Source organism: Streptomyces sp. NPDC006923 (genome assembly GCF_040635655.1).
Taxonomy (GTDB): Bacteria; Actinomycetota; Actinomycetes; order Streptomycetales; family Streptomycetaceae; genus Streptomyces.
Genome location: NZ_JBEYIF010000007.1, coordinates 288,358 through 400,557 on the forward strand (window position 1 = coordinate 288,358; position 112,200 = coordinate 400,557).

The window sequence follows — 112,200 nt, forward strand, 5'->3', positions numbered from 1 at the left end:
GGCAGCACGCTCCGGCACTGAACGCCGCTGTCTCTGTTCCCGGACATGCCAAATCTCCCTCCCGCGCCACGCCGGCACTGCGCCTGCCGTGTCTGCACGACCACACTGCGTAGCTATCCCGCTGAAGTATGGCAGCGAGAAGTCTCTTTATGTAACTTCTCACCGATATCGCAAGGGTGAATCTGCTGGTTCCTCAACGTCGCTTCCGTGTGGCCCTGTTGGCTGGGGCAGCGAATGGCCCGTAGCGGAATGGAAGGCTGCTCCCATGTCAGTGAGGACAACGACCCGGCGGCGGCAGCTCGGCGCGATGATGCGGAAACTGCGGGCGGGCAAAGGCATGACGCTGGAGGAGGCCGGCCGCCTGGTCGGGGTATCGAAGGCGACCGTCAGCAGGTATGAGACCCAGGAAGGGCCGGTGAGATGGCCCATCGTGGATGCTCTCTGCCGCGAGTACGGCGCCAGCGAGGCTGAGCGCAATGCCGTGGTCGCGCTTGCGAGGGACGCCAGACAGCAGGGCTGGTGGAGGGCCTTCGCCAGTTCCATCCCGGCGGACATGAGCCTGCTGCTGACGCTTGAGGACGAGGCAGTACGGGAGGACCACTTCTCCTGTGTCTATGTACCCGGCCTCCTGCAGACCCGCGGATACAACACCGCCATCCAGCAGGCTAACGAGATGCGGCTCGCCCCGGACGAGGTCGAGCGTCTCGTCAATATCCGCATGAAGCGGCAGGAGATCCTGGGCCGTTCCAGGCCGCCTCACTTCTGGGCGGTCCTCGACGAATCGGTGATCCGGCGCGTGGTCGGGTCACCGCACGTCATGCGCGAGCAACTGACCCGCCTCCTGGAAGCCAACGAATCGCCGCATATCACCCTGCAGATCCTCCCGTTCGCGAAGGGGGCACACGCTGCGGCGTTGGGAAGCTTCGTCATTCTGGGCGGCGTCGAACCATCCCTCGACGTGGTCTACGTCGATCTCCACGTGGGCTCCGTCTTCATGGAGAAAGACGAAGAACTGGACAGGTACCGGCTTGCGTTCGACTATCTTCGCGCACACGCGTTGGGGGCGGCTGCCTCATCGGCCATGATGCAGCGTGTGCGCGAGGAGTTGTGATGGTTCCGGCAGACCAGGCCCAGTTCCCGGAGGTCCTTGTGTGGTTCAAGTCCTCGCACAGCGGCGGCAACACCACGGAGTGTGTCGAGGCTGCTCGGCTGGCTGGCGGAGCGGCCGTGCGGGACTCGAAGGATCCCGGCGGAGCCCAGCTCGTGTTTCACCGTGATGCGTGGGCAGGGTTCGTCGGCGCTGTGCGGAACCGCCGGGTGTAGTCCCCGCTGTCGGACACACACCGGCGGAGTGGGCGAGCGCGCACCCCTTCCCCGTCGCGTCGGCCCCCGCCCCCGCGTCGTCCAGCAGGCCGGTGGGGCGTCAGGACGGGGCGCCGGGGGTCAGGATCGTCTTGCCCGGGAGTGCCCGGTGCTTCAACCCGCTGTGGACCTCGGCCGCTTGGGTCAGCGGGCGGACATGGGGCGGGGGCTGGTGCAGGGTGCCGCTGTGGACGAGGTGGATCACCGCCGCCGCGGCGTCCGCCACTCGGGCCGGGGCCAGGTGCGCGATGCCGTCGACATTCAGGCCCATGACCGACTTGGTGTCCTGCCAGATCAGGTCGCCGGACAACGGTTCGTCGACTCCGCTGGCGCCGCCCACGATGACCAGGCGGCCGAACGGAGCGAGATCGTCGAGCGCCTTGCTGCGGAGATGGCCGCCCACCGGATCGACGGCCACGTCGATGCCCCGCCCGATGCCCAGTCCGAGCCCCTGCCCGATGCCCAGTCCGCGGACCTGCCCCGGTTCCTGCCCCGCGTCCCGCTCCGGGTCCTGCCCCGGGCCCGGTCCGGCCGGAGAGTCCGGCAGTTCCATGGCCGTGATCACCTCCGTGCAGCCCGCCTCCAGCGCCGCGCTCCGCTTGGCCGCCGAGTCCGTACCCAGTACGCCGATGACGCGGCCCGCGCCCAGGACTCGTGCCAGGCCCGCGGTGATGCCGCCGAGTCCGCCGCTCGCCCCGAGCACCAGGACGGTCTCGCCGGGGCAGATGCGTGCCAGGTCGTGCAGGGCCATCCAGGCGGTGACGCCGTTGGACAAGGCAGCGGCTACGGCCGCCAGGTCGGCGTCGTCGGGCAGAGGGACCGCCAGGTCCGCGGCGGCGACGGCGACTTCGGCGTAGCCGCCGGCGCGCGCCGTGCGACCGAAGTCGTTCAGGAGCGCGGCCACCGGCCGGCCGGGGCGCCAGCCCTCGACCCCGGGGCCGGTCCCGCGCACCCGGCCGGTGACCTCGATGCCCGGGACAAACGGCAGTGGCATCGGCACGATTCCCTCGCGCAGCAGCGTGTCCACGAAGCCGACGCCCGCGTACTCGACATCAATGGCGATCTCCCCGGGGCCCGGCCGGGGCACCGGGATGTCCGCCAGCCGCAGGACGTCGGCCGGACCCGTCTCATGGACGACGATCGCGCGCACGTGTCTCTCCTCGCCCTTGTCGCCCTTGCCGGAGGACCGCCCTCGCCCGGACGGCCACTGTCCACGTCACAGCCGCCCGCCGGGTGTACGGCCTCTCCCTCCATCCTCCGTGTCCCCTCCGCCATGGGCATTCCGGCGGGCCGAATGACCATGGAGAGTGGAGAGCCGTAGCGCTCACGGCCGCCGCCGGACCGGCCGGACAAGACATCCCGGACGGGGTACGGCATCGGGCTGCCGCCGGGCCCGGATACGGCGCGGCCCCCGAGGGGCGCGGCGCGGCGTGTCGTTAGGCTCGATGACGTCCAGATCGGTTGCAGACGGCAGAGGTGGCGACAGCGATGGCAGAGATTCCGGCAGCGGCCGTGGCGGCGAGCGGGCTCGTCGGCGGGTACGGGGTCGCGCGGTGGACCAGGAAGCGTCCGCTCGGCGGGGTCGCGCTGGCCGCCGCCGGGGCCGTGGCGGCGCGCCAGTGGCAGCGGAGCAGCGGGACGAAGGCCGCGGTCGGACTGAGCGCCGCGTATGTCGCCGCCTTCGCCGGATCGCACCCGCTCGCCAAGAAGGTCGGGGCCGGGCCCGCCGTGTTCGCGGTGGCCGGCGGGGTCGCGGTCGCGTCCTGGGCGGTCACCCGCAGAGCCGGTTCCTGACCGGCGGCCCGCCGGCGGCCGGGACCGGCCGGCCCCGAGCCGCGAAGCCACGCCGGGGTTCTGGCCGCTGATCAGATTGCCGTCGCCAGGCCGTTACCCACCCCGGCCTGCCCACCCCGGCCTCGCCGGCGCGTCACGCACCCAGGCCCGCCCCCGCCGGTGCGTCACGCGCCCAGGGCGCGCGAGACCGTATAGATCAGCAGACCGGCCAGAGCGCCCACCACCGTGCCGTTGATCCGGATGAATTGCAGGTCACGACCGATGTGCGCTTCGATCTTCTTGGATGTGTCACCGGCGTCCCAGCTCGCCACCGTGTCCGAGATCAGCGAGGTGATCTCGCCTCGGTACGTGGACACGACATACGCGGCCGCGTCCTCGATCCAGCCTTCCAGCTTCCCCTGCAACCGGCCGTCCGTCGCGAGTCTGCTGCCCAGTGACAGCAGCGAGGCCCGCGCCCGCAGGCGCAGTTCGCTGCGGTCGTCCTCGGCGGCGGACATGATCATGGCGCGTACGGAGGACCAGGCAGAGGCGATGATGTCCTGGACCTCCGGGCGCGACAGCAGCTCGCCCTTGAGCCGCTCGACCCGGGCCCTGGTCTCGGAGTCCGACTGGAGGTCCGTGGCGAAGTCGCCCAGAAAGCGGTCGATGGCGCCGCGCGCCGGATGGCCGGGCATGTCGCGCATCTCCGTGACAAAGCGCAGCAGCTCCTTGTAGACGCGGTCACCGACCTTGCGGTCGACGAACCGTGGCGTCCAGCCCGGCGCCCCGCCCTGGACCGCGTCCACGACCGAGTCCCCGTGCTCCACCAGCCAGTCGTGCGCGCGTGAGCAGATCAGATCGACGGCCCGGTGGTGGGCGCCGTCCGAGACGATCTTGTCCAGGGTCTTGCCGATGCCCGGGGCGATCTCGACGGCGTTGGCGCGGCGGGTGATCGCCTCGCCGACGACCGCCTGGACGTCCGAGTCCCGCAGGACGGTCAGCGCGCCGCGCAGCGCCGTGGACAGTTCCGCGGTGACCCGGTCGGCGTGGGCGGGTTCGGCCAGCCAGGCGCCGAGCCGGCCGCCGATGCCGAGGCCCCGCAGCCGGGCCCTGACCACATCGGCGGAGAGGAAGTTCTCCCCGACGAAGGCGCCGAGTGAGGCGCCGAGCTGGTCCTTCTTGTTCGGGATGATCGCGGTGTGCGGGATGGGCAGCCCGAGCGGACGCCGGAAGAGCGCCGTCACCGCGAACCAGTCGGCCAGCGCGCCCACCATGCCGGCCTCGGCCGCCGCGGCGACATAGCCGGGCCAGCCGCTCACGCCGGAGTCCCTCGCCCAGGTGGCGAGCGCGTAGATCACGGCGACGAGCAGCAGCAGGCCGGTGGCGGTGGTCTTCATGCGGCGGACGCCGCGCCGCTTCTCCTCGTCGGCGGCGGTGTACGAGAACGAGGCCAGCGGCGAGCGCCCGCCGGACGCGCCGGAAGACCCCGGCTCCCCGGCGCCCGCGCCGGCCTCCGCCCCCATGCCGGACTTCGCCGTTTTCTCCGGATTCCTGCGTTCCATCCGCTCCACCCGTCCGCGTCCGCGTCGTGACTCAGATCCACCCGTGGCCCACTCGTACGCATTGTCTCTCCCAGGTGGACTCCCGAGGCGGATGCCGAGTTCCCCCGCGATGCCGGATGATGTGTTCTGTACGCGGGTGTGAGGGGACACGGGGGCTATGACCAGACGGCACGGATTCGCCCTGCTCGGGGCGCTTGTCGGGGTGGTGGCCCTGGTGTGTGCCGCCATCGTCAGCGGGCTCGGCCTGCTGGACACCGGCCCGGTCACGGAGCGGGCCGGCGGCTCGCCGGACTCCCGGGCCCGGGTGCCGGTGGGGACGGCCGCGCCCGCCTCGGCGGCCGGCTGGACCGGCACCTGGTCCGCCGCGCCCGGCGGGGCCGAACCAGGCGCTCCGACGGGCCATCCGGGGCGTTCCATCCGTAACGTCGTGCACACCAGCATCGGTGGGACGAGTGTCCGGGTCACTCTCTCCAATCTCTTCAGCCGTGTCCCGCTGCTGATCGGCCATGGGTCGGTCGGCGTCGGCGAGCCGGGTGGCGGGGCCGAGGCCGTCGCCGGGACGATGCGGGAGCTGGCCTTCGGCGGGCGGCCCGAGGTGACGGTGCCGCCCGGCGGGCAGATCGTCAGCGACCCGGTGGCGCTGAGCGTGCCGTACGACGGGGATCTGCTGGTCACGCTGTACACCCCGGTGTCCGGCGGCCCCGTCACCTACCACCCGCGCGCCTTCCAGACCTCGTACCTCGCCGCCGGCGACCGGGCGCTGGATCCCGGCGGGAGCGCGTACACCGAGCCGACCACCGCCTGGCGGTATGTCACCGCGGTCGATGTGCTCAATCGTGAGGCGCCCGGCGCGATCGTCGCCTTCGGCGATTCGATCACCGACGGCCAGGGTTCGCGCCCCGGGGCGAATCACCGCTGGCCCGACTGGCTCGCCGACCGGCTGCGCGACCGGCACACCGGTGTGCTCAACGCGGGCATCAGCGGCAACCGCGTCCTGGCCGACACCGCGCTCATCGGCAACGGCCCCAGCGGTATCTCCCGCTTCGGGCGTGATGTCCTCGACCGGGCCGGGGTCAGGGTCGTCATCATCGACCTCGGCATAAATGACATCCTGCGCGGCCGCGAGAGGGATCCGGAGAAGATCACGGCCGGACTCCGGGAGCTCACGCGCCAGGCGCACGCGCGCGGGCTGCGCGTCATCGGCTCGACGCTGGCGCCGTTCGGCGGGCACCGGGGCTACAACGCCGTCACCGAGTCGGTACGGGACCGGGTCAACGAGGAGATCCGGGCGGGCCGGATCTATGACGACGTCGTGGACTTCGACCGGGCGCTGCGCGATCCGTACGCTCCCGACCGGCTCAGGCCGGTGTACGACTCGGGCGACGCCCTGCATCCGAGCGACGAGGGCTACCGGGCGATGAGCCGGGCCATCGATCTCCAGGCCCTGGAGGGCAGGGCCGCCGCCCAGCTCTGACCGGGAGCGGCGGGTCCCGGCGGCTCCGGGGCGCCCGGCCCGGGGCGCCTTCCGTCAGTCCAGCTCCTCGCGGTGCGCCTTCTTCTCCAGGCGCGCCCGCTTGCGCTCCTCCTTGAGGCGGCGCTTGTCCGCCCCTCGGAGCTTGCGCTCCACCCCGACGCCGCCCATCAGCGCGAACCCGGTGACGATCACCCGGGGCGAGGCCGGACTGACCGGTCCTTCGGCCTCGCCGGTCTCGGCGAAGCCGCCCATCAGACCGAATCCCCTGACCTCGACGTCCATGTCGGGCGGTACGACGACCTGGACGCCGCCCATCACGGTGAAGCAGCGGATCACCACATCGCGGTCCTCGAACCGCGCCTCGCGCAGATCGATCTCGCCGCCCGCCTGGAGGACGACCGCCGTGAAGGCCCGGCCCACCGTCCAGGTCCCCTTGCGCCCGAAGCCGCCCCAGAAGGCGAAGGCGCCCCTGGACGTCGCCTGGCTCCGGCCCGTCCGGGCCGCGTAGTCGCTTCCGTCCGTCTCCGGGGCCCGCGCCACATCCGTGGTGGTGCCCGGCGCGGGCAGATCCCGTACCAGCGGCGCCAGTTCGCCATGGGTGCGCGCCTTGAGTGCGGCCTCCAGGCGCTCGTCGAACTCCTCCATGTCGAGGCGCCCCTCGGCCACTGCCTCGCGCAGCCGCTCCGCCACCCGTTCCCGCTCGGCGTCGGAGGCGCGTATCTCAGGCCGTTCACTCGTCATGGCAGCAGCCTAAGGGCTGTCCCCCACCCCTGGCGGGCACACGACAACAGCGGCCACGGCACCTCGCCGCGCCACCGGGACGCCTCCCGGGGCCCCGCGTGGCATCTCGCCCGGCCCGCGTGCCCGGGCCCTGCCGTTCGCGTCACACAGCGGACCGGTCGGCGTACATCTTGGCGATGACGGCCTCAATGTCCGGCTCCCGCACCGACAGGTCCACCAGTGGATAGCCGGCCGCTATCCGCGCCACCAGCGGAGCCGCCGAGTCCGCCGCCGGGAAGGCCAGCCACTGCCGTGGGCCCTCCACCTTCACCGACCGCGCACCGGGCAGCTCGATCGGCGGGAGTTCCCGCTCCAGGTCGACGATGAGCGTCCGCTCGCTCTCGCCCACCTCGTGCAGCCCGGCCAGCGCCCCGTCGTACAGCAGCCTGCCGTGGTCAATGACCATCACCCGCTTGCACAACTGCTCGATATCGGTCAGATCGTGGGTCGTCAGCAGCACCGTTGTGCCCCGCTCCGCGTTCAGATCCCGCAGGAACTCCCTGACCTTGCCCTTGGAGACCACATCGAGGCCGATGGTCGGCTCGTCCAGATACAGCACCTCGGGGTCGTGCAGCAGCGCCGCCGCGATATCGCCGCGCATCCGCTGGCCGAGCGAGAGCTGGCGTACGGGGACGTCCAGCAGTTCGCCCAGATCGAGGAGTTCGACGCAGCGCTCCAGATTCACCCGGAACCGCGCGTCCGGGATCCGGTACATCCGGTGCGTCAGCCGGTACGAGTCGATCAGCGGCAGATCCCACCAGAGGGTGGTGCGCTGCCCGAAGACCACGCCGATGCGCTGCGCCAGCCTCGTACGCTCCCGGGACGGGTCGATGCCCGCGACCCGCAGCCGGCCGCCGCTCGGGGTCAGAATGCCCGTCAGCATCTTGATGGTGGTCGACTTGCCGGCGCCGTTCGGCCCGATGTATCCGACCATCTCCCCGCGCGCCACCCGGAAGCTCATGCCGTCGACGGCCCGCACCTGATGCTTCTCGCGTCGCAGCAGACCCGCTCTGCGCCGCACGTCGAACACCTTCTCGATCCCGTCCAGTTCGATGAAGTCCGAACCGTCCGTACGTCCCGCGACATCCGTGCTCATGAACGCTCCACCTCCTCAGCTCCCCGTACTCCGGTACGACCGCAATCCGGCCCGCCACGCGACTCCGGCCAGCGCGCAGCACACCACCGCCACCACCGGGGGCAGGAACGCGACGGCGTCCGGCAGCCCGAGCGGGTCCTCGCGGCCCAGGACATAGAGCGCCGGCAGCCAGTTGACGAAGGCCAGCGGCACCACGAACGTCACCCCGCGCACCAGGTCCTTCGCGAAGACCGTCGGCGGGTACTGCAGCAGAGTCGTCCCGCCGTAGGTGAACGAGTTCTGCACCTCGGAGGCGTCCTGCGCCCAGAACTGGAACGCCGCGCCCGCCACGAACACCGCCGCGAAGATCGCCGCCCCGCTGATCACCATCATCGGCAGCATCAGCACCCGCACCGGTGTCCAGTCGAGGTCCACCGCCGACAGCGCGTAGACCAGCACGAGCAGCCCCTGGAGGATCCGGCCGAGCCGCCGCGGCGCGAACCGGTCCGCGGCCACCTGCGCCAGTACGGGCACGGGCCGCAGCAGCAATGTGTCCAGCGTGCCGTCGCGCACCCGGCGGCCCAGCCGGTCCATCGACCCGATCAGCAGATCGGCCAGACCGAAGGCGGTGCCGGACGTCCCGTACAGAAAGGCCACCTCGGCCAGCGAGTAGCCGCCCAGCGAGTCGACATGGGAGAACATCAGCAGGATCGCCACGAAGTCGAAGGCGGTCGCGGCGAAGTTCCCGAACGCCGTCATCGCGAAGGAGGCGCGGTACGCCATCGTGGACCGCGTCCACATCGCGACGATGAGGCCGTACGCCCGCAGACCGTCCCGGAGCGCCGCCCGCCGCGACACGCGCGGAATCCACCGGGCCGGGTGCTCCTCCAGCCGGCTCGGGGATGCCTTCCCCGCCGTGTCCTCAGCCACCCTGGACCACCACCCTGCGGGTCGCCACGGACTGGAGCAGCCGGCCGGTGGCCAGCAGGGCCAGGGCCCAGCCGGCCTGGAAGGCGAAGGCCCCGAGCAGGCCCCAGCCGGTGTGCCTGCCGAGGAGGACATCCGCCGGGACCTGGAGCAGCGACGACCAGGGCAGCACCCGCGCCACCTCGCCGAGCAGTCCCGGGAAGAGATTGAGGGGCAGCAGCAGCCCGGAGAAGAACATCCCCGCCAGCATCCCCATCTGCGCCGCTCCCGCGCCGTCCAGCAGCCAGAACGCGGACAGCGCGACAAGGAACCGGATCGCGAAGCTGACAATGACGCCGAACGTCACGGAGATCAGGAACGCCACCCAGACGAGTGGATTCGACGGCAGCGCCAGATCGAAGGCCAGCGCACCGAGCACCATCGGCACGATCCCGCGCCCCAGCAGATGGAAGGCCGCCCGGCCCAGGTCCCCGGCCATCCACCACAACTGGAGATCGGCGGGCCGGTAGAGGTCGACGGCGACAGCTCCGGTACGGATCCGCTCCATCAGCTCGTCCTCGAAACCGCCGCCCATCATGCCGCAGGTCATCAGCAGCGCCTGGCCCACCCACACATAGGTCACCGCCTGGGAGAGGTCATAACCGCCGAGCCGCGGCCGCTCGTCCCAGAGAGCCGTATAGGTGTACGCCACGATGAAGCCGAAAACGGTATTGGTGAACACGCCTGCGAATGTCGCAACGCGGTACGTGGCATAACGCCGGAACCCGCCCGCGGCCACCGCCAGATACAGCCGCACCCCAGCCTCCTCCCCGCGCACGGCACCAAAGCGCACGACCTTAGCCCAGCGGGGTCAATCGACGCGACCGGATATCCGACCGGCGGCACTCGCCCGAGCAGCGGACGACTCTCTTCCCTTCTGGCCGTGTTTCATGGGGCTGCGCAGCGTTTCTTGGGGCTGCGCGGTGAATCGCCTGATACGACACCGTTATGCCGGAGAGCGAAGGACCGGCCGCGGCCGAGGAGTCTCCAAACATATGAGCGACGAGCCACAGCAGGGCTGGGCCCCACGGGACCCCTCGGCCACCGGCCGCCCCGCACACAGCCCGCCGGGCGAGCGGGGCGATGAAGCGAACACGACCCAGACGACGCAGCAGACCGAGGAGTTCCAGAAGACGAAGACACCACACAAGGACGGCAAGGACCAGCAACCGGGAAAGTCCCCCGCGCGCACGGGCCGGCGCAGATTCCTCCCGACCTGGCGCACGGTGCTGGGCGCGTTCCTGTTCTGCGCGCTCGCACTCATCGGTGGATTCGTCGCCGGATACCTGGTGGTCGACATCCCGCGCGCCAACGCGGCGGCCACCGCCCAGTCCAATGTGTACCTCTACGAGGACGGCACCCAGATCGCCCGCGACGGCGAGATCAACCGGGAGAACATCCAGCTCGCCCAGGTGCCCAAGGGCGTACAGCGGGCCGTGCTCGCCGCCGAGGACCGCGGTTTCTACTACGAACCCGCCATCGACCCGCAGGGAATGATCCGCGGGGCCTGGAACACCGTTCTCGGCAAGGGCACCCAGGGCGGTTCCACCATCACCCAGCAGTACGTGAAGAATTACTACCTCGGCCAGGAACAGACCGTCATCCGCAAGGCCAAGGAATTCTTCATCGCGATCAAACTGAATCGCGAACAGAGCAAGGAACAGATCCTCCAGGGATATCTCAACACCAGTTACTTCGGCCGCAACGCGTACGGCATCCAGGCCGCCGCGCAGGCCTACTACGGAAAGGATGTCGGGGACATCAGCACGGCCGAGGGCGCCTATCTGGCCTCGCTGCTCAATGCCCCCAGCGAATTCGACATCGTCGTGCATCCCGAGAACAAGGAGGCCGCCCTCGCCCGCTGGAACTACGTGCTCGACGGCATGGTCAAGGAGGACTGGCTCAGCGAGACCGCCAGGGACGCGATCGACTTCCCGGAACCGGGTGGGCTCAGGCCCTCCAGTGTCGGTCTTTCGGGACAGCGCGGCTATGTCGTGCAGGCCGTCCAGGAGTACCTCACGAGCAACAACATCCTCGACGAGAACACGCTGGCCGGCGGCGGCTACCGGATCACCACCACGCTGGAGAGAAGGAAGCAGGACGCTCTCACCGACGCCGTCGAGGACCATGTCACCTCACGGCTCGACGAGAGCCGCGCGGCCGACCGGAACGTCCGCGTGGGCGGCGCCTCCGTCCATCCGGAATCCGGTCATGTCGTCGCCATGTACGGCGGCATCGACTACACGAAGCAGTACGTCAACAACGCCACCCGCCGCGACTACCAGGTCGGCTCCACGTTCAAACCGTTCGTCTTCGCCGCGGCCGTCGAGCACGAGTCCGCGACCCAGAGCGGTATGCCCATCACCCCGTACACCATCTATGACGGCGACAACGAGCGCATGGTCGAGGGCCCGGACGGGCCCACCGGCTACGCCCCGGCGAACGAGGACGACGTCAAGTACGGTCCCATCAGCGTCAGTACGGCCACGGACAGGTCCGTCAACGCCGTCTACGCCCAGATGGCGCAGGACGTCGGCCCGGCCACGGTCAGAAAGACCGCCGTCGCCCTCGGCCTGCCCAGGAACACTCCCGACCTGACCGCGACGCCCTCCATCGCACTCGGTCCGGCCACCGCGAGTGTCCTGGACATGTCGGAGGCGTACGCGACCCTGGCCAACCACGGCAAGCGCAGCATGTACACGCTGGTCACAAAGATCAGCAAGAACGGCGCCGTCGTCGACCTGCCCAGGCGGAAGTTCAAGCAGGCCATCAGCCGTGAGGCAGCCGACACCACCACCTCCATCCTGCAGAGCGTCGTCGAGGGCGGCACAGGCACCGCCGCCCAGTCCGTCGGCCGCCCCGCCGCGGGCAAGACCGGCACGGCGGAGGACGACAAGGCCGCCTGGTTCGCCGGTTACACGCCGGACCTGGCGACCGTGATCGCGATCATGGGCGCCGACCCGGTGACCGCACAGCAGAGGGCGCTGTACGGAGCCATGGGCCAGAACCGGATCAACGGCGGCGGGGCGCCGGCCGAGATCTGGGGCCAGTACACGGCGGACGCCCTCCAGGACTCCGCTCCGGAGGAGTTCGACCTGCAACTGCAGGACGGAGTGGAGGATGTGACACCACCTGAGGAGGAACTGGACACGCAGGACCAGGAAGCGGAGGAGCCCGGCACCGAGGGCCGGCCGCGCGGACACCGCCGGGGCGGGACGCATGACGCCTCGCAGGACCTGTCCCGCGAGAAGAAAGGCGGGACCACCACCGGCGGCCGGCCCCGCGAAGCACGAGAAGAGTCCCGGGGAGAGCCCGGTGGCGGTACGTCCACCGGCGGCGGCAGCGGCGGTACGGGCAAGACGGGCCGGGCCGAGAACGCCGTGGCCAACGACCCCGGCTTCCCGTTCCGGCCGGCGCTTCCCTCGGTGATCCGTCCGTGAGCTGACACCGGCGCCGGACCATGGCGAAGGGCCTGATCCCCCTGGGGACCAGGCCCTTCGTGCCGTGCGAGGGCGGTTACAGATAGAGGCCCGTGGAGTCCTCGGAGCCCTCGAACCGGTCGGCCGCGACCGCGTGCAGATCGCGCTCCCGCATCAGGACGTACGCCACTCCGCGCACCTCGACCTCGGCGCGGTCCTCGGGGTCGTACAGCACCCGGTCACCCGGTTTCACGGTCCGTACGTTCTGCCCCACGGCCGCCACTTCGGCCCAGGCCAGCCGACGGCCGACCGCCGCCGTGGCGGGGATGAGGATGCCGCCGGACGAGCGGCGCTCGCCCTCCGGGATGTCCGTCCTGACCAGCACACGGTCATGGAGCATCCGGATGGGCAACTTGTCGTGGGTGTTCTCGCTCACGCCCCAGAACCTACCTGTCCGTGGCCGCGCCGGGCGCCGCAGGGGTCACCGGCGGCGGGCGCCCCGCGTCATCCTCTGCGCCGCCGCACCGACACCGCGAGCAGTCCGACGACCCCGACCGCGAGCAGCGCCACCGGAACGACCCGTTCCAGTCGCGGGCCGCCGTCGACTCCGACGAACTGCGCCCGTACGCCCGACACCGTCCTGTTGACGGCGACGAACGCGCGCCCGGCCGTCTGATCCACGCTGGAGACCACCCGGGCCTTCGCGTCGCCGACGATCGTCTTCGGGTGCACCCGCACCCCGATCTCGTCGAGCGTCTCGGCAAGCTGCCCGCGCCTGCGGACGATGTCCGCCTCGATCTGCGCCGGGGTCCTGGAATCCGACACCGCGCTGCCTCCGTCGTCGTGTCCGGTGAGTCCTTCGTCAGTACTTCAGCAGTACTTCCTCGACAGTCTGTCAGCTTCGCCGTGCCCGCACCCGGCGGCACCCCCGATTACGCTCGGCCACGTACACCCGACCTCCACCGAGGAGAACCATGAGCGAGCGACTCACCCCCGGCGACACCGCCCCCGCCTTCACCCTGCCCGACGCGGACGGCAATGACGTATCGCTCGCGGACCACAAGGGACGCAAGGTCATCGTCTACTTCTACCCAGCGGCGCTTACCCCCGGCTGCACCAAGCAGGCCTGCGACTTCACGGACAACCTCGATCTGCTCGCCGGCGCCGGCTACGACGTCATCGGCGTCTCGCCGGACGCCCCGGAGAAGCTCGCGAAGTTCCGGGAGAAGGAGAGCCTCAAGGTCACGCTGGTCAGCGACCCCTCCAAGGCCGTGCTGGAGGCGTACGGCGCCTTCGGCGAGAAGAAGATGTACGGCAAGACCGTGACCGGCGTGATCCGCTCGACGTTTGTCGTCGACGAGGACGGCAAGGTCGAGCACGCGCTGTACAACGTGCGGGCCACCGGCCATGTGGCCAAGATCATCAAAGACCTGGGTGTCTGAGGCCCCCCGGAAGCCCCGGTCCGAGGCCGCCTGACCGGGGTCCCACCCGCGTGGGACCCCGGCTCACCACCACCGTGACCGAAGCCTCCCCGGGCCTGGCCGGGGCACGTCCCGGACCGATCACCCCGACTCCGGCAGGGAGGACGCGCACCATGGCCGGCCGGCAGCACAACAACGGGGCCGGGGACAACGGGGCCGGGGACGGCAGCCCGGCCGCCGGGCGCCCCCGCTTCCGTACCGACGGCCGTCGCGAGGATCCCGCGCCGCACCGGTCCGACATCACCGTCACCGTCACCGACGAGCGGGCGGTCCGGCGGGCCGTGAAGGCCGCCGCCCTGGGCAATGCCATGGAGTGGTTCGACTTCGGCATCTACAGCTATCTGGCCGTCACCATCGGCCATGTCTTCTTTCCCTCGGCGAACCCCACGGTCGAGCTGCTGGCCTCCTTCGCGACCTTCGCCGTCGCCTTTCTCGTGCGGCCGGTGGGCGGCGTGGTCTTCGGCCCGATGGGGGACAGGGTCGGCCGCAAGAAGGTCCTCGCCCTGACAATGATCATGATGGCCATCGGAACCTTCGCCATCGGCCTGATCCCCTCGTACGCCACGATCGGCTTCTGGGCACCGGTCCTGCTGATCTTCTTCCGGCTGGTCCAGGGCTTCTCCACCGGCGGCGAGTACGGCGGCGCGGCGACCTTTATCGCGGAGTACGCCCCCGACAGGCGCCGGGGCTTCTACGGCAGCTTTCTGGAGCTCGGCACGCTCGCCGGCTATGTCGGCGCGGCGGGCCTGGTCACCGCGCTGGGCGCCTGGCTGGGCCCCGGCACCATGGACGCGTGGGGCTGGCGGGTGCCGTTCCTGGTCGCCGGGCCGCTCGGTCTGGTCGGCCTTTATCTGCGGCTGCGGCTCGACGAGACACCGGCCTTCCGGCGGCTGGAGGACGCCCGTGCCTCCGGGCCGGCGGACCGGGCGGTGGCCGGCGCGGAGAACGGGCTCGGGACGATCTTCCGGCAGTACTGGCCGACGCTGATCCTGTGCGTCGCGCTGGTCGGCGCGTACAACATCACGGACTACATGCTGCTGTCGTACCTGCCCGCCTATCTCTCCGACGAGCTCGGTTACAGCGACACCCATGGTCTGCTGATCCTGCTGGGCGTGATGGTCTGTCTGATGCTCGTCATCAACCAGGTCGGCAGGCTCAGCGACCGGTTCGGCCGCAAACCGCTGCTGATGGCGGGCATGCTCGGCTTCCTCCTTCTCTCCCTGCCGGCGTTCCTGCTGATCGGACAGGGCAGCGTCCCGGCGATCGCGGCGGGCACGCTGATGCTGGGCCTGTCCCTGCTCCCCCTGCTCGGCACCATGTCGGCCGCCCTGCCCGCGCTCTTTCCGACCGGGGTCCGGTACGGCTCGCTCTCGGTGGGCTACAACCTCTCCGCCTCCCTCTTCGGCGGCACGACCCCGCTGGTGATCACCGCGCTCATCGGGATCACCGGCAGCGAGCTGATGCCCGCGTACTACGCCATGGCGGCGGCGCTGGTCGGGGTGGTCGCAGTGCTGCTGATGGCGGAAACGGCGGGAAAACCGCTGGCCGGTTCCCCGCCCTCGGTCAGCACGGAGGAGGAGGCGGCGGAACTGGCCCGGGGCGGGAGCGGTGCCCGGTGACGCGCCCATGGGCGCCGTCGGGCCACCGTCGTACGCCCGCTCCCCCGGGAGTCGGCGGCCCGATAGCATGGATGCTGACGAGCGGCCGTGGCGCAGCAGGTTGACGCGATCGGTTTAGGTCCGATTTGTCCTTTTGGACTAGGTGGGTTCGAGTCCCACCGGCCGCACTCACCGAAGGGCCGTCCCGAGTGGGGCGGCCCTTCCGTGTACGGCGCTCCGGCGTACGGCGGCCGGAATCAGCCCAGCAGTTCGCGGACCACCGGGACCAGCGCGCGGAACGCCTGCCCCCGGTGGCTGATCGCGTTCTTCTCCTCGGCCGACAGCTCCGCGCAGGTGCGCGTCTCGCCCTCCGGCTGCAGGATCGGGTCGTAACCGAAGCCTCCGGTGCCCGCGGGGGTAGGGCGCAGCGTGCCCAGGAGACGGCCCTCCACGACCCGCTCCGTGCCGTCCGGGAGGGCGAGCGCGGCCGCGCAGGCGAAGTGGGCGCCCCGGTGCGGCGCGGTGATGTCGGAGAGCTGCGCCAGCAGCAGTTCGAGATTGGCGGTGTCGTCGCCGTGCCTGCCGGACCAGCGGGCGGAGAAGATACCGGGGGCGCCGCCGAGGACGTCGACACAGAGGCCCGAGTCGTCGGCCACGGCGGGCAGGCCGGTCGCGTCGGCCAGCGCGTGGGCCTTGAGCAGGGCGTTCTCCGCGAAGGTGACGCCGGTTTCCTTGACGTCGGGAAGCTCGGGGTAGGCGTCGGCGCCGACGAGGTCGTGCCGCAGACCGGCGCCGGCGAGGATGGCCTTGAGTTCGGTGATTTTCCCGGCGTTGCGGGTGGCGAGGATCAGGCGGGTCATGCCCCCAGTATCGGCCCGGGGCGGATCGCGGGGATCCCGCCCGGGCCTTCACTCGGCCGGGCCCGTCCATCAGGGCGTGCAGACCTTGCCGATCTCCGACGCGGCGTCGCTGACGGGCGCGAGATCGGGGGTGGCGTCGCCGCCGTCGATGGACGTACGGACGCTGTCCAGGGCCTTGTCGAGATCGTCGACGGCCTTGCCGAGGTCGGCGTTGTCCGTCGTGTCCTGGAGCTTGTCGAGTTCGTTGCCGATGTCGCTGAGTGCCTGATCGACCTGGAGCGGGTTGTCGCCGGCGTTGGACACGGCCTGCTGGAGCTTGCCGACGCTGCTCGCGATGGTGTCGGCCGTCTGCACGCAGTCCAGCGCCTTGTCGAGGGCACCGCAGCCGGTGGCGAGCGGCACGGCCAGTGCGGCTGCGGCGAGCGCGAGAGTGAGGCGGCGGCGTACGGGCGCGGTCGGTACGAACGCGGGCATGGAGCGGTTCCTCCCGGGAGCTGCGGACGGGCCTGGAGCTGCGGACGGGCGCACGGTTCGGCCCGTGCGCCCGTGCCGTGAAAGACGCGCCGGGGGCGCGTCCTGGTTGCTTCTTTACCCGGCGAGCGTCTCGTTCAGCGCCGCCTGCTGGAGCGCGGCGAGATCGGCACAGCCGGCCGTGGCGAGGTCGAGGAGCGCGTTCAGTTCCTTGCGGTCGAAGGGCTCGGCCTCGGCGGTGCCCTGGACCTCGACAAAACGGCCGTCGCCGGTGCAGACGACGTTCATGTCGGTCTCGGCGCGCACGTCTTCCTCGTAGCAGAGGTCGAGGAGCGGGGTGCCGTCGACGATGCCGACGCTGACGGCGGCGACGGTCCCGGTGAGCGGACGGCGGCCGGCCCTGACGATCTTCTTGCCCTGGGCCCAGGCGACGGCGTCGGCGAGCGCGACATACGCGCCGGTGATGGCGGCGGTACGGGTGCCGCCGTCGGCCTGGAGGACATCGCAGTCCAGGACGACGGTGTTCTCACCGAGCGCCTTGTAGTCGATCACGGCGCGCAGCGAACGTCCGATGAGACGGCTGATCTCGTGCGTCCGGCCGCCGATCTTGCCGCGTACCGATTCCCGGTCGCCGCGGGTGTTGGTGGAGCGGGGCAGCATCGAGTATTCGGCGGTGACCCAGCCTTCGCCGCTACCCTTGCGCCAGCGGGGCACGCCCTCGGTGACGGAGGCGGTGCAGAAGACTTTGGTGTCACCGAAGGAGATGAGGACGGAGCCCTCGGCGTGCTTGCTCCATCCGCGTTCGATGGTGACGGGACGGAGCTGTTCGGGGGTGCGGCCGTCGATTCGAGACATGGCGTGAGCCTATCCGGACATGCGTGAGGGGCCCGCTCCGATGGTGGGATCAGGCCCCTCAGTGGTATACGCGGGATGTGTCAGACCGTCACATCATGTCTTCGATGTCGGCGGCGATGGGGTCGGCGTCGGTGCCGATGACGACCTGGATCGCGGTGCCCATCTTGACCACGCCGTGGGCTCCGGCGGCCTTGAGGGCGGCTTCGTCGACGAGGGAGGCGTCGACGACCTCGGTACGGAGGCGGGTGATGCAGCCCTCGACCTCTTCGATGTTGTCGAGCCCGCCGAGCCCGGCGACGATCTTCTCAGCCTTGGTGGCCATGTCTTTCTCCCTGACTCTCAAAAAGCTCTGCTGCGGCCCGACTGTGGTCCGTTTCGTCACGGTAACTCACGGTTGGGCCATCTTCACGGGCGAGTGATCGACACATGACGAATGATGGCGGTCACCGGCACAGCCATGCCCCCGGCCGGCTCCGGAAGCCTACCGCAACTGGTCTACACCAGTCCTGGCCGACTTCCGGGGCCGCCTGTTCCGGACCGGAGAGAGCCGGCTGTCCGGACGGGCGGGTCCGGAACAACGGCGGAACGGCAGAACGGGAGCACGCCGATGGGCGCCGACAGTGCGGCAGCGCGGCAGCCGGGGCCGGGGAGGCGGTGGTGGCGGGGGCTGTTTCCCGGTCTCCAGAAGGTCGGGCGGAGTCTCCAGCTCCCGGTGGCCGTCCTGCCCGCCGCGGGGCTGCTGGTCAGCCTCGGCAACCTCTTCTCCGCGTATCTGCACGGACCCTTCTGGGACAAAACGGCGAAGGTGTTCAGCCAGGGCGGCAACGCGGTCCTGGACGGCGCGTTCGGCCTGCCGCTGCTCTTCTGCATCGGGGTCGCGATCGGTTTCGCGAAGAAGGCGGACGGCTCCACCGCGCTCGCCGCGGTCGTCGGCTTTCTCGTCTATCACAATGTCCTGGCCGCCTTCCCCACCGCGGGCTCGGTGACCGGCGCGAGGCCCGAGGGCACACCCCAGAACCCGGGCGTGCTCGGCGGCATCCTGATCGGGCTGCTCACGGCGGTCGTCTGGCAGCGGTTCCACCGGACACGGCTGGTCGACTGGCTCGGCTTCTTCAACGGCCGGCGCCTGGTGCCGATCCTGATGGCCTTCATCTGTGTCGTCCTCGGCGTGCTCTTCGGCCTGCTGTGGGGGCCGGTGGGCGACGCGCTGACCGCGTTCGCCAAGCGGCTCATCGATCTGGGCGCCTGGGGAGCCGGCATTTTCGGCGTCGCCAACCGGCTGCTCATCCCGGTGGGCCTGCACCAGTTCCTGAACACGTTCTTCTGGTTCCAGGCCGGCGAGTACAGAAAGCCGGACGGCACCGTCGTCCAGGGCGATCTGACCCGGTTCTTCGCCGGTGACCCGACCGCGGGCCAGTTCATGTCCGGCTTCTTCCCCGTGATGATGTTCGGCCTGCCGGCGGCCGCGCTCGCCATCGCGCACTGCGCCCGTCCCGAGCACCGCAAGAGGGTCACCGGACTGATGCTCTCCGTCGCCCTCACCTCCTTTGTCACCGGCGTGACCGAGCCCCTGGAGTTCTCCTTCATGTTCGCGGCGCCGCTGCTGTACGGCGCGCACGCGCTGCTCACCGGCGCCTCGATGGCGATCACCTGGGCACTCGGGGTGCACGCGGGCTTCAGCTTCTCGGCGGGCCTGATCGACTACGTCGTCAACTGGCATCTCGACACCAGGCCCTGGCTGATCATTCCGATCGGCCTGTGCTTCGCCATCGTGTACTACCTGGTCTTCCGGCTCGCGATCACCGCGTTCGGCCTGCCGACCCCCGGGCGCGAGCCCGAGGAGCTCGAAGAAGAAGGCGAAGCGCAGAACACCAGGGCGTAGCAAGACCGTTGATGCCTTCGCCGTGCGCCGGACCGTCCCGGAGGGCCCCCATGGCGAATTCAAGGACGGGTTCTGCCGCCGTGGCGACTATGACCCAGACCACAGAATGACCAGGTTCCTTATGCCGACCACACCATGTTAGAACTGGTCTACACCAGTGGATGGTGTAGACCACGCGGCCGCGCGCCGTGTTTCTGAGGCGCTGCCGTCCCACCTTTCTCCCTGTCCCCTGGCGGCGCCTTGCCCAATGGAGGAAGTTGATGAGTACGGCCACCGCTCAGGCGTCGCCCGCGAAAAAGCGGGGCTCCGGCGTGTTCCAGGGCCTGCAGAAGGTCGGACGCAGCCTGCAGCTGCCGATCGCCGTGCTGCCGGCGGCGGGCATTCTGCTCCGGCTCGGTCAGCCCGACGTCTTCGGTGACGACGGCCTCGGCTGGCACAAGGTCGCCTCCGTCTTCGCCACGGCGGGCAGCGCGGTCTTCGACAATCTGCCGATGCTCTTCTGCATCGGTGTCGCGATCGGCTTCGCCAAGAGGTCCGACGGTACGACGGCGCTCGCCGCGCTGGTGGGCTTCCTGGTCTACAGCAACGTCCTGAAGGCCTTCCCGGTCACCGAGGCGGTCATCTCGAAGGGTGCGGACACCCCGGCGACCTACAACAACCCCGGTGTGCTCGGCGGCATCATCATGGGCCTGCTGTCCGCGGTGCTCTGGCAGCGCTACAGCCGTAAGAAGCTGGTCGACTGGCTCGGCTTCTTCAACGGCCGCCGGCTCGTTCCGATCATCATGGCCTTCGTCGGCGTGATCATGGGTGTCTTCTTCGGCCTGGTCTGGGAGCCGATCGGCAATGTGATCTCCGACTTCGGCGAGTGGATGACCGGCCTGGGCGCGGTCGGCGCCGGCATCTTCGGTCTGATCAACCGCGCGCTGATTCCGGTCGGCATGCACCAGTTCGTGAACTCGGTCGCCTGGTTCCAGATAGGTGACTTCAAGAACGCCGCCGGTGACGTCGTCCACGGTGACCTGACCCGCTTCTTCGCCGACGACCCGACCGCGGGACAGTTCATGTCGGGCTTCTTCCCGATCATGATGTTCGGCCTCCCGGCCGCCGCGCTCGCCATGGCGCACGCCGCACGCCCCGAGCGCCGCAAGGCCGTCCTGGGCATGATGGTGTCGCTGGCCCTGACCTCCTTCGTCACGGGCGTGACCGAGCCCATCGAGTTCTCGTTCATGTTCATCGCCCCGGTGCTGTACGCGATCCACGCGGTCCTCACCGCCATCTCGATGGCGGTCACCTGGGCGCTCGGTGTGCACGCCGGATTCACCTTCTCCGCGGGCTTCATCGACTACGCGCTGAACTGGAACCTGTCCACCAAGCCCTGGCTGATCATTCCGATCGGGCTGGTCTTCGCGGCGCTCTACTACGTGATCTTCCGCTTCGCCATCGTCAAGTTCAACCTCCCCACCCCGGGCCGTGAGCCCGAAGAAGAGGTCGAGGACCTGACCAAGGCGTAACCGCCGGTCACGACCGCCGTCCCGACGAAGCCCCCGCCTCCATGAGGCGGGGGCTTCCCGCGTCGCACGTCCCGGCAGCGGTCAGATCTCGTACACCCTGCCGGGGAAGGCCAGTTCGGCCGGGCCTCCGTACACCTCGCGGGCGTCGGCCAGGTTCCGTTCGCCGTCCGTCCAGGGCGGAATGTGGGTGAGGACGAGCCGGCGCACCCGGGCGCGGGCGGCGTGGGCGCCGGCCTCGCGGCCGTTGAGGTGGAGGCCGGGGATGTCCTCCTTGCCGTGGGTGAAGGCCGCCTCGCAGAGGAAGAGGTCGGTCTCCTCCGCCAGCTCGACCAGCGGATCGCAGACTCCGGTGTCGCCCGAGTAGGTCAGCGACCGGCCGCCGTGTTCGATCCGTATGCCGAAGGTCTCGACGGGGTGGGAGACCTTCTCCGTGTGGACGGAGAACGGGCCGATGTGGAACGAGCCCGGTTTGAGCGTGTGGAAGTCGAAGACCTCGCTCATGGACTTGTCCGTCGGGGTGTCTCCGTAGGCGGTGGTCAGGCGCTGCTCGGTGCCCTCGGGTCCGTAGACCGGGATGGTGCCGCAGCGGCCGCCGTCAAAACGGTAGTAGCGGGCGACGAAGTACCCGCACATGTCGATGCAGTGGTCCGCGTGGAGATGGCTGAGGAAGATGGCGTCGAGGTCGTAGAGACCACTGTGGCGCTGCAGCTCGCCAAGGGCGCCATTACCCATGTCGAGGAGCAGCCGGAAGCCGTCGGCCTCTACGAGGTAGCTGGAGCAGGCCGAGCCCACGGAGGGGAACGAACCCGAACAGCCGACGACGGTGAGCTTCATGGAGCGTGAACCTCCGTGGCGTGGAAGGGGGGCGACGGGGGTTGTGCGGTTTGTCGAGCCTAAAGCGCGAAACGGCCGGTCGCTCCTTCACCGCGTTGCGTTGTGTGCGAACTCACCTGCTCTGTCACCGGTTCGGATGGAGTGTGAGGCGGCCGTCGTACGTGTGTCGCGGCGGCTGGAACAGGGGCGCGCGGGGGGGGGCGCGCCGGGAGCGGCGGGCCGGTACCTTCGGGGGATGAACACGTCCTGGTGGCTCGCGCTGGCCGCGGTGGTGCTGCTCGCGCTGATCGCTTCTGTGGTGGACGGACGCGGCCGGAGCCCGCGCCGGCCCGGTGGACGCTCCCGGCCGCCCGGCGGCCCGGCGACCGGCCGGGTGACACCGAAGGGGAAGCCGCGGCCGGGCGAGATCTGGTGGGCGGCGGTGCCGTTCGAGGACGGCCCCGGGGCGAAGGACCGGCCGTGTCTGGTGCTGTCGGTGCGCGGCGGGACGGTACGGGTCGCGAAGATCACCACGAAGAACCACGGCGAGCGGCCGGGTGTGATCGCGCTGCCGCCGGGCGCGGTGGGGGACGCGCGGGGGCGGGAGAGCTTCCTGGAGACGGACGAACTGCGGGATGTACGGCTGAAGGAGTTCCGCCGCCGGGTCGGTACGGCGGACCCGGCCCTGTGGCAGCGGGTCCGTCACCTGTCCGGCTGAGGGCCCGCCGGACCGCTCGCCGGACCCACCCTGTCGGGCACATCCGCCCGGCCCGGGAACTGCCGTGCCCGGGAGGCCGTGCTCCCGGGCCGCGGGCTCTGCTGGTTCACGGGCTCACGGCTCTGCGGGCCGGGGCTCAGGCCCAGAGCTGGCCGTGCAGGGTCTCGATCGCCTCTTCGGTGGTGGCCGCCGTGTAGACGCCCGTCGAGAGGTACTTCCAGCCGCCGTCCGCGACAACGAAGACGATGTCGGCGCTCTCCCCGGCCTTGACCGCCTTCCTGCCCACGCCGATCGCCGCGTGCAGCGCGGCGCCCGTCGAGACGCCCGCGAAGATGCCCTCCTGCTGGAGGAGTTCGCGGGTGCGGGTGACCGCGTCGGCGGAGCCGACGGAGAAGCGGGTGGTCAGCACGGACTCGTCGTACAGCTCGGGCACGAAGCCCTCGTCGAGGTTGCGCAGGCCGTAGACCACGTCGTCGTAGCGCGGCTCGGCGGCGACGATCGTGATGCCGGGCTTCTGTTCGCGCAGGAAGCGGCCGACGCCCATCAGCGTGCCCGTGGTGCCGAGACCGGCGACGAAGTGGGTGACGGAAGGCAGGTCGGCGAGGATCTCGGGACCGGTGGTGGCGTAGTGGGCGCCCGCGTTGTCCGGATTGCCGTACTGGTAGAGCATCACCCAGGAGGGGTTCTCGGCCGCCAGTTCCTTGGCGACCCGTACGGCCGTGTTGGAGCCGCCCGCCGCGGGGGACGAGATGATCCGCGCGCCCCACATGGCGAGCAGGTCGCGGCGCTCCTGGGAGGTGTTCTCCGGCATGACGCAGACGATGTGATAGCCCTTGAGCTTGGCCGCCATGGCGAGCGAGATCCCGGTGTTGCCGCTGGTGGGCTCCAGGATCGTGCAGCCGGGCGTGAGCCGCCCGTCCTTCTCGGCCTGTTCGACCATGTGCAGGGCGGGGCGGTCCTTGACCGAGCCGGTCGGATTGCGGTCCTCCAGTTTGGCCCAGATCCGGACGTCGTCGGAGGGCGACAGGCGCGGGAGCCGGACCAGTGGCGTGTTGCCGACCGCCGCCAGCGGGGAGTCGTACCGCATCAGAACGAGGGGCTGTCGGGAGCGCCGCCGGCCACGGCCGGGAGGATGGTGACGCTGTCGCCGTCGGCCAGCTTGGTGGAGACGCCGTCGAGGAAGCGGACGTCCTCGTCGTTGAGGTAGACGTTCACAAACCGGCGGAGCTGGTCGCCGGCGGCCGGGTCGACAAGCCGCTCCCGGATGCCGGCGTGGCGCGTTTCGAGGTCGGCGAACAGCTCGGAGAGCGTGTCACCGGTGCCCTCGACCGCCTTGGCGCCGTCGGTGTAGGTGCGGAGGATGGTCGGGATGCGGACCTCGATGGCCATGGCGTGGGCTCCTGTCGGGAGAGGGCGTGGCGGGCGCGCGGCTCGGGCCCCCGCGCGAGGGGGTGGTACGCATGCGGAAGGCCCCGCTCGGGGCCGTCGTTCAGCCGGCGGCGCTGTCGGGACAGATGGCACTGGCGAGACGGCACAGGTCGACGTGCAGCCGCGCGACAAGCAGCGGGCTGCTCGGCGTCGTGTCGCTCACGTCATGGAAAACCATGCGGTCATCGTATCGATTCCCGGTCCCGGGCCCCGCATGTGATCTCGCACGACGGACGACCGGTGTTCATCAGGCGGACGGCGGCCGAGGACGATCGTGGCGGCGCCGGTCATGGGATACGTGCTGACCTCGGCCTTCACCCGGTAGACGGTCCGGAGCGGCTCGGCGGTGAACACTCCGGCGGGGATGTCCTGTGCGGCGGCGGCCCCGGCGAGGGACGCCGGCCGCCGGTTTCGCACCGGCACCCGGGCCCCGCCGCCTCGGTTCCGCGCCCGGGGGTCAGACGATCTCGACGTCCTCCTCGGTGACCTCGCCCTCGACGATCCGGTACGAGCGGAACTGGAAGGGGCCCGCCTCGTCGGTGTCGGCCGTGGAGACCAGCACATAGTGGGCGCCCGGCTCATTGGCGTAGCTGATGTCCGTACGGGACGGATACGCCTCGGTCGCGGTGTGCGAGTGGTAGATGATCACCGGCTCTTCGTCGCGGTCGTCCATGTCCCGGTAGAGCTTCAGCAGATCCGCCGAGTCGAACTCGTAGAAGGTGGGCGAGCGCGCGGCGTTCAGCATGGGAATGAAGCGCTCCGGCCGGCCGGTCCCGGCCGGTCCCGCGACGACGCCGCAGGCCTCGTCGGGATGGTCGGCTCGCGCGTGCGCGACGATCTGGTCGTGCAGGGCCTGGGTGATGGTGAGCATGGTGGAAATATAAACGGGCCGGGCGGGCGGCCCCCCGGACGGTGACCGGGGGGCGGCCCGCGGGCGCAGTCAGTCCCTGGCGGAGGCGTACTCCGGGGTGCCGCGCTCCGTGATCCGCGGGTCGCGCCTCTTCAGGTACTGCCAGCCGGCCGCCAGGCCCAGCGCCCAGACCGCCGCCACATACAGACAGACCCGCGCGTCCTTGTCGTAGGCGATCAGGCAGGTGACCAGGGCCAGGAACGCCACCGCGACCCAGCTGAACAGCGTGCCGCCCGGCGCGGGGAAGGACGAGGCCGGCAGCCGGCCCGCGTCCACCCCCCGGCGGTAGCGGATATGGCTGATGAGGATCATCATCCAGGTCCAGATACCGGCCGCGGTGGCCACCGAGGTCACATATCCGAACGCCTTCTCCGGGACGACGTAGTTGAGGACCACACCGATGCCCATCAGGACGACGGAAACGGTGATGCCGAGCGCCGGGGTCTTGCGGGAGTTGAGCTTGCCGAAGGCCCTGGGCGCCTCGCTGTTGGCGGCGAGGTCGCGCAGCATCCGGCCGGTGGAGTACATCCCGGAGTTGCAGGAGGAGAGCGCGGCGGTGAGGACGACGAAGTTGACGATGCCCGCGGCGAGCGGGATGCCCATCTTCTCGAAGGCGTGCACGAACGGGCTGTTACCGGCCGAGAACTCGGTCCACTTGACGACCGCGAGGATGACGGACAGCGCGCCGACATAGAAGACGATGATGCGCCAGGGCAGCGTGTTGATGGCCTTGGGCAGGGTCTTCTCCGGGTTCTCGGACTCGCCCGCGGTGACGCCGACCAGTTCGACGGCGAGGTAGGCGAACATCACGCCCTGGAGGGTCATCAGGCTGGAGCCGATGCCGTTGGGGAAGATGCCGCCGTGCGACCAGAGATTGGCGGGCGTCGCGGTGTCACCGGCGTCGGAGAAGCCGAGGGTGAGGACGCCGAGACCGATCACGATCATGCCGATGATCGCGGTGACCTTGATCATCGAGAACCAGAACTCGACCTCGCCGAAGATCTTCACCGAGATCAGGTTGACGCCGAAGAGCACCACCAGGAAGACCAGCGCGCTGACCCACTGCGGGATCTGGGGAAACCAGAAGTGGATGTAGATCGCGGCGGCGGTCAGCTCCGCCATGCCGGTGACGACCCACATCAGCCAGTACGTCCAGCCCGTGGCGTAGCCGAAGAACGGGCCGAGGAACTCCCGGGCGTACTCCGCGAAGGACCCCGAGACCGGCCGGTAGAGGAGCAGCTCGCCGAGCGCCCGCATGATGAAGAAGATCACGACGCCGGCGAGGGCGTACATGAGGATGATGCTGGGGCCGGCCTTGGCGATGTTCGCCCCGGCGCCCATGAAGAGACCGACGCCGATCGCGCCGCCGATGGCGATCATCTGGACCTGGCGGCTGCCGAGCCCGCGCTCGTAGCCCTCGCCGGCGCCTTCGGCCGCCGTCCCCTGTCCGGTCGAGGCACGTTCGGCGCCCTTGTCGCCGTACTCCTTGTCGACCTGCGCGGAGGTCATGGTGGTACGCCCTTTCTCCATGCCGGTCCCCGCCGTGCTCGGCGGTGGACCAGTTCCCGGTTCCCCCCGGATATGGATGAAGTGCTACCGGCGGTAGCCGGCCTCAGCGCCCCCGGGGACAGGGGTGGCGTCCCCGGGGGATCGTGAAGATCTATCACGGCGGCGGGGCCGGGACCCGGGCCGGGCTGTGGCACAGCCCACAGGTAGAAGCGGACAAATTTTCCCCGGAACCGCAAACGCCGCCGCGCCGGTGACGGGATCGTTACGCCGAATTGAGGCTCGTCTGAGCGTACGGGAGACCGCCCGGGACCGTCGGACGGCATCGGGACCCGGGGTGCGACGTCCGGGTGCTCAGGGCATCAGCGTCTCGACCAGCGTCTCCTGCAACGCCCCCAGCCAGAGGTATGCCATCACCATCGGCTTGCGCGGGTCGGAGTCCGGCAGCCGGTACAGCTCGCCGCCCTCGTCCTCGTCCGTCACCTCAAGACGCGTGCCGATGGTCAGCCGCAGATCGTTGAGGGCGCCGAGCCAGTGCAGGCAGTCGTCGGGGGTCAGTTTGAGCACCGCGCCGCCCTCGCCCGCCGAGGCGAGCGCGTCCAGGGTGCGGACGACGGCCAGGCCGTCCGCCCGCTTGCGGCCGCGCAGGTCGTTCTCCGTGAACCGCCTGAACTCCGAGGAGTACGCACGCAGTTCGTCGTCCTCGTCGCCGTACGCGTCGGGAAAGAGCCGGGCCAGCGCGGGGTCGGCGGGCGGCTCGGTGGGGCCCTCGGCGAAGAGCGCGGCGAGCGGATCCTCGCCCTGTGCCGGCTCGTCGCCCGGCCCGATCAGCTCCAGGAGCTGGACGGCCAGTGAGCGCAGGATCGAGATCTCGACCTCGTCGAGCGCGACGGCCGCTCCGCCGCCCGGGATCGCCTCGAAGTTCCCGGCCATCAGCCGCGGTCCTGCGAGAGGGTCGCCCACAGTCCGAATCCGTGCATCGCCTGCACGTCGCGCTCCATCTCCTCGCGGCTGCCGCTGGAGACGACGGCGCGGCCCTTGTGGTGAACGTCGAGCATCAGTTTGTGTGCCTTGTCCTTCGAGTAGCCGAAATAGGTCTGAAAGACGTACGCCACATAACTCATGAGGTTGACCGGGTCGTTGTGGACGATCGTCACCCAGGGCACATCGGGTTCAGGGACGGCGAAAGCCTCCTCGGCCGACTCGGGGCGTTCGATCTCAGTCGGGGCAACACTCACGGTTCGGGACGACCTTCTTCTCTGCCGGGGCGTACCGGTCTGCCGGGGGGTCTGCCGAGGCCCAGGGGCGCCAAGACTCCGGGCTTCAGGGCCTCACGGGGTCCATGCTGCCACCCGGGAGGGCCTGTCGCACAAACGGCCACTTAGAAATCGTCAGTGTGACGAGTAATGGGGGTAGCATCCCTCGTATGAACACTCCGGACCCTGCGCTGCCCGGCGACGACGGGCGCGCAACGCATCCGCGGCAGGACGGTGTCGGGCGACGGGTGGGCGTGCCGTCCACCGCGCTCTTCACCGACCAGTACGAGCTGACCATGCTCCAGGCGGCCCTCCGGGCGGGCACGGCCGAACGCCGCTCCGTCTTCGAGGTCTTCACCCGGCGGCTGCCGGAAGGACGCAGGTACGGCGTGGTGGCGGGCACCGGCCGGGTCCTGGACGCCGTGGAGAACTTCCACTTCGACTCCGAGGTACTGGCCTTTCTCCGGGAGCGCGGGATCGTCGACGCGGCGACCCTCGACTGGCTTGCCTCCTACCGCTTCAGCGGGGACATCTGGGGCTACCCGGAGGGCGAGGTGTACTTCCCGGGCTCGCCGATCCTGCGTGTCGAGGGCTCCTTCGCGGAGTGCGTGCTGCTGGAGACCGTGATCCTGTCGATCCTCAACCACGACTCCGCCATCGCCGCCGCGGCCTCCCGGATGGCGGCGGCCGCGGGCGGGCGCGGGCTGATAGAGATGGGGGCGCGCCGTACGCACGAGCTGTCGGCCGTCGCCGCCTCCCGCGCCGCGTACATCGGCGGCTTCGACACCACGTCCGACCTGGCGGCCGGGTTCCGCTACGGCATTCCGACGGTGGGGACGAGCGCGCACGCCTTCACCCTGGTGCACGACAGCGAGCGCGACGCCTTCCGGGCGCAGGTCGACTCGCTCGGCCGCGGGACGACGCTGCTGGTCGACACCTACGACGTGGCCGAGGCCGTACGGACCGCCGTGGACATCGCCGGCCCCGAGCTCGGAGCCGTCCGTATCGACTCCGGCGATCTGCTGCTGGTGGCGCACCGGGTGCGTCAGCAGCTCGACGAGCTGGGCGCGGTCCACACCAGGATCGTGGTGACCTCGGACCTGGACGAGTACGCGATCGCCTCGCTGGCGGCGGCGCCGGTGGACGCGTACGGCGTCGGTACGCAGCTTGTCACCGGCAGCGGGAACCCCACGTGCTCCATGGTCTACAAGATCGTGGCGCGGGCCCGGTCCACGGATCCGGGGGCTCCGCTGCAGCCGGTCGCGAAGAAGTCGCTGGGCGGGAAGACCTCGATCGGCGGCCGCAAGTGGGCGGCGCGGCGGCTGGACGCGGACGGCTTCGCCGAGGCCGAGGTGATCGGCACCGGTCCGGTGCCGCCTGAGCTGCTCGACCGGCAGCTCCTGACGCAGCTCGTGAAGGGCGGCGAGGTCGTCGCGCGCGAGCCGCTGGACGCCGTGCGCGACCGGCACATCGCGGCGCGCGCCGGGCTGCCGATGTCCGCGATACAGCTCTCCCGGGGCGAGCCCGTGATCCCGACCGAGTACGTCCAGGACATGTCCGAGAAGTAAGGGCTGTCCCGGTGAGGCGTCCGGCGAGGGGTACCCGTGCTGTGCCCCTCCCGCCGGGCGGCCGGAGTCTCTACGCTCGGGCCCGCCCCATGACGCCGCACCACCCCGTCATCGCCCGCCCGACCGAAGGACCACCGCATGCACCGCGCACTGATCGTCGTCGACGTCCAGAACGACTTCTGCGAGGGCGGCAGCCTCGCGGTGGCCGGAGGCGCGGACGTCGCGGCCGCGATCACCGAGCTGATCGGCCAGGCCCCGGCGGGCTACCGGCATGTGGTCGCCACCCGTGACCACCACATCGACCCGGGCGGCCACTTCGCTCCGCCCCCGGCCGTCCCGGACTATGTGCACACCTGGCCGCCGCACTGCGTCGCCGGTACGGAGGGCGTGGGCTTCCACCCCAATTTCGCTCCGGCCGTCGCCTCGGGAGCGGTGGAGGCCGTCTTCAGCAAGGGCGCGTACGCGGCGGCGTACAGCGGCTTCGAGGGCGTCGACGAGAACGGCGTCCCGCTCGGGGACTGGCTGCGGGAGCGCCAGGTCACCGACGTCGACGTGGTCGGCATCGCGACGGACGTCTGCGTCCGCAGGACGGCGCTCGACGCGGTCCGTCAGGGTCTCACCACCCAGGTGCTGCTCGACCTGACGGCCGGGGTGTCGGTGGAGACCACGAACCGCGCCCTGGAGGAGCTGCGCGGTGCGGGTGTCGTCCTGACCGGCAAGCCGGTCGTCTGACACGGCGAGCGCGTCCGCTCCGCTCACCTCGCCCCGGGCGGCCCCACCGGACGCCTCGCGGACCCTTCCAGTATCCCCGCCCTCACCTGTGGCCGCAGCAGCGCACGGATCGGCTGCCAGAGCTGGTCCCGGCATTCCGGCGTGGTGCGCCAGAGCAGCCCGTCCGGATGGTGGAGCACGGCGGTGATCTCGTCCGGGGTCGGAGGCTCCGCGTTGCCGCGGAGATACACCGCCCGCAGGCCCAGATTCCGCAGCCTGGTCAGCGCGCGGGCGCGGTTCACCGCGTGCACCAGGACACGTACCGTGCCGCCTTCCGAGGCCGGGCTCGGCAGGGTCAGTGCCACCACCACTCTGCCGTTCGGGAGCTTGCTGAAGCCTCCGCCTGCCATGTCCCTCATCTCCCCCGTGAGACGTCGTGTCAATAAGAGATCCGTAGGACGCACCTAAACACGATCGGCCGCCGCCCGCTAGAGGGCGACGGCCGATCGTGCTGTGAGCTGGGATTACTCGCGGTTACCTACCGGAGGGCCCCACGTGCACCGTCAGGGTCTGGCCGTCGAGCGGCTGACCGATGATGGTGATCTTGGTGTTGGTGTCAGGAACCTTGACACTCCCCTGCGGGTTGTCCTTGCTCCAGTACGTGCCCTTGCGGTCGTCGAAGGCGGGCGCGCCGAGCTGCGCCGGGACGCGGGTCGCCTTGTCGGCCTTGTGCAGCGTCAGGCCCTTCGTCGGCCACCAGGAGAACGTCGAGTCGTACGCCTGGATCCGGTTGCGCATGAGCGTGCCGTCCGACCACTTCAGGGCCTTGGCGTGCGCGTCCACCGGCAGGATCAGACCCTCGCCCGGGTGCACGCTGGTGTTGTTGTCCTTCTGCGAGGTGTCCCACAGCCAGACCAGCAGACCGGCCTGGTACGGGAAGTGCTCGACCTTGTCGTCGTTCGGCGCCGAGAAGCCGAAGTTGTACGGGCCGACCTCAAGGGTCTTGTCGTACGAGACGTACTGGCGGTTCTCGGCGATGTAGTACTGCGCGTACTCCTGGGTGAAGGACTCGCCGATGCGCGAGAAGCCCTTCGGGGTCCAGCCCGCGTCGTCGCCCTCGGCGTTGTCGGTGAACAGCGGCGCGCCGTCGGCGTTCACGCTGATCGCGTCCGCGGCGAAGCCCTTGCCGCCCGCGCCGCCGTCCGTCTGGTAGCGGAAGCGGAGGTCGACCTTCTTGCCCGCGTAGGCGTCCAGCGGGTAGGCGAGCTTCTTGTAGGCGCCCGAGGCACCGGTCAGCGCCGGCTTGTCGGCGGCGTCACGGGTGATCTCCGCGCCGTCGGCCGTACCTTCGAGGGGCGTCCAGTTGGCGCCGCCGTCCGTCGACACCTCGGCGTAGAGGTAGTCGTAGTCGGCCTCGATGTCCCACCAGCCCTGGAGCTCCAGCGCCGCCGTGGACTTGCCGGTCAGGTCGACCGAGCGGGTGAGGGTGTTCTTGAGGTCGTCACCCATGTCGCTCCACCACTGCTTGGAGCCCTCGGCGGGCTTCACGACGGTGGTGGTGCTGGTCTTCGCCGGCAGGTCGACGATGAGCGCCTGCGGGTTCTTGGTGTTGTAGGCGGAGACACCCAGCTTGTGCGTGGAGTTCTTCGCCGCCTTGCCCTTGGCGTAGTTCAGCCAGCCGAGCTGCAGCTTGTCCCAGGCGGACATGTCGCCCGGCAGGTCGCCGATCTCGTTCTTGCCGGTGCCGAGCCAGGAACCGGACGACATCAGGTCCCAGAACGCCGTGGAGTTCTCGCCGCCCGCGGTGTCGTAGTTGTCCGGCAGACCCAGGTCGTGGCCGTACTCGTGGGCGAAGACACCCAGGCCGCCGTTCTCCGGCTGCATGGTGTAGTCGCCGACCCAGATGCCGGAGTTGCCGATCTGCGTGCCGCCGGACTTGTTGTTGGCCGGTCCGGTGCTGCCCGCGTCGGTGCCGTACGCGTACCAGCGGTGCGCCCACAGGGCGTTCTCGCCCTCGACGCCGCCGCCGGCCGACTCGTCCTCGCCCGCGTGGACGATCTGGAAGTGGTCGATGTACCCGTCGGGCTCGTTGAAGTTGCCGTCGCCGTCGAAGTCGTAACGGTCCCACTGGTCGTAGAGCGCCAGGTCCGCCTTGATCTCGGCGTCCGTCTTGCCCTGCGCCTTCTGGTCCGCGGCCCAGGCGGTGACACCGTCGCGGACGGTGTCCCAGACGTTGGAGCAGTTGGAGCTGCCGCAGTAGTTCGAGCCGTAACGGGCCTCGTTGTACGGGACCTTGACCCAGTCCGAGACCTCGCCGTCGACCGAGTAGCGCCCGGAGGACGTCTTCTCGTAGTAGGTCTTCAGCGAGTTCTTCTCCTGGCCCTTCCGGTCCTTGCCCTCACCGAAGTACAGGTCCTGGAAGTGCTGCTGGTTGTAGTCGGCCTGCCAGGCGGTGGAGTTGTCCACCTTCCGGTCGGGCTCGGCTATCTCGTTGTGCTGCGGGCCGGGCTCGCCGCCGTACTTCAGAACGGGCGGCTGCGGTCCGGCGGCGCCGTCCGGGTCGTAGGTCGTGGTGTTGTCGACCTGGTCGCCGAACTCGACGAGGATGGTGAAGATCTTGTCGGTCTTCTCGCGGCCCAGCTCGACGTACTTCTTGTTGCCGAGCTTCACGACCTGCGAGGCGCCGCGCTTCTCCAGCTTGGCGTCACCGGAGATGACCTGCCGGAGCGCCGCGTCGCGCTGCTGCGCCTGCTGCTTGCTGAACGGGCCTTCCAGGTCGTGTTCGACCTGGCCCTTCTGGGGCGCCGGGTCACGGCGCTCGATGCCGGAGGGGCCGGATCCGGGGTTGTCCTCGGCCTGTGCCGTGGTGAAGGCGGAGGCAGTCGCGGCGGTCGCGGCCAGGGCCACGATCACCGCGGACATTCTTCTCGCCCGTCGATTGGTGCTCACTTGTGCTTTTCCTCCCCGGCGCACACGGTCCGCGGACCGCGAGATGGGGATCCGCGCGCGCATGCGCGTCATAAGTGACGACATTCGACCGGAGTTGAAGAAGAAAAGACAGCCCTTGACTTGCACCGGTCAACTGCACTATGCGCGGACCCAGCTCCGGCAGCCGGACGTGGAGAAATTCGGACAACGGGCGCACATTTTCAGCCGCTTGTTAACGTGAATGATGCAATGCGCCCCCCGTGCACCGGCACCGTGGGTCAGGAGTCGCTTACTGCCCGTCCCGCAGGGGCATCCACCCTCGTAGAGTCGCTTGCCAGTGAGACCTACGTGCGAGACACGCGAGACACCCCCAACGCCCATGCTCCGAGGGACGGATACCGCCATGCCGCGTCCGACTTCCGCACAGCTCGCCTACGGTTCAGCCACCGTCGTCTGCTCGACGCTCGCGATGCTGCTGCTCTCCCGCACCACCTCGGGCATCGGCGTCGCGGTGATCGGAATCGCGGCGCTGGCTCTGGGGCTGCTGGTCGCGCTGACCGTGCCGCGCCCCGGCAGGACGGGGGCGGCGCGCACGGCCCGCGCCGGCCGGCCCGCCGCGTCCGGTGAGGACACGGAGACCCGGGGACCCGCCGCGCGCACGCACGCCGGCGCCGAGGCCCGGATCGGCCAGCACTCATTGCGCCGCTGACACGACGACGGTCCTGGCGGACTTGTCGTGCAGGCCCTGCTTGTACGGCCGACTGACCAGGATCGACACAATGATGATGATCCACCAGAGGACGGTGCAGCAGACCAGCGCCGGCACCCAGAGCACCACCGCGCGCAGCAGCGAGGCGCCGGTGTCCGGGATCGCGCCGTTGTTCAGCATCGCGACCCGCAGCCTCATCCAGCGCTTGCCGACGGTCTGGCCGTACTTCCTCGTCATCAGGGTGTCGTAGCCGACATAGGCGACGACCGAGATGAGCGACCAGAGCCACTGCGTGCCCGTATTCACCTGATCGGTGAAATCGATCCATCCGCCGCCGCCGTTCGCCGACGAGTCCCAGCTTCCGGCGATCAGCGAGAGGATCGCCAACGGGACGAAGATGATCAGAGCGTCGGCCACCCGCGCGGTGAACCGCTTGCCGAAGGGCGCGAGCGGCGGCATCCCCGCGAAGGGGTCGGCGCCGCCATAGGCGTTCCCGCCGTACGCGTTCCCGCCGAAGGCGTTCCCGTTCCCCGGAGGGGGGCCGCCGCTGCCGCCGTACGGAGCGCCGTAGGGCGACCCCGGCGCGGAGCCGCCGGAGCCCTCGGGACCCGGGCCCCCGGACGGCGGCTGACGCGGCTTCTTGAGGAACGGGTCGTCCTCGGGCGGTTCGCCGGGCGGCGGCTGGTCGTTGCTCATGGGGGCAGTGCACCGCGCCGGGCCGGAAGCCGCAACGGCGCACCGGCCGTTCGGGGGAACGGCCCCGGTCGGCGGAGCGCCCTTGCGCCGTCCGGGGCGGGTCGCGTCCCGGCCCGGTCCTCAGCCGGCCCTCAGCCAGGCCCTCAGCCGGCGACGAAGGTACGGGCCGCCTTGTCGTGCCAGCACTGCCGCCACGGCCGGTCGATCAGGCACCACAGCACATTGAGGACACCCACGGCCAGCACGCCCAGCACGCTGTAGACCAGCCAGCGGCGCAGTGCGGCGCCGAAGGCCGGGGCCTCGTGCGACTCGATGTCCCGTACCTCCAGGCCGAGCAGTTTCTTGCCCAGCGTGCGGCCCCACTTGGCGGTCGGCAGCGCCTCGTAGAGCACCCCGAGGACCAGCAGCGCCCCGAGGACACCGGCGAGACAGCCCGCCGTCGTCCCGTCCAGCAGCCAGACGGTGACGGTCTCGCCCGTCTGCTTCGCCGCCTCGACCTTCTCGTCGATATGGGTACGGGCCCGGGAGACCAGGGGGACGGCGACGGCGCCGACGAGCGCGCCCAGCACGAGGCTGTCGACGAGCCGGGCCACGAGCCGCTTGCCGAGGCCGGCCGGCCGGGCCGCTGCCTGGGCCTGCGCGGCTTGCAGGAAGGGGTCGTTGACCGGCGGCTTCCAGGGCACGACGGGCGGCTCGGCCCCGGCGGACGGCAGCGGCCGCGCGAGCTGGTGCGCCTGCTGGGCCCAGGACGCGGCGCCACCGCCGGCGCCCGCGCTGACGGGGGTACGCGATCCGGCCTGGCCGGACGGCGGCGGGGACTGGGCGGGCACGGTGCCCGCGCCGGGGCCGCCCGGGGCCACGGCCCGGATCGCCATGGTGCCGTCGGCCCCGCCCGTCCGGCTCTCCTCGGCGTCCGCGTCCGCGTCGGCGTCCTTGGCGCGCCGGGCGGCACGCAGGGCGCGGATGGCCATGGTGCTGTCGACGGACGGCTGGGCGCCGTCGCGCGGGGCCGGCGGCCGGCCCGTACCGGCGGTGTCCCGGCCGGAGTCCGGACGGTCCGGGGCGGGCCTGACGCCGCGTCGCATGGCGCGGATCGCGACCGTGCCGTCGGTGAGCGGCCCGCCGTCGTCGGCGCCCGGTCCCAGCGCCCGTACCCCGGGCAGCGCGCCACCGGTCGGATCGGCCGGCGTGGGCGGGGGGATGTCCCGGGGCGCGCCGGTCGGCGGGGCCGCCGGGTCGGGAACACGGGGGTCCTGGCCGGCCGTGGCGCCCCAGGAGACGCGGCGGTCGCGGTCGCCGCCGAAGCCGGTCTGGCGCGAGACGTCGGCCTGCCACACGGACGCCGGTTCCTGCCGGGAGTCGCCGGGCGGCTCCTCGTCGAGGAAGACCGGCCCCGTCTCCTCGACGGCGGCCGGTGCCGGGGAGCCGGGTGCCCGTCCGCCGCCCGGGGACGCCTCGCCGTCCCCGGGCGCGGGCCGGCTCGTGCCGGGCACCCAGGAGGCGCCGTTCCAGTACCGGACATATCCAGGGATGGACGGGTCTGGATAGAACCCTTCCCGGGGTACGTTCCCGCCGTCGCCAGGAGGAGTAGCCACTGACCCCAACTCCGTTCACTCACCGCACGTTTGACCTGTCCGGCCGTCCAGTGCCGATGATTCCCCGGGCGCGCGGCCGAAGGAAGCGCGGCGGGGTCACGGTGCTGGACATGTCCACGGGCTATGCGTCGTACGTCCCGCAGCGACCGGGCGCGTACCTCCGCTTGTCCAAGGGAGACATTAACGAAGAACACAGGACCCGGAAGAAGGCAACCGACAGAATGACCGCATTGGAGCGGCTTGCCGAGGAAGCCGACGCGAAGCATAGGGCTGTGGGGGTGAGATTTGTTCGCCCGCGCATGCGAAGAGTCGGTCACCTGTGCCCATTGCCGCGCCGGGCCGCCGCTGTCTCTCTCTCCTCCGGGCCGCGTGTCGTGCGAGCCGCCGTCAAAAGTCGTTGCCGGAAGTCGCGTCATGAATGGAGGGCCGGGGCCTCTCGTCTGACAGGGCCCCGACCGCCGGGCCTCTCGCCAGGAAAGGAAGTGCCACTCATGCACACCGTGGTGGAACGCGAGCTGGAGCTGAAGCTGGTGCTGTCGCCCGAGCGCGGCATCCCCGTCCCGGCCCGGCTGACCTACCGCACGGACGACCCGTACGCCGTGCACATCACCTTCCACATCGGCTCGGCCAACGCGGTCGACTGGACCTTCGCCCGGGAGCTCTTGATCGAGGGGCTGTTCCGCCCCTGCGGCACCGGCGATGTCCGGATCTGGCCCACGAAGATCGACGGGCGTGGCGTCCTCTGTGTGACGCTCTCCTCGCCGGACGGCGACGCGCTGCTGGAGGCGCCCTGCGCCGCGGTGTTCGCCTGGGCGGAGCAGACGCTGCGGATCGTGCCGCCGGGTACGGAGGCCGGACGGCTCCGCATCGACGAGGGGCTGGCCGCGCTGCTGGCGCCCGCCCCGGTGGACGATCTCTGGCTGAGGGACCCCTGGCCCTCGGACGACTTCCCCGACGACGGTGAGGTGTAGGCGCTTTCCCGTGGCACGGACCGGCGGGCCCGCGCGGCTCGGTGCGGGTGGCGGGTGTCCGCCGAGCCCGCCGGGACCCGCTCGCCGCCGGTCCCGCGGACATATTTCGGGCGTGCCGCTCAGAAGACCTTGCCGGGGTTGAGCAGGCCGAGCGGGTCAAAGGTCTGTTTGATGTTTCGCTGCAACTCCATCCCCACCGGGCCCAGCTCGCGCGACAGCCAGTCCCGTTTCAGCACGCCGACGCCGTGTTCGCCGGTGATCGTGCCGCCCAGCTCCAGGCCGAGCGCCATGATCTCGTCGAAGGACTCGCGGGCCCGCCGGGATTCGTCGGGATCCGTCGCGTCGAAGCAGACGGTGGGGTGGGTGTTGCCGTCCCCGGCGTGGGCGCAGACGCCGATCGTCAGTCCGTACTTCTCGCCGACGCGCTCCACGCCTTCGAGCATGTCGCCGAGCCGGGAGCGCGGTACGCACACGTCGTCGACCATGGTGGTGCCCTTGACGGCCTCCAGCGCGGTGAGCGACAGCCGTCGCGCGTGGAGCAGCAGGTCGGACTCGGCCGCGTCGTCGGCGAGGACCACCCCGGTGGCGCCGGCCGCCTCGCACAGCAGGCCGACGGCGGCCAGATCGGCCGCCGGGTCCGGCGTGTCGAAGGCCGCCAGCAGCAGCGCCTCGGTCGTGTCGGGCAGGCCCATGTTCGCCATCGCGTTGACGGCGCGCACGGTCGTACGGTCCATGAGTTCGAGGAGCGACGGGGTGTGCCCGCGCTCCATGACGCGGCAGACGGCGTCGCAGGCGGCGGCCGCGGAGCCGAACTCCGCCGCCAGGACGAGCTGCTGGGGCGGCAGCGGCCTGAGCGCGAGGACCGCCTTGACGACGATGCCGAGCGTGCCCTCGGACCCCACGAAGAGACGGGTCAGGTCATAGCCGGCGACCCCCTTGGCGGTGCGGCGGCCGGTGGTGAGCAGACGGCCGTCGGCGAGGACGACGTCCAGGCCGAGGACGTACTCCGCGGTGACTCCGTACTTGACGCAGCACAGCCCGCCCGAGGCGGTGCCGATGTTTCCGCCGATGGTGCACATCTCCCAGCTCGACGGGTCCGGCGGGTAGCAGAGACCCCGCTCGCCGACGGCGCGGGAGAGGGTGGCGTTGATGACGCCAGGCTCCACCACGGCGATCCGGTCGACCGGGTTGATCTCCAGGATCCGGTCCATCTTCGTCAGGGACAGCACGATGCAGCCGTCCGAGGCGTTCGCGGCGCCCGAGAGGCCCGTACGGGCACCCTGCGGGACGACGGGGACCCGCAGCGCGGTCGCGGTCCGCATCACATGCTGGACCTGCTCGACCGAACGGGGCAGGACGACCACGGCGGGCGTGCCCGCCTCGCAGAAGCTCGCCATGTCGTTGGCGTAGGAGGCCGTCACGTCCGGATCGGTGATCAGGGCTTCGGCGGGGAGCCCCGTTCCCAGTTGTTCCAGGAGATCGTCCATGATCCCAGACTCGCACTCGGGGCCATCGGTGTGAACCCGTCTGCGAGCCAGGAACCAAGGCCGGGTGTGTTCTTACTATTGACGCACAGTAACCATTATGAACGCCATGAAGACAGAACAGGGCAGTCAGGTCAAGAAGGCGGCGCTGGCGGCCGGAGTGGGCGCTGTGCTGGTCGGGTGCGCTCTGATGTTCGTCCCGGACAAGGACCAGGGCCCGCCAGCGGGCCCGAAGGAGCGGGCGATGGCGGCGGTGGGCGCGGGCGCGCCCGCCTCGCTCGTGGATCTGACCGAACTCATCCGTGACCGGGAGAGCTGGTTGCGCAAGCATCCCAAGGACGAGGAGTCGTGGGCGGTCCTCGGCTCCGCGTATGTGCAGCGCGGGATCAGGGCCGCGGACTCGGCGTACTACCCCAAGGCCGACCAGGCGCTCCAGCAGTCGCTGGCGGTGCGGCCGGCCGACCGCGGAAACCTGGAGGCGCTGGTCGGGATGGCCACCCTCGCCAACGCGCGGCACGACTTCACCGCCGCCAAGGAGTGGGGCGAGACGGTGGTGCGGCAGAAGCCCGGGATGTGGACGGCGTACCCGGTGCTCATCGACGCCTACAACGGGCTCGGGGACTACGCGGCGGCCCGGAAGGCCCTGAACAAGCTGAACAGACTGCGGCCGGGGACGCCGGTGCTGGCGCGGACCGCCGCCGTCCACCACGGCCGCGGCTGGCGTGAGGACGCGGTGGTGAAGGCGACGGAGGCGTCCACGCGCGCCGGGTCGGCCGTGGAGCGGGCACAGGCGCTGCACACACTGGGCGAGCTGGCCTGGGAGCGGGGCGAACCGCAGGAGGCGCTGCGCCACTACGACTCCGCGCTGGTGGCGGCGCACGACCAGCCCACCTCGCTCGTCGGCCGGGCGCGGGCACTGGCCGCGCTGGGCCGGACGGACGAGGCGTACCAGGACTACCAGACGGCGCTGGAGAAGCTGCCGCTGCCCGAATACGCCCTGGAACTCGGTGAGCTGAGCGAGTCGATGGGCCTGGACGGAGACGCGAAGACGCAGTACACGACGCTGGCCGAGCGGGCCGAGCGGGCGCAGAGCGACGGGGTGAACCAGGAGCTGGTGCTCGCCCGGTTCGAGGCCGACCACGCCGATCCGGGGGCGGCGGTCCTGCGGATGAGGACGGAGTGGGACCGCGGCCACCGCAGCGTGGATGTCGCGGACGCGCTGGGCTGGGCGCTGTTCCGGGCGGGAGCGGGCCAGGAGGCGCTGCCGTACGCGAAGAAGGCGGCGGAGCAGAGCCCGGGAAGCGCGCTGTTCCTCTACCACCTCGGCGAGATCGAGCGCTCGCTGGAGATGTACGGTCCGGCCCGCCGCCATATCGGTGAGGCGCTGCGCGCCAATCCGTACTTCTCGCCGTTGATGGCGCCGAAGGCCCGGGAGGCGCTGGCCGCGCTGGGCGAGCCGTCCGGCGGCGGACCGAAGGACATGTACGGCGACGGCAGCACAGGAGACTCCGGGTCCGGGCCGGGCACCGGGACCGTACCGCCCGGGAAGCCCGTGCCGCAGCGCCCGCTGGCCCCGCCCAGGAAGACGGACCCCGTCCTGCCGGGCGCACCGGCCAAGCACGCCCGGGCGGCCGAGGCGCCGGGGGCCCTCGTCCGGGAATGAGCGGCGCTCCGGGCGGGCCGCGCGGCGACGGCCCGGCCCGGCCGGACGTGGTGCGGCCCCCACGGGTCAGTTTCCGTGGGGGCCGCGTGCGATCCGCGAGTCGGGCCCGCGCGTCAGAGATTGCCGCGCTTCTCCTGCTCACGCTCGATCGCCTCGAAGAGCGCCTTGAAATTGCCCTTGCCGAAGCCCATGGAACCGTGCCGTTCGATCATTTCGAAGAAGACCGTCGGTCGGTCCTGGACGGGCTTGGTGAAGATCTGCAGCAGATAGCCGTCCTCGTCCCGGTCGACCAGGATCTTCAGCTCGCGCAGCGTGTCAACGGGCACCCGGGTCTCACCGGCCCACTCGCCGAGGATGTCGTAGTACGAGTCGGGGGTGTCGAGGAACTGCACACCGGCGGCCCGCATCGCCCGCACGGAACCGACGATGTCGTTCGTGGCCAGCGCGATGTGCTGGACACCCGCACCGCCGTAGAACTCCAGATACTCGTCGATCTGCGACTTCTTCTTGGCGATCGCGGGCTCGTTGATCGGGAACTTCACCTTGAGGGTGCCGTCCGCGACGACCTTCGACATGAGCGCGGAGTACTCGGTGGCGATGTCGTCACCCACGAACTCCTTCATATTGGTGAAGCCCATGACGTTGTTGTAGAAGCCGACCCACTCGTTCATCCTGCCGAGTTCGACATTGCCCACGCAGTGGTCGATGGCCTGGAAGGTGCGCTTCGCGGCGGGCTCGACGATCGGCTGCGCGGCGCTGAAGCCCGGCAGGTAGGGGCCGTCGTAACCGGAGCGCTCGACCAGGGTGTGCCGGGTCTGGCCGTAGGTGGCGACGGCCGCGAGCACGACCGTGCCGTGCTCGTCCTTCATCTCGTAGGGCTCCTGGACGGAGCGGGCGCCGTGCTCGACGGCGTAGGCGTACGCGGCGCGCGCGTCCGGCACCTCGATCGCGAGGTCCACGACGCCGTCGCCGTGCTCGGCGACATGCTCGGTGAGGAAGCGGCCCCACGCGGAGGACTGCTTGATCACGGAGGTGAACACAAAGCGGGCGGCGCCGCTGGTGAGGACGTAACTGGCGGTCTCGCGGCTGCCGTTCTCCGGTCCGGAATAGGCGACGAGCTTCATGCCGAAGGCCGTGGAGTAGTAGTGCGCGGCCTGCTTGGCGTTGCCCACGGCGAAGACGACCGCGTCCATGCCCTTGACCGGGAAGGGATCGGCCTCACGGGCGGTCTCGGGAGCGGAGTCGATGTTCATCGAGATGTCAGCGTTCATCGAGGTGTCAGCCATGGGCTCAGCGTCTCGCCGTTCCACAAGGTGCGCAACAGTTCGCACTTTTGCTGGGCATCATGCCCAGCGGATGGGGAGAATGACAGGGCTATGTGCACAGGATGACCAGGGGGTCGCCCGGCGCTGGGCCAACCGGGCGTGCCGTACCGGACCGCGCCGTACGGCCGGCCCGTCGCGCCGGGCCCGCCGCGCGGGCTCATGAGGAGGGCGGTCCATGTCCATCGACGGACTCGACGGCAGGCTGATCGTGCTGCTGGCACGGGAGCCCAGGATCGGGGTGCTGGAGGCGTCGCGTCGGCTCGGCGTGGCGCGCGGGACGGTGCAGGCGCGGCTCGACCGGCTTCAATCGAATGGAGTCATCCGGGGATTCGGCCCCGCGGTCGATCCGGCCGCTCTCGGCTATCCGGTGACGGCCTTCGCCACGCTGGAGATCAAGCAGGGACAAGGCGTCGACGTACGGGCGCACTTGGCGACCGTGCCGGAAGTGCTGGAGCTGCACACCACCACGGGCCAGGGCGACATGCTCTGCCGGCTTGTGGCGCGTTCCAACGCCGATCTTCAGCGGGTCATCGACCGCGTTGTCGGTTTTGATGGCATTGTGCGGGCCTCCACGGCGATCGTCATGGAGAACCCCGTACCCCTGCGGATCATCCCGCTGGTGGAGCAGGCCGCGGCCGACTCCGACCGCGGTCCCGGCCGGGAGTCCGGCCGGGAGTGATCCACGCGGGACCGATCACGCGGTACGGAATCGAGGGGACGCGCGTGAGCTTCTGGGAGTATCTGGGCAGTCAGCGACGGCAGTTGCTCACGGACGCGTTCCAGCATGTCAGCGCCGTCTTCCAGTGCATGGTGCTCGCCACCGCGCTGGGCGTCCTCATCGGTGTCGTCACCTGCCGGAGCCCCTGGGCCGGGAATCTGGCGATCCTCTCCACCGCCTCCCTGCTGACCATCCCCTCGCTGGCCGCGATCGGTCTGCTGATCCCGCTGGTCGGCCTCGGGGTGGCGCCCACGGTGATCACGCTGACGCTCTACGGGCTGCTCCCCGTCGTGCGCAACTCCGTCGTCGGGCTGCGCGGTGTGGATCCGGCCCTGGTCGACGCGGCGAACGGCATCGGGATGTCGCGGGGGGCCCGGATGCTCCGGGTGGAACTGCCGCTCGCCTGGCCGCCGATCCTCACCGGCATCCGGGTCTCCACGCAGATGCTGATGGGCATCGCCGCGGTCGCCGCGTACGCCTCCGGGCCCGGGCTGGGCAATGAGATCTTCCGCGGCATCGCCTCGCTGGGCAGCGCCAACGCGTTCAACCAGGTGCTGGCGGGCACGCTCGGCGTCGTTGTCCTCGCCCTGCTCTTCGACGCCGCGTACCTCCTGCTCGGCCGGCTGACGATCCCGAGGGGGATCCGTGGCTGAGACACCCGGGGCGCACGGGAGCGACGCACCGGCCGGACGGGGTGAGCGGCCCGGCTCCCCCGCCGCCGCCTCCGGGGCGGGCATCCGGCTGGAGGGCCTCACCAAACGCTATCCGGGCCAGGCCCTGCCCGCCGTGGACCACGTCACCCTGGAGATCGGGCCCGGCGAGACGGTGATCCTGGTGGGCCCCTCGGGCTGCGGCAAGTCGACCACCCTCAAGATGATCAACCGGCTGATCGAGCCGACGTCCGGGCGGATCAGGATCGGCGACGAGGACGTCACCGGCATCGACCCGGTGCGGCTGCGCCGCAGGATCGGTTACGCCATCCAGTCCTCCGGCCTCTTCCCGCACATGACGGTCGCGGAGAACATCGCGCTCGTGCCCAGGATGACCGGCTGGTCCAGGGCCCGGGTGAAGGACCGGGTGGAGGAGATGCTCGACCTGGTGGGACTCGATCCGCGTGAGTTCCACGGCCGCTATCCGCGCGGGCTCTCCGGCGGGCAGCAGCAGCGGGTCGGGGTGGCCCGCGCACTCGCCGCCGACCCGCCGGTGCTGCTGATGGACGAACCGTTCGGCGCCGTCGACCCCATCACCCGCGACCATCTCCAGGACGAACTGATCAGACTCCAGCGCGAACTGCGCAAGACGATTGTCTTCGTCACCCATGACTTCGACGAGGCGATCAAACTCGGTGACCGGATCGCGGTGCTGCGCGAGCACTCGCACATCGCGCAGTTCGACACCCCGGAGGCGATCCTCACCAGCCCGGCCGACGACTTCGTCTCCGGCTTCGTCGGATCCGGAGCGGCCCTGAAGCGGCTCCATCTGACACGCGTTCGGGAGGCCGGGACGGCCGCCTTCCCGACCGTGACCGTCGAGGACCCCCTCCAGTCAATCCTCGACAGGCTCAGCGCGGAACGGCGCGACGAACTGCTGGTGCTGGACCGCGGGAACCGGCCGTACAAATGGCTGCGGCGCGGCGACCTGATGCGTGCCGGAGGCTCGGTGGCCAGGGCCGGCCGGCTGGTGCGGTCCACCGTCACCGAGGACGCGACGCTGCGGGACGCGCTGGAGGCGGTGCTCGTCGACAGCGCCGGGCGGGTCGCGGTGACGGGACGGCGCGGCGAGTATCTCGGGGTCGTCGACATGGAGACCCTGATGCGGTCCGTGCACGAGATGCTGGAGGCCGACCGGCTGGCCGCGCTGGAGCACCGGCACGGCCGGGCGGAAGCGGGCTCTCCGCGTACGGAGCGTACGCCGGGCGGCACCGGCGCATGAGCTCCCCGACCCGGCCGGACCGCCCGCCCGGCGCCCCCGGCTCGGGCGGCCGGGACGCCGGCCCGGCCACCCGGGAGGAGCCGCCGCCGTCGGCGCCCCGGCAGCGGCTGATCACCTGGCGGAAGCTGGTGACCGTACCGGCGGTGGTCGTTCTCGTCCTGCTGGCCGCCTATCTGTGGGTCAGCGGCATCCGGCTGGACTCGATCGCCAGGAACTCCCTCTCCGGCGGCAATGTGCCGCTGCGGCTGTGGCAGCACATCCAGCTCACAGCGATCTCCACCTTCTGGGTGCTGATCATCGCGATCCCGCTGGGTGTCGCGCTGACCAGACCCGGGCTGAGCCGGATCGCGCCACCGGTCACCGCGCTGGCCAACGCCGGCCAGGCGGCGCCCGCGATCGGGCTGCTGGCACTGCTGGTGATCTGGCTGGGCATCGGCCCGTCGACGGCGATCACCGGCATGGTGATCTACGCGGTGCTGCCGGTGCTCGCCAATACGGTGGCCGGTCTGCGGGCCATCGACCCCGAGCTGGTGGAGGCGTCGCGCGGGATCGGCATGTCGGCGGCCGGGACGCTCACCAAGGTCGAACTGCCGCTGGGTGTACCGCTGATCCTGGCGGGGGTGCGGACCGCGCTGGTGCTGAACGTCGGTACGGCGACGCTCGCGACCTTCGGCGGTGGCGGGGGCCTCGGTGACCTGATCACCTCGGGCATCCAGACCCAGCGGATGCCGGTCCTGGTCGTCGGCTCGGTGCTGACGGTGGCGCTGGCGCTGCTGGTCGACTGGCTGGCCTCCCTGGCCGAACTGGTGCTCACCCCGCGCGGACTGGAGGAGGGCTGATGCGGGACAGGCGCACGAGGCGTCACGCGCCAGGACCGGCGGCGAGCCCCGTGGCGGTGATCACCATGGTGCTGATCACCGTGGCGGGCCTCGGCGGGTGCGGTCTGAAGAGCGGCTCCCCGATGGCGGACGACGTGGTGCCGGGCCGGCTGGGCATCGGACGGCCGCTGAAGGGCGCCTCGCTGACGGTCACTTCGAAGAACTTCAGCGAGAACATCATCCTCGGCGAGATGATCGGCCTGATCTTCAAGGCGGCGGGCGCGGAGGTGCTGGACCGGACGAATCTGCCCGGCTCGATCAACGCGCGTGAGGCGATCGTCAAGGGCGACGCCGACGCGATGTACGAGTACACCGGTACCGCCTGGATCACCTATCTGGGCAAGGTGAAACCGGTCGCCGATCCGGAAGCACAGTGGCGGGCGGTGCGGGACGCGGATGTGGCCAACGGCGTCACCTGGCTGCCGAGATCGACGCTGAACAACACCTACTCACTCGCGATCAGCCGGGCCGACAACAGGAAGTACCGGCTCAGAACGCTCTCCGACGTGGCCGCGCTGACAAGGCGGGACCCGTCCGCGGTGACGCTCTGCGTCGACAACGAGTTCGCCTCCCGCGACGACGGGCTGACCGGCATGGCGAAGGCGTACGGCATGAGGCTGCGGGCCGGCAACATCAAGAAGGTGGACGCCGGGATCGTCTACACGCAGGTCTCGAAGGGCGGCGCCTGCCTGCTGGGCGACGTGTACACGACCGACGGCCGGATCAGGGCGCTGCGGCTGGACACCCTCGTCGACGACCGGCATTTCTTCCCCACCTACGACGCGGCGCCAGAGCTGCATTCGGCGACGTACGCGAAGTACCCGGTCATCGCCAGGCTGCTGGATCCGCTCTCGAAGCGGCTGAACACGCCGGTGGCGCGGGAACTGAACGCGCAGGTGGATGTGGCGGGGCGGGAACCGCACGAGGTGGCGAAGAAATGGCTCCTCAAGGAGGGGTTCATCAAGGAGGGTTAGGGCGTGTTGTGAAAGTCCCGCCTGGCCTGCGACGCCTGGCACGCACGCTCGCCGCGTTGTCGGAGTCGTCCCAGTACGTCCAGTACGAGGACGACCCTCCGCCTTGCGATCGCACGCACCAGACGCCGCGAGCCCCGCCCCAGGGGGCGGACGGCGCTACTTTCACAACACGCCCCAGCCATCACCGCGCGGGGCGCCCAGTCGCAAAGATCCCGATGCAAATAAAGGGTTGCAATGCTTTCTTTGCAACCTTACGGTGGTGACATGCCCGACTCCCCCGAAGCGCCCGGCCCACTCGACGGCGCCGATACGCCCAGCACCTCCCGGCCCCCCGAGCACGAGCTGTTCGCGCTCGGCCCGCGCTCGCTGCGCGGGCTCGCTCATCCGCTGCGGATGCGACTGCTCAACTCCCTGCGGCACCACGGCCCGGCCACCGCCTCCCAGCTCGCCGACCGGCTGAACGAGTCCAGCGGAGCCACCAGTTACCACCTGCGCCAGCTCGCCACGTACGGCTTCATCGAGGACGACCCGGAGCGCGGCAAGGGACGGGAGCGCTGGTGGAAGTCCGTTCATCAGGGCCTGACCTTCGACGACTCCCTGATCCTTGACCCGGACCCGGAGGTCCGCGGCGCCGTGGACATGTACCTGCACGAGGTGGCGAATCTCCACACCCAGGAGCTGAGCACCTGGCTCGGCACCCGGCACGAATGGTCCGAGAGATGGGCCAGGAACTCGGACCTGAGCAACTACACGCTGCGGCTGACGCCCGAGCTGGCGGCGGAGCTGGACCGGAAGATGCACGAACTGATCAGCGGCTACCGCGACCGGGCCCCGGCCGAGGACGCGGCAGAGGCCGAGGAGGCCGCCCAGGTCCGCCTCCATCTGCATATGTTCCCGCGCTCGACCGACTGAAGGGACCCACCTCGTCATGCATCCCGACGTACATCTCCGGCTCCACGCGATACGCGCCGCAGGGCTGCGCCGGGAGGCCGCCGGTCACCCGGCCCCGGGCGCCGGCCACTCCTCACGCGCCGGGCTCCGCGCCAGGATCCGGACCCGACTGGGCTGGACCCTGGTCGAGTTGGGCCTGCGCCTCGTCCACCGTAGGGCGGTGTCCCGGGCCCGGCCCGCATGACCGCCACCGGCGGCGGGATCAGCAGCTCGGGACCCGGCCCCGGTGCTCCAGCGCCCGGAGCGCCGACACCGCGCCCTTCAGCGTCGTGACGGGCACCAGCCGGAGGCCCTTCGGCAGCTCGGCCCTGGCGTCCGCGCACTCCGCCTCGGGGACCAGGAAGACGGTGGCCCCGTCGCGGGCCGCCGCCTGAGTCTTGAGGGCGACTCCGCCGACCGCGCCGACCTTGCCCTCGCCGGTGATGGTGCCCGTACCGGCGATGGTGCGGCCGCCGGTCAGATCGCCGCCCGCGCCGTCGCCGTCGAGCTTGTCGACAATGCCCAGGGCGAAGAGCAGACCCGCGCTCGGGCCGCCGACATCGGCGAGATGGAGGCGGACCTCGACCGTCTTCGGGTCCCTGCGCAGAAAGCCGAGGGCCGCCCGCGTCGCGGAGTCCTGCGACTCGACCATGTCCCTGGCGTTGTGCTTCTCGATCTCCCGGTCGGACTGTCCCGACGGATAGACCGCCTCGCGCGGCAGCACGGCCCGGTCGGTGCGGAACCAGCCGTCGACCACATCGCCGAAGTCGACATCGGCGGACGGCCCCGTCGCCTCGATCGTGGTCAGCCGAAGCTCGCCCTCGGTCTTCCGGACGGGCACCCCGCTGATGGTGATGACCTCGCGGCCCTGATCCGTCCCCAGGACGTTCGCCGTCAGCCCGGGCTGCGCCACGGCGTACGGCAGCGGTGCCACACCGACGAGGAGGAACAGCACGATGATCGGGAGCGCGCAGATCACGAGGGCGCCGGGGCGCGAGAGACGAGAGAACACCGTGCCAATGTATCGGCCGCCGGGAAGGGCCGGTCCGGCGCTCCTTCCGAGCTCTCGCGCGGGCCGGTACGGGCCGCCCCGTACCGTCCGTCAGCGCAGCGCGTCGGCCACCTCACGGGCGGCGTCCACAACGCGCGGGCCCACCCGCTCCGGCACGGAGTCCGTCAGCATCACCACGCCCACACTGCCCTCGACCCCGGTCACTCCGACCAGCGCGGCGGCCGCGCCACTGGCGCCCGCCTCCAGTTCGCCGTGGGTGAGGGTGCACCGGGGCTCGGTCAGGCCGCTGTGGCGGGCGGCGAGGATGGCCTTTCCCGCGGCGCCCCGGTCGAGCGGATGGCGGAATCCGGCCCGGTAGGCGACGTGGTAGTCGGTCCAGGTCGGCTCGACGACCGCCACGGCCAGCGCCTCCGCCCCGTCGACGAGCGTGAGATGCGCGGTGGCACCTATGTCCTCGGCGAGCGAACGCAGGGCGGGCAGGGCGGCTTCCCGTACCAGCGGATGCACCTGGCGGCCCAGCCGCAGCACACCGAGGCCGACCCGGGCGCGTCCCCCCAGGTCCCGGCGGACCAGCGCGTGCTGTTCGAGCGTGGCCAGCAGCCGGTAGACGACAGTCCTGTTGACTCCAAGTCTGTTGGACAACTCGGTGACGGTCAGGCCGTGATCCGTGTCGGCGAGCAGTTTGAGGACACGCAGTCCCCGGTCGAGCGTCTGGGAGGTCTCCGCGGTCACGACGCCCTCTCCTTCGGAGTGAGTGACGGCGGCGTTCTCGTCACGACTGCGACACCGGTCCCATCGGCTGCACAGAAAGAGAGGCCGCCGGCAGGCCATGGCACACCGGCTGCGCTCCGCTGCGGCGCTGCGACGGAGCGTGTACTTTGCCGGGACATTAGCGAGCGGCTCCGCTCAGCGGAAGCCCTCGTCCAGAATCCGGTCACACAAAGGAAGTTGGTCCCTTTTCGGGATGGTCGCCCGGGAGAACAGTGACTTCGGGTGAACAGTGGCGCTATGTCGGGTGACGCCGACGATGGGCGCCCTGGCCGCCGCCGGCACTCCGGCGACGGCCACGGAGGGGGAACGGGCCGGTGACCGGATCAGAGACCGGATCAGGAGGCGGAGCCCGGCCGCGCGCGAACGACCGCAGGCCGGCCCGGCCTCACTTCATCCGGGTGGCCCACTCCTGGACCTTCGCGATCCGCTCCCTGATCTGCCCCGCCGTCGCCTCGGCGCTCGGCGGTCCGCCGCACACCCGGCGCAGCTCCGTATGGATCACGCCGTGCGGCTTGCCGCTCTGGTGCACATACGCGCCGACCATCGTGTTGAGCTGCTTGCGCAGCTCCAGCAGCTCCTTGTGGGAGACCACCGGCCGCCGGTCGGCCGGCAGTTCCAGCAGGTCGGCCTCGGCATCCGGCTTCTTGCGGCTGTGCGCGATCTGCCGGGCCTGCCGCTTCTGGAGCAGCATCTGCACCTGGTCGGGCTCCAGCAGCCCGGGGATGCCGAGGTAGTCCTGCTCCTCCTCACTGCCCGGGTGCGCCTGCATGCCGAATTCGGCACCGTCGTACAGCACCCGGTCGAAGACGGCGTCGGACTCCAGGGCCTCGAAGGGCAGCATGTCCTGCTCCCCGGTGTCCTCGTCCTGCTCCCGCTCGGCCTCCGCCATCTCCTTCTCGGACTCGGCGTAGGGATCCTCGTCGCCCTTCTTCTTCGGCTTGTCGAGGACATGATCGCGCTCCACCTCCATCTCACCGGCGAAACCGAGGAGGTTCGGGATGGTCGGGAGGAAGACGGACGCGGTCTCGCCGCGCCGCCGGGAGCGCACGAAGCGGCCGACGGCCTGTGCGAAGAACAGCGGGGTGGAGATGGTGGTGGCGTACACGCCGACCGCGAGGCGCGGTACGTCGACGCCTTCCGACACCATCCGGACCGCGACCATCCAGCGGTCGGTGCTCGCGCTGAACTCGTCGATCCGCTTCGACGCACCGGTGTCGTCGGACAGAACGACGGTCGCCCTGGTGCCGGTGATCTCCCGAATGAGCTTGGCGTAGGCGCGCGCCGAGTCCTGATCGCTCGCGATCACCAGCCCTCCGGCGTCCGGAATGCCCTTGCGCACCTCGCTGAGCCGCCGGTCGGCGGCGCTCAGGACATTCGGCATCCAGTCGCCGCGCGGGTCGAGCGCGGTGCGCCAGGCCTGCGAGATCGCGTCCTTGGTCATGGGCTCGCCGAGCCGGGCCGCGACCTCGTCACCGGCCTTGGTGCGCCAGCGCATATTGCCGCTGTAGCTCAGGAAGATGACGGGCCGGACGACACCGTCGCCGAGAGCGCTGCCGTATCCGTACGTGTAATCGGCGGCCGAGCGGCGGATACCGTCGTTGCCTTCCTCGTACGCCACGAAGGGGATGGGGTTGGTGTCGGACCTGAAGGGCGTCCCGGTCAGCGCGAGGCGCCGGGTGGCGGGCTCGAACGCCTCCAGGCACGCCTCGCCCCAGGACTTGGAGTCGCCCGCGTGGTGGATCTCGTCGAGGATGACGAGGGTCTTGCGCTGCTCGCAGCGGTTGCGGTGCAGCATCGGGCGCACACCGACACCGGCGTAGGTGACGGCGACGCCGTCGTATTCCTTGCTCAGCGGTCCGGCGCTGTAGTCCGGGTCGAGCTTGATCCCTATCCGCTCGGCCGCCTCGGACCACTGCTTCTTGAGATGCTCGGTCGGCGCGACGACGGTCACCTGCTGGACCACATGGTGGTGCAGCAGCCAGGACGCGAGGGTCAGCGCGAAAGTCGTCTTGCCGGCGCCGGGGGTGGCGACGGCGAGGAAGTCACGGGGCTGCTCCTGGAGATATCTGCCGAGGGCACCCTCCTGCCAGGCACGCAGCTTATTGGCGGTGCCCCAGGGGGCGCGGCCGGGGAAGGCGGGTGAGAGGTGGTGGGAGGAGGCGGTAGTAGTCACGGTCTCCGGTTCGGACGCTCGGTCGTGGGACACGGTCGTGGGGTACGTACGACAACCGGGCCACCCTACCGGGGGCGGGACACGATCCTCGTCGGAACAGCGGCCGGACCGCCGGTGCGACCGGAGTCACATGGCCGGGCGGGCTATGCCTCGTGCGTCCGCACCCGGGTCGCCACCCACACTCCCGCCAGCGCCACCGCGGCCATCGGCAGGAACACCGCCGCGAAGGCCGCGGGGTGCGAGCCCGTGGCGCCCTCGACGCCATGACCGCCCACCGAGCCGCCGCCCAGCGCCGCGAAGGCCGCGCCGCCCGCCGCCAGCAGCAGCACGTTCGAGAGGCCGTCGGAGATCTGGAGCGCGGCGGAGTTCGCACCGGCCTCCTCCGGCGCCGAGAGTTTGAGCAGCAGCACGCTGGTCGAGGCGATCACCGCGCCCATCCCGAGACAGCCGACACCCCAGGCGACACCGATGATCCAGACCGGCACGGACTCGATCAGCACGCTCGGCGCGGTCGCGATGGCCGCGACGACCAGCACCATCCCGCCCGCCATCAGCCGCTCGCGGTGCGGCTCCATGCGCGGTCGCGACTGTATGTACGAACCGAGCGCCCAGGTGGCTCCGCCGACCGCGAGCGAGAGCCCGGCCAGCGTCGGCGACAGCCCGCGCTGGGTGACCAGCATCAGCGGAACGAAGCTCTCCGCCGCGATGAAGGCACCGGCGGCCACACCGCGCAGCAGCACCACGGACGGCAGTCCACGGGCCGCCCGCCAGGTGCCGCCGGGCAGCAGACCGAGGACGGCCGGTACGAGGAGCGCCGCGCCGGCCGCGGCCGGCAGGAGCGAGAACCAGCGCAGATCCTGGCCCGCGTACTGAAGGAGTCCGGCACCCAGCGAGATCCCGAGGGCCAGCCGGATCCTGCGCCGGTCGAAGGCCGCGACGGGCGCCGAGGGGTCGGCGGGTCCCGAGGCCATCCGCCGTATCGCGGGCAGGGCGAGCGCCAGCGGGACCACCACGAGGACCGGGATGCCGATGAAGACCCAGCGCCAGCCGAGATGTTCGGTGACGGTGCCGGAGGCGAGCGGTCCGACGACGGAGGGGATCACCCAGCTCGCGGCGAACGCGGCCATGATCGCGGGGCGCAGCTTCTCCGGATAGGCGCGGCTGACGACGACGTACAGCGCGACGATGACCAGTCCGCCGCCCAGTCCCTGGACGGCGCGGCCGATGATGAACACCCACATCGTGCCGGCCGTGCCGGCGACCAGCAGCCCGGCCGCGAAGGCGCTGATACCGGCGGCGAGCGGCGCGAGCGGTCCGCTGCGGTCGGCCCACTGGCCGGAGAGCACCATCGCGAAGAGGCTGGTGGTGAAGTAGGCGGAGAAGGCGAAGGCGTACAGCGGGATGCCGTGCAGCTCGCGGGCGGCCACCGGCATCGCGGTGCCGACGGCGGTCGCCTCGAAGGCGATGAGCAGGACGACGGAGACGATGCCGATGCTGAGGGCGCGGTGGACCGGTCCCAGCACACCGGCGCCACGGGCCGGGCCGGCGCCTTGGCCCTCGCCACCGTCCCTGCCCGGATCATGGCCACCGCCCGGGCCCGGAGCGCCGTCCGCCACGGGGGCACCGCCCTGGCCGAGCACCGGGGCCGCCGCGGCGGCCCCGGACAGGGCGGACAGCGGTGTCACGGCGGACAGGTCGGCGGGGGCGACATCGGCGTCGCCTGGCTCCAGGGCGGTCATGGCCACAGAGTAAGGGCCGTAGCGACCTTTGGGCCCTGTCGTACGACCGAACCGGACTCGTCCCTTGGTCGTACGCCGCCCCCGCGGCGCCGGGCCCGGCGGGGCGCCACCACCTGCCAGGCCGGGGCCGGCCGGGCGCCGTGCCATGAACCGCCGCACCATGAACGGAGTGTGGCAGTCGCGTTGCGTGACGTCCCTGAGCCTTGAGCCCCGTCCGGCGCCCGCCTACCGTCATCAACAGTGAGAGGCACGGCCGTGTGCCCGAGTGGTTGAGGGACTCGCCTGCAAAGCGAGTTACGCCGGTTCGATTCCGGTCACGGCCTCAAATGACCTGACCAGGCAAAAGAAAAGGGCGGCACCCATACGGGGTGCCGCCCTTTTCAGTGGTCCGTCTCAGTTCCCGTCTCAGTTGGCCGGTACCAGGGCCCCGGCCGCACCGTCGTCGTCATCGTCCGGCCGGCGCGTCTCAGGCTTCCAGATCAGACCATCGACCTGCCGCGCGATGTCGGTCCGTACAGCGTCCACCATGTGCTGATACCGGGCGGCCATGGCCGTGGTCGACCACCCCATGAGACCCATGACGGCGCGCTCGGGGACACCGAGGATGAGCAGGACCGTGGCGGCCGTATGGCGCGCGTCGTGCAACCGACCGTCCCGTACGTTCGCCTCCGTCAAGAGAACCTTCCACTCGCTCCAGTCCCGACGATGGGACGGACTACGCCCGTGCTCGTCCGGGAACACCAGGCCGTTCTCCTCCCATCGCTTCCCGGCCGCGCCGCGCTCGGCTTCTTGCGCCCTCAGGTGGGCCCGGAGTAGGTCAACGAGCTGTTCGGGAAGTCCGACCGCCCGACGGCCGGCGCGCGACTTGGTGACGGACAACTCCGGGTTGATCCGGCGTTTCTGCGGGCAGTACCCGGCGGCCTTGCGTCCGCAGGGCTCGGGGCACCCGTGGGCGTACTGCGGACGGTGGCGACTACGGCGGACCACAAGAAACCCGCCGTCAAGGTCCACGTCCACCCACTGCAACGCCAGCACTTCCCCTTGGCGCAGACCGAGGGCGAGAGCGACGGCCCACCGCGCGGAGTTGCGGCGTTGGTCAGCGGCCTTCAACAGCCGCTGAACCTCTTGGACGGTGTAGGGCTCCACCTCGTAGTCCCCGGTCTTCGGCGCCTTGGCCAACTGAACCGGGTTCTTGCCGAGATGACCGCGCCGCACGGCCTCGTTCAGCGCGGTACGGAAAGTTCGATGCACCTGGTGAGCAGTCGCAGGCTTGCTGCCGTTGGCCTGCATCTTGGCGTAGAACACTTCGATGTGCTCGGGCTTGAGCCTGTCGAGACGGTGGGACCCCAAGCCGGGAATGAGGTGCTTCCGGACGGCCACGCTGTACCCGACCATCGTGTTGTCGTTAACCGCGAGGGGTGCGACGTTCTCGATCCAGTGCGTCAGCCACGCCTTGACCGTCCATGCCTTGCCGGGCTTCCGCACGGTCTTGGCGTCACGCTGTTTCTCCAACTCGCTTACGGCTGCTGTTACCTCGGCGCGCGTCTTGCGCTCGACATGACGGCGGTCCGGCGAGCCGTCGTCGCGGACGCCTACGGTGACACGGCCGTGCCATTTGCCGTCCTTACCGAAGTAGATCGAGCTTCGGCCGTTGGGCTGGCGAGTGCGCTTCTTCTTGTCCTCTGCCACTGGCAGGCTCCTGTTTCTTGGGTGTCGGGATGGGGACCGGGGCGGCGAACTGTCCTGTCCGGGAGTGCTGCCGCCCCGGGCGTGGTCAAGCGGTTCGTTTGGCCGCGCGTCGGCGGGCGAGGTATGCGGCGGGTGCGTCTGCGGGGATGCGACGGAGTCGGCCGATGTCGATGGACTCCAGTTCGCCGGCGCGGATAAGTGCGAAGCATGTGGTGCGGCCGATGCGGAGTCGTCGGGCCGCCTCCTCGACCGTGAGCAGTACGAGGGTGTTGTCGAATGCGTTGGCAGGGGCCGTGTCCATGCGAGATCTCCCAGGGGGCGAGGAGCGGACTTTCGGGGGCCTTGCGGGGGTGGCGGATGGCGCGTCTGTCCGAGGTGCGGATTTCTGCGTCATTGCGTCATCCGCGTCATTCAGGCTTCTGACCTGGGGTTTTAAGTGACGCAGGGGGCGAGTCCTGCGTCATGGGTGCGTCATGGGCTGCGTCATCCGTGACGCAGCCCATGACGCAGATGACGCAGGATGACGCAGGTGCGGCCGTCTGCGTCATGGCTGTAGCCGCAGCTCTGGGGCCGTTTTCCGGCTCGCATGACGCAGATGACGCAGCGTCTTCCCTCTTAGGAAAGAGAGAGGGGGTGTCTGCTGTAGTGGCGGTGCCGCTCAGAACGTGAAGAAGGAGCCGCTGCGCGGCGCGACCTTGGCACGGCGCACGGCGCCGAACAGCAAGAAGAGCACGCACCGGGGCTGGGCGATGGTGCTCTTCTTGCTTGTCCGCGTGAGCGTGGGGGCGGGGTCAGTACATCCGCTGTTGCTCGTGTGGGGACGCCGGGGCGGGGCGGGTCATTTCCAGGTATCGGCCCTCGCTGGTGCGGCCCGTGTCGATGAGGACGCCCCGGGCAGCGAGAGTGGGTTGTAGGCGCTTGAGACGGTCGGAGAGCACCTTGCCCGTGGTCGGCCAACCCTTGGGCAGCGGGCGGCAGTCGTCGCCGCTGTACAGGCGGCTGAGACAGTTGAGCCACTCCGTGGACGTCATCCGCTGCGCCGTGCCCGGCTCGATGGTCTCGGCGTGACGGAGGACGGTCTGTGCCAACAGGTCGCCCTCGATCACGTCGTCGTTCAAATCGTCCAGCCTGGCCCGGTACGCGGCCAGAGCCCCGAGCCCGGTGGCCGCATCGAGCTGCGCGCACAGATGGGCGAAGTCGGCCATCCGCAGGTCGGTGGGGGTCTCCGCCTGTGCCGCGCGGACCCTGACCGTGAGGTCCAGCAAGGACCCGAGCACGACGGGCAGCACTTCCGCGTACTCCGCCCACAGTTCGGCCTCGGTCCGCCTCACCTTGGGGCGTTCCAGGCGGAGCGGTAGGAGGCGTTCGGCGAGGTCGGGACGGATGACGCCGACGTCAATGCCGGTCAGGAGCAGCGGGCGGCGGTAGCCGACGCGGAAGACGTCTCCGTCGGTGAACAGGGCGCGCTTGACACTCTCGGCCCCGGTGACGATGCAGCACATGGCGTCGGACAGGTCCGGCGTCATGTGCGAGAGGTTGTCCAGGGCGGTGACCCATCCGGCCGCCACCGCCGCGATCAGGTTCTCCTCATCCTTCGGGGCCCTGCGCAGGTCACCGCTCATGCCCTCGATGATCCGCACGAGCATCCGGCCGCCCGTGGACTTCCCGGCACCCTGGGGGCCGGTGAGGAACGGGGCGGGGACGGGCACGGACGGACCGAGACAACCGATCAGCCACGCAATGGCCAGGCACTCGGTTTCCGCGCCGGCGAAGTTGCACAGCCGCATCAGCAGATCGATGCCCTTGCCGTTCGTGTCCTTGACGGGCAGGGGGAGTTCCCCGGTGAGCTGGGTGCGCCGCCAGCACACCTCCTGCGGGTTGGGAGTGACGATGTCCCAGCCGGTGGGGTGGATGCGGACGGACTGCCCGTCGTCGCGGCCCAGGTCCAACCAGGTCGCCCCGTCGAATCCGGGGGCGACGCGGATGTGCACGGGCTGCACGTCCTCGGACAGCGCGAGCGCCTCGATCAGGTCCAACGCCTCTTTCAGCGCGGTCCCGTTGAACACGCCTCGCCCGTCGCGGAAGAGACCGACCATGAGTTCCTGCCGGTGACTGCCGGTCGTGCCCTGGGAGCGAATCGGGCGGGCGACGGGCTGGCCGTTCTTCTGCGCGTACACGGTCCCGTCCGGCGTACGGAAGTACCGGAAGTGGGACTGCGCATAGTCGGTGATGATCTCGCGGGCCGGGTTCTTCTCGTCGTCAGCCATGGTCACAGTCCCAACCTGGTGAGGGCGTTGGTCCACGCGTCCGTGCAGTGCCGGGGCGATTCGCCCTTGGCCTGCGCGGCGGCGAACAGCCGGGCGACGTGCGTGTCGGTGAGGCAGCCGCACTGCCCGTGCGTGGCCAGCACCGCGAGGAACGTCCGGTACACGGTGGCGTGCACCGCCTCCCGGGTGCCGGTGATCTGCCGCTCCGCCATCGCAATGCCACGATCCAGGAACACGGGCGTGCGGTGTCGGCACTCCCCGTTCCGGCCCCCCAAGGGCGCTGAGACGGCCTGTGGCGCCCTGCGGGCCGGAGGAGGGTCCGTTAGTGCCAGGGCGCGCACAGAGTCCGGGAGAGCGGCCATGGCGCCGATGCCCCATCCGAGCCAACGGGCGTATGCCATAAGGGACTTGATGTCGACCCCGGGCCGAACGGCGTTGGCGGAGGGCATGGCGCCCCGGTAGATCCAGTGCTCCCCCCGGGTCGTTGCCACGGCCCGGGTCGCGGGCAGTGTCGCGCGGGCCCACGCGACGGCCGCCGCGTTGTCGAGGTCGACAACGGTCAGCCCGGCACCTCCGGGGTGGTAGGCGACCGCCGCCGCCTGCCGCCATGCGGCGTCCCACTGGGGCGAGTTGAGGACGTGCGGCTCGGTAGTGGCGGCGGCCCACGCGTGGCAGACGCCGGGGCACATGCAGGGGCCCGGGGTCTTCATGTTGGGCCGACCGCCACACGCGTTCTTCGCGCACGCCGAACAGTTGCCGAACGGGACCTTGCCCGCCCGAAGGGGCAGGACAGGGACCGCGTGGGTGGCGAGCATCCAGGCCAGGCTCAGGAGGGGGGCACCGGCGTTCACGCGGCCACCTCGATCCGGGCGGCGGCAAGGTGGGCGAGCGCCGCACGGCCGATGTGTTCAGCGTAGGCGGGCGGGATGCACTCGCGGATGCCGTCCCGGTTCATCCACGGCACGCCCATAACACGGCGGGCCAGGTCGACGCCGGAGAAGTTGCCAACGAACTGGCCGTAGTGGCCGGGCGGGACGGGGCGGCCCATCTTCGCCTGCGGCACGATGTGTTCGAGGTGATCCGGCTGTGCGAGGGTGAAGCCTCCGCCGGTCTCGAAGAACCGGTGCCGGTAGGTCGCCAGACGGAACATGGGCCCGCACAGCATCACCGGAGCGTTCAGCTTGGGCGCGGCCCCGCCGACGTTCTCCATGACCCACGGACGCCCGGTCGTTTCGAGGGCCGTGCGGGTGGGGTGGATGAGATCGGGGTGGATGTTCCCCTGAATGCGCTGGCAGGCGGTGTCGTGCTGGCAGGGCGGGGACGCGTGGATGAAGTCGAACTCGCTCCCGTGGGCGAGGACGAACGCGATCGCGTCAGCCTGGACGAGCCGGAACGGGTAGCGGGGCTGCGGGTCCTTGTCGACGCCGGTCACGTCGAACCCAGCATCGGCGTACCCTTTCGCGGCACCACCCTGGCACGAGAACAGATCCAGCAAACGCGGCCGGGGCAGAACTCGCCCCGTTCGAGTGGCCCAGGGCAAGGGGCCCTCGCCGAAAGTACGCGGTTGGGTCATGCTGTAGGTCTCCTGTTCTGCAACGTCGGGATACGGAGACCGTGGGCGGCGGGCTGTCCTTGTCCGGGAGTGCCGCCGCCCACGGGCAGAGCTAGAAGGGCGGTTCGTCGCTGTAGCCGCCGGTCCCCCACGGGTCACGGCCGCTGTGCCGGCGGCGCAGCCACCGGGGCCGGCGCGGGAGCGGCAGCAGAACCATGTGCCACTCCGTCCAGCAGGGGCAGGTCTCCCACTCGGTGCCCTCGTACTCGCCGGTCTCGGGGTGGCCGTAGTCGTGGGGGATACCGCCAACGCCATCGCAGTCACGGCAGTCCGGACGGGGCGTGTCGGTCAGGGCCAGCGCGCGGCGCGGCCAGTCGATGACCTTGATACGCAGTCGGATCACGGGTGTTGGACTCCCTTGTCAGCCGTAGAACTTGTTCCGCTTGATGACGGCCTTGCGGATGTTGACCGTGGTCCCGCCGCCGTGGCCGCGCGCGCCGAAGACCTGCACGGCGATCCAGCCGCCGAAGATGACGGCGGCGAGGATGACGAGTTGGGTGATCAGGGCGGTGAGCGCGGTGATGAAGGCGGTGAGCATGAGCAGTCCGCCGCACACGGCGAGGAACCCGACGCCCCCGAGCGCGATGTTCACCGCCGCCCGCGAGACGGCAGGCTTGGCGGCAAGCGGTTCGGGCTTGGCGGGCTCGATGGCGTAGCCGGTGACGACGCGGCCGTCGGGGAGGACGATGCTCGCCACGGTCGGGACGGTGTCCGGCTGTACGGGCATGAGCGGGGCGGTGCGGGCGGGGACGATCGGGGTGGGGGTGTGGACTTCGACGGCGGACGTCTCGTGTCCGGTCGGACGGCCGTACGCGGTGGGTTCGTTCACGGTGCTGGTCTCCCTTGGGGTCAGCGGCCGACGCCGGGCACGGCGTGGGTGAAGTCGGTGACGAGCTGGTTGACGGTGTCGGCCGCGTCCGTGTGGGCGAGGTAGAAGCCGAAGAGCGCGACAACCACGGCCGCACCGGCGCCCACGGCCTTGAAGCGCAGCAGCAGCACGACGCCGACGGCGAGCAGCACAACGAGCGAGATGGTGATTTCCACGGGGCCTCCGGGTGGGGTCAGCGGGTGCCGGCGCGGTAGGTGCGCGCGGCGCGGTTGTAGATCCAGCGGCCGACGCGTATGCGCTTGCCGGTGGCGTCGCAGCGGCGGCAGTCACGGCCGCGCTTGGTCTTGCCCTTGCGGTCGGTCTTGAAGTCGTGGCCCATGCCGTCGCACTTGCGGCAGTCCCCGAAGGGACTCAGCCAGCACTTGACGACGTAACCGAGGGTGACTGTCAGCAGGAAGGTGACAGCGAGCGCGGCAAGGCTCATCAGGGGGCCTCTCAGGGGGTGGGAGGGGGTTTCCGCAGGTCGGCCGCTATGCGCTAGCGACCTGATCAGGGGCGGTTTGGGTCGCTAGCAGGGTTGCTACCGGTAGCGACGTCCGCCGCTACCGGTAGCAGGTTGCGCGACCTATCCGGCGTCCCGCTTCTGGTTGCGCTGCGTGATCGCAGTGGCGATGTCGTCGCGCTTGATGCCGCGCTTGTTGACCTGCTCGCCGTCGATGCGCCGACTGATCTGCATCGTGCCGATGCCGTGCGGCTTGAGCGCGGCGGTGAGTGCTTCCGCCTTGGGCTTGGGCTCCAACTCCGCCCACGGGCCGTAGACGTCCGGGCGCAGGTCGGCGAGCCGGTCCACGATCGTCTCCGACCACACCTTGGCCTCGCCCTTGCCGAGCACGGCCGCGACGTCGTCAAGGATCGTCGCGGACGTCTCCGCCGCCGGAACCTCGCCGACCGCGTCGCCCGACAGGGTCCCCTCCGCCTCGCGCAACGCGGCGGCCCTGGTCAAAACACGTTCCGCGTCGCGGCCGTCGGCGAGGTAGGTGCGCACGATGCCGGAGTCGTCCGACATGCCCTTGAGCAGACCGACGCCCTTGTGGGACTTCAGCAGCTTGGACGCGTCCAGCCCCTCCGAGTACGACCCCGCACCAAGGATCGTGTCCGACACCTGGTAGGCGCCGACCCGCAGGGCGAACCGGGCCTGATGCTGGTCACGCAGCTCTGACGGGCACGCCTTGTCGTCCGGCTTCTGCGTCGCCGTCATCACGGACACGCCGACGGCGGGGGCGACCCGGGCGAGGTAGACCATCAGGGACAGGATCTCTTTGCCGTGCTCGGGGTGGGTCAGGTACTCCTGCACCTCGTCCACCACGAACAGCGTGAGGGGCATGTTCAGCTTCTTGTCCCGGCTGATCTCCGGGGTGAGCTTGCCCTCGGGGCAGACGTGCAGGGGCAGTTCCGAGAGCCGGTGGTACCGGTCCTCCACATCCGCCTTCAACTCCCGCAGGGAGGCGAGCAGATGGCCCACCGGGTCGATCCCGTTCTTGGGGACGATGCCGAACCCGATGCGGTGCGCGACCAGCGCGAACTTGCGCCAGTCCGGCGACGCCTTGCCGTCGAACAGGTACAGGCGCACGTACGGGTCCAGCGCGGCGGCGAGCGCGATCGTACGGGCAGAGAACGTCTTGCCCTGACGCGGCACGGCGCCTACCAGCAGGGACAGCCACAGCATGGTGGCCATGACCGGGTTGCCGCGCTCATCCACGCCCCACGGGAACGGCTTCCAGAAGTCGACCCGCGTGGCCCCCAGCAAGGGCGACTTGCCCGACGGCACGGCGAGCGGGTCACGGTCGGCGATCCAGTACGACACCCGCCGTCCGCTCGTCTCGTCCTTGTCGAGAAAGAGTTGAGTGGGGGCGATGTCCATACCGGAGGCGAGACGGGCGTGAGCCTTCATCGCGTCCTCGAACGTCTTGCCATACGGGAGATCCACGACCACACGCCAGCCGTCCCCGTCCCGGCCGATCGGCCGCGGAAAGGCAATCGTCTGATCCTTGGTGGTCAGCCCGGACGCCTCGTGTGCGCGGATGACGATGTCCGACGACAGCTTCCGCTTGCGGAACGTCACCTTGGCCAGGTCGATGAGCGGCCGGTCCGCCGGCGCCCCCACCACACCGAGGGTGGTGGCTAGCGACGCCATGGCCAGCATGAGCAGCCACGACGGCGCCATGACGTACAGGGTCAGCGCGGCGGCCAGGCCGACGAAACCGGCGACCGTCGCGACGATCCCCCGCATCCGGACGCGGTCGTTGCGCTGCCGGGACAGCTTCAAGTACTCCGCCGCGTCCTCGTTGGCCACGGAGGCGAGCCGCAGGCCCTTGCCTTCCGCGTCGAACACCCACCGGCCGATCGCGGTCGACCACCGCCACGCGCCACGCGGCGAGTACATGCAGATCTTCGGCGTGTAGACCAGCGGGAGGCGGACCGCGTGGTAGCCGACCACGGCCGAGTAGTGCCGGACGGCCCACTTGCGGACCGCCGTGCGCTGGTCAGGGAGCTTCACCCAGTCCGGCAGCACCGGCAGACGGGCCTTGTCCTTGGCCTCCATCCATTCGGCGACCGAGGGCGGGTAGACCTCGCGCGGCGGGTCGACCGGCGCCCCCTCGCTCAGCCCTTCGGCCTCCGGGTCGTCGGTGTCGGGGAGTTCGGCCTCCCACTCCCCCGGCTTCACCACACCCTCACCCGGGGCGGTCGGGTCAGGGTCGGTCTTCTTCTTCAGCGGGAACGGCACGATGTCGGCCGTCGGCTGTTCGGTGCCCTCCGGGTCCCCGGTGGGCGTGAACGTGGTGGTCTCGGTCACGATGTACGTACTCCTTCGGGAGTCGAAGGGTCCGGCCGGCTTGCTGTGGAAGGTCGGGCGGCCGGACCCGGTGCAGAGATGATGAGGGCTCTACTGGGCGGTAACGGGTACAGTCCGTACCCCTTCGCGGAGGGGTACGGTTTGTACCCCTCGCAGGTCAGGCGGCGCGCCGTTCTTCGGGATAGGCGCAGGTCACGCAGGTTCCGAGCGTGGGCGGGATGACGTATCCGGCGTCCCGGTGGCACTCGGGGCAGGTACGGCGGGCGCGCATCATCGCGGCGTGGGCCCGCCACCGGCCCGGCGTCATCGGCCGGACCGGTTGGGCGAGGTCGACGCGGTACAAGTAGGCGACCAGCGGCGGGCGGCCCCGCCGGCGGGGGCGTTCGAGCTGCGCGGCGACGTCCTGCCCTCCGGGGCGCAGGTCGCGGGCCCGTAGTTGGCGGCGGGTGGCGTAGCCGTCCGGGGCGAGGTGCCACCGGAAGACCGGCAGCGTGCTCATGCCGCGCCGCGCCGTCCGGGACGACGGCCGGCCACCGACCCGAGCAGCCGCCCGAGACGGGCCCGGCGAGGACCGGACCGGCCGGACCGCTTGGCCGCGTACATGGCCTCATCAGCGCGGCGCAGCAGGACGGACAGGTCCTCACCGGGGTGGTCGGCGGCACGTACCCACCCCAGCGACACCGTGGTGTGCACCTCCGAGGTGCTGTCGACCGGCCGGGCGAGAACGCGGGTCAGGGTGTGCAGCCGATCGGGCATCGTGCCGTCGCGGTCGATCACGACGGCGGCGAATTCGTCCCCGCCGAGCCGTCCCACAACCCCGCCGGGGGTGGTTCCGTGGGCGAGGCGGGCGGCGACGGTGGCGAGCAGCACGTCACCGGCGGCGTGGCCGTGGGTGTCGTTGATCTGCTTGAAGTGGTCGACGTCCGCCAGCACGACCACAGCGCGCGGGTCGCGCAGCAGGCGGCGGGCCCGCCGGGTGAACGCGTCCCGCGTCCACAACCCGGTGAGCGGGTCGCGGCGGGCGGTGGTCAACCGGCTGTGCAGCCATCGGGCGTGGACCGCCCATCCGAGGGCGGGCAGCGCCGGTAAGAGCGCGGCGAGGGTATTCACGGTGCCACCGCCGTGGTGGCGCGTTCGGCGAGCAGGGCGTCACGCAGCTTGCGGGCGTTGGCGGGCGAGGTACGCAGGGCCCGGCGGATGCCCTCCCCCGTCACCTCGCCGTCCGTGAGGCCGGCCGTCGCCTTGCGCGCTTCCGCCATGAGCTGTTCGGGAGTACGGCGGGTGCGCGTCGACTTGGCGGCGACCGGGACGCGGCCCGTCGCCCTGCGCGGCGCGGTCGACGCGGCGGGGACCGGACGGGAGGGTGCCGGGGCGATCGGGACCGGCTTCACCATCGAAATGGCGGCAGGCATCGGCTTCATGCCGACGCCCGACTTTCCGAGATCGACCGGCGCCGGATCGGGCACCACAAGCCGCGTCAGCAGGACCGTGGGAGTGCTCGATACACGCAGGTCAGAGGTAGACCGTTCTCGACTACTTCCAGTCGATTCCTCCGCATTTGCGTCGTCGTCGGGAATCGGGGCGAGGACGGGGGTCGCGCCGCCGAACATCGAGGCGAGCGCGGCATCCGCGCCATCCGTGATCCGGTCCCGCTGGACATCGAGCAGCCTCGATCCGAGGGCGGCGTCCCCGGCCCCGACCTTGCGGGCCAGACGCCACGACGCCCGATCCGAACGCTTCCGCACCCGGTCGACCGGGTGGTGAGCGGCGCGCGCCCGGTGGTAGGCGAGGGCCTGCACGATGTCGGCGGTGTGCCGCTCGTTCTCCGCGTCACGGCCGTCGGTGTGGACGACGATCCGGCGGGCGAGGAAGGCCATGCCCTCCGCCGAGACGGACATGCCCATCGGGGTCAGCGCGTAGACGACCGTACGTCCCGGGTCCGGCGCGGCCATGGCGCCCATGACGGCGGCGGCCGTCGGCAGGGCCCACAGTCCCGCCCGTACGACGCGCGGCGAGGACTGGCCCAACATGGTCAGTCCCAGCAGGACCAGGGCGAGAACGGCTGTGGCGCCCTCACCGGCACCGAGCGCACCGAGCGCGGTCCCCGTGCCGTAGGCGTGACCGATGTTGCTGTACGTGCCGATCCCGCCGACCACGCCCGTAGCGAGCATCGGCACGAACGCGGCCGTCAGGACACCGACCTGAACCCTCGTCAGAGGCTTGCGGGTCTCGTTCATGCCGCTTCCCCCGTCCCCGCCCGGTGGGCGCGCACGGAGCGCAGGAACGGAATGGTGTGGGTGAGCGCGTCCGCGTACAGGGCGTCCCAACCGGCGACCTCGTCACCGGCCTCCGCCTCCGCACGCAGGTCGGCGAGGATGTCACGGGCCGCGTCCTCACGGGCGGCACGCTCGCCGTCCGTCTCGAACTCCAACGGCCCCCGGAACAGGTCGACGTCGATACCGAGCGCCAGTTCCGCGAACTCGAAGTCGCCGTGCGCTTCCTGGCCGGCGACGTACATGCGCATACGCATGGTGGATCTCTCCTTGGATGCGTCGGGATAGGCGCGGGGCGGTCGGCTGTCCTGTCCGGGAGTGCGACCGCCCCGCGAAGAGCGGGGGTCAGACGGTGGCGATGATCAGCGCGGCAACCAGCAGCCACAGGTAGTGGAAGGACTGGTCAAGCGCGTAGGCGCCGGTACCGATGTGCGGGTTGTCGTCACGGCCGGCGCGCGGGGCACCGAGCCGGTAGAACTCGCCCTTGCCGGTCACCCGGGCCAGCCACGCGAGCGTGGTGCGCCGGTCGGCCCACCCGTGCGAGGCCGCGTCGACCGCGAGGCCGACGACGACACCGGACACCGACAGGTGCAGTCCCAGCAGCGCGGCGGCCGGGATGAGCACGGCCAGCTTGGTGAGCGTCAGGGTGGCGACGTGCCGGGCGTCCGCGAGACGGCCGACCCAACCGGGACGGCCCTTGTGCGCGGACTGATGTGAGGTCTGAACCCAGTGGTCACCCACGCTGTGGGCGACATACAGGGCGATGAACACGGCGGCGAACGTGGCAGCGGGCATCGGCGGCGGACTCCTGTCCGGAAAAGGGGAAGGGGCGCGGTCCGGGGCGGGTGCTAGCTGATCTGCACGTGGCCGCTGGTCACCCGGCGGCGGACGTCCAGGTGACCGGCGCCGGTAACGCGGACGCTGCCGGAGGTGGCGTTCACGGACAGACGGCCCGTGGCCTGCGAGGTCGCGGCCATGCGGACGCTGCCCGAGGTGAGGTTCAGCCGGGCGTTGTGGCCGCTGTAGGCGCCGACGTTGACGCTGCCGGACGTGAGGTTGATGTCCAGCGGACCGCTCACCTCGCCGACGATGACGCTGCCACTGGTGACGGTGGCTTCCAGGTCACCGACCCGCTCAGCGGTCAGCGTCCCGGACGTTCCGTCGTACTCCAACCGGGCCAGCGAGCCCGTGACGACCGTGATCGCGCTGTTCGTGCTGATGGCGGCCACCGACAGCTTGGGCAGGTATACGACGGCGCTGATCGGCGTCACCGCGTCCCCGGCCGGGCCGGTGGCGGTGACCTCGTGGCCGTTGACGAAGACCTTGCCGCCACCGCGGCCGGTGATGTGGACGTTGCCGTTGACGATCTGCACGCCGTTGCCACCGGAGAACGTCATGGTGTTGCCACCCATGCGGATAGTCGTGTTGCCACCGGCGCCGCCGGCGACGTCCGGGACGCGAACCCTGAGGTTCTGTCCGGTGAGGCTGATGGTGGTGTCGCGGATCGCGTCGGCCGACGGGCCGGAAGCGGCGTCCGTCGTCAGCACCATGCGCGCCTGCTTCAGCGCGGGGTCGACAACGACGCGGATACTGCCGGCGTTCATCGTCAGGTCCAGGGCGATCGGACCGACGATGTCCACGGGAATGATGCGCTCGGTCATGCAAGTACTCCTGACTGCGTCGGGATGAAACTTCGGCGCGGCGGGCTGTCCTGTCCGGGAGTGCCGCCGCGTCCGAAGATGAGGGCCGGCGCCGCACGTCGCGGCGGGCCACGTGACCCCGGGCGGATGTCGATTCCGCGCCCTCGCGGCTGGATACCGGGGTCGACGGACCTCACCCGGCCGTCACGGGGACGGGGTCGAGCCCCGTCAATCTCAAAGCACCCTGTTGAGTTCTCAAGGAACGAGCGCTTCCTTCGGGCTCACTCCCGCTCTTGGCGGGACCCTCGGGGCGCTTGTTCGGTACACCCGGCTGCGAGAGCGGGCATAAATGAGAGACCACAGACGCTCATGATGAGGTCCTGTCCTCAACTCCTCCTTAGGAGTTCCATGACTATGACGGTTCCACCCGGGAGTCGTCAACACCTCATGAGGACTTATGCTGAGCAAGCCCGATCAACCAGGGACGGTGAGCACTACATGGCCAAGCGGTACGAGCGGATCGCTGACGCACTTCGATCCGAGATTCGCGCAGGTCAGCGAGTTCCAGGGGAGCGCCTGCCCTCCGAGACTGCGCTTGCGACGCAGCACAAGGTGAGCCTGCCAACGATCCGGCAGGCGCTCGGCGTGTTGCAGGTAGAGGGGCTTGTCGAGAAGCGTCACGGGCGCGGCAACTTCGTTCGCAAGCCCCGGAAGCGCGTGGAGCGGACCAACGAGCGTCACCAGTGGGAGAAGGACCGCGCGCGGGGCTCCGTAGAGGTTCGGCAGACGACCGGCGCAACCGAACACGACACCGGGCTGACGATCAATGACCTGGTGTTTCATGCCGAGTACGGCAAGGTGGACGCCACCGAGGAACTAGCCGAGATCTTCGGTGTGCCTACCGGGACTCCGCTGCTGGAGCGGCTCTACCGAACCAGGTACCGCGAGGAAGACTCGCCCTTCAACCTCGTACGGTCTTACCTCGTCCACGACGTGGTCGCGCGCAATCCGGAACTCCTCGACGCCAGCAAAGAGCCGTGGCCCGGCGGTACGCAGAACCAGTTGCACACGATCGGCATCGAACTTGAACGGATCACCGAACGATTCACTGCGCGACCTCCCACCGTGGAAGAGACCGAAGCTCTTGGCCTGACGGCCGGCGTCTCGGTGCTCATCCTCTGGAAGACCTCGATCGACGTCACCGGGCGGGTGGTAGAGGTATCCCACGTGACTCTGCCCGGCGACCGTACAGAGTTGGTGTTCACCACTCCCCTGAACAGGTGGCAGTCATGACCGGTCTCATCACCGTCGTCACCGCAGTGCACGAGCCAAGCGCCCACTTCCTGCCCGCGGCCTACTCGTCTCTGCGTGAACAGAAGCTCCCGGACGGTTGGGAGTGGCAGTGGCTCATCCAAGAAGACGGGGAATCCGCAGGGGTCTCCCCGCACGTCCCTGACGACCGCCGGATCAGCTTTGAACAGGGCCGCTCCGGTCGTGCCGCCATGGCCCGCACCATGGCTCTCGCCCGCGCTGAAGGCCAGTACGTGAAGGTGCTTGACGCGGACGACAAGCTCACCCCGGGAGCGCTCGCGCGGGACCTTGCTGCGCTGACGGACAACCCCGACGTCGGTTGGGCAACGTCCCGTGTGCTTGATCTTCTGCCGGATGGTTCGACGCTCGGTTTCGACCAAGACCCCCCGCAGGGCGTCTTGGAGCGAGGCACCGTTCTGACGCACTGGAAGGCACACGACTTCCGTGCTCCGGTCCACCCCGCCACGCTGTTCGTCCGGCGGGATCTTCTCCTAGCCCTAGGCGGCTGGATGGCATTGCCGGCCTCCGAGGACACTGGACTGTTGCTCGCACTCGACGCAGTAAGTCGGGGATGGTTCACGGCGGAGACCGGCCTTCTCTACCGGAAGTGGCCCGGCCAGGTGACGGGTCAGGCCGCCCATACCCACAAAGGTGAGCGCGAAGCTCGCATGGCGGTTGTCGAGGCGAGAGCGAAAGCTCTTGCAGCGCTCAAAGGTTGGCGCTTCAAAGCGAACTGAATGCAGACAGTCAGGGACGCGCCGGGCCAGTCAAATTCCGGCACGTCCCTTTTGTATGTACCGAAACGGGTCTGCGGCTCAAACGCCCTCATCCCTCCTAGAGCCAGGAAGGATCAAATCCTTGGAGGAGTGCTGGTCGCCGTGAAACTTCCCATTGACGCCGAGATCATCACGCGCGGCCTCGTGGAAACCGTTGATGGCAGCAAAGGCAACCTTGTGCAGTTCCCGCCACTCCTCCAAGGTTCCCTGTGTTGCCCCGCGTGCGCGCCAGTCAATAGCAAGCGAAGCGGCGTTTAGTTTATGTGCCGCTTCGATCACCCCATCTTCAGCCAGCAACATCACGCGCTCGAAGGAACGAGCGCGACCGCCCTCAGCTTCAGCAAGCTCAAGCGTCAATTCATGTTCGCCGCGCTCGATTGCTCTCATGTTGTTGTGAACCTCATAGAGGAGCACTGCCGCATAAATACAAGTGCGGACCTTGTCGATGTATTCCGCGTAAGAATCAAGCTTCTTTTCATCCCAGCGCGTGAGTAGGGCATCACGCTTGCGCTGGCGCTCCATCAAGTGGTTGGTGACGTGCGTCGTGATCGCACCCAGAAGGACAGCGGCGATCGTGACAAGCTGACCGAGGATGTCCAACAGTCCCCCTACATAAGGCACTTCGACTAGCGACCGCCTGATCATAGAGGGCCCGGCACTGTTGGCGGGAGACCGCCCCTCGCGTTGGGCGAGGTCAGGGCAGAGTGTCAGCGTCCACCCGAGAAAACACCAGGTCGCTTTCCTCCACTACCGGCCCGCGCCACCTGACAGGGGCTAGGGGGGCTCGTCGGAGAGTTGCCGGATAGGCCGATGCGTCGTAGTCATTGGCGAGCCGGTATACGTGAAAACCGCGCCCCTTGAAGGCGTCGATCAACTCCGTAACGGAATATCCGAGTTCCGCCATTCGGCCGGGCGTTACCTCGACCGCAATTTCAGCATCTGGCCGCAACTGGTCGAGAATCGGAAGAAGACCTCTCACAGCAGCTCCTTCGGCGCCCTCGACATCAATCTTCATGACGCGAATTCGGGCCACTTCTTCGCTGGTGAGGATTTCCGCCAATGGGTGAGCATCGATTTCGAAGCTGGATTCTATGGGGCCGTCGTACGGCACAATGCTGTTTGCCCCCATGTTCTGAGAGCTGGCCAGCGCGAATCGCAAAGTTTCCGACTTATCGGAGACACCGCAGTTCACTGCGCGAATATTCCTGTACTCGTTCAAATGGACCTGAATTAGCAGCCGCCTGTGAAACTCTGGCGATGCCTCGATCGAGATAACCTTTCCACCGTCGCCGACCAGCCGCGACGCAAGCACGCTGAAATAGCCTATGTTGGCCCCAACGTCTACGAACACGTCACCCGGTCGCAAGCGAGCCCGGAGCCAATGCGAGAGGTGCGGCTCCCACACTCCGAACAGGTAGATGAAGCGCTGAATCAAGTCGACGGTATCGACGTCGAACCGGTCACCGAAGACAGTGCGTGCCACGGCACGCCGTGGCTGCTCCCGTAGGCCGGCGTTCAAGGACCGCGCAACCAAGGGGGCCTTGCCGAACGTCCCCGGCACGTAGCGAACGTACCAACGACCCAAGCTGAGAGAGAACCGCGTCAAAGATGGCGTCACACCGATCACCGTAGCCGGGGGTTGCGGATGGGAGACGGGAAGGCTGACCCACCTCCACTGTGGGGCCACATGCAGGCCAGGAATAACGATCACTACGTCTCAAGAGACGCCTACGCAGGTCAGCGGGGATGTGGTTGTGGCAGAGCCAGTGGTCTTGAAAGCCGTTGAGTCAACTTTCTTTCTACGCTTCAAGCCGCAGAGGGCCCAATCGGCGTATGTGAGCCCCCCGCGTCCCACAGAGCTGAAGGGCTACCCTAGTTTGCGGGCTACACCGTCGTACTTGTCCTGAATGTGATCCTCTTTGATCTTCCCATTTCGGGCTTGCCGTAAAAAGACCATTAGATCTTTTTCGTTCAATGGCAGGACAAATCTGTTCTGCATTGCGATGCGTTTAATGTGGCCGTAGTAAGCAGGCTTCATCTCACCTCGAAAAACTACGACAATAAATCCGCCGCTGAACTCATTGAGGTAGTAGCTCAACTGATGGAAGTCGTCTGCATGCAACTCCGCATAGTTCTTGCATTCCCAGATGACCTGGGTGGCCCCGTATCTGGTGCGCATAGCTTCCCAGAAACCATCACTTGCACGGTTGGAAGCAATCCAGTCCCGTACAACTCGGCCGTCGTGACTTCGCGATCTGGCTTCTACGTTCCCGAGGGAGCGAAAGAAGCAGAGGCGAATCACATCGCCGACTATCTCTTCAAAATCTTGCGCACCGGCGGTGCCTAGTTCAATCTGCTTGATATCCTCCATGAGCATCTCAACATGGGCGACATACTCGGTCCTGTCGATACCTCCCGGCAGATCTTCAATCTTCCCAATTTTTCCAAACTCGGCGTCATCAGGAATGCTTCTAACCAAGTTATCCTGGAGGTCCAATGCATCCCAGTAGCAACGATGGATGACGACGTCAGTAGCGTTACTTACGGGGGGAGGGCTGGTGTCGAGCGGCCCTAGAGCACGGAACTTAGGACTCTTCCCTGCAATACGAATCCCAACGAACCCAATATCATAAAGAAGACGGATGAACTTTTCGGGGGAAGCGTTGGCGTATAGCCATGAGCCGCACAGTTGCACAACTTCTGGATCTTTCATCAGATTTCTGATGAGATCCTCAATTGCGCCGAACGTAAAGGAGTTGCCGAGCCCATAAAATCGAGACAGCACGGTAGCAACCTGCGGGAAGTTCTCCGAGTACTCGTCGCCTAGGTCGCGGAATCGGTTAGTAGAGAATCGACGTCGCGCCTGCTGAACATCCTCAAGAAGAATTTTATCGTGGCCGGCTCCTTGCGCAGCTTCCACTGCGTTGCTGGTGTAGATCAGGAAGTCACGGGGGCGCCTTTGGCAATATTCAAGAACGTTGCTCCACGCCTCGTCCGGATATTCAAAGAATGCCTGCCAGGTCGCACCACGCAGCCCGAACTTTGCAGTAAGGTTTCGATTCAAACGCTTTTCAATAACCTCCAATAGTTGGCGTTCATTCCACTCCATGCCAACTACTGATGTTTCAAGTCTGGAGGACTCCGTATCGAGTCCACGTACGCGCTCATAAATGTTCTCACGAAGAAATATAATCGCGCGCGCCCAGGGGATTTGGGTGGAAATCTCCTGACATGCATGCATGAATGCAGTTAGGTAGATCAGCCCCTCGTCGCTTCCCTCCCAATAGTCATCGATGCTATCGATCAATACTGTGTGGGTGGCGAGCCCTTCGGCGGACAGTTGCTTCATCTCATCCGCAACCCGCTTCGCGATCTTATTCTCGGCCAGCCAACGCTCATCGTCGCCGTCAGCGAGGGCACCGCTAACTCGCGCAATAATTCTTAGGCAGCGAAGGTCGAAATCCATAGCCGCATATTCATCAAGCTCGCTCTGAATTTCGCCAGCTAGCCTGTCGCGACCAGGTCGATCCTGGAGCCACATCGAAAGAATCTCTATCTGCAAAGCTCTACGGAACGCAAAAACGAGAGACCTGAATGGTTTACCCTTGACGTTCGTCAAGAGGTCGATCTCTTGCAGAGTTGAAGAGGGACTGAAAATCTCCGGAACGATGACGCGTGTGGCACCACCGTTCATCGCGCAAAATTTCCTGACAGCCGTTTTCCCGGTACCTCGCCGCCCTACGAAGAAAACCTTCTCACTGTCCGGATCCAGGGCTGCTTCAAGCGCTGCCGTATGCACATAGATGCCAGGATCGCTCAGAGCCGCGTCATACTCGGCGAATGACTGTCCGATGTTGATGCGCCGAATGGCATCTTTCGGAAGGCGAAGCCCAACTGGCGACTGTGACGCTTCCAATGTGGCCGGGGTAGCGGCTGGTTCAGGCACGGCGGAAGGTTTGGACTCTCTGCCTCTTTTACGACGAACCACAGCAGCTCCCCAGGCCGACAACGATCGATTCGCACCATAGTGCCTGAGTTGCTGAGCGTGTGTTCACGAAACGGGCAAGAACCTAGCTTCTCGGCGTGACGGCGGGGGCTGGGAGTGGCGGTGTCTGCCCCGAAGCTATGACTCAGGGTGCGGACCAGGAGGCTGGCCCACCGCCACGCGCAAAGCTTCGTGGGCAGGCTGTGGGCCGAGACGGTAGACAGGAGCAGCCCTGTAGCCAGATCGGTGGCACTGCCTCACGAACTTCCCCACAGGAGGCAGTGCAGGGCGTAGCTCGTTTCACCGCCTACCTCGCCGGCCTATATCCCTCAGACACCGTCCAAGTCGACGCGCTAGCACCGTCTCAGTTTTCGTCTCGTTCGTGGCCGTACGTGGCCGTTCGAAACCGTACGTCGCGCCCCCTCAGGCCCAGCATCCGTACCGGACTGAACACCAGCGAACGAGCCCGGATGAGGCCGTGATCAGCACGGACGAACCTGCAAAGCGAGTTACGCCGGTTCGATTCCGGTCACGGCCTCCACCTGGTCCGGTCCGACCACGCAGAAGGGCGGCATCCCCTCGGGGGGGCCGCCCTTCGGGCCGTCCGTCTCGGCTCGGGGGCCGCTCTCCTGTGGCTGCGGTGACAGCTTGGGGTCCCCGGGGGCCCTGGGTCGTTGGGGTCCCGGGAGCGCGCTCGATCGGACCTCTGTGTCCGTCCCGTCGCCGGTGTCCGCTTCGGCCGCTCACTCCCGTAGCCATTCCTGGCCCTCGGCGCGTTCACGCATCCGGCCCGGAGGCGAAAAACACGAGTTGCGGGCCGCGTCCCACGGTTAAAATGCGTCGCATTCGACGAACGACCGATCGTGGGGAGCACATGAAAGAGGAACGCGACCTCTCGTGTGAAGTCTGGGCGTGCGCGGTGATTCCGTGGGCGGCGACGAGAGAGGGCGACAGGATCTTCTCTGCGGTTGTCGGTACACACTTCGGGGATTCGGTAATCCAGGCCGAGGTAACGTTTCTCACCTTGAACGACGGGCGCGCTTACACCGGGATAAATCCGCACAGCTACGAGGGTACCGTGGTGACCCATGAGGAACCGCGCCCCTCGTGGACCCACGAGGCGGACTTCATGGACCTTTCCGCAGGACCTCCCGAGTCGCGCGTATACATAAAAACGGTCCTGCCGGACTGGAGTGATCTCTACGTCCCGGATTCCCTTGGTGATCCTGTAGCCAATGAAGTACGTTTCGATGATCTCTATGACTGCATCCTGCACGCCGTCAACGAAGGTATGAGAACTGCCACGGTCGCCACGGAGCATGTCGCCGGTCCGATGTGCCATGCGGACCTTGTGGGCGACGGCCTCATCAGACTCAATCCGAGAATCTCCAATGAGCCGTTCTATGTCCGACTTCCCTCGGCCCCCACCCTCGGGTCAGTCTCCGCCGAGCAGGACGGACAGGAGATCTCAGAGGACATGGAATTCGACATGACACAGGGAGCCGCGAACGGCGCTCTTGCGAAGAGACGGCTGTTCTCCTGGATGGGACGCTCGACGCTCAGGGCCGCCCGGGGCGAGTGGGCGGAGGCGATTGTGGCGGATGAGGCCGCACTGGAGGGCTATTTCCATCACATCGCCACAGGGATTCTCGTGGATCACGGATGGAAGGAAAGCGACTTCACCCGTCATGGAATCGACCAAGCACCCGTGAGGAGCAAGGTGAACGTCATAATCCACCACCTCAAAGGGAATGGGCAGCAGCTCAGGGACCTGCACGACTTCGTATGGTCCGCACGCAATGCGGTCGTGCATCGCGGTGACCGCGCCACTCGAACCATGTGTTATGACGTGCACAATAAGGCAGCGGATGCGATGTCGTGGGTGCAGGAACGCCTGAGAGACAGAGGAGTAGCCCGCCGGCATCCACTGGCATCGTGGCTTGCGCTTTATGACGGCGCTCCCCTGCATGAAGACGTCAGGCAGTTGCTGCATTCTTTCGCCAACCGCCCGGCTGACGCCGATCTGAGTAAAGCGAACGATCTGTGGGACAGGGAGGTGCAAGACCGGACGACAAGCTCGATAGCTTGTTGGAAGCCGGGCGCTGACCTGCGCTTCGAAACCCTTTATGCCGGGGTATCCGGGTAAGAGCTGTCCCGTTCCGTACCGCCCGCCCAGGCCGGGGCCCGTAGCGGCGGCACCCGGCGAGGCGGTTTGATGAAGACATGCGGAAGAGCGACGACTACGCGAGAACGAGCGCCAGGCTGACGAAGTACGGATGCCTGGCGGGACTGGCCGCCGCTCTCCTCATTCCCTCAGCGATCCTGGGCGCCGTCCTCCTCTTCGGTCTCCCCACTCCCTGAAGACTGTCGCTACTCCCTGAAGACTGTCGCTGCTGGGTACGTCGCCTCGGCGATTCTCCGCGCCTGGTCGGGCCGAGGCGTGGGCTCGGGCCGAGCCCGGGGAACGGGTCAGAACCCTGGAGCGCGGTACAGGTCACGGATCAGAGCGATCTCGGCCCCGTGGCGCAGCAGTTCTATGTTGACCCTCGCATCACGCCCCGTTTCCCCGCCCGGGGCTACTTCGGCTGAAGCACCACCTTCGTGGGCAGCCCAGCGTTGTCCTCGCACTCCAGCTTTTTCGCCAGCGCCAGGGACGCCGCGTACAGAGCGGTGAGGTTGGCCTCCTGCTCGGCACGAGTCCCCTCCAGCTCACGGTCCGAATAGCTCAGACCCCCCAGAATGCGCGCCGCCTCCTTGTCCGAGCCGTCCAGCCGGGGGCTCGCACACTCGAAATAGAGCGACGAGTTCTTGGTCCCGGCCAGGGCTCGTTTTCCGAGTTCGTAGGGCCGCTGGGTCGCGGAGTGGCGATCACTCAACGCGTCTTCCGGCTTGTAGAGGCCGAAGCTGATGTCCATCTCCCCAGAACCGCTCTTCTCGCCCTTGACCGAGCAGAACTTCTGGCCGCGGTAGACGTCCTGGCCGTCCGCGTAGACGTCCTTGACCGCGGTGGCCACCCTGTCGAGCGCACCGGCGCCGGTCGCGAAGAAGGACGTGTCACCGATGGCCCTCTCCACGACGGCCGCCGTGTCGTCGCCCGAGAACACGGAATCACACACCTTCTCGGCACCGACGAAACGCGGCTCGTCGACGTCACCGCCTCCGCACGCCGAGACACCAAGGCCGAGGGTCAGCGCGACACTTACGGCCCGCGCGGTGTTCCGTATCCTCACAGATCTCACTCTCTCTCTTGTCTCAGCCGGTCTCGGGATCATTTCCCTGCTGGTTCTCCCGGTCATTGCCCTTCGCGTAACCGAGGTCGACGGACTCCTTCAGATCCCTGCCGAAGTCGCTGTTCATATCGATGCCGTATTGGTCACGGAAGTGCTTCATGGGCGACTCCGCGCTGTGCTCACCAGCCCTGAAGACGGTCGTCTTCTCCGCTCGGGTCAGTTCTTCGAGCTTCTCTTTGCTCTCGTCGATCGAATTGTCCGACCAGTCCCCGATGACCTGGCCGGCGATCTGCTCCAGCGCCCCGCTGCCCGTGTCCACGGCCAGGGGAACCAGAATGGCCGCCGCTCCGGCCGCGGCGGCTGTGGCCGGCAGGAACGCGACACCGGCGGCGATCGCGGAGGTCGTCCCGAATTCGACCCAGGCGGAACGCTGCTGCTGCGCCTTTTCGTAGTCCTCGTGCTTCTTCAGGCCCTCCGCCTCGACCTGGTCGGCACGCGACTGGTCGAGCATCCCCTGCACCTCCGCACCGATACCCACGGCCGCCCGCGCCGCACCCTGATCAATCTTTCCGTCCTGGCCGACCTGAGCCTCCAGCATGCTGGAGGTGTAAATCCGCTCGGCGGTGGTGACGGAGGCGTACGCGTCGGGGTGCTGGCCCAGGGCACTGAGGAAACGGCGAGCGTCGTCACGCCCCAACTCCGCGTGCCCGGAGGGATTCTTGTCCGGCGCGAAGATGCTTCCGGCGTCGTTCTCCTCCAACGCCCAGTTGATGTCGTCGATATAGCCGGCGCCCATGTTGCCCATGCTGTCCGCCAATGCCTCCTGGTGCTTGAGCAGACCGGCGTCCTGTCCGTATTTCTCCACGACGTCCACCATGATCCCGGCGCTCTTCTCGTCCCGGACGGCGTTGGGATCCGGGGCGTCCCAGGGATACCCGAGTGTCGCGGACTCCAGGGCATGGCCCAGTGCGTCCGGCATGTACGCCACGGACTTCGCCGCGTCGTCGGGGCTGTGCCCGTCGATGTCGGGGAACGACTCGTAGTCCTCGTTGGCGAAGTAGTCGAGGTAGCTTCCGATGACACCGCCGTCCTTGTCCTTGCCCAGGTCCGCGGTGGCACCCGTACGGACGGTGCCGTCCTCGTTGTACGCCGTGGGCTCCGCCGAGAAGAACTGCTTCGACGCTTCCGGACTGTGCCCGAGAGCTTCCAGCATGCTGACGACCGGGTCATAACCGGAACCGTTCACCCCCGAGGGGTTGAAGAGGTTCTTCTGCCAGCCGCCCATCGACTTCGAGTCGGCGAACATGTACGGGTCCTTCTGACGGAGCTGGACCACATGTTCGGCGATCGGGTTCAGGAATTTCGGGTCGTAATTCCCGTACCGCATGATGCCGCCGAGGAGCTGGTACCCGTACGGCGGGTTCATGTCGTTCCTGATCAGCGGAATCCGCTCGGTGCCGAGCTTCCGCATGTCATCGGACCACTTCTGGCCCCACCCGTCGTTGCCGCCGGCGGGACTGGTGGCGGTGGCCAGGTTGAGACCCAGGTTCTTCTGCAGCTCCTGGACGTCCTTGAGCCGTTCCTTGTCGAGCTTCGCATAGTCATAGGTGTCCGTGGCCAACTGGCCGAAGAACTCCAGGGACTTCTTGGGGCCCAGGCCGTCGTAGAACGTCCTGGAGAACTCACGTGACGCGTTGTTGTCCTTCAGCAGCTCATTGAGCTGCTGAAGCTCGGTGTGCGTAAGGTCACGGCCCTTGTTCGCCAGGTCGATGGCGCGGCGCGCCTCTTCGGCGTCGAGGCTGCTGTACGTGGGCGCGCTGAAGTTGTGCTGATCGCCGGTGATATTGGCCTTGAGCGCGTTGGACGTCGACACGTCGGCGTCGTCGCAGGTCTCCACGACGGCGTCGATCCGCCGCTGCATCGCATCGATCTTGGCGTTCTGCTGCCGGAGAAGGTCGCTGTAGTCCGGATCGTGCCGCGCGCCCTGGTCGTTCTGAAGGGGATACGAGGCTTCGACCTTCCCGTGCGCGGTGACGATGAGCCCCTGGGCCGGCGCTTCCGTCTCCGCTATTTTCCTGAGGTCGTCCTTCGCCTTCTTGAAGGCCGCGTATCCGTCCTCAAGGATCAGCTTGATCCCCTTGGCCGCCTTCGCCGCGTCGTCGAACTCCTTGGCGGTCTTGTCGACGAACGGCTTTGTCACATCGGCGTTCACCCCGCGCCAGTACTCGTCCCTGGCCTTCGCCGCCATCGTGGAATGAGCGTCCTCGGCAAGCTTCTCCAGCTTCGTGGTCATCGCCGACCAGTCGTCCGCCGCGGTCTTCAGCTTGTCCAGCGGAGCCAGATAGACATCATTGAAGCTCAGCACAGCCGTCCCCGCCGTTACTTGAAGTACTCGTTTATCCGGGATGCCGCGAGGGCGGCCTGAATTTTCTCCTCTTCCTTGGCGTGCGACGCCGCGCTGTAGTCAAGGTGGTTGGAGATGTTCGCGCACGCGTCGAGCAACGTCTGAAGCTGTGAATTCCAGGTGTCGTGGACCGTCCGCATCGCGGCTCCCGTCAGAAAGCCACTCGCCGTCAGCATGGTCGCGGCGTCGGACGTGCTGGCGCGGGCGTGGTTTCCGTCGGCCGTCAGCCTGTCGTAGAGCTCGTACGCCGCGCCGCCGATGCTCCCGAGTTTGTCCTGGTTGACGCTCAGGTCCACACTGCCCCCGCCGCCGGGATCACCCGGGACCTGGTTCAGCCGCATGCTCACATTGGCTGTGGCACTCGTCCGGGCTGTTGCCCATTCATCGTCGAACGACATGTTTCCCCCGTTGCGAAAGTCGAGATGCGGGAACCGGGCCGGTCCGGTTCCCTGCGCGCGGATTCGTCCCCGCGCGGCAGGCGTGAGGCACGTCACCGCGCCTCTCGCCTGCCGGACCCCTCGGGCCCGATCAGCCGGAGTGGCCGGGCCCCGGCGGCGGCCCGTAGGACTGATCCGGTCCCTGGCCGGACTGCGGCGGGCCATAGGGCTGCTGCGGATAGGACGGCTGCTGGTACGGCTGCTGCCCGTACGACTGCTGCCCGTGGGGCGCGAAGGCGGGGACCGGCGGCTGGTGCGCCTGTGCGGCGGCTCTGCGGCGCGAGCGGACGAGCGGAACCGCCACGGCGGCACCGACGAGAACGGCCGCGCCGACGCCGAGCGCGATCCAGAGACCGGGGCCGCTGCCGCCGTCGGGCGCGGCAGCGGCGGGCTGCTGCGCGTTCTTGCCGTCGTCCTCGACGCCCTGGGCGGGTTCGGAGGCTTCCGGCGCGGGCGACTTGGCCGCGCCCGACGCGAAGTCAGGCAGCGGATACTCATCGGCGGGCCCAGGATCACCAGGGGTCTTGAGGGCGATCCGAGGACGGACGAAGCCGTATCCGATGGAGTCGTTCCGCTGGGCACCGCTGGTGGGGCCGCCGGCCGTGTTGAGCATGACGCGCAGGACCTGGTTGTTGGTCCAGTCCGGATACTTGGCCCAGATCAGCGCGGCGGAGGCGGAGGCGAGGGCTGACGCGTCGCTGGTGCCGTGGCTCTTGCAGAGACCGGTCTCACCACTGCACGCGGAGATGATGTCGACGCCCGGCGCGGCCAGATCCACCTGTGGGCCGCGTTGTGACTCCTTGGTGCCACTGATGTTCCTGTCGACCGCCGCCACGCCGACGACGCCGCGCGTGGCCGCGGGATACATAACGGCGTTCCCGTTCTCCCCGTCATTGCCCACACCGGCGAAAATCAATTTGCCCTTGTCCAGGGCATAGGTCACCGCCTCCCGCAACGACGGGCCCTCGTACAGTCCCGCGACGGAAATGTTGAGGATCTTCGCTTCCGAATCGGCCGCGAAGCGAATCGCGGCGGCCATATTGGCGTCGCCTCGCTCACCGGCTCCGAAGTCAATCCGGACAGGAAGGATCTTGGCACCCGGAGCAAGTCCAAAAGCCCCGTCGCCACCATGGCTGTCACCCGTACCGGCGATCATCGCCGCGATGCCGGTGCCGTGCTCGCTGAGGTCCTCTCGCTCGTCGCCCGGCTTCACCGAAAGATCCTTGCCCTTGAGGACCTGCCCCTCAAGGTCCGGTACCGGCGCTACGCCCGAGTCGATGACCGCGACCGTGACACCCTCACCGGTGCTGGACTTCCACAGCTCGTCGGCTCTCAGCGTGTCGAGATGCCACTGCCGGGAGCGAACGGTCTCCGCATGGGCGGGTGTGGCCGCCACACCCGCCAACAGCAGCCCGAGGACGGCTGAACCGACCCGTTGGAACCGGCTCACCCGAATGCCCTTGCTACGCATGAACTTCCTTCTCACCGAATCCGTACGGGGCTCAGTCGATCACGGGCGGCACGATGCGGCGGCTGCCCTGCTGCCAGGTCTCTTCGTCCTCGGTCAGATAGTCCGGCCGTTCTCCGTTCTCGTCCTCACGACGGCGGCGCGCCGACTGACTGGACGGCGGCATCATGCCGCCACGCCCGGTCTGCCCGGAACCGGCGCCGCCTCGGACAAGTCCGGAACCGCCGGGCGTGAAGGGACGGGCACCGGAGGCTCCGGGCTGCTGGCCCCGGCCGCCCACCATCCCGCCGGTCTCGCCCGCGAGACGCCGGCCACCGGCCATACCGCCCTGAGCACCCGCGGAGCCGCCCATCGCACCCCCACCGGCCGCACCGCCCATCGGAGGACGGCCGTGGACGCCTTCCGCGCCCACGACCGTGCCGCGCGGAAGACCTCCGGCGGGACGTCCTGAGTTCTGCGGGATCGGCCGGCCGCCGACGATCCCGCTGTCTCGGGGCATCCGCCCGGCCGGGCCGCCACCGGCGAGCCCCTGTCCGGACGGCGACGGAGGCCGTACGAATCCCGCCGGGCGGGCTCCCCCGGCGACCGGCGCACCGGAGCCCCCGGAGGTCACGGGCGGAATCATCCCGACCGGAGGCAGGACCGTACCCTCGGGACGACCGGTCGGCGGAACACCGTTCGGCGTGGTGGCCGACGGCAGTTGGGTCGGCGGCAAGGTGGCCACACCGTCGATCTCCATCTGTACGGGCCGGTCCGGGCTGGGCGTCAACAATTGCGGCTGAGGCTGCGTCACCGCCGACGGGATGTGCCGGGTCTCCTTCGAAAGCTGGTGCCCGGACTCGGTGTAACCGTTTCCGGTTGCGCCGCCTCCGCCGTTGCCGCCGCTGGACCAGGATTCGGCCGAGGAGTCGTAGATCTTCCCCTGCGGCACGAAGCTCTCAGGCGGCGGCGGAAACGTCGGCGGATCCACCGCACCAATCACGAATGACGAGAACGAGTACGACTGCGCGAGCTTGTTCATCTGCTGCACGGCCTCGGCGTGGTCCTCATTGAGCTTGGACCTCGCGTCCCGGGCGATCGACATCGAGTCCGGGTCGTTGTGGTACTTCATCGCCGCTTCAAGGTTGTCCTGCGCGGCCGCGTCCATCTTCGGCAGGCTGGCCTTGACCTCGCGGAGAGTCTGCGCGGCGTTGCCCATCCAGGTACCGCCGAGCTCGCTGTATTCCGCCAGCTTCAGCGTGGCCTTCCAGGTCTGCTCACCCCATGTCTCAAGGGCCTTGCCCGCCTCGCCCTCCCAGGGCACCGACGTGATGTAGGTCTTGAGGTCCTCACCGATGTCATTGATCGTCTTGGCGGCATCGATCAGTTGATCGGCGTGGTCCTTGAGCGTGTCCGGATTCGCCGAGGCCAGCATCCCCAGCATTTCCTGATGAGTGTGCGACTCGAAGTCGGTCGTCCCGAACAGTGCGCCGAAGATGGGCAGCGAGAAGAATCCTCCGCCCGAACCCGTGTCCGTCATGTCTTCCCCGTTTCCCCGTGGTCCTGCGACTGCCTGTGTCAGGACGCGCCACGCGAGGCGTCACTCCCGCTGTCCGTGGGCGGCTCGTCCGTGGGAGTGGGCTCCCCGTACTTCTCGCGGTCTTCCGCGGCGCGGCGCTCCCAGTCCCGCTGCGCGTCATGACTGATGCGCTGCATACGCCGCTTGATGTCGTCGTCGATGTTCTCGTATCCCTTGCGGGAACCGTCGACGGCGATACCCAGCGCCTCGATCTGGCCTGCCAGCCCCTTGGAGAGGTTCCGCAGCTCCTGATGGACACGTACATGGGCCGAGTGAAGCACCGTGGCTTCGCTGAAATTCGTACCGAGATCCCCTTCGGGGACCGCGCCGTCGGCCAGCCGGGTGGGCGCCGCCGCCGAGTTGTCGAGCTTGGTCAGCAGCCCGTCCACCCTGTTTTTGAATTTGATCAGTTCTGACGCGTCGACATCCAGATCCTTGCCGCCGCTCCCCGAACTCGCGGCGGGCAGGACCGGATACACCGGTCGCCCCGTCCCGTCGTCCTCCGCCACAGCTTCCTCCCCGTTGCGCGCACTACTGCACAGATCACCATAGCCAGCACCGGTGACACCGCGCACCCCAAGCGTGCAGCCCCAACGAGGTTCCCGCCACTACGAATTGGGCGTGGCCACCGCGGCCTGGGGACGGATCGGGAGGCGGCTGACGGGGCGGCCCGTGGCCGAACGCACCGCTGAGGCCACCGCCGCCGGGGACACGACCACCGGGACCGCGCTCACCGGCTTGGCGCCGAAGGGCGCCACCACGTCGCGTTCCTCGACGAGTTTGACAATGCGGATGTCCGGTGCGTCCAGGGACGTCGGCAGGGCGTAGCCCGTCAGGTCGGGGCGACGGACCAGGCCGTGGCTGGTGCGGAGATTCTCCGTGAGCGCGGCGCCGATGCCCTGGGTGACCCCCGCTTCGATACGGGTGGCGAGCTGCGCCGGGTTGAGGACCCGGCCGACGTCCTGGGCCACGGCCATCTCGACGACCCGGACCGAGCCGAGTTCGATGTCCACGTCGACGACGGCGCGGATCGCGCAGAAGGCCAGGCCGACGAAGGCGTCGCCCTGTCCCGACGCGTCGAGGGGCTCGGTGGGGTGGGGCCGGCACTGGGCCGTCGCCCAGAGTTCCTTGCCGTCCATCGCCTCCGTGACGGTGGTGGAGAGCACACCGTCGTACGAGGTGATCTTGCCGTCGGTGATCTGGAGCAGTTCGGTGGACATCCCGAACTTGTGGGCCAGCGGCTGGAGCAACTGGGTACGGACCATCTTGGCCGCCCGCTCGACCGCGCCGCCCGAGACCCAGGTGTGGCGCCCGTGGGCGGCCGGGCCCGCCGGAGGCTGGTCGGTGTCGACCGAGGCGACATGGACCTCCTCTATGCCCAGCGTCTCCTGCACAATCTGGCGGGCGAGGGTGGCGAAACCCTGGCCGGTTTCCACCGCCGCGCAGATGACCGTGGCCACGCCGTCATGGACCTTGACGGTGGCGGTGGAGACCTCGTCCGCGCCCTCGGCACCGAGCATGTGGACCATGCCCACGGCGTAGCCGACCCCGCGCCGTACCGCGCCGGGCTCGCCCGCGCCCTCCGGTCCGCCGGGCAGCAGCCAGGCCGCCTCGGGGGTGTCCTTGGGCAGTGCGGGCAGTGGGAAGTCCCTTACGGACCGCAGCAGTTCGGCCACCGGCGCCGGGCAGGTCACCGTCTGGCTGGTCGGCAGGATGTCGCCGGTCGCGAGGACGTTGCGCAGGCGCAGCTCGGCGGGGTCGATGCCGAGTCTGGCGGCCAGCTTGTCCATCTGGCCCTCGTACGCCGCGCACACCTGCATCGCGCCCTCGCCCCGGACATGGCCGGAGGGCGGGTTGTTGGTGCGTACGGCCCAGCCCTCGACGAAGGCGTGCGGGACGACGTACGGGCCGCAGGCGAAGGCGACCGCCGCCGCGAGGGACTCGGCCGAGTCGTCCGCGTAGGCGCCCGCGTCCAGCAGGATCTGGGCCTCGACCTTGACGAGATGGCCCTCGGCGTCCGCGTGGTGGCGGTAGCGCAGCAGCGTCGGATGCCGGTGGGCGTGGCCGAGGAAGGACTCCTCGCGGGTCGCGGCCAGTTTGACCGGGCAGCCGGTGCGCAGGGCGAGCAGGCCGAGCGGGATCTGGAAGCCCGGGTCCTCCCGGTCGCCGGTGGCGCCGGGGACTCCGGTGACGACCACCTTGACCCGCTCCGGGTCCAGGCCGAAGCAGGCGGCGGCCAGATCGCGGTCGGTGTGGGGGTCGGTGGAGCCGGTGTAGATCTCGACGCCACCGTCGGGTCTGGGCACGGCGAGGCCGGCTTCGGCGCCGATGGGGGCCGGGTCCTGGCGGCCGATGCGGTACAGCCCTTCCACGATCACCTCCCCCGCGATCTCCGGGTCGCCGTAGCGCAGCGGGATGTGCCGGATCAGATTGCCGTCGGGGTGCAGCGGTTCCGCGGCGAAGGCCTTCTCGGGGTCCGTGACCGGGTCGAGGACCTCGTACTCGACGGCGATGGCCGCGGCGGCGAGCCGGGCCGTGTCGGGATGGTCGGCGGCGACGGCGGCGATCGCCTCGCCGTGATGGCGTACGACCTCGGAGGCGAAGACGGGACGGTCGGCGACACGGCGGCCGTAGGCGGTGTCACCCAGGACGTCCTCGTGCGTGACGACGGCCCGGACGCCCGGCATCGCGGCGGCGGCCGACGTGTCGATCGAGACGATCCGGGCGTGCGGGTGCGGGGACCGCAGGATCGCCGCCCACAGCAGGCCCTCGGCCCACAGGTCGGCGGCGTACGGGAAGGTGCCCTCTGTCTTGGCGCGCGCGTTCGCCGGGGGCAGGGAGGCGCCGAGGCCGTGCGCGGGCGGCTCCTGCTGGGGGCCGTCGAGCGCGGGAGTCCCGGTGGCCTCGTCGTTGCTCACGCCATGCCTCCGTCGGGCGAGTGCGGGGGCTGGGCGCTGCCGGCCCCTGGGGGTGCCTGGTGCGGGATTCGGGCTTCCTCGGACGCGGCGGCGGCTGCCTCCGCGCTGGCCTTCCGTTCGGCGACGACTTCGCTCACCGCGTCGAGTACGCCCCGGTAGCCGGAGCAGCGGCAGAGGTTGCCGCAGAGCGCCTGGCGGGTCTCCAGCTCGCTGGGGGCGTGATTGCCCTCCAGGAGGTCATGGACGGTCATGGCCATGCCGGGGATGCAGAATCCGCACTGCACCGCCCCGCACTTCGCCAGCGCGCGCTGGACGTCCGAGGGCTCACCGTCGGCGGCCAGGCCCTCGACCGTGCGGACCTCGGAACCGGCCGCCGTGGCCGCGGGCACCAGGCAGGAGGCGACGAGCCGCCCGTCGACCTGGACGTTGCAGGCGCCGCACTCGCCCTGTGAGCAGCCGTCCTTGGCTCCGGCGAGGCCGAGGCGCTCGCGCAGCACGTACAGCAGGGACTCGCCGATCCAGGCGTCAGTGACGGGGCGGTCTGCGCCGTTGACCCGCAGGACGTAGGAGCCGGAGGGGTGTTCCGCGCTGTCGCTGCTGCTGGTGAGCGGCGCGGGTTCCGGCTCCGGGTCCGGTTCGGGTCCGGGCTCCGGTACGGCGTCGCCCTCGGCGGCCGGTTCGTTCGCCTCGTCGGCCTCGTCGGCCTCGCCGGGCACTCCGGGTTCACCGGCCGGTCCGGGGGCCGTCGGCTCCGGGTCCCAGCCGCCGGAGGTGTCACCGGGGAGCGGGGCCCCGGCACTGCTCTGGGCGTCCTGGTCGTCCAGGGTGTCCTGGGTGTCCCGGCCGGTGGTGTCGTCCGGTGCCGGGGCCTCCTCCGGGACCGGCTCCGGCTCCGTGGCCCAGGGCGCGGGGGCGCCGCTGTTCCAGGTGGCCAGCATCGAGGTGCTGTACTCGCCCGATTCGTCCGGCAGGTCGCCCTGGGCGACCGGGATGGTCCACTGGCCGGTCAGCTCGGAGGAACCGCCGGCGCCGCCGTTCCCGTCGCCGAATCCCGCGTCTCCGGGCCCCGGCCCGGTCCCCGCGCCGGTCTCCCCGCTCTCGCCGTAATGCCACTGGCCCGACTGCCCGGGGTCGTAGCCGCCCTGGTCGTAGCCGGGTCCCGGCTGCCCGGGGCCCTGGTGGGCGGCCGGCCAGTGCGCACCGTCCGGTCCGGGGGGCCCCGCGGCCCAGCCGCCCGCCACCGGCGGATCGCCCGGCGCGGGGTCGGCCGGTGTCAGCGGCACGATCTGCGGCGGCACATAGCCGTGTCCCGGCGCTGCCAGCGGCGCGTCCGTGGCGTCCTCCGGCGGCAGTTGTACGAACGCGGTGGACTCGCCGTCGTACTCACCGCCCTGCGGGATCGGCTGCCATCCGCCCTGCCCCTGGGACGCCCCGGGTCCGGAACCTGGATTCTCGTCGGTCACGACAGCGCCCTCCCCAGTGCCCGTCGGGCCAGCGCGGCGACGGTGCGCCGCAGATGCAGTACGGCCGGCGCCAGCGGCGGGGCCTCGCCGCCGTCGGCCGGCGGCGCCGGGTCCGGGATACAGGCCGCGGCGACATACTCGCCGAAGGCGGCGAGCGCCTCCGCCGTGAGTCCGCGCGCGCCGTCCCAGTCGATCAGCGAGGCGATCCAGCGTTCGGCTTCCAGCGGGCGCAGCGGCATCGGCGCGATGGCGCCGACCGCGCAGCGCACGCCGCGCCGGGCCGGATCGAGCACGATGGCCACGGAGGCGGTGGCGCGGCCGGGGCCGGTCCGTCCCGTCGCCTTCACGAAGACCTGGGGCGCGTGCAGCAGGGGCACGCGTACGAAGCCGATCAGCTCGGCGGGCGCCAGCATCTCCCGCCCGGCCAGCAGGTGCGAGACCGGGATCTCCCGGCGGGCGCCCTCGGGGCCCGCGATGACCAGGTCCGCTTCGAGCGCGGCCAGCACGGGCAGGGTGTCGCCGGTCGGGGCCGCGGTGGCGATGTTGCCGCCGAGTGTGCCGGCGTTACGGATCTGTGGCGGCCCGGCCGCGCGCGCGGACGCGGCGAGCGCGGGGATGAGGGCCGCGAAGTCGGGCCTGCCCATGCGCGCATGGGTGAGCCCGGCGCCGAGGAGGGCGTGGCCGTCCTGGTAGTGCCAGCCGCGCAGCTCGCTGATCCGGCCGAGGCCGACGAGCCCGGCGGGCCGTAGCTGCCCCTTGTTGACGGCTGCCATCAGATCGGTTCCGCCCGCGACGGGGACGGCGGCGGGCATCGCGCTGAGCGCCGCCACGGCCTCGTCGAGCGAGGCCGGCAGCGTCACGGACTGCGCCGTCTGCGGTGCGTGCGTGGTCAACCCAGCTGCCCCTTTCCGGTGTCCCGGCTGTCCCGCCTGTGTTGCCGTACCGTACGTGCTCACAGCCCGGACGTGGCAACTCTGGCACATCTTCCGGGCCGGTCGGCGCGAGGGTCCACGAAGGACGGATCCGTCCCCGACCAGGAAGAAGGTCCGGTTTCACACCTCTTCACCGGCACAGGCGCAATGCCTCCCTTCGGCGGTCGTCGTACGACTTGTCCGGACGGGCCACCACGGTGCCAGGGACCCTGCCGGAGGGCCCGTACCTCCCGCCGGGCTCACACGTTCGGGGGCGTCCCCTCGATCGGGCGTCCGAGACCGGCGGAGGTTCCGTCGGGGCCCGGGCGGCGCTGCCACGGCAACGGGCCGCCCGGCGGCCGGTACGCCACGCCGAGGGCGTCAAGGCGCCGGTAGTGCCCAGCCATGCGCCGCTCGAAACCGGCGAAGTCGCGTTCGGCGGACGGCGGCAGGGCCGACCAGGCGACCTCGGCGAAGGCGGCCAGCCGGGGGAAGACCTGGTAGTCGACGCGGGAGCTGTCCTGCATCACCTCGGTCCACACATTGGCCTGGGTGCCCAGGACATGGGCCGCCTCCTCCTCGGTGAGCTGCGCGGGTACGGGTTCGAAACGGTAGACGTCCTCCAGGGTGCGGACATATCCGATGGGCATCGGCTCGTCCTCGCCCGCCGCCTGACGGTGGTCCAGGTACACGTGCTGCTCGGGGCACATGACGACGTCGTGGCCGGCCCTGGCGGCGGCGACACCGCCCGCGTATCCGCGCCATGACGAGACGGCGGCTCCCGGCGCGAGGCCCCCTTCGAGGATCTCGTCCCAGCCGATGAGGCGCCGGCCACGGGCGGTGAGCCAGGTGTCGAAGTGCCTGATGAACCAGGACTGGAGCCCGTCCTCGCCGGCCAGTCCGCGCTCCCTGATCAGGGCCTGCGCGGTCGGCGACTCCCGCCATTGGTCCTTGAGGCACTCGTCGCCGCCGACATGGATGAATGGGGAGGGGAAGAGCGCGAGGAGTTCCTCGAAGACGTCCTCGTAGAAGCGCAGGGTGTTGTCAGTGGGGGCGAGTACGTTCGGGTTGATGCCCCAGGTGTCCCAGACGGTGAGGGAGGACGTGTCGATGACATCGGTGTTGCCGAGTTCCGGATATGCCGCGATGGCCGCCTGCGAATGGCCGGGGACATCGATTTCGGGGACGACGGTGATATGCCGCTCGGCGGCGTACGCGACGATCTCGCGGATGTCGTCCTGGGTGTAGTAACCCCCGTGCGGCTTCTCGTCCCACAGTGCGGAGGCGCGGTGGCCCCATTTGGTGCGTGCGCGCCAGGATCCGACGTCGGTCAGCCTCGGGCGGCGCTTGATCTCGACGCGCCAGCCCTGGTCGTCGGTGAGATGGAAGTGGAAGACATTCAGTTTGTGGGCGGCGAGCAGGTCCAGATAGCGCAGGACACCGTCCTTGGGCATGAAATGGCGTGCCACGTCGAGCATCAGTCCCCGCCAGCCGAAGCGGGGCCGGTCCTGGAGCGTGCCCATGGGCAGGTGCCAGTCGCGGTCCTGGGAGAGCGGCGCGCGCCGGAAGGCTTCGGGGCCGAGGAGTTGACGCAGCGTCTGGGCGCCCCAGAAGACACCGGCCGGGCCGCCGCCCTCGATGGTCACGGCCGGCTCGCCGCCGGTCACGGCGAGCCGGTAGCCCTCCGCGCCCAGTTCCCTCCCGACGTCCGGGCCGACACTGAGCACGATCCGGTGCGGGCCGCTGTCGCCGTCGGCGAGGGGCAGGCCGGTGGCCGCGCCGACGGTGCCGCGCAGCCAGCGGGCCACGTGCTCGGTGCCGGGCCGCGCGTCGATACGGGTCCCGGCGTCGAGGGTGAAACGGGCGGCGGAATTCCACTCGGCGCTCTCGGCAGCCGGAATGAGATCCGTAAAGGTCATCGCCATCAGTCCTTCACCGCGCCGCCGAGTCCGGAGACCAGGCGCCGCTGTACGAGCACGAAGAAAACCAGCACAGGGACGGTCATCACGGTGGAGGCGGCCATGATTCCGCCCCAGTCGTTCTCGTCCGGTTTGAAGAAGACGAGCAGCGCCATGGGAAGGGTCGACTGGGAGGTGTCGCTGATGATGAAGGACTTCGCGAAGAGGAAGTCGTTCCAGGTCGAGATGAAGGAGAACACACTCGTCGCGACCAGCCCGGGAAAGACCAGGGGAAAGAGGATCTGCCACAGGAAGCGGGTGCGGCTCGCGCCGTCGATGTACGCGGCCTCCTCCAGCGCCTCCGGGACCGCCTTGACGAATCCCCGCAGCATCCAGACGGCGAAGGGCAGGGAGAACGCGAGATGTGGCAGGACGAGCGAGCCGAGCGTATTGAGCAGTCCCGCGTCGCGCATCAGGAAGAACAGCGGGATGGTCAGCGCCTCGACCGGCACCATCTGCGCGACCAGGAACATGATGAGCAGGGTCGTACGGAAGCGGAAACGGAAGCGGGTCACCGCCGTCGCCGCGAGAAAGGCGATGAGCGCGGAGGCGATCACGACCGTGCCGGCGACGAGCAGGCTGTTGAGGAAGTACCGCCCGAATTCCTGCTGTTCGAAGACCCGGCGGAAGGAGTCGAGTGACGGGGAGAGGGTCCAGGGACGCGGATCGGTGGACTGGATCTCGCCCGCCGGTTTGACCGCCGAGAGCACCATCCAGTACAGCGGGAAGGCGACGATCACGGCGATGACGAGGGCCGATGCCTCGGCGGCCAGCCGCCAGGGACGGCGAATACCGAGCAGGTTCACAGTTCTTCTCCCCGGCGTCGGAGCAGGCGCAGATAGACGAGTGTGACCGCCAGCAGAATCAGCAGCATGACCACGCCAATGGCAGAGCCCAGGCTGTACTGCGAGGACGCGAAGGCTTTCTGATAGGCGTACACATTGAGTACGAGATTCTGCCCGGCGATTCCGCCGCCGTTCGTCATCACATAGATCTGGGTGAAGACCTTGAAGTCCCAGATGATGGACTGAATGGTGACGACCACCAGGATCGGCCTGAGCATCGGGGCGGTGACGGACCGCCAGACGCGCCACTGCGAGGCGCCGTCGAGCGAGGCCGCTTCCAGCACCTCGGCCGGAATGGCCTTGATGCCCGCGTAGACGGTCACCATGACGAACGGGAAGGAGCACCAGACCACTTCGAACAGGACGAGTGCGAAGGCGCTGTACCGGCCGTACGTCCAGGAGAAGTCACCGAGCCCCAGCAGCCGGTTGACCGGCCCGTAGTCCGGGTCGAAGAGGAAGACCCAGACGGTGGAGCCGGTGATCGCCGGAGTGGCCCAGGCCCCGAGCGCGGCGAGCATCAGCGCGAGGCGCGGCACCGCCCGGATCCGCGTCAGCAGTACGGCGAGCGCGCAGCCCACCGCGAGCGTGGCGACGACGCACGCCGCCGCGAACAGCACGGTCGCGAGGAGCACCTGCCAGAACTGGCTGTCGCCGAAGAGCGTGGCGTAGTTGCCGAAGCCCTGGAAGGTGGTCGGCTGTCCGCCGCTGACCTGGGCCTGGGTGTACTCCAGGAAGGAGATCAGGCCGAGTTGGTAGATCGGGTAGACCAGCAGTCCGCCGAGGACGACCAGGGCGGGCACGAGATAGAGCCAGGGCGTCCAGCCGGCCTGTCCGGCCCGCCGGGGAGCGCGGCGGGAGGCGCGTCCCGGCCGCTCCGGGCCGCCGGCCGCCCCGGCACCGGCCGCCCGGTCGCCGCCGGGCCGGGCGGGAAGGGGGACGGGGCGGCCGGAGGCGGGCGCGGCGCCGTTCCGCCGGGCTCCGGTGTTGTTCGTCATGGCTCTCAGCCCGCGGACGTGAACGCGGCGTCCATCTTCTTCGCCGCGTCGTCCGACGCCGTGGCGACGTCCTTACGGCCGCTGACGATCTCCTGGAACATCGTCGGCAGGATCAGCGAGGAGTCGATCTGCGCCCAGCCGGGCGACGCCGGGACGAACTTGGCGCCCGCGCCCAGGGTCTTCACGAAGGGCTCGATGAACGGTTCCTTCTTCGCCGAGTCCGCCAGCACGTCCGTGTACGTGGGCAGGAAGCCCATCGCGTCGAACAGTTTGGCCTGGGTGTCCTTGCCGGTGAACGACTTCATCAGGTCCACGGCGAGGGTGCGGTGCGAACTGCTCTTGAGCACGCCGATGTTGTTGCCGCCCGCGAAGGCGGGCGCGATCGAGCCCGCCGCGACGCCCGGCAGCGGCACGACGGCGTACTTGCCCTTCACCGAGCCGGCCTCGACGGCCTGGTGGCTGAAGTCGCCGCCGATCGCCATCGCGGCCTTCCCGGAGGCGAACGCGGTGACCGTGGCGTTGCCGCCCATCGAGGCGCACTTGGCGGCGGGACAGTTGTCGTCGCCGAAGAGGGAGGTGTACGCCTCGATGCCCTTGCGGGCGGCCGGGCTGTTGACGGCGGCCCGGTAGGCGCCGCCGCTCTCCTCGGCCAGTTCACCGCCGTTCGCCCAGAGGAACGGCATGGCGCCATAGGTGTACGCGCCGCCGACCGCGAGCCCGTACAGGTCCGGCTTCGCCCGGTGGATCTTCTTGGCGGTGGAGATCAGCTCGGCCTGGGACTTGGGGGCCTTGAGACCCAGGTCCTCGAAGACATCGGTGCGGTAGTACAGCGCCCGTACGCCGACGAAGAGCGGCGCTCCGTAGACCTTGCCGTCCACGGTGACGGACTGCCTGGCCGTGGGATCGGTGTCCTTGGCCTCGTCCCAGGCGTTGAACTCCGCGGTGACATCGGCGAGTCCGCCGTCCTTGACGTATCCCGCGGTGTCCGTGTTGCCGTACTCGATCAGATCCGGCGCGCTCTTCGGGTCGTTGAACGCGGCCTTGATGCGCTGGGCGCGGGTCTCGACGGGGATGTACTCGATCTCGACCTTCGCGCCGTCGTGCTGCTCCCGGAAGGCGGCGACGGCGGCGTCGACGACCTGCTCCTTGGGCTTGTTGTTGACTTCCTGGAAGAGCCATACGCGCAATGTGCCGCTCTTCTCGTCCTTCGACGCGCTGTTGTCGGAGGTCTGCGGGGCGCAGGCGGTGGCGGTGAGGCCGGCGAGCACAAGTGCCGCGGCCGGAGCCGCAATTCGGGCTGAAAGCTTCATCCGGGATCCCTACAGGTCGGCGTTGCAACATACGCAACGGGCGTTCCGTGCTGCACAACTCGCAGGAGATTAAGCGTGTCCGGAACACGTCGACAAGTGGTCTCAACCACTCTGTGACCGCAGGAGCCCCCGAGAAGCACCCTGTGCAACGCGAACGGCCCCCGGGGCGCGCACACGCGCGCCCCGGGGGCCGTCGGCCACGGAGGACCAGCCGATTACTTCTCGCTCTTGTCCTTGCCGCCCTTGCCCTTGTCCTTGTCCCCGCCGGGGCCCATGGACTCGTAGATCTCCTTGCACATCGGGCAGACCGGATACTTCTTGGGGTCGCGCCCCGGTACCCAGACCTTCCCGCAGAGTGCCACCACGGGAGTGCCGTCGAGGGCACTCGCCATGATCTTGTCCTTCTGGACGTAGTGGGCGAAGCGCTCGTGGTCACCGTCGCCGTTCGACACCTGTGGTGTCGGCTCCACGAGGGTGCCCGTACCTGCCCCGCGCTCGGGCTCAAGAGTGCTCATAAGCGCCAAGGGTACCCACGCGCGCGCCCACACGGGGTCCCCGGGTCCATGCACTCCGGAGCCGTACGCTCACGCATCGCTCCGACACGCCGCGAACGGCCGGGGCGGGCCGGGCCGGAGGGACAGCCGGCAGGTCAGTTGAACGATCCGCCCCGCGATCGGCCGAACGGTCAGTTGAGCGACGGGTCGTCGGGATATGTGGCGATCATGGCCAGCTCGCCGCGCTGGCGCCGCAGCACCGACCGCCACAGGCTCTCCGGCCGCGGACACGACACGTCGCCGGGCTCCGACTCGACCACGTACCAGGCCCCCTCGCTCAGCTCGTCCTCCAGTTGCCCCGGGCCCCAGCCCGCGTAACCGGCGAAGATCCGCAGCGAGCCGAGCGCCCGCGCCAGCAGCTCGGGAGGCATCTCCAGATCGACGAGCCCTATCGCGCCGTGCACCCTGCGCCAGCCGAGCGGGCCGTCGCCGCCCGGGATGACGGCGAGGCCGAGCGCCGAGTCGAGCGAGACGGGACCACCCTGGAAGACCACACCGGGCTCACCCGCGAGCTCGCCCCATGACTCCAGGATGTCGCCGACACCCACCGGGGTCGGCCTGTTGAGGACCACACCGAGGGAACCCTCCTCGTCGTGATCGAGCAGGAGGACCACCGCGCGGTGGAAATTGGGGTCGGTGAGGGCTGGTGTGGCGACAAGCAGCCGCCCTGTGAGCGAGGACACCTCGGTCATGCGAGACATGATCTCGCATATTCGCTCGCCGCGGGGCGCACCCGGCACAGTGCCCGTGCGCGCAGCTCAGAGCGTACGGCGGCGGCGCCGGCGCGCGGTCGCCGGGAACCCCGGCCGGTGACCCTCCGCGAGCACCCGGGAACAGCCCGTGTCAGGCCGGTTTCCTTGGCCGCCGAAGGCTGCCCAGCCCTTATGGGACAGGGGTCCTCGCCCCTTACCCTTTTCCTTGGCCACCTTCCCGCCCACTCCGGAACGCGAGATTCATGACCGGCACAGACGATGTAATGCTTGTCCACGGTGGGACCCCGCTGGAAGGCGAGATCCGCGTCCGCGGCGCGAAGAACCTGGTGCCGAAGGCCATGGTCGCCGCGCTGCTCGGCAGTGGCCCCAGCCGGCTGCGCAATGTGCCGGACATCCGCGATGTGCGCGTCGTACGCGGGCTCCTCCAGCTTCACGGAGTGACCGTCCGCCCCGGCGACGAGCCGGGCGAGCTGATCCTCGACCCGACGCATGTCGAGAGTGCCAACGTCGCCGACATCGACGCCCACGCGGGCTCGTCGCGCATCCCGATCCTCTTCTGCGGACCGCTGCTGCACCGCCTCGGCCACGCCTTCATCCCTGGTCTGGGCGGCTGTGACATCGGCGGCCGGCCGATCGACTTCCACTTCGACGTGCTGCGCCAGTTCGGCGCGACGATCGAGAAGCGGGCCGACGGCCAGTATCTGGAGGCTCCGCAGCGGCTGCGCGGCACCAAGATCCGGCTGCCGTACCCGTCGGTCGGTTCGACGGAGCAGGTGCTGCTGACGGCCGTGCTGGCCGAGGGCGTCACCGAGCTGTCGAACGCCGCGGTGGAGCCGGAGATCGAGGACCTCATCTGCGTCCTGCAGAAGATGGGCGCGATCATCTCCATGGACACCGACCGGACGATCCGGATCACCGGTGTCGACCAGCTCGACGGCTATACGCACCGGGCGATCCCGGACCGGCTGGAGGCCGCCTCCTGGGCGTCGGCGGCGCTCGCGACCGAGGGCAACATCTATGTCCGCGGCGCGCAGCAGCGGTCGATGATGACCTTCCTCAACACCTACCGCAAGGTGGGCGGCGCCTTCGAGATCGACGACGAGGGCATCCGCTTCTGGCACCCGGGCGGCTCGCTCAACGCCATCGCGCTGGAGACGGACGTGCACCCCGGTTTCCAGACCGACTGGCAGCAGCCGCTGGTGGTGGCCCTGACGCAGGCCTCGGGCCTGTCCATCGTCCACGAGACGGTGTACGAGTCACGGCTCGGATTCACCTCCGCGCTGAACCAGATGGGCGCGCACATCCAGCTCTACCGGGAGTGCCTGGGCGGCTCGGACTGCCGCTTCGGCCAGCGGAACTTCCTGCACTCCGCGGTCGTGTCCGGCCCGACGAAGCTCCAGGGCGCGGATCTGGTCATCCCCGATCTGCGCGGCGGCTTCTCGTATCTGATCGCGGCGCTGGCGGCGCAGGGCACGTCCCGCGTCCATGGCATCGACCTGATCAACCGCGGCTATGAGAACTTCATGGACAAGCTCACCGAGCTGGGCGCGAAGGTCGAGCTGCCGGGCGGCGCGCTCGTCTGACAGCGCCGGCGCCGGGTCGTCCCGTAAGTCCGATGGCCCCGCTCTCCGGAGTGGGGCCATCAGCGTTCCGGGACGGCCCCCAGCCGCCCGGCCGGGCCCTGAGCACGCAGGGGCGGCCACCCTGTCCGGGTGGCCGCCCCTGCGCGTTGCCTATGGGTGTTACTTGCCCTTGGCGGCTTCCTTGAGCTTGGAGCCCGCGGAGACCTTCACGCTGTAACCGGCCGGGATCTGGATCGGGTCGCCGGTCTGCGGGTTACGAGCGGTCCGAGCGGCACGGTGGGTGCGCTCGAAGGTCAGGAAGCCGGGGATGGTGACCTTCTCGTCGCCCTTGGCGACGACCTCGCCTACCGTCTCGGCGAGAGCGGCCAGCACGGCGTCGGCGTCCTTGCGGGTCACCTCGGCACGGTCGGCCAGGGCGGCCACCAGCTCACTGCGGTTCATGTTGTTACTCCCGTGTTCTTCTTGCCTGTAAGGCGTGAGATCGAAGCCGATGCTGCCAGGGCCCTCGGACAGTCCCCGGACCCGGGTCTGCTGACAGACCCTCGCGCCCGAATACGCATCCTGCCCCCACCAGCGGCGGGAAAGCCAATCCGGCACTCTCCGGAGTCACACGAAAAGCGCCAGTGCCTCACCGTCGTGACGTTCCGTCGACCCTGTGAAGACTCCCTGGAGCCTCGGTGCCCCTGGAGTCGTTGAAGCCCGTGAACCCGCCGGAGGCCCTGAAAACCTCCCTGGAGCGGCGGGCTCATGGTCCGCCACCCTAGATGGGCCCGCGGGGCCCGGCGAATCGCGACGCGCCGGGCGTCAAGCGGACGTAACCGCTGTCACAGTCGCGCCCGCCGCCTTGGCGGCGTTGCGCACCGCGCCTGCCACCGCGCCGGCGACCTTGTCGTTGAAGACCGAAGGGACGATGTAGTTCGGGTTCAGCTCGTCCTCGGTGACCACGTCCGCGAGGGCTGTCGCCGCGGCCAGCATCATCTCAGTGTTGACCGTACGGGACTGGGCGTCCAGCAGACCGCGGAAAACGCCGGGAAAGACCAGCACATTATTGATCTGGTTGGGGAAGTCGGAGCGGCCGGTGGCCACGACCGCGGCGGTCTCCCGGGCGATCGCCGGGTCGACCTCGGGGTCCGGGTTCGCGAGCGCGAAGACGATCGCTCCGTCGGCCATCGCGGCGACGTCCCGGCCGTCCAGCACGTTCGGGGCCGAGACACCGATGAAGACGTCCGCGTCGACCACGGCCTCCTTCAGCGTGCCCGTGACACCCTCCGGGTTGGTGTTGTCGGCGATCCAGCGGAGCGGCGACTCGGAGGTGGCCTCCACCAGGTCCGCGCGGCCCGCGTGCACCACACCGTGGATGTCGGCGACGACGGCGTGCTTCACGCCCGCCGCGATCAGCAGCTTGAGGATGGCCGTACCGGCGGCGCCCGCGCCGGACATCACGATGCGCACGTCGCCGATGGCCTTGCCCACCACGCGCAGCGCGTTGGTCAGGGCCGCCAGCACCACGATCGCGGTGCCGTGCTGGTCGTCGTGGAAGACCGGGATGTCCAGGGCCTCACGCAGCCGCGCCTCGATCTCGAAGCAGCGGGGCGCGGAGATGTCCTCCAGGTTGATGCCCGCGAAGCCGGGCGCGATCGCCTTGACGATCTCGACGATGGCGTCGGTGTCCTGGGTGTCCAGGCAGAGCGGCCAGGCGTCGATCCCGGCGAACCGCTTGAACAGGGCCGCCTTGCCCTCCATCACCGGCAGCGCCGCCTTGGGGCCGATATTGCCGAGGCCCAGCACGGCGGAGCCGTCCGTCACGACCGCGACGGAGTTGCGCTTGATGGTCAGCCTGCGGGCGTCCTCGGGGTTCTCCGCGATGGCCATGCAGACCCTGGCCACACCCGGCGTGTAGATCATCGAGAGATCGTCACGGTTGCGGATGGGGTGCTTGGACTGCATCTCGATCTTGCCGCCGAGGTGCATCAGGAACGTACGGTCGGAGACCTTGCCGAGGGTGACGCCCTCGATCCCGCGCAACTGCTCGACGATCTCGTCCGCGTGCCCGGTGGAGGTCGCGGCGATCGTGACGTCGATCCGCAGCTTCTCGTGGCCGGAGGCGGTCACGTCGAGGCCGGTGACGGAGCCGCCGGAGGACTCGACGGCCGTGGTGAGCTGGGAGACCGCGGTCCCGCTCGCGGGCACCTCCAGTCTGACCGTCATCGAATACGAGACGCTCGGCGCCGTTGCCATGACCGTGTTCCTCTTCTTTCCCTAGCCTCATTGCCACGCCGCCCGGCACATGCCCCGGCGGCGCAATCCGATGGTCGCACCTACCGGTGGGTAGAAGGTAAGGGGCCCCGCCCCGGGAAAGTGTTTTCCGCCATGCGGGAGAGGCCGACGGCGGCCGGGGCCGGGCATACCGGCCATACGGACGGAGGCAGGTCCCCACCGGAACTCCGGTGGGGACCTGCCTCGCTGTACGAAAGCGGCACCGACCCGCCATGCTCGCCTCGCGGCAAGTGGTCGCTCGAAGCGACTAAGGTTGGGCCCGGGGGCTTGGATCGAGCCGGTGCCGACACCAGGCTAACAAACCACTCCGGCAAGCGATTCCCTCATGGCGAGTTGACCCGGAATCAATCCCGCAGCAGGTCCGGCACTCCTTCCGCGTCGGGCTCGTCCCGGGCCGTCGAGACCACCGTGAGCTGCTGCGTCGCCCGGGTGAGCGCCACGTACAGCACACGCAACCCGGCCGGGGACTCGTCGGCGATCTCCGCCGGGGAGACCACGACCGTCGCGTCGTACTCCAGGCCCTTGGCCTCCAGGCTGCCCAGCGCCACCACCCGTTCGCCCAGCCCGGCGAGCCAGCGCGCCGCCTGCTCACGGCGGTTCATGGCGACGACGACACCGACCGTGCCGTCGACGCGCTCCAGCAGGCGCCGTGCCTCCGCCCGGACGGCCCCGGCGAGATCACCGTCCCGTACGACGCCGAAGCGCGGCCTGACGCCGGTGGAGCGCACGGCGGCCGGGGACTCCATGCCGGGCATGGCCAGGGCCAGCACCTTCGCCGCCAGTTCGGCGATCTCCGCCGGGTTGCGGTAGTTCACGGTCAGCGTGAAACGGCGGCGGGGCCGGGCGCCGAGCGCCTCGTCGCGGGCCTCGGCCGCCTCGTCCGGGTCCGACCAGGACGACTGCGCCGCGTCCCCGACGACCGTCCAGGTGGCGTGCCGGCCGCGACGGCCGACCATCCGCCACTGCATGGGCGTCAGATCCTGCGCCTCGTCGACGATGACATGCGCGTACTCGGTGCGCTCCGCCGCCAGCCGTTCGGCCCGCTCGCGCTGTGACTCCTCGCGGCCCGGCATCAGCTCCTCCAGACCGGTGAGCTGGTCCAGCGGATCGAACTCCCGCCGCTTCCGCGGGCGCGGCGGCGACCCGAGCAGCGTCTCCAACTCGTCGAGGAGCGCCACGTCGTGCACCGAGAGCGGGCCTTTGCCCTCGGGGCCCAGCCGCCTGAGCGAGCGCGCCAGCCGCCGGGTCTCGCCCTGATTGAGGACACGGCGGGCCCAGCGGCCCAGGCGCCGTTCGTCGGCCATCGCGGCGAGCACGCCGCGCGGGGTCAGCTCGGGCCACCAGGCGTCCAGGAACGCCTGGAAGCTGTCCTCGGACGTGATGTCGTCGTCGAAGCCGCCACGCAGCTCAGCGGCCAGCTCGGCGTCGCCCTTCGACACGTACTCACCGGCCCGCGCGGCGGCGCCGGACTTCGACCAGAGCGCGTCCAGCAGCAGTCTGCGGGCCCTCGGGCGCAGCAGATTGACGGGCGCGGTGCCGCCGAGGACGGACTGCCTGATGCGGTCCAGCTCATCGGCCTCCAGCTCCAGCCTGCGGCCGAAGGCGACGACCCGGAGCCGGTCGGTCGGTACGGCCACCGCGGGCCCGCCGGGCTCATCGGGGTCGTCGAGGCCGTAGGAGTCGCCGGGCTGGTCGTCGCCGAAGGCGAGCTGCCCCGTCCGGGCGTCGGCGGCGCCGGGAGCGCCGCGCCGAGCCGGGGCCGCCGGGGAGAGTTCCAGCGCGCCCCTGGACGCCTTGCGCAGCACCTTCAGCATCCGCGCGGAGCCCTTGACGCGGGCCACGGCCGGTTCGTCGTACGCGGTGGCCTCCGCGCCGTCCACCAGCGAGCCCACGGCGCGGATCGCGACCTGCCCCTCCTCGCCCAGCGAGGGCAGCACGCCCTCGGTGTACGCGACGAGCAGCGGTGTCGGCGAGACGACCAGGATCCCGCCCGCGTACCGCCGCCGGTCCTGGTAGAGCAGATAGGCGGCCCGGTGCAGCGCGACCGCGGTCTTGCCCGTGCCCGGCCCGCCCGCGACCTCGGTGACGGAGGCGGCGGGCGCCCGGATCACCAGATCCTGTTCCGCCTGGATCGAAGAAACGATGTCCCTCATGGTGTGACTGCGGGCCTGGCCGAGCGCGGCCATCAGCGCGCCGTCACCGACGACGGCCAGCGCGGCGCCGTCCAGGGACGCGGTCAGCTCCGGGCGCATCAGGTCGTCCTCGACCCCGAGGACCCTGCGGCCCTTGGACCGGATGACCCGGCGGCGTACGACCCGGCCGGGGTCGACGGGCGTGGCGCGGTAGAACGGCGCGGCGGCGGGCGCGCGCCAGTCGATGACCAGCGGCGAGTAGTCGGAGTCCAGGACCCCGATCCGGCCGATGTGCAGCGTCTCCGCGATATCGGCCGTGCCGTCGGTCCTGATGGCGTCGTCGGCCGGTTCGACCGAGGTGTAGGCGCCGTCCGGGCCCTTCTTGCCGTCCTTGCCTGGCAGCAGATCGATCCGCCCGAAGAGGAAGTCCTCGAACTCGTTGTTCAGCCGGTTGAGGTGGATCCCGGCCCGGAAGACCTGGGCGTCCCGCTCCGCGAGGGCACCGGGCGTGCCGACCTGCCCCCGTTTGGCGGCGTCGTTCATCAGGAACTCCGCCTCGTGGATCTTCTCCTCGAGGCGGCGGTACACCTGGTCCAGATGTTCCTGTTCGACGCCGATCTCACGGGCGCGTACGGAGTCGGGCTCCGTGTCGCGTACGGGATCGACGGCGGGTCCAGCGGTTTCAACAGCGGCATCCTGCGCGGCCACCGAGGCCCCCTTCATGACGTGCGTCGGGCAGCCGTCAACCGTACGCGAAGGGGACGGGTATGTCAGGCGCGAACCTCGACCAGTCGCTCGCCGTCGAACGTACGCACCTCGAAGTGATCGATGTCCTTGCTCCCCATGGCCGTACCTCCGTGCACATAGAGCGGCTTCCTGGCGGACTCGTGGGCGCTGTCGGCGATGCCGTACCCCCAGGCCGGTACCGCCCAGGAGGTGACGACCTCCTCCTCGCCCGTCTTGGAGACGGCGATCAGGCTGCACTTGAGCGGGCCCTTGACGTTCTTCAGCTCCAGGACGGTGTGCGTGCCCCAGCCCTTCGGTTCCATCCCCACGGTCGCGGTGACCTTGGTGGTGGCGTCGGTGGCCCGGACCTTGTCCGTCATGTGGTTGAAGAAGGCGTCCTCGGCCGGGCTGGTGGGGTGCGGGTCGGCGGCCACCGACTGACGGCCCCCGCCGTCGTCGCCCGAGGTGGCGACGACGGTCGCCACCGGTCCGCCGACGATCAGCGCCGCGGCGGCCGCGACGAGATACATCCCCCGGCGCCTGCGCTTGGCGCGCTTGGCCGCGACCTCGTCCACCAGCCGGTCGAGGAGCTGCGGGCCGGGCTGTACGGAGACCGCGGGCGGCGGCGCCGGAGCGGCGAAGGGAAGGACATGGTCGAGCGGGCCCGGATCACCGGAGCCCCGGCCGCCCGGGCTGTCCGCCAGCAGGGCGAGCATCGGCTCCATCCCGGAGAATTCCTCCAGATGGAAGGCGCAGAGCCGGCAGCCGGCGAGATGCGCCTCGAAGGCGGTGGCTTCGGCATCGTCGAGAATGCCGAGGACATACGCGCCGACGGCGTCATGCACCGTACTTTCGTCGCCCAGTCCGTACTGCTCGTGCGTGGTCATGCCGAGACCCCCCTCTCCTCCAGCGCGAGCTTCATGGAACGCAGTGCGTAGAACACCCGTGAACGCACGGTGCCGCTGGGTATGCCGAGTTCCTCGGCCGCCTCATTGACCGTGCGTCCTTTGAAATACGTCTCTACGAGCGCTTCCCTGTGGGCAGGGGTCAAGTCATCGAGCGCATCTGAGAGCGTCATAAGCCACAACGCCTTGTCGATCTCGTCCTCCGCGGGCATGACCTCCAGCGGCGACGGGTCGACCTCCTGCGGCCGGGCCTGCCGGCTGCGGTGACCGTCGATGACGATACGCCGGGCGACCGTCACCAGCCAGGGTCGGACAGAGCCGGTCGCCTGGTTGAGCTGACCGGCGTTCTTCCAGGCACGGATGAGCGTCTCCTGCACCACGTCCTCGGCCCGCTGGCGGTCGCCCGCGACGAGACGCAGTACATAGGCGAGCAGCGGTCCGGCGTGTTCCCGGTAAAGGCCTCGCATCAGCTCTTCGTCAGGTGCGGAGAGATTGCCGCGCGGTCCCTCGCTCCGGTGTCGGGCCCGGTGAGGACGGTCATCGGCCACCGCCGCATCCTTGCGCACCTGAACCTCCCGGTCGAGACCTTCATGACTGCTTGTCCCCCATCACTACGGAAGACCGCCCACGGGCACTCAACGGGGCGGCGGAAAACTTTCAAGATCTTTTGCGGCGGGAGACGCCACGGGCGGATCCCGGGCGGGAGACGGCGTGCCAGGACCGGACCATACCGGGCGCGTCGCGGGGTGCCGCCCCCGGGGCCGGAGCCCCGCCGGTCCCGGGCGCCGGGCTCGGCCGGGGTCCTCCCGGTCCTGGCTCGGGCGGCCTGCCTCAGGCGCGGGCCAGGGCCGCGCGGCGGCGGTGTCTGGCGACCCGCTCGCGGTTGCCGCACACGTCGCTGGAGCACCAGCGGCGGCGCCGTCCCCGCGACGTGTCCAGATACACCCGGCGGCAGGTCTCTCCCTCGCACTGCCGCAGCCGGGCCCGCGCGGCCGGGTCGGTGAGCAGATCCACCGCGTCCCTGGCCACGGCCGCCAGCAGGGCGTCGCAGCCGGGCTCGGTGCTCAGCGCGCGTACGAGTGCGCCGCCCTCGCCGCGTACGGCCCTGATCCCCGGCGGCGCCCCGGCGGCCAGCTCGTTGACCCGCGCCAGCGCGGCGGACGCGTCCCGGCCGTCGATCTCGGCGCGTACGAGCTGCCCGACGCCCTCGCGCAGTTCGGCGAACGAGCGCACCCAGCGGGCGTCGATCCCGGCGAGCGCGGTCCCTTCCGGCACGAGTCCCGCTCCGACCAGCCACCGGCCGAGGGGCGCGGCGCCGTCGAGTGGTTCCGCACCTCTGCCGGCCCGCTCTCCCGTGGCCATCAGATCCAGGCAGACGCGCCCGGAGTCGAACCGCCGGTCGTACGAGCCCCTGCCCGCCGCCATGTGCCTGTCACCGCCTCGGGTCCACCGTGGGTGCCGTCCTCCTCAGAGTGCCTGCCCACGGGCTGCCCGGGAACCCCCGGGACCGGTGCCCGCGCCCGGCGGACCGGCTCTGTCACCACGCCCGCGGGGCCGGCCGCGGTCGGCTTTCCCCGGATCCCGTAATGATCCACCGCACTGCCCCGGCGCGGCATGACGGCCCGTCAATAAGTCCGCTGCTATGCGGGATTCTTTCACCTGAATGCGAATGGCGATTTCGGCGAATCACTCGTATGCGCCGCATCGCGAAGCACCCGACAGCGTTATATGCAAACGACAGAAATTGACGATCCTCAGCCCCCCGGGAACTGCCCGATAAACCCCCGTCTACCACAGGAGTTGGCCTTTCGATGACACTTGACACCCCTGTCGTCACGCTACGGAGCACCATGTCGACCTGGATGGGGACCGCACTCACCGTGCTGCTCGCCGCCACCGTGGTCGCCGCGACGTCGACACGAGCGAATGCCATCGCCACACCTGTTCCTCTGGGTACGGCGGACAGTTTCGCGGTGCTGGCCGGTCAGTCCGTCACCAATACCGGTCCCTCCGTGATCACCGGAGATCTCGGTGTGAGTCCCGGAACCGCGATCACCGGATTCCCTCCGGGTCTGGTGAACGGCGTCCAGCATTCCGCGGACGCGGTGGCTCTCCAGGCGCAGACCGACCTCACCACGGCGTTCAACAACGCCGCGGGACAGGCCACCGACGCCGCCCTCCCGCCGGACGCGGGCGGGCTGACGCTCGTCCCGGGCGTCTACACCGCCGCGTCGACGCTGGGACTCACCGGCACCCTCACCCTGGACGCCGGGGGTGACCCCAACGCCGTCTGGGTGTTCCAGGTCGGTTCGGCTCTGACGACGGCCTCCGCCAGCCAGGTGCTCCTGGTCAACGGCGCCTCGCCGTGCAATGTGTTCTGGGAGGTCGGGAGTTCGGCCACGCTGGGCACCGCCTCCGTCTTCGTGGGCAACATCCTGGCGCTGACCTCGATCACCGTCACCACGGGGGCGAGCATCGACGGCCGGGCGCTGGCCCGCAATGGCTCGGTGACGCTGGACACCAACAGGATCACCCGCCCGACGTGTTCCTCCACCACCACCGGCACCACCACGGGCACCACCACCGGCACCACCACCGGAACGACCACGGGCACCACCACCGGAACCACCACGGGCACGACCACCGGAACCACCACCGGAACCACCACGGGCACGACCACCGGCACCACCACGGGTACCACCACCGGCACCACCACCGGCGTCACGACCGGTGCGACCACCACCGGGACCACCACCGGTGCGACCACCACCGGAACCACCACCGGCGTCACCACCGGTGCCACCACCACCGGGACCACGGCCGGTGTGACCACGGGCGGCACCACCAGCGGCGGCCTCCTGGGCGGTCTGCTCGGCGGTCTCACGACCGGCGGCACGGCCGGCAACCTCGCCGGCGGAGTCGTCGCGGGCACCACCGGCGCCACCACGTCCACCGGCGGCAGCGGCGGCCATCACAAGCCCGGCAAGCACCACCACCACAAGCCCGCCAAGCCGCACAAGCCCGGCTACGGCCACCACCAGGGCTACGGCTCGAAGCCCGGCTACGGCTCGAAGCCCGGCTACGGCGAGCACCAGGGGTACGGCAAGAAGCCCCACTACGGCCACAAGCCCGGCTACGGCAAGAAGCCCCACTACGGCCAGCGCCCCGGTTACGGCCGGACATACGGCTACGGCCAGGCCGAGGAATACCGCGGTCCGTCCCTCTCACACATCAGCTACAACAGCTGAACAGCGCACCGGAAAGAACCCCATGGACGGGAGAGCCCTCGCGGCTCGAAACGTCATAAGTGTCATTCCTGTTCGTGCCACGTATCCATGACGTCCCGGTGACGTTGTACGGGTGCCGTCCGGGCCGGCCCGAGTGCCTGAGGCATTCACCGGCGCCCAAGGACCGTCCCGTAATCCCAGGCGGGCTCGCGACGACCCCACCGGGGATTACGGGACAACTTTTACGAACGGGAACAAGCGGCGCGCGGCGGATCTCTCCGATTTCCGCCGCGCGCCGCCGACGAGGAAACCACACATGCGAATGCAAGAAGCCGAGTTGGGAAAGCAGGGCGGGGCTATGCCGGGTGGTGTCGAATCAGCGGAAGTGAAGGACAGGGAGCGGACGGGTGCTGGGCCGGCCGCACCGCGAACGTCCGGAGAGTCGCATGTGGCCCACGGGCCACCGCGGTTGGCCGGTCCGCTGAAGGCGGGACTGGGCGTCGCCGTCGTGTTGTGTCTGGCGGCCTCCCTGGTCCATGTGCTGCTGGTGTTCCTGCATGTGGCTCCGCCGAATTCCGTCTCCCGGCAGTTCCAACCACAGATCAGCGCCTGGGTCTTCCCGGTGTTCGAGCAGAATTGGCGACTGTTCGCCCCGGACCCGGAGTCGATCAACCGGCAGATCTCCGCGCGCACCGCGCACACGGATCCGGACGGCACCGTCCAGGTGAGCCCCTGGTTCGAGCTGAACGACGTGGACACCTCGGCGGTCAAGCACAATCCGTTCCCGAGCCACACGTCGCAGAACATGCTGCGCCGGGCCTGGACGACCTATCTCGAACTGCACGGCGGCGACGACCAGCCGCACTCGGACCGCGCCGCGATGATGCAGAAGTATCTGCGCAATATCGCCGCGGACCGGGTCTCCGCCCACCGGGGCGGCCCGTTCGAGTCCATCCAGCTCCGGGTGATCACTCTGCCCATCGCCACGGCCCCGACGGCGGGCGGCCCCGGACCGGCGGTCAGGACCACGCCGGCGCCGGTCGACACCCGCTTGCTCCCCTGGTGGAAGGTGACCCCCGATGGGAACTGAACAAGAAGCGCCCATGGCACCCGCGCCCGGGCGGCGCACCGGCCGGGAGGCCGACGCCAACCCCGTCAGGCGGCTCCTCGACCGGGCCGGCGCGCTCTCCGGCGTACTGACCGAACGACCGGTATCCCTCTACGCGGCCGCGGTGCTGCGCATCGGCTACGGCCTGCTGTATCTCGCCTTCCTGCTCCGCGAGTTCCCTCACCGCGACCAGATCTGGGGGCCGGGTTCCCCCTGGACGCCGGAGCTGGCCAAGGAACTGTTCGACCAGACGGGCTGGGTCAGCATCCTCACCCTGTCCGACAGCAGGGCCTACTTCGAGGTCTGTTACGCGGGGGCCCTCGTCATCGCCGCGCTGTTCACCCTGGGCTGGCGGACCAGGGCCGTGTCCGTGCTGTTCGCGGCCGTCGTGGCGTCGTTCCACGCCAGGTCGATCTTTATGACGGACGGCGGAGACAATCTCATCCTCCTCATGTCCGTCTATCTGATCCTCACGGCCTGCGGCCGGCGGTGGTCGCTCGACGCCCGCAGGGCCAGGATCCGCGCGTCCAGGGACCTGGCACCGAAGTGGCCCACGGGCCGGAACCACAACGGGCTCCCGCGGCAACTCCGGTACGCCCGGCGGACGCTGACCACCGTGCTGCACAACTGCGGCATGCTCGTCATCGCCGGTCAGATCTGCATCCTCTACGGATCCGCCGGCCTGTACAAGGTGCAGGGAGGCTCCTGGGGCAATGGGACCGCGCTTCACTTCGTACTGAACCTCGGCCTGTTCCGGCCCTGGCCCGAGCTGTCCGTGCTGGTGGACGAGCACACCGTGCTGCTCGCCGTCGTCGGCTACGCGACCGTGCTGTTGCAGGTCGCCTTCCCGTTCGTCCTGTTCGGCCGGCTCAAATATCCCGTCCTGGCGGCGCTGCTCGGTATGCACCTCGGCATCGCCGTGCTGATGGGACTGCCGCTCTTCTCGGGCGCGATGATCATCGCGGACGCCGCGTTCCTCCCGGACAGCTTCTTCCGCTCCCTGGGACGCCTTTGGCACCGCCTCACCCGGCGGACCGACGACGACAAGGAGACGGCCGGCGCGCCTCGCGGTGAAGCCGCGCTCGTACCACCGCAGTCCGGCCCCACCGGGGCGCGGCAGACAGCGCTGAAGCGGTCGGTCACCAAGCCGTGAACCGCACGACATGAAGCGCAGGCCAAGAAGCGGACGGCCCGCCCCCAGCCCGTCGATCACGGCGTGCTGCGGGCGGGCCGCCGCCGTCAGAGCCGGGGCGGCGGGCGTCTCCCGTGGTCAGACATCCCCGTATTTGGAGTCGGCCGCCGGATCCAGCGCCAGCCGGTAGCCGCGCTTCACCACCGTATGGATCAGTTTGGGGGCGCCCAGCGCGGTCCGCAGCCGTGCCATCGCCGTCTCCACCGCGTGCTCGTCGCGGCCCGCTCCCGGGAGCGCCCGCAGCAGCTCCGCCCGGGACACCACCCAGCCCGGCCTGCGGGCCAGCACCTTCAGCAGCGACATCCCGGCGGGCGGCACCGGCCGCAGATCGTCGTCCACCAGCACCGCGTGGCCCCGGATCTCCATCCGGTGGCCCGCGACCGGCAGCACCCGGGCGCGCCCCGGCAGTTCCGCGCAGAGCACCTGGACGAGCGGCCCGAGGCGGAAGCGCTCCGGCTGGACGGTGTCTATCCCCTGCGCCTGGAGCGGCAGCGCGGTGACGGGCCCGACGCAGGCCGCCAGCACATCGTGATGGAGAGCGGCGAGCAGGTCCGGGAGCTGTCCCCGGGTCTCCGCACGCGACAGCAGCGACGCCGCCGCCGGCGCGCTGGTGAAGGTCACCGCGTCCACGGCGCGCGCGAGGGTGGCGTCAATGAGCCGGTCGACCGGGGCAAGGTCCTCGGGAGGCATCCACCGGTACACCGGTACGACGACCACATCGGCGCCGCCGGCCCTCAGCGACTCCACAAACCCGGGCAGAGGTTCACCGTGGAGCTGGACCGCCACCCGGCGGCCCTCCACTCCCTCGCCGAGAAGCCGGTCGAGGACCTCCGCCATCGATTCGGAGCTCGGCGACCACGCCTCGACGAGCCCGGCGGCCCGTATCGCGCCCTTCACCTTGGGGCCGCGCGCCAGCAGCTCCACGCCGCGCAGACAGGAGAGCAGCTCCTCGCCGTGGCCCCAGCCGTCGGCGGCCTCCACCCAGCCGCGGAAACCTATCGCCGTCGTCGCCACGACCACATCGGGCACCACGTCGATCAGTTCCTTGGTGGCCGAGAGCAGTTCGGCGTCGTCCGCGAGCTGCACGATCCGCAGCGCGGGAGCGTGTACGACGGCGCCGCCCCGGCGCTGGAGCAGTGTGCCGAGCTCGTCGGCCCGCCGGGCGGCCGTGACCCCGATGGTGAACCCGGCGAGGGGTCCGTGCTGTCGTTCGTACATCGCTCCCTCGTCCCGCTCGCTGCCACGGATGGGGCCGGTTACGACGACCGAGCCTCCCAAGGGCGCGTGACAGGCCCGGTTCACCGGCGTTTCCCCGCCGTTACGTACGGCTCCCGGCCCAGGGCTCAGACCTCCGCGAAACCGAGCCTGGGCTCCGGCTGCGCCACCGCGGCGCCGGGCGCCTCCTTTCGAAGGTATACCGCCCAGGTCAGCGCGGCGCAGCCGGCGTAGAAGACCAGGAACGCGACAAACGCCGCGGTGCCGGTGCCCACGCTTCCGAAGGACTGCCGGAACGCGAGGTTGATCGCGAGCCCGCCCAGCGCCCCGACGGCTCCGATCAGCCCCATCGAGGCCCCGGAGAGCCTGCGGCCGTGGGCCGCCGCCGCCTCACCGGTCATTCCCCTCGCCACCGCCTGCGCGTGGAAGATGCCGGGGATCATCTTGTATGTCGACCCGTTGCCGAGCCCGGTCAGCAGGAACAGCGCGACAAATCCGGTGAGGAAGACGGCCAGCGACCCGGTCATGGAGGCGAGGATCACGACGGCGGTCGCGACGGCCATCGCGGCGAAGTTCCCCAGGGTGATGCGGGCGCCGCCGTACTGGTCGGCGAGCCGGCCGCCCACCGGCCGGATCAGCGAGCCGAGCAGCGGACCGATGAACGTCAGTGACGCGGCCTGCAAGGGGGTGCGCCCGAACTGCGTCTGGAGCACCAGCCCGAAGGCGAAGCTGTATCCGATGAAGGAACCGAAGGTGCCCGTGTACAGCACGGACATGATCCAGGTGTGCCGGTCGCGTACGGCCTCCCGCGCCGCCCCGGCGTCGTTTCGCACCGGCGCCAGATTGTCCATGAACAGCGCCGCGCACACGGCGGCGGCGACGATCAGCGGGATGTAGACGCCCAGCACGACCCGTGGATGCGCGGCGCCCGCCGTCCCGATCACCAGCAGCCCGACGAGCTGCACCACCGGCACTCCGATGTTCCCGCCGCCCGCGTTGAGTCCGAGCGCCCAGCCCTTGCGCCGCAGTGGGAAGAAGGAGTTGATGTTGGTCATCGAGGAGGCGAAGTTCCCGCCGCCGACCCCGGTGAGCGCGGAGACGACCACAAAGGTCGTGTAGGAGGTGCCCGGCTCCATCACGGCGTACGCGGCGCCCGTCGGCAGCAGCAGCGTCAGCGCGCTGAACACCGTCCAGTTCCGCCCGCCGAACCGCGCCACGGCGAAGGTGTACGGCACCCGCGCGATGGCGCCGACCAGGGTGGCCGTGCCGATCAGAAAGAACTTCCCGGCCGGATCGATGCCGTACTCGGGCCCCATGAACAGGACCATGACCGACCACAGGGACCAGATGGAGAATCCGATGTGCTCGGAGAAGACGGACCAGAGCAGATTGCGCCGCGCGATCCGCTCTCCCGTCCGCTCCCAGAACACCTCGTCCTCCGGATCCCACTGCTCGATCCAGCGGCCCCCCTTGTGTGCTGCGGCGGTGGTGGTCGGGGCAGTCATCGCGCCTCCACGGACGGGAATCGAATGGTGCTGCCCGACCGTAGGGACGCCGCGTTTCACCGCCGTGCCCCAAGGTGACCGCGACGCAACCTTGCTCTCACCCGTGGCGGCGAGCGGTTGTGAGCCGCCGCGCGACCGGCGTTCAGGGCGTGTGCGGAAGGAACGCTCGTCCGTCCGCCAGGACACCGGCGCACCACCACAGGCTGGCTGGCTGGAGCGACGCGTCGAACGCGGACCCGGCGGCCGGATCGTGACGCGCACCTTGCTGTACGACTCCCCCGGCGCCGAGCCCGACCCTGCTCCCGAGCCCGCGTCCCCGACACCTCGGGAACCGGTCGCGGAGGCTCCGGCCGCGGCCACCGGTGTGCTGGCCAGGCCGCACACCCGCCGTCCCGTCGCCTCAGCGGCGGTGCGTGCCTCCGGCCGGTGCCGGCCGACGCGCACCGGCATCCGCACCGGCACTGGCACCGGCGGGCCTGGAGCCGTTCGGCCACAGGCGCGGCCGGCGTCTGGCCGCCACATCCTCGACCCAGCCCATGCCGAGGATCATCAGCGCGATCAGCGGCCAGACGAGGACCAGCGTCAGAGCCGGGTACGCCGCGTCCAGTTCGGAGGAGAAGGCGTCGATGCCCGGGATGCTCCAGAGCTGGTCGATGAGCGGGACCGTCGCCATGATCAGCAGGTTGTGCCAGAGATAGATCGTCACGGCACGGTTGTTGGCGAGGGTGATCACCGAGTCGAACTGGGCGAGCCTGCCCGGGAGTTCCCGCCAGGACGGCGAGTACTGGAGCAGGATCGCGACGAAGCCCAGCGACCAGGTCGCCTCGGCGAGCGGGATCTCGTCGAAGTTCCAGCCCTCCGGGCCGAGATGGCCGGAGGCCCACCACAGGCCGAAGGCCATCGTGAAGGCGGCCAGCGAGACGGTGATGTAGCGCGGGATCTTCTGGAAGAGCCCGTCGTTGTGCGCGAAGCCCAGCACCCAGCAGGCGCCGTAGACCGCGAAGTCGGTGAGCGCGAGCCCGGTCTCGCCGGGGATCTCCACCACACCCGTGCCGATGACGGCGGTCAGCGCGACGGGAAGGAGCAGCGTCACCCACGGCGCCCTGCGGAACGCCCAGAGCAGCAGCGGCGAGGCGAGCACGAACCAGAGATAGGCACGGATGTACCAGAGCGGGCCCGCCGCCTGGTCCGCCCAGGACTGGTCGAGCAGACCGCCCGCGTCACCGCTCTCGAAGGGATACGGCGGCGCGCCCACCGGGAAGAGGTAGTTGGCCAGCTTGATCAGCCCCCAGAGCCCCTCCTCCCTGACCGGCTTCCAGCCCATCACGAACATCAGCGGCACGATGATCAGCGCGAACGCCCACATCGGGGGCAGCAGCCGCCTCAGCCGGCCGCGGATCACACTCCACGGCGTCCGTTTCGAGAGCGAGCGCGCCATCAGCGAGCCCGCCAGCGCGAACATCACGCCCATGGAAGGGAAGAGAATCGTCAGCCAGGCCCAGCCGAAGACATGGAAGACGACAACGCGGACCAGCGCGACGGCACGCAGCAGATCGAGATAGCGGTCACGGCCGGGCCGCGCGGGTGTCTTGGCCTCGGGACCCGCCGTGGCCTCGGTACCGGAGGGAGCGCCGCCCGGCACCACTGCTCCGGGCGCCGCCCCGTGTCCGGCGCGGGAGGTGTCCCCGGCGTCAAGGGAATGAGTGCTCATGCCACGGGCCTCCGGTCGTTGCTCCGCCCGCGCTGCGCCGGGATCGAGCCGGGCGCCTCGACCACACCGGTACGCCGCAGCTTCTGCCACCGCAGCCGGCCGCCGGTGAGCGCGGTGATCCAGGACTGGAGCAGCACCACGTACATGAGCTGCCGGTACAGGATCTGCTGGAGCGGCAGTGAGATCAGATGTGTCATGCGCTCGCGGTCGAGCCGGAAGGCGTACGCGGCGCAGACCGCCTGGATGAGCAGGACGCCGAGCCAGGCAACGACGGTCTTCTGGGTGGGGCCGAAGACCAGGCCGTACAGCAGGAACACGTCGATCAGCGGGGCCAGCAGCGGGAACAGCACCATGAAGAGCGAGACCAGCGGCAGCCCGACGCGGCCGAAGCGGCCGGAGGCGCCTCCCTCGATGACCGCGCGGCGGTGCTTCCAGATCGCCTGCATCGTGCCGTAGGACCAGCGGTAGCGCTGGGACCAGAGCTGCTGCACGGACTCCGGCGCCTCGGTCCAGGCCCGGGCGCGCTCGGCGTAGACCACACGCCAGCCGTCGCGGTGCAGGGCCATGGTGATGTCGGTGTCCTCGGCGAGGGTGTCCTCGCTCATGCCGCCGACCCGCTCCAGCGCCTGGCGCCGGAAGGCGCCGACCGCGCCGGGGATGGTGGGCATGCAGCCCAGCACGTCGTACATACGGCGGTCGAGGTTGAAGCCCATCACATACTCGATGTGCTGCCAGGCCCCGATGAGGGTCTCGCGGTTGCCGACCTTGGCGTTGCCCGCGACGGCGCCGACGCGCGGATCACCGAAGGGCTGGACGAGTTCGCGCACGGTGGACGGCTCGAAGACGGTGTCGCCGTCCATCATCACGACGAGGTCGTGACGGGCGTGCGCGATGCCGTTGTTGAGGGCGGCGGGCTTGCCGGAGTTCTGCTGGCGTACGACATGGACGTTCGGCAGCCACAGTTCCTCGACGATGTCCGCGGTCCCGTCGGTCGAGCCGTCGTCGATGACGATGACCTCGATGGGATGGTCGCCCGCCATCAGCGAGCGCACCGTGTTGGCTATGCACTCGCGTTCGTTGTAGGCGGGCACCAGCACGGTCACCGGTTCGGTGACGGGCGGACCCCAGTGGAAGCCTCGGCGGCGCACCGTGCGCGCGTGCGCGAAGGAAAGCAGCAGCATCAGGCCGAAGCGTACGAAGACCAGGACGCCGATCACGGAGAGCCCGACGACCAGGACGGCGGTGACATTGTCCGAGAGGGCGACGGCGGCGACCCATGCCTTGCCCTTCCAGAGGTTCGCCCCGGTGACCGGGGTGTGGGCGCTGGGCGCGCCGAGCGCCTCGGTGAGATTGGCGAACTCGTACCCCTTGCCCTGCATCGCCGGCAGGAACTGGTCCAGGGCCTCGACGGTCTGCGAGCGGTCGCCGCCGGAGTCGTGCATGAGCACGATCGCGCCCTTGGGCTCCCTCGGCGAGGCGTTGCGGCTGATCACCTCGGGGCCGGGGCGCTTCCAGTCCTCGCTGTCGGTGGTGTCGAGCACCGTGATGTAGCCGAGGCTGCCGATGTACTGGGCCACCGGCCAGGACTTGTTGTCCATGGCGTCGGCGAACGACGAGTACGGCGGCCGGAAGAGCGACGTCCGGATGCCCGCCGCGCCCGCGAGCGCGAGCTGGTTCTGCGACAGCTCCCAGTCGATCCGGGACCTGGACTGGTACGAGAGGTCGGGGTGGTTGAAGGTGTGCAGGCCGACCTCGTGGCCCTCGTCGACCATCCGCTTCACCAGGGCCGGATAGCGGGAGGCCATGGTGCCCGTGACAAAGAAGACGCCGTGGGCGTCGTACTCCTTGAGCTTGTCGAGGACCTTGGGGGTCCACACCGGGTCGGGCCCGTCGTCGAAGGTCAGGACGAGCTTGTGGTCCGGGACGTTCAGCGACCTGGCGGCGGCCGTGCCCCGCGCGTCGATGACCGGGCCGCCCTCCAGGATCCGGTCGGGCACCTGATCGGTGGCGGCCGGCGGACGGACGCGGTGGTCCGCGAGGATCTCGCTGTGCACATAGCCGCGCAGCATCAGCATGGCGAGCAGCGCGACCAGGATGAGTGAGGGCAGCAGATAGCGCATGGGCAGTCTGCGCCGTCTGACG

At 69.6% G+C, this 112,200-nt stretch carries 105 protein-coding genes and 3 tRNA genes (1 of these 108 only partly in view); 33 read left to right on the forward strand and 75 right to left on the reverse strand.

Annotation, left to right across the window (positions count from 1 at the left end; genetic code table 11):
* A protein-coding gene (locus ABZ707_RS16925) for an ATP-binding protein (protein ID WP_360174564.1) crosses the window boundary here: on the reverse strand, positions 1–47 show its 5' end (the start). Its footprint begins 586 nt before the window's first position; 47 of the gene's 633 nt are visible here — the first part of the coding sequence; the start codon lies at positions 45–47; its stop codon lies off the left edge, out of view.
* 218 nt (positions 48–265) lie between these two features.
* On the opposite strand from ABZ707_RS16925, the gene ABZ707_RS16930 reads away from it, so the two are divergent.
* Complete coding sequence (locus ABZ707_RS16930) at positions 266–1,111, forward strand: helix-turn-helix transcriptional regulator (protein ID WP_360174567.1); 846 nt, start codon at positions 266–268, stop codon at positions 1,109–1,111.
* A complete protein-coding gene (locus ABZ707_RS16935; protein WP_360174570.1) occupies positions 1,111–1,323 on the forward strand; it encodes a DUF397 domain-containing protein in 213 nt (70 codons plus the stop codon). The genes ABZ707_RS16930 and ABZ707_RS16935 overlap by 1 nt, the downstream gene beginning before the upstream one ends.
* A gap of 100 nt (positions 1,324–1,423) precedes the next feature.
* Here the strand turns inward: ABZ707_RS16935 and ABZ707_RS16940 are convergent, their stop codons facing one another.
* Positions 1,424–2,512: a zinc-binding dehydrogenase gene (locus ABZ707_RS16940; protein WP_360174573.1), complete on the reverse strand. Its 1,089-nt coding sequence runs from the start codon at positions 2,510–2,512 to the stop codon at positions 1,424–1,426.
* Between the two features lie 338 nt (positions 2,513–2,850).
* On the opposite strand from ABZ707_RS16940, the gene ABZ707_RS16945 reads away from it, so the two are divergent.
* Positions 2,851–3,156 carry a hypothetical protein gene (locus tag ABZ707_RS16945; RefSeq protein WP_360174576.1) on the forward strand — a complete coding sequence of 102 codons (306 nt, stop codon included), beginning with the start codon at positions 2,851–2,853 and terminating at the stop codon, positions 3,154–3,156.
* A 164-nt stretch (positions 3,157–3,320) separates the two neighbouring features.
* On the opposite strand, the gene ABZ707_RS16950 is transcribed toward ABZ707_RS16945, so the two are convergent.
* Entirely contained in the window at positions 3,321–4,697 is a 1,377-nt protein-coding gene (locus ABZ707_RS16950; protein WP_360174579.1) for a DUF445 domain-containing protein, read from the reverse strand.
* 157 nt (positions 4,698–4,854) lie between these two features.
* On the opposite strand from ABZ707_RS16950, the gene ABZ707_RS16955 reads away from it, so the two are divergent.
* Complete coding sequence (locus ABZ707_RS16955; protein ID WP_360174582.1) at positions 4,855–6,171, forward strand: SGNH/GDSL hydrolase family protein; 1,317 nt, start codon at positions 4,855–4,857, stop codon at positions 6,169–6,171.
* A gap of 54 nt (positions 6,172–6,225) precedes the next feature.
* On the opposite strand, the gene ABZ707_RS16960 is transcribed toward ABZ707_RS16955, so the two are convergent.
* From ABZ707_RS16960 to ABZ707_RS16975, 4 genes are all read right to left on the reverse strand, one after another.
* Positions 6,226–6,912, reverse strand: a complete 687-nt coding sequence (locus ABZ707_RS16960) for a DUF1707 domain-containing protein (RefSeq protein ID WP_360174585.1) — start codon at positions 6,910–6,912, stop codon at positions 6,226–6,228.
* A gap of 142 nt (positions 6,913–7,054) precedes the next feature.
* The gene (locus ABZ707_RS16965; RefSeq protein ID WP_360174588.1) at positions 7,055–8,047 is read right to left on the reverse strand and encodes an ATP-binding cassette domain-containing protein; all 993 of its coding nucleotides are present in this window, start codon (positions 8,045–8,047) and stop codon (positions 7,055–7,057) included.
* Positions 8,048–8,062: 15 nt separating this feature from the next.
* On the reverse strand, positions 8,063–8,956 hold the full coding sequence (locus tag ABZ707_RS16970) for an ABC transporter permease (RefSeq protein WP_360174591.1): 894 nt from the start codon (positions 8,954–8,956) through the stop codon (positions 8,063–8,065).
* Positions 8,949–9,749: an ABC-2 family transporter protein gene (locus ABZ707_RS16975; protein WP_360174593.1), complete on the reverse strand. Its 801-nt coding sequence runs from the start codon at positions 9,747–9,749 to the stop codon at positions 8,949–8,951. The genes ABZ707_RS16970 and ABZ707_RS16975 overlap by 8 nt, the downstream gene beginning before the upstream one ends.
* A 238-nt stretch (positions 9,750–9,987) precedes the next feature.
* Here ABZ707_RS16975 and ABZ707_RS16980 point away from each other — a divergent pair, with 238 nt between their 5' ends.
* Positions 9,988–12,432, forward strand: a complete 2,445-nt coding sequence (locus ABZ707_RS16980; RefSeq protein WP_360174596.1) for a transglycosylase domain-containing protein — start codon at positions 9,988–9,990, stop codon at positions 12,430–12,432.
* Between the two features lie 76 nt (positions 12,433–12,508).
* On the opposite strand, the gene ABZ707_RS16985 is transcribed toward ABZ707_RS16980, so the two are convergent.
* Together ABZ707_RS16985 and ABZ707_RS16990 are read right to left on the reverse strand one after the other, a co-directional pair.
* Positions 12,509–12,811, reverse strand: a complete 303-nt coding sequence (locus ABZ707_RS16985) for a co-chaperone GroES (protein ID WP_319678497.1) — start codon at positions 12,809–12,811, stop codon at positions 12,509–12,511.
* Between the two features lie 104 nt (positions 12,812–12,915).
* Positions 12,916–13,236, reverse strand: coding sequence for a DUF3618 domain-containing protein (locus ABZ707_RS16990; protein WP_360174599.1), 321 nt, complete (start codon positions 13,234–13,236; stop codon positions 12,916–12,918).
* 149 nt (positions 13,237–13,385) lie between these two features.
* On the opposite strand from ABZ707_RS16990, the gene bcp reads away from it, so the two are divergent.
* The 3 genes from bcp to ABZ707_RS17005 all read left to right on the forward strand — a co-directional run bounded on the left by bcp (position 13,386) and on the right by ABZ707_RS17005 (position 15,678).
* Entirely contained in the window at positions 13,386–13,853 is a 468-nt protein-coding gene (gene bcp / locus ABZ707_RS16995) for a thioredoxin-dependent thiol peroxidase (protein ID WP_360174602.1), read from the forward strand.
* A gap of 152 nt (positions 13,854–14,005) precedes the next feature.
* Positions 14,006–15,511 (forward strand): MFS transporter, encoded by a 1,506-nt coding sequence (locus tag ABZ707_RS17000; RefSeq protein WP_360174605.1) that lies wholly within the window; start codon positions 14,006–14,008, stop codon positions 15,509–15,511.
* Positions 15,512–15,592: 81 nt separating this feature from the next.
* A tRNA-Leu gene (locus ABZ707_RS17005) sits at positions 15,593–15,678 on the forward strand.
* 69 nt (positions 15,679–15,747) lie between these two features.
* Here ABZ707_RS17005 and rdgB read toward each other — a convergent pair.
* From rdgB to ABZ707_RS17025, 4 genes are all read right to left on the reverse strand, one after another.
* Positions 15,748–16,350 carry an RdgB/HAM1 family non-canonical purine NTP pyrophosphatase gene (gene rdgB, locus ABZ707_RS17010; RefSeq protein WP_360174608.1) on the reverse strand — a complete coding sequence of 201 codons (603 nt, stop codon included), beginning with the start codon at positions 16,348–16,350 and terminating at the stop codon, positions 15,748–15,750.
* Positions 16,351–16,419: 69 nt separating this feature from the next.
* Complete coding sequence (locus ABZ707_RS17015; protein ID WP_360174611.1) at positions 16,420–16,824, reverse strand: hypothetical protein; 405 nt, start codon at positions 16,822–16,824, stop codon at positions 16,420–16,422.
* A 114-nt stretch (positions 16,825–16,938) separates the two neighbouring features.
* A complete protein-coding gene (rph, locus tag ABZ707_RS17020; RefSeq protein WP_360174614.1) occupies positions 16,939–17,676 on the reverse strand; it encodes a ribonuclease PH in 738 nt (245 codons plus the stop codon).
* An 88-nt stretch (positions 17,677–17,764) separates the two neighbouring features.
* Positions 17,765–17,998, reverse strand: a complete 234-nt coding sequence (locus tag ABZ707_RS17025; RefSeq protein WP_319678156.1) for a PTS glucose/sucrose transporter subunit IIB — start codon at positions 17,996–17,998, stop codon at positions 17,765–17,767.
* 285 nt (positions 17,999–18,283) lie between these two features.
* Here ABZ707_RS17025 and ABZ707_RS17030 point away from each other — a divergent pair, with 285 nt between their 5' ends.
* Positions 18,284–19,558: a PTS transporter subunit EIIC gene (locus ABZ707_RS17030; RefSeq protein WP_360174617.1), complete on the forward strand. Its 1,275-nt coding sequence runs from the start codon at positions 18,284–18,286 to the stop codon at positions 19,556–19,558.
* 260 nt (positions 19,559–19,818) lie between these two features.
* Positions 19,819–21,069 carry a PTS transporter subunit EIIC gene (locus ABZ707_RS17035; protein WP_360174620.1) on the forward strand — a complete coding sequence of 417 codons (1,251 nt, stop codon included), beginning with the start codon at positions 19,819–19,821 and terminating at the stop codon, positions 21,067–21,069.
* 81 nt (positions 21,070–21,150) lie between these two features.
* Here the strand turns inward: ABZ707_RS17035 and ABZ707_RS17040 are convergent, their stop codons facing one another.
* Positions 21,151–21,903 (reverse strand): MBL fold metallo-hydrolase, encoded by a 753-nt coding sequence (locus ABZ707_RS17040; RefSeq protein WP_360174623.1) that lies wholly within the window; start codon positions 21,901–21,903, stop codon positions 21,151–21,153.
* 235 nt (positions 21,904–22,138) lie between these two features.
* On the opposite strand from ABZ707_RS17040, the gene ABZ707_RS17045 reads away from it, so the two are divergent.
* Entirely contained in the window at positions 22,139–22,600 is a 462-nt protein-coding gene (locus tag ABZ707_RS17045; RefSeq protein WP_360174626.1) for a type II toxin-antitoxin system PemK/MazF family toxin, read from the forward strand.
* Between the two features lie 136 nt (positions 22,601–22,736).
* On the opposite strand, the gene ABZ707_RS17050 is transcribed toward ABZ707_RS17045, so the two are convergent.
* From ABZ707_RS17050 to clpS, 7 genes are all read right to left on the reverse strand, one after another.
* Entirely contained in the window at positions 22,737–23,687 is a 951-nt protein-coding gene (locus ABZ707_RS17050; protein ID WP_360174628.1) for a cysteine synthase, read from the reverse strand.
* Positions 23,687–23,989, reverse strand: a complete 303-nt coding sequence (locus ABZ707_RS17055; RefSeq protein WP_360174631.1) for a MoaD/ThiS family protein — start codon at positions 23,987–23,989, stop codon at positions 23,687–23,689. The genes ABZ707_RS17050 and ABZ707_RS17055 overlap by 1 nt, the downstream gene beginning before the upstream one ends.
* A 100-nt stretch (positions 23,990–24,089) precedes the next feature.
* The gene (locus ABZ707_RS17060; protein ID WP_360174634.1) at positions 24,090–24,206 is read right to left on the reverse strand and encodes a putative leader peptide; all 117 of its coding nucleotides are present in this window, start codon (positions 24,204–24,206) and stop codon (positions 24,090–24,092) included.
* A gap of 279 nt (positions 24,207–24,485) precedes the next feature.
* Positions 24,486–24,899, reverse strand: coding sequence for a M67 family metallopeptidase (locus ABZ707_RS17065; RefSeq protein ID WP_319678146.1), 414 nt, complete (start codon positions 24,897–24,899; stop codon positions 24,486–24,488).
* A gap of 69 nt (positions 24,900–24,968) precedes the next feature.
* Positions 24,969–26,468 (reverse strand): amino acid permease, encoded by a 1,500-nt coding sequence (locus ABZ707_RS17070; protein WP_360174637.1) that lies wholly within the window; start codon positions 26,466–26,468, stop codon positions 24,969–24,971.
* 330 nt (positions 26,469–26,798) lie between these two features.
* Positions 26,799–27,377 carry a DUF2017 domain-containing protein gene (locus ABZ707_RS17075; RefSeq protein ID WP_360174640.1) on the reverse strand — a complete coding sequence of 193 codons (579 nt, stop codon included), beginning with the start codon at positions 27,375–27,377 and terminating at the stop codon, positions 26,799–26,801.
* Positions 27,377–27,682, reverse strand: a complete 306-nt coding sequence (gene clpS, locus ABZ707_RS17080; RefSeq protein ID WP_360174643.1) for an ATP-dependent Clp protease adapter ClpS — start codon at positions 27,680–27,682, stop codon at positions 27,377–27,379. Before clpS ends, ABZ707_RS17075 begins: the two co-directional genes overlap by 1 nt.
* A 266-nt stretch (positions 27,683–27,948) precedes the next feature.
* On the opposite strand from clpS, the gene ABZ707_RS17085 reads away from it, so the two are divergent.
* Both ABZ707_RS17085 and ABZ707_RS17090 read left to right on the forward strand, forming a co-directional pair.
* Positions 27,949–29,268: a nicotinate phosphoribosyltransferase gene (locus ABZ707_RS17085; protein ID WP_360174931.1), complete on the forward strand. Its 1,320-nt coding sequence runs from the start codon at positions 27,949–27,951 to the stop codon at positions 29,266–29,268.
* Between the two features lie 138 nt (positions 29,269–29,406).
* A complete protein-coding gene (locus ABZ707_RS17090) occupies positions 29,407–30,000 on the forward strand; it encodes an isochorismatase family protein (protein ID WP_360174646.1) in 594 nt (197 codons plus the stop codon).
* A 23-nt stretch (positions 30,001–30,023) separates the two neighbouring features.
* On the opposite strand, the gene ABZ707_RS17095 is transcribed toward ABZ707_RS17090, so the two are convergent.
* Positions 30,024–30,389: a hypothetical protein gene (locus ABZ707_RS17095; protein ID WP_360174649.1), complete on the reverse strand. Its 366-nt coding sequence runs from the start codon at positions 30,387–30,389 to the stop codon at positions 30,024–30,026.
* A 124-nt stretch (positions 30,390–30,513) separates the two neighbouring features.
* Positions 30,514–32,928 carry an immune inhibitor A domain-containing protein gene (locus ABZ707_RS17100; RefSeq protein ID WP_360174652.1) on the reverse strand — a complete coding sequence of 805 codons (2,415 nt, stop codon included), beginning with the start codon at positions 32,926–32,928 and terminating at the stop codon, positions 30,514–30,516.
* A gap of 382 nt (positions 32,929–33,310) precedes the next feature.
* Here ABZ707_RS17100 and ABZ707_RS17105 point away from each other — a divergent pair, with 382 nt between their 5' ends.
* The gene (locus ABZ707_RS17105; protein WP_360174655.1) at positions 33,311–33,616 is read left to right on the forward strand and encodes a hypothetical protein; all 306 of its coding nucleotides are present in this window, start codon (positions 33,311–33,313) and stop codon (positions 33,614–33,616) included.
* On the opposite strand, the gene ABZ707_RS17110 is transcribed toward ABZ707_RS17105, so the two are convergent.
* Both ABZ707_RS17110 and ABZ707_RS17115 read right to left on the reverse strand, forming a co-directional pair.
* Positions 33,602–34,312, reverse strand: coding sequence for an RDD family protein (locus tag ABZ707_RS17110; protein ID WP_360174658.1), 711 nt, complete (start codon positions 34,310–34,312; stop codon positions 33,602–33,604). The genes ABZ707_RS17105 and ABZ707_RS17110 overlap by 15 nt on opposite strands.
* Positions 34,313–34,455: 143 nt before the next feature.
* Positions 34,456–35,907 carry an RDD family protein gene (locus ABZ707_RS17115; RefSeq protein ID WP_360174661.1) on the reverse strand — a complete coding sequence of 484 codons (1,452 nt, stop codon included), beginning with the start codon at positions 35,905–35,907 and terminating at the stop codon, positions 34,456–34,458.
* Between the two features lie 491 nt (positions 35,908–36,398).
* On the opposite strand from ABZ707_RS17115, the gene ABZ707_RS17120 reads away from it, so the two are divergent.
* On the forward strand, positions 36,399–36,878 hold the full coding sequence (locus ABZ707_RS17120) for an SsgA family sporulation/cell division regulator (protein ID WP_360174664.1): 480 nt from the start codon (positions 36,399–36,401) through the stop codon (positions 36,876–36,878).
* Positions 36,879–36,997: 119 nt separating this feature from the next.
* On the opposite strand, the gene ABZ707_RS17125 is transcribed toward ABZ707_RS17120, so the two are convergent.
* On the reverse strand, positions 36,998–38,365 hold the full coding sequence (locus tag ABZ707_RS17125) for an FAD-linked oxidase C-terminal domain-containing protein (RefSeq protein ID WP_360174667.1): 1,368 nt from the start codon (positions 38,363–38,365) through the stop codon (positions 36,998–37,000).
* A gap of 106 nt (positions 38,366–38,471) precedes the next feature.
* Here ABZ707_RS17125 and ABZ707_RS17130 point away from each other — a divergent pair, with 106 nt between their 5' ends.
* The gene (locus ABZ707_RS17130) at positions 38,472–40,025 is read left to right on the forward strand and encodes a tetratricopeptide repeat protein (RefSeq protein WP_360174670.1); all 1,554 of its coding nucleotides are present in this window, start codon (positions 38,472–38,474) and stop codon (positions 40,023–40,025) included.
* 113 nt (positions 40,026–40,138) lie between these two features.
* Here ABZ707_RS17130 and hppD read toward each other — a convergent pair whose 3' ends face one another.
* The gene (gene hppD / locus ABZ707_RS17135; protein ID WP_360174934.1) at positions 40,139–41,278 is read right to left on the reverse strand and encodes a 4-hydroxyphenylpyruvate dioxygenase; all 1,140 of its coding nucleotides are present in this window, start codon (positions 41,276–41,278) and stop codon (positions 40,139–40,141) included.
* A 247-nt stretch (positions 41,279–41,525) separates the two neighbouring features.
* Between hppD and ABZ707_RS17140 the strand changes: the two genes are divergently transcribed.
* From ABZ707_RS17140 to ABZ707_RS17170, 7 genes are all read left to right on the forward strand, one after another.
* Positions 41,526–42,029, forward strand: a complete 504-nt coding sequence (locus tag ABZ707_RS17140; RefSeq protein WP_360174673.1) for an Lrp/AsnC family transcriptional regulator — start codon at positions 41,526–41,528, stop codon at positions 42,027–42,029.
* A 44-nt stretch (positions 42,030–42,073) separates the two neighbouring features.
* Positions 42,074–42,721 (forward strand): ABC transporter permease, encoded by a 648-nt coding sequence (locus ABZ707_RS17145; protein ID WP_360174676.1) that lies wholly within the window; start codon positions 42,074–42,076, stop codon positions 42,719–42,721.
* A gap of 82 nt (positions 42,722–42,803) precedes the next feature.
* A complete protein-coding gene (locus tag ABZ707_RS17150; protein ID WP_360174937.1) occupies positions 42,804–44,000 on the forward strand; it encodes a betaine/proline/choline family ABC transporter ATP-binding protein in 1,197 nt (398 codons plus the stop codon).
* Positions 43,997–44,839: an ABC transporter permease gene (locus ABZ707_RS17155; RefSeq protein WP_360174679.1), complete on the forward strand. Its 843-nt coding sequence runs from the start codon at positions 43,997–43,999 to the stop codon at positions 44,837–44,839. Before ABZ707_RS17150 ends, ABZ707_RS17155 begins: the two co-directional genes overlap by 4 nt.
* A gap of 65 nt (positions 44,840–44,904) precedes the next feature.
* Entirely contained in the window at positions 44,905–45,852 is a 948-nt protein-coding gene (locus ABZ707_RS17160) for a glycine betaine ABC transporter substrate-binding protein (RefSeq protein WP_360174940.1), read from the forward strand.
* Between the two features lie 264 nt (positions 45,853–46,116).
* Positions 46,117–46,764 carry a helix-turn-helix domain-containing protein gene (locus tag ABZ707_RS17165; protein ID WP_360174682.1) on the forward strand — a complete coding sequence of 216 codons (648 nt, stop codon included), beginning with the start codon at positions 46,117–46,119 and terminating at the stop codon, positions 46,762–46,764.
* 16 nt (positions 46,765–46,780) lie between these two features.
* Positions 46,781–46,987 carry a hypothetical protein gene (locus ABZ707_RS17170; RefSeq protein ID WP_360174685.1) on the forward strand — a complete coding sequence of 69 codons (207 nt, stop codon included), beginning with the start codon at positions 46,781–46,783 and terminating at the stop codon, positions 46,985–46,987.
* A gap of 18 nt (positions 46,988–47,005) precedes the next feature.
* On the opposite strand, the gene ABZ707_RS17175 is transcribed toward ABZ707_RS17170, so the two are convergent.
* The 4 genes from ABZ707_RS17175 to ABZ707_RS17190 form a co-directional block, all read right to left on the reverse strand.
* Positions 47,006–47,794: a S16 family serine protease gene (locus ABZ707_RS17175; protein WP_360174688.1), complete on the reverse strand. Its 789-nt coding sequence runs from the start codon at positions 47,792–47,794 to the stop codon at positions 47,006–47,008.
* A 90-nt stretch (positions 47,795–47,884) separates the two neighbouring features.
* Entirely contained in the window at positions 47,885–48,526 is a 642-nt protein-coding gene (locus tag ABZ707_RS17180) for a helix-turn-helix domain-containing protein (protein ID WP_360174691.1), read from the reverse strand.
* Positions 48,527–48,950: 424 nt separating this feature from the next.
* Entirely contained in the window at positions 48,951–50,738 is a 1,788-nt protein-coding gene (locus ABZ707_RS17185; RefSeq protein WP_360174943.1) for a DEAD/DEAH box helicase, read from the reverse strand.
* A gap of 143 nt (positions 50,739–50,881) precedes the next feature.
* Positions 50,882–52,477 carry an MFS transporter gene (locus tag ABZ707_RS17190; RefSeq protein ID WP_360174694.1) on the reverse strand — a complete coding sequence of 532 codons (1,596 nt, stop codon included), beginning with the start codon at positions 52,475–52,477 and terminating at the stop codon, positions 50,882–50,884.
* A gap of 251 nt (positions 52,478–52,728) precedes the next feature.
* Here ABZ707_RS17190 and ABZ707_RS17195 point away from each other — a divergent pair.
* Positions 52,729–52,800, forward strand: a tRNA-Cys gene (locus ABZ707_RS17195).
* Positions 52,801–52,882: 82 nt separating this feature from the next.
* On the opposite strand, the gene ABZ707_RS17200 is transcribed toward ABZ707_RS17195, so the two are convergent.
* The 16 genes from ABZ707_RS17200 to ABZ707_RS17275 form a co-directional block, all read right to left on the reverse strand.
* Positions 52,883–54,166 carry a site-specific integrase gene (locus tag ABZ707_RS17200; protein ID WP_360174697.1) on the reverse strand — a complete coding sequence of 428 codons (1,284 nt, stop codon included), beginning with the start codon at positions 54,164–54,166 and terminating at the stop codon, positions 52,883–52,885.
* Positions 54,167–54,251: 85 nt separating this feature from the next.
* Positions 54,252–54,467 carry an excisionase family DNA-binding protein gene (locus ABZ707_RS17205; RefSeq protein ID WP_360174700.1) on the reverse strand — a complete coding sequence of 72 codons (216 nt, stop codon included), beginning with the start codon at positions 54,465–54,467 and terminating at the stop codon, positions 54,252–54,254.
* 490 nt (positions 54,468–54,957) lie between these two features.
* Positions 54,958–56,433, reverse strand: a complete 1,476-nt coding sequence (locus ABZ707_RS17210; RefSeq protein ID WP_360174703.1) for an ATP-binding protein — start codon at positions 56,431–56,433, stop codon at positions 54,958–54,960.
* A gap of 2 nt (positions 56,434–56,435) precedes the next feature.
* Positions 56,436–57,248, reverse strand: coding sequence for a bifunctional DNA primase/polymerase (locus tag ABZ707_RS17215; RefSeq protein ID WP_360174946.1), 813 nt, complete (start codon positions 57,246–57,248; stop codon positions 56,436–56,438).
* A 32-nt stretch (positions 57,249–57,280) separates the two neighbouring features.
* Positions 57,281–57,865, reverse strand: a complete 585-nt coding sequence (locus ABZ707_RS17220) for an SAM-dependent methyltransferase (RefSeq protein WP_360174705.1) — start codon at positions 57,863–57,865, stop codon at positions 57,281–57,283.
* A gap of 232 nt (positions 57,866–58,097) precedes the next feature.
* Positions 58,098–58,388 carry a hypothetical protein gene (locus ABZ707_RS17225; RefSeq protein ID WP_360174708.1) on the reverse strand — a complete coding sequence of 97 codons (291 nt, stop codon included), beginning with the start codon at positions 58,386–58,388 and terminating at the stop codon, positions 58,098–58,100.
* An 18-nt stretch (positions 58,389–58,406) separates the two neighbouring features.
* Positions 58,407–58,874, reverse strand: a complete 468-nt coding sequence (locus tag ABZ707_RS17230) for a hypothetical protein (protein ID WP_360174711.1) — start codon at positions 58,872–58,874, stop codon at positions 58,407–58,409.
* Between the two features lie 20 nt (positions 58,875–58,894).
* A complete protein-coding gene (locus ABZ707_RS17235) occupies positions 58,895–59,089 on the reverse strand; it encodes a hypothetical protein (RefSeq protein WP_360174714.1) in 195 nt (64 codons plus the stop codon).
* Between the two features lie 17 nt (positions 59,090–59,106).
* Complete coding sequence (locus tag ABZ707_RS17240) at positions 59,107–59,358, reverse strand: hypothetical protein (protein ID WP_360174717.1); 252 nt, start codon at positions 59,356–59,358, stop codon at positions 59,107–59,109.
* A gap of 141 nt (positions 59,359–59,499) precedes the next feature.
* Positions 59,500–61,728, reverse strand: coding sequence for a cell division protein FtsK (locus ABZ707_RS17245; RefSeq protein ID WP_360174720.1), 2,229 nt, complete (start codon positions 61,726–61,728; stop codon positions 59,500–59,502).
* 157 nt (positions 61,729–61,885) lie between these two features.
* Positions 61,886–62,227, reverse strand: coding sequence for an RRQRL motif-containing zinc-binding protein (locus ABZ707_RS17250; protein WP_360174723.1), 342 nt, complete (start codon positions 62,225–62,227; stop codon positions 61,886–61,888).
* The gene (locus ABZ707_RS17255; protein WP_360174726.1) at positions 62,224–62,838 is read right to left on the reverse strand and encodes a GGDEF domain-containing protein; all 615 of its coding nucleotides are present in this window, start codon (positions 62,836–62,838) and stop codon (positions 62,224–62,226) included. Before ABZ707_RS17255 ends, ABZ707_RS17250 begins: the two co-directional genes overlap by 4 nt.
* The gene (locus ABZ707_RS17260; RefSeq protein WP_360174729.1) at positions 62,835–63,965 is read right to left on the reverse strand and encodes a conjugal transfer protein; all 1,131 of its coding nucleotides are present in this window, start codon (positions 63,963–63,965) and stop codon (positions 62,835–62,837) included. The genes ABZ707_RS17255 and ABZ707_RS17260 overlap by 4 nt, the downstream gene beginning before the upstream one ends.
* Positions 63,962–64,252 carry a hypothetical protein gene (locus tag ABZ707_RS17265; protein WP_360174949.1) on the reverse strand — a complete coding sequence of 97 codons (291 nt, stop codon included), beginning with the start codon at positions 64,250–64,252 and terminating at the stop codon, positions 63,962–63,964. The genes ABZ707_RS17260 and ABZ707_RS17265 overlap by 4 nt, the downstream gene beginning before the upstream one ends.
* A 94-nt stretch (positions 64,253–64,346) precedes the next feature.
* A complete protein-coding gene (locus ABZ707_RS17270; RefSeq protein ID WP_360174732.1) occupies positions 64,347–64,796 on the reverse strand; it encodes a transcriptional regulator in 450 nt (149 codons plus the stop codon).
* A 53-nt stretch (positions 64,797–64,849) separates the two neighbouring features.
* Positions 64,850–65,662, reverse strand: a complete 813-nt coding sequence (locus tag ABZ707_RS17275; RefSeq protein ID WP_360174735.1) for a DUF4097 family beta strand repeat-containing protein — start codon at positions 65,660–65,662, stop codon at positions 64,850–64,852.
* A 477-nt stretch (positions 65,663–66,139) separates the two neighbouring features.
* Between ABZ707_RS17275 and ABZ707_RS17280 the strand changes: the two genes are divergently transcribed.
* Both ABZ707_RS17280 and ABZ707_RS17285 read left to right on the forward strand, forming a co-directional pair.
* A complete protein-coding gene (locus tag ABZ707_RS17280) occupies positions 66,140–66,934 on the forward strand; it encodes a GntR family transcriptional regulator (protein WP_161307398.1) in 795 nt (264 codons plus the stop codon).
* Positions 66,931–67,689, forward strand: coding sequence for a glycosyltransferase (locus tag ABZ707_RS17285; protein ID WP_360174738.1), 759 nt, complete (start codon positions 66,931–66,933; stop codon positions 67,687–67,689). The genes ABZ707_RS17280 and ABZ707_RS17285 overlap by 4 nt, the downstream gene beginning before the upstream one ends.
* Positions 67,690–67,767: 78 nt before the next feature.
* Here the strand turns inward: ABZ707_RS17285 and ABZ707_RS17290 are convergent, their stop codons facing one another.
* The 3 genes from ABZ707_RS17290 to ABZ707_RS17300 form a co-directional block, all read right to left on the reverse strand.
* Entirely contained in the window at positions 67,768–68,328 is a 561-nt protein-coding gene (locus ABZ707_RS17290) for a hypothetical protein (RefSeq protein ID WP_360174741.1), read from the reverse strand.
* Positions 68,329–68,422: 94 nt separating this feature from the next.
* A complete protein-coding gene (locus ABZ707_RS17295) occupies positions 68,423–69,346 on the reverse strand; it encodes an FkbM family methyltransferase (protein ID WP_360174744.1) in 924 nt (307 codons plus the stop codon).
* Positions 69,347–69,595: 249 nt separating this feature from the next.
* The gene (locus tag ABZ707_RS17300; RefSeq protein ID WP_360174747.1) at positions 69,596–71,674 is read right to left on the reverse strand and encodes a hypothetical protein; all 2,079 of its coding nucleotides are present in this window, start codon (positions 71,672–71,674) and stop codon (positions 69,596–69,598) included.
* Between the two features lie 513 nt (positions 71,675–72,187).
* Between ABZ707_RS17300 and ABZ707_RS17305 the strand changes: the two genes are divergently transcribed.
* The 3 genes from ABZ707_RS17305 (at position 72,188) to ABZ707_RS17315 (ending at position 74,074) form a co-directional block, all read left to right on the forward strand.
* Positions 72,188–72,254 (forward strand) — tRNA-OTHER (locus ABZ707_RS17305).
* A 333-nt stretch (positions 72,255–72,587) separates the two neighbouring features.
* Positions 72,588–73,859, forward strand: coding sequence for a hypothetical protein (locus tag ABZ707_RS17310; protein WP_360174750.1), 1,272 nt, complete (start codon positions 72,588–72,590; stop codon positions 73,857–73,859).
* A gap of 77 nt (positions 73,860–73,936) precedes the next feature.
* Entirely contained in the window at positions 73,937–74,074 is a 138-nt protein-coding gene (locus tag ABZ707_RS17315) for a hypothetical protein (protein ID WP_360174753.1), read from the forward strand.
* Between the two features lie 215 nt (positions 74,075–74,289).
* On the opposite strand, the gene ABZ707_RS17320 is transcribed toward ABZ707_RS17315, so the two are convergent.
* The 15 genes from ABZ707_RS17320 to ABZ707_RS17390 all read right to left on the reverse strand — a co-directional run bounded on the left by ABZ707_RS17320 (position 74,290) and on the right by ABZ707_RS17390 (position 92,456).
* Positions 74,290–74,943, reverse strand: a complete 654-nt coding sequence (locus tag ABZ707_RS17320) for a hypothetical protein (protein WP_360174756.1) — start codon at positions 74,941–74,943, stop codon at positions 74,290–74,292.
* A 22-nt stretch (positions 74,944–74,965) separates the two neighbouring features.
* Positions 74,966–77,308 carry a hypothetical protein gene (locus ABZ707_RS17325; RefSeq protein WP_360174759.1) on the reverse strand — a complete coding sequence of 781 codons (2,343 nt, stop codon included), beginning with the start codon at positions 77,306–77,308 and terminating at the stop codon, positions 74,966–74,968.
* A 14-nt stretch (positions 77,309–77,322) separates the two neighbouring features.
* A complete protein-coding gene (locus tag ABZ707_RS17330; protein ID WP_360174761.1) occupies positions 77,323–77,745 on the reverse strand; it encodes a hypothetical protein in 423 nt (140 codons plus the stop codon).
* Between the two features lie 130 nt (positions 77,746–77,875).
* Positions 77,876–79,255 carry a type VII secretion-associated serine protease mycosin gene (gene mycP, locus ABZ707_RS17335; protein WP_360174764.1) on the reverse strand — a complete coding sequence of 460 codons (1,380 nt, stop codon included), beginning with the start codon at positions 79,253–79,255 and terminating at the stop codon, positions 77,876–77,878.
* Between the two features lie 31 nt (positions 79,256–79,286).
* Positions 79,287–80,771 (reverse strand): hypothetical protein, encoded by a 1,485-nt coding sequence (locus tag ABZ707_RS17340; protein WP_360174767.1) that lies wholly within the window; start codon positions 80,769–80,771, stop codon positions 79,287–79,289.
* 38 nt (positions 80,772–80,809) lie between these two features.
* A complete protein-coding gene (locus ABZ707_RS17345; RefSeq protein ID WP_360174770.1) occupies positions 80,810–81,319 on the reverse strand; it encodes a hypothetical protein in 510 nt (169 codons plus the stop codon).
* A 99-nt stretch (positions 81,320–81,418) separates the two neighbouring features.
* A complete protein-coding gene (locus ABZ707_RS17350) occupies positions 81,419–83,728 on the reverse strand; it encodes a xanthine dehydrogenase family protein molybdopterin-binding subunit (RefSeq protein ID WP_360174773.1) in 2,310 nt (769 codons plus the stop codon).
* Entirely contained in the window at positions 83,725–85,191 is a 1,467-nt protein-coding gene (locus ABZ707_RS17355) for a (2Fe-2S)-binding protein (RefSeq protein WP_360174776.1), read from the reverse strand. Before ABZ707_RS17355 ends, ABZ707_RS17350 begins: the two co-directional genes overlap by 4 nt.
* Positions 85,188–86,084: an FAD binding domain-containing protein gene (locus tag ABZ707_RS17360; RefSeq protein WP_360174779.1), complete on the reverse strand. Its 897-nt coding sequence runs from the start codon at positions 86,082–86,084 to the stop codon at positions 85,188–85,190. Before ABZ707_RS17360 ends, ABZ707_RS17355 begins: the two co-directional genes overlap by 4 nt.
* 278 nt (positions 86,085–86,362) lie before the next feature.
* Positions 86,363–88,021 carry a beta-N-acetylhexosaminidase gene (locus ABZ707_RS17365; RefSeq protein ID WP_360174782.1) on the reverse strand — a complete coding sequence of 553 codons (1,659 nt, stop codon included), beginning with the start codon at positions 88,019–88,021 and terminating at the stop codon, positions 86,363–86,365.
* 5 nt (positions 88,022–88,026) lie between these two features.
* Positions 88,027–88,860 (reverse strand): carbohydrate ABC transporter permease, encoded by an 834-nt coding sequence (locus ABZ707_RS17370; protein WP_360174952.1) that lies wholly within the window; start codon positions 88,858–88,860, stop codon positions 88,027–88,029.
* Between the two features lie 2 nt (positions 88,861–88,862).
* Positions 88,863–89,900 carry a sugar ABC transporter permease gene (locus ABZ707_RS17375; protein ID WP_360174785.1) on the reverse strand — a complete coding sequence of 346 codons (1,038 nt, stop codon included), beginning with the start codon at positions 89,898–89,900 and terminating at the stop codon, positions 88,863–88,865.
* A gap of 5 nt (positions 89,901–89,905) precedes the next feature.
* Entirely contained in the window at positions 89,906–91,210 is a 1,305-nt protein-coding gene (locus ABZ707_RS17380; protein ID WP_360174788.1) for an extracellular solute-binding protein, read from the reverse strand.
* A gap of 215 nt (positions 91,211–91,425) precedes the next feature.
* Positions 91,426–91,725: a DUF3039 domain-containing protein gene (locus tag ABZ707_RS17385; RefSeq protein WP_360174791.1), complete on the reverse strand. Its 300-nt coding sequence runs from the start codon at positions 91,723–91,725 to the stop codon at positions 91,426–91,428.
* A gap of 170 nt (positions 91,726–91,895) precedes the next feature.
* Entirely contained in the window at positions 91,896–92,456 is a 561-nt protein-coding gene (locus ABZ707_RS17390) for a YqgE/AlgH family protein (protein ID WP_360174794.1), read from the reverse strand.
* Positions 92,457–92,719: 263 nt separating this feature from the next.
* Here ABZ707_RS17390 and murA point away from each other — a divergent pair, with 263 nt between their 5' ends.
* Positions 92,720–94,060 carry a UDP-N-acetylglucosamine 1-carboxyvinyltransferase gene (murA, locus tag ABZ707_RS17395; RefSeq protein ID WP_360174797.1) on the forward strand — a complete coding sequence of 447 codons (1,341 nt, stop codon included), beginning with the start codon at positions 92,720–92,722 and terminating at the stop codon, positions 94,058–94,060.
* Positions 94,061–94,219: 159 nt separating this feature from the next.
* On the opposite strand, the gene ABZ707_RS17400 is transcribed toward murA, so the two are convergent.
* The 6 genes from ABZ707_RS17400 to ABZ707_RS17425 all read right to left on the reverse strand — a co-directional run bounded on the left by ABZ707_RS17400 (position 94,220) and on the right by ABZ707_RS17425 (position 101,525).
* Positions 94,220–94,501 carry an HU family DNA-binding protein gene (locus ABZ707_RS17400; protein ID WP_004571953.1) on the reverse strand — a complete coding sequence of 94 codons (282 nt, stop codon included), beginning with the start codon at positions 94,499–94,501 and terminating at the stop codon, positions 94,220–94,222.
* Between the two features lie 363 nt (positions 94,502–94,864).
* Positions 94,865–96,298 carry an NAD-dependent malic enzyme gene (locus ABZ707_RS17405; RefSeq protein WP_360174800.1) on the reverse strand — a complete coding sequence of 478 codons (1,434 nt, stop codon included), beginning with the start codon at positions 96,296–96,298 and terminating at the stop codon, positions 94,865–94,867.
* 383 nt (positions 96,299–96,681) lie between these two features.
* Positions 96,682–99,192, reverse strand: a complete 2,511-nt coding sequence (locus ABZ707_RS17410; protein ID WP_360174803.1) for a UvrD-helicase domain-containing protein — start codon at positions 99,190–99,192, stop codon at positions 96,682–96,684.
* Positions 99,193–99,239: 47 nt separating this feature from the next.
* On the reverse strand, positions 99,240–100,082 hold the full coding sequence (locus ABZ707_RS17415; RefSeq protein ID WP_360174806.1) for a zf-HC2 domain-containing protein: 843 nt from the start codon (positions 100,080–100,082) through the stop codon (positions 99,240–99,242).
* Complete coding sequence (locus ABZ707_RS17420) at positions 100,079–100,666, reverse strand: sigma-70 family RNA polymerase sigma factor (RefSeq protein ID WP_360174809.1); 588 nt, start codon at positions 100,664–100,666, stop codon at positions 100,079–100,081. Before ABZ707_RS17420 ends, ABZ707_RS17415 begins: the two co-directional genes overlap by 4 nt.
* A gap of 265 nt (positions 100,667–100,931) precedes the next feature.
* Positions 100,932–101,525 carry a CGNR zinc finger domain-containing protein gene (locus ABZ707_RS17425; RefSeq protein ID WP_360174812.1) on the reverse strand — a complete coding sequence of 198 codons (594 nt, stop codon included), beginning with the start codon at positions 101,523–101,525 and terminating at the stop codon, positions 100,932–100,934.
* 386 nt (positions 101,526–101,911) lie between these two features.
* Between ABZ707_RS17425 and ABZ707_RS17430 the strand changes: the two genes are divergently transcribed.
* From ABZ707_RS17430 to ABZ707_RS17440, 3 genes are all read left to right on the forward strand, one after another.
* Entirely contained in the window at positions 101,912–103,348 is a 1,437-nt protein-coding gene (locus tag ABZ707_RS17430) for an ice-binding family protein (RefSeq protein ID WP_360174815.1), read from the forward strand.
* Positions 103,349–103,775: 427 nt separating this feature from the next.
* Complete coding sequence (locus ABZ707_RS17435; RefSeq protein ID WP_360174818.1) at positions 103,776–104,417, forward strand: DUF5819 family protein; 642 nt, start codon at positions 103,776–103,778, stop codon at positions 104,415–104,417.
* 13 nt (positions 104,418–104,430) lie between these two features.
* Positions 104,431–105,588 carry an HTTM domain-containing protein gene (locus ABZ707_RS17440; protein WP_360174955.1) on the forward strand — a complete coding sequence of 386 codons (1,158 nt, stop codon included), beginning with the start codon at positions 104,431–104,433 and terminating at the stop codon, positions 105,586–105,588.
* 117 nt (positions 105,589–105,705) lie between these two features.
* Here ABZ707_RS17440 and ABZ707_RS17445 read toward each other — a convergent pair whose 3' ends face one another.
* The 4 genes from ABZ707_RS17445 to ABZ707_RS17460 all read right to left on the reverse strand — a co-directional run bounded on the left by ABZ707_RS17445 (position 105,706) and on the right by ABZ707_RS17460 (position 112,178).
* Complete coding sequence (locus ABZ707_RS17445; RefSeq protein ID WP_360174821.1) at positions 105,706–106,845, reverse strand: uroporphyrinogen-III synthase; 1,140 nt, start codon at positions 106,843–106,845, stop codon at positions 105,706–105,708.
* 125 nt (positions 106,846–106,970) lie between these two features.
* Positions 106,971–108,347, reverse strand: coding sequence for a nitrate/nitrite transporter (locus ABZ707_RS17450; RefSeq protein ID WP_360174824.1), 1,377 nt, complete (start codon positions 108,345–108,347; stop codon positions 106,971–106,973).
* Between the two features lie 400 nt (positions 108,348–108,747).
* Positions 108,748–110,058, reverse strand: coding sequence for an acyltransferase (locus tag ABZ707_RS17455; RefSeq protein WP_360174827.1), 1,311 nt, complete (start codon positions 110,056–110,058; stop codon positions 108,748–108,750).
* Entirely contained in the window at positions 110,055–112,178 is a 2,124-nt protein-coding gene (locus tag ABZ707_RS17460; protein ID WP_360174958.1) for a bifunctional polysaccharide deacetylase/glycosyltransferase family 2 protein, read from the reverse strand. The genes ABZ707_RS17455 and ABZ707_RS17460 overlap by 4 nt, the downstream gene beginning before the upstream one ends.
* Positions 112,179–112,200 lie beyond the last annotated feature (22 nt).

What these genes read in the sequence shown, in the direction of transcription:
- ABZ707_RS16930 (WP_360174567.1), top strand. Translation starts at nt 266, where the DNA reads ATGTCAGTGAGGACAACGACCCGGCGGCGGCAGCTCGGCGCGATGATG.
- ABZ707_RS16935 (WP_360174570.1), top strand. Translation starts at nt 1,111, where the DNA reads ATGGTTCCGGCAGACCAGGCCCAGTTCCCGGAGGTCCTTGTGTGGTTC.
- ABZ707_RS16945 (WP_360174576.1), top strand. Translation starts at nt 2,851, where the DNA reads ATGGCAGAGATTCCGGCAGCGGCCGTGGCGGCGAGCGGGCTCGTCGGC.
- ABZ707_RS16950 (WP_360174579.1), bottom strand. Translation starts at nt 4,697, where the DNA reads ATGGAACGCAGGAATCCGGAGAAAACGGCGAAGTCCGGCATGGGGGCG.
- ABZ707_RS16955 (WP_360174582.1), top strand. Translation starts at nt 4,855, where the DNA reads ATGACCAGACGGCACGGATTCGCCCTGCTCGGGGCGCTTGTCGGGGTG.
- ABZ707_RS16960 (WP_360174585.1), bottom strand. Translation starts at nt 6,912, where the DNA reads ATGACGAGTGAACGGCCTGAGATACGCGCCTCCGACGCCGAGCGGGAA.
- ABZ707_RS16965 (WP_360174588.1), bottom strand. Translation starts at nt 8,047, where the DNA reads ATGAGCACGGATGTCGCGGGACGTACGGACGGTTCGGACTTCATCGAA.
- ABZ707_RS16980 (WP_360174596.1), top strand. Translation starts at nt 9,988, where the DNA reads ATGAGCGACGAGCCACAGCAGGGCTGGGCCCCACGGGACCCCTCGGCC.
- ABZ707_RS16985 (WP_319678497.1), bottom strand. Translation starts at nt 12,811, where the DNA reads ATGCTCCATGACCGTGTGCTGGTCAGGACGGACATCCCGGAGGGCGAG.
- bcp (WP_360174602.1), top strand. Translation starts at nt 13,386, where the DNA reads ATGAGCGAGCGACTCACCCCCGGCGACACCGCCCCCGCCTTCACCCTG.
- ABZ707_RS17000 (WP_360174605.1), top strand. Translation starts at nt 14,006, where the DNA reads ATGGCCGGCCGGCAGCACAACAACGGGGCCGGGGACAACGGGGCCGGG.
- rdgB (WP_360174608.1), bottom strand. Translation starts at nt 16,350, where the DNA reads ATGACCCGCCTGATCCTCGCCACCCGCAACGCCGGGAAAATCACCGAA.
- ABZ707_RS17015 (WP_360174611.1), bottom strand. Translation starts at nt 16,824, where the DNA reads ATGCCCGCGTTCGTACCGACCGCGCCCGTACGCCGCCGCCTCACTCTC.
- rph (WP_360174614.1), bottom strand. Translation starts at nt 17,676, where the DNA reads ATGTCTCGAATCGACGGCCGCACCCCCGAACAGCTCCGTCCCGTCACC.
- ABZ707_RS17025 (WP_319678156.1), bottom strand. Translation starts at nt 17,998, where the DNA reads ATGGCCACCAAGGCTGAGAAGATCGTCGCCGGGCTCGGCGGGCTCGAC.
- ABZ707_RS17030 (WP_360174617.1), top strand. Translation starts at nt 18,284, where the DNA reads ATGGGCGCCGACAGTGCGGCAGCGCGGCAGCCGGGGCCGGGGAGGCGG.
- ABZ707_RS17035 (WP_360174620.1), top strand. Translation starts at nt 19,819, where the DNA reads ATGAGTACGGCCACCGCTCAGGCGTCGCCCGCGAAAAAGCGGGGCTCC.
- ABZ707_RS17040 (WP_360174623.1), bottom strand. Translation starts at nt 21,903, where the DNA reads ATGAAGCTCACCGTCGTCGGCTGTTCGGGTTCGTTCCCCTCCGTGGGC.
- ABZ707_RS17045 (WP_360174626.1), top strand. Translation starts at nt 22,139, where the DNA reads ATGAACACGTCCTGGTGGCTCGCGCTGGCCGCGGTGGTGCTGCTCGCG.
- ABZ707_RS17050 (WP_360174628.1), bottom strand. Translation starts at nt 23,687, where the DNA reads ATGCGGTACGACTCCCCGCTGGCGGCGGTCGGCAACACGCCACTGGTC.
- ABZ707_RS17055 (WP_360174631.1), bottom strand. Translation starts at nt 23,989, where the DNA reads ATGGCCATCGAGGTCCGCATCCCGACCATCCTCCGCACCTACACCGAC.
- ABZ707_RS17060 (WP_360174634.1), bottom strand. Translation starts at nt 24,206, where the DNA reads ATGGTTTTCCATGACGTGAGCGACACGACGCCGAGCAGCCCGCTGCTT.
- ABZ707_RS17065 (WP_319678146.1), bottom strand. Translation starts at nt 24,899, where the DNA reads ATGCTCACCATCACCCAGGCCCTGCACGACCAGATCGTCGCGCACGCG.
- ABZ707_RS17070 (WP_360174637.1), bottom strand. Translation starts at nt 26,468, where the DNA reads ATGGAGAAAGGGCGTACCACCATGACCTCCGCGCAGGTCGACAAGGAG.
- ABZ707_RS17075 (WP_360174640.1), bottom strand. Translation starts at nt 27,377, where the DNA reads ATGGCCGGGAACTTCGAGGCGATCCCGGGCGGCGGAGCGGCCGTCGCG.
- ABZ707_RS17090 (WP_360174646.1), top strand. Translation starts at nt 29,407, where the DNA reads ATGCACCGCGCACTGATCGTCGTCGACGTCCAGAACGACTTCTGCGAG.
- ABZ707_RS17095 (WP_360174649.1), bottom strand. Translation starts at nt 30,389, where the DNA reads ATGGCAGGCGGAGGCTTCAGCAAGCTCCCGAACGGCAGAGTGGTGGTG.
- ABZ707_RS17105 (WP_360174655.1), top strand. Translation starts at nt 33,311, where the DNA reads ATGCCGCGTCCGACTTCCGCACAGCTCGCCTACGGTTCAGCCACCGTC.
- ABZ707_RS17110 (WP_360174658.1), bottom strand. Translation starts at nt 34,312, where the DNA reads ATGAGCAACGACCAGCCGCCGCCCGGCGAACCGCCCGAGGACGACCCG.
- ABZ707_RS17120 (WP_360174664.1), top strand. Translation starts at nt 36,399, where the DNA reads ATGCACACCGTGGTGGAACGCGAGCTGGAGCTGAAGCTGGTGCTGTCG.
- ABZ707_RS17125 (WP_360174667.1), bottom strand. Translation starts at nt 38,365, where the DNA reads ATGGACGATCTCCTGGAACAACTGGGAACGGGGCTCCCCGCCGAAGCC.
- ABZ707_RS17130 (WP_360174670.1), top strand. Translation starts at nt 38,472, where the DNA reads ATGAAGACAGAACAGGGCAGTCAGGTCAAGAAGGCGGCGCTGGCGGCC.
- hppD (WP_360174934.1), bottom strand. Translation starts at nt 41,278, where the DNA reads ATGAACATCGACTCCGCTCCCGAGACCGCCCGTGAGGCCGATCCCTTC.
- ABZ707_RS17140 (WP_360174673.1), top strand. Translation starts at nt 41,526, where the DNA reads ATGTCCATCGACGGACTCGACGGCAGGCTGATCGTGCTGCTGGCACGG.
- ABZ707_RS17155 (WP_360174679.1), top strand. Translation starts at nt 43,997, where the DNA reads ATGAGCTCCCCGACCCGGCCGGACCGCCCGCCCGGCGCCCCCGGCTCG.
- ABZ707_RS17160 (WP_360174940.1), top strand. Translation starts at nt 44,905, where the DNA reads ATGGTGCTGATCACCGTGGCGGGCCTCGGCGGGTGCGGTCTGAAGAGC.
- ABZ707_RS17165 (WP_360174682.1), top strand. Translation starts at nt 46,117, where the DNA reads ATGCCCGACTCCCCCGAAGCGCCCGGCCCACTCGACGGCGCCGATACG.
- ABZ707_RS17170 (WP_360174685.1), top strand. Translation starts at nt 46,781, where the DNA reads ATGCATCCCGACGTACATCTCCGGCTCCACGCGATACGCGCCGCAGGG.
- ABZ707_RS17190 (WP_360174694.1), bottom strand. Translation starts at nt 52,477, where the DNA reads ATGACCGCCCTGGAGCCAGGCGACGCCGATGTCGCCCCCGCCGACCTG.
- ABZ707_RS17205 (WP_360174700.1), bottom strand. Translation starts at nt 54,467, where the DNA reads ATGGACACGGCCCCTGCCAACGCATTCGACAACACCCTCGTACTGCTC.
- ABZ707_RS17210 (WP_360174703.1), bottom strand. Translation starts at nt 56,433, where the DNA reads ATGGCTGACGACGAGAAGAACCCGGCCCGCGAGATCATCACCGACTAT.
- ABZ707_RS17215 (WP_360174946.1), bottom strand. Translation starts at nt 57,248, where the DNA reads ATGCTCGCCACCCACGCGGTCCCTGTCCTGCCCCTTCGGGCGGGCAAG.
- ABZ707_RS17240 (WP_360174717.1), bottom strand. Translation starts at nt 59,358, where the DNA reads ATGAGCCTTGCCGCGCTCGCTGTCACCTTCCTGCTGACAGTCACCCTC.
- ABZ707_RS17250 (WP_360174723.1), bottom strand. Translation starts at nt 62,227, where the DNA reads ATGAGCACGCTGCCGGTCTTCCGGTGGCACCTCGCCCCGGACGGCTAC.
- ABZ707_RS17260 (WP_360174729.1), bottom strand. Translation starts at nt 63,965, where the DNA reads ATGAACGAGACCCGCAAGCCTCTGACGAGGGTTCAGGTCGGTGTCCTG.
- ABZ707_RS17265 (WP_360174949.1), bottom strand. Translation starts at nt 64,252, where the DNA reads ATGCGCATGTACGTCGCCGGCCAGGAAGCGCACGGCGACTTCGAGTTC.
- ABZ707_RS17270 (WP_360174732.1), bottom strand. Translation starts at nt 64,796, where the DNA reads ATGCCCGCTGCCACGTTCGCCGCCGTGTTCATCGCCCTGTATGTCGCC.
- ABZ707_RS17275 (WP_360174735.1), bottom strand. Translation starts at nt 65,662, where the DNA reads ATGACCGAGCGCATCATTCCCGTGGACATCGTCGGTCCGATCGCCCTG.
- ABZ707_RS17280 (WP_161307398.1), top strand. Translation starts at nt 66,140, where the DNA reads ATGGCCAAGCGGTACGAGCGGATCGCTGACGCACTTCGATCCGAGATT.
- ABZ707_RS17285 (WP_360174738.1), top strand. Translation starts at nt 66,931, where the DNA reads ATGACCGGTCTCATCACCGTCGTCACCGCAGTGCACGAGCCAAGCGCC.
- ABZ707_RS17310 (WP_360174750.1), top strand. Translation starts at nt 72,588, where the DNA reads ATGAAAGAGGAACGCGACCTCTCGTGTGAAGTCTGGGCGTGCGCGGTG.
- ABZ707_RS17315 (WP_360174753.1), top strand. Translation starts at nt 73,937, where the DNA reads ATGCGGAAGAGCGACGACTACGCGAGAACGAGCGCCAGGCTGACGAAG.
- ABZ707_RS17330 (WP_360174761.1), bottom strand. Translation starts at nt 77,745, where the DNA reads ATGTCGTTCGACGATGAATGGGCAACAGCCCGGACGAGTGCCACAGCC.
- mycP (WP_360174764.1), bottom strand. Translation starts at nt 79,255, where the DNA reads ATGCGTAGCAAGGGCATTCGGGTGAGCCGGTTCCAACGGGTCGGTTCA.
- ABZ707_RS17340 (WP_360174767.1), bottom strand. Translation starts at nt 80,771, where the DNA reads ATGACGGACACGGGTTCGGGCGGAGGATTCTTCTCGCTGCCCATCTTC.
- ABZ707_RS17365 (WP_360174782.1), bottom strand. Translation starts at nt 88,021, where the DNA reads ATGACCTTTACGGATCTCATTCCGGCTGCCGAGAGCGCCGAGTGGAAT.
- ABZ707_RS17375 (WP_360174785.1), bottom strand. Translation starts at nt 89,900, where the DNA reads ATGACGAACAACACCGGAGCCCGGCGGAACGGCGCCGCGCCCGCCTCC.
- ABZ707_RS17380 (WP_360174788.1), bottom strand. Translation starts at nt 91,210, where the DNA reads ATGAAGCTTTCAGCCCGAATTGCGGCTCCGGCCGCGGCACTTGTGCTC.
- ABZ707_RS17385 (WP_360174791.1), bottom strand. Translation starts at nt 91,725, where the DNA reads ATGAGCACTCTTGAGCCCGAGCGCGGGGCAGGTACGGGCACCCTCGTG.
- ABZ707_RS17390 (WP_360174794.1), bottom strand. Translation starts at nt 92,456, where the DNA reads ATGACCGAGGTGTCCTCGCTCACAGGGCGGCTGCTTGTCGCCACACCA.
- murA (WP_360174797.1), top strand. Translation starts at nt 92,720, where the DNA reads ATGACCGGCACAGACGATGTAATGCTTGTCCACGGTGGGACCCCGCTG.
- ABZ707_RS17400 (WP_004571953.1), bottom strand. Translation starts at nt 94,501, where the DNA reads ATGAACCGCAGTGAGCTGGTGGCCGCCCTGGCCGACCGTGCCGAGGTG.
- ABZ707_RS17405 (WP_360174800.1), bottom strand. Translation starts at nt 96,298, where the DNA reads ATGGCAACGGCGCCGAGCGTCTCGTATTCGATGACGGTCAGACTGGAG.
- ABZ707_RS17410 (WP_360174803.1), bottom strand. Translation starts at nt 99,192, where the DNA reads ATGAAGGGGGCCTCGGTGGCCGCGCAGGATGCCGCTGTTGAAACCGCT.
- ABZ707_RS17415 (WP_360174806.1), bottom strand. Translation starts at nt 100,082, where the DNA reads ATGACCACGCACGAGCAGTACGGACTGGGCGACGAAAGTACGGTGCAT.
- ABZ707_RS17425 (WP_360174812.1), bottom strand. Translation starts at nt 101,525, where the DNA reads ATGGCGGCGGGCAGGGGCTCGTACGACCGGCGGTTCGACTCCGGGCGC.
- ABZ707_RS17430 (WP_360174815.1), top strand. Translation starts at nt 101,912, where the DNA reads ATGACACTTGACACCCCTGTCGTCACGCTACGGAGCACCATGTCGACC.
- ABZ707_RS17440 (WP_360174955.1), top strand. Translation starts at nt 104,431, where the DNA reads ATGGCACCCGCGCCCGGGCGGCGCACCGGCCGGGAGGCCGACGCCAAC.
- ABZ707_RS17445 (WP_360174821.1), bottom strand. Translation starts at nt 106,845, where the DNA reads ATGTACGAACGACAGCACGGACCCCTCGCCGGGTTCACCATCGGGGTC.
- ABZ707_RS17450 (WP_360174824.1), bottom strand. Translation starts at nt 108,347, where the DNA reads ATGACTGCCCCGACCACCACCGCCGCAGCACACAAGGGGGGCCGCTGG.
- ABZ707_RS17455 (WP_360174827.1), bottom strand. Translation starts at nt 110,058, where the DNA reads ATGAGCACTCATTCCCTTGACGCCGGGGACACCTCCCGCGCCGGACAC.
- ABZ707_RS17460 (WP_360174958.1), bottom strand. Translation starts at nt 112,178, where the DNA reads ATGCGCTATCTGCTGCCCTCACTCATCCTGGTCGCGCTGCTCGCCATG.